112 protein-coding genes (2 of these 112 only partly in view) are annotated in these 111,412 nt (G+C 70.6%); 59 read left to right on the top strand and 53 right to left on the bottom strand.

The features are described from left to right. From ACFOY2_RS28885 to ACFOY2_RS28875, 3 genes are all read left to right on the top strand, one after another. Positions 1–1,187, top strand: partial view of a serine hydrolase domain-containing protein gene (locus ACFOY2_RS28885; protein ID WP_379531229.1) — the 3' portion only. Its footprint begins 13 nt before the window's first position; the window shows 1,187 of its 1,200 coding nt (coding positions 14–1,200); its start codon lies beyond the left edge, outside the window; the stop codon is at positions 1,185–1,187. A 116-nt stretch (positions 1,188–1,303) separates the two neighbouring features. Beyond that, complete coding sequence (locus ACFOY2_RS28880; RefSeq protein ID WP_379531228.1) at positions 1,304–1,996, top strand: TetR/AcrR family transcriptional regulator; 693 nt, start codon at positions 1,304–1,306, stop codon at positions 1,994–1,996. Between the two features lie 70 nt (positions 1,997–2,066). Further along, positions 2,067–3,281, top strand: coding sequence for a cytochrome P450 (locus ACFOY2_RS28875; protein ID WP_379531227.1), 1,215 nt, complete (start codon positions 2,067–2,069; stop codon positions 3,279–3,281). 9 nt (positions 3,282–3,290) lie between these two features. Here the strand turns inward: ACFOY2_RS28875 and ACFOY2_RS28870 are convergent, their stop codons facing one another. Further along, positions 3,291–3,845, bottom strand: coding sequence for a TetR family transcriptional regulator (locus tag ACFOY2_RS28870; protein WP_379531226.1), 555 nt, complete (start codon positions 3,843–3,845; stop codon positions 3,291–3,293). A 115-nt stretch (positions 3,846–3,960) separates the two neighbouring features. Between ACFOY2_RS28870 and ACFOY2_RS28865 the strand changes: the two genes are divergently transcribed. Continuing rightward, positions 3,961–4,710, top strand: coding sequence for an SDR family NAD(P)-dependent oxidoreductase (locus ACFOY2_RS28865; RefSeq protein ID WP_379531225.1), 750 nt, complete (start codon positions 3,961–3,963; stop codon positions 4,708–4,710). 23 nt (positions 4,711–4,733) lie between these two features. Here the strand turns inward: ACFOY2_RS28865 and ACFOY2_RS28860 are convergent, their stop codons facing one another. The 4 genes from ACFOY2_RS28860 to ACFOY2_RS28845 all read right to left on the bottom strand — a co-directional run bounded on the left by ACFOY2_RS28860 (position 4,734) and on the right by ACFOY2_RS28845 (position 10,181). Beyond that, a complete protein-coding gene (locus ACFOY2_RS28860) occupies positions 4,734–6,644 on the bottom strand; it encodes an amino acid transporter (RefSeq protein ID WP_379531224.1) in 1,911 nt (636 codons plus the stop codon). A gap of 24 nt (positions 6,645–6,668) precedes the next feature. Then, positions 6,669–7,325: a class I SAM-dependent methyltransferase gene (locus ACFOY2_RS28855; protein WP_379531223.1), complete on the bottom strand. Its 657-nt coding sequence runs from the start codon at positions 7,323–7,325 to the stop codon at positions 6,669–6,671. Between the two features lie 121 nt (positions 7,326–7,446). Beyond that, positions 7,447–8,436, bottom strand: a complete 990-nt coding sequence (locus ACFOY2_RS28850; RefSeq protein ID WP_379531222.1) for an SPFH domain-containing protein — start codon at positions 8,434–8,436, stop codon at positions 7,447–7,449. Positions 8,437–8,534: 98 nt separating this feature from the next. After that, complete coding sequence (locus ACFOY2_RS28845; RefSeq protein WP_379531221.1) at positions 8,535–10,181, bottom strand: hypothetical protein; 1,647 nt, start codon at positions 10,179–10,181, stop codon at positions 8,535–8,537. A gap of 194 nt (positions 10,182–10,375) precedes the next feature. On the opposite strand from ACFOY2_RS28845, the gene ACFOY2_RS28840 reads away from it, so the two are divergent. From ACFOY2_RS28840 to ACFOY2_RS28810, 7 genes are all read left to right on the top strand, one after another. After that, positions 10,376–11,797, top strand: coding sequence for an RICIN domain-containing protein (locus ACFOY2_RS28840; protein WP_379531220.1), 1,422 nt, complete (start codon positions 10,376–10,378; stop codon positions 11,795–11,797). A gap of 51 nt (positions 11,798–11,848) precedes the next feature. Continuing rightward, positions 11,849–12,787: a hypothetical protein gene (locus ACFOY2_RS28835; RefSeq protein ID WP_379531219.1), complete on the top strand. Its 939-nt coding sequence runs from the start codon at positions 11,849–11,851 to the stop codon at positions 12,785–12,787. A gap of 53 nt (positions 12,788–12,840) precedes the next feature. After that, complete coding sequence (locus ACFOY2_RS28830; RefSeq protein ID WP_357818636.1) at positions 12,841–13,785, top strand: cucumopine synthase-related protein; 945 nt, start codon at positions 12,841–12,843, stop codon at positions 13,783–13,785. Beyond that, entirely contained in the window at positions 13,782–14,870 is a 1,089-nt protein-coding gene (locus ACFOY2_RS28825; protein ID WP_379531218.1) for an NAD(P)/FAD-dependent oxidoreductase, read from the top strand. Before ACFOY2_RS28830 ends, ACFOY2_RS28825 begins: the two co-directional genes overlap by 4 nt. A 3-nt stretch (positions 14,871–14,873) precedes the next feature. Next, positions 14,874–16,091 (top strand): cytochrome P450 family protein, encoded by a 1,218-nt coding sequence (locus ACFOY2_RS28820; RefSeq protein WP_379531217.1) that lies wholly within the window; start codon positions 14,874–14,876, stop codon positions 16,089–16,091. Between the two features lie 125 nt (positions 16,092–16,216). Next, a complete protein-coding gene (gene manA, locus ACFOY2_RS28815) occupies positions 16,217–17,401 on the top strand; it encodes a mannose-6-phosphate isomerase, class I (RefSeq protein ID WP_379531216.1) in 1,185 nt (394 codons plus the stop codon). Between the two features lie 10 nt (positions 17,402–17,411). Continuing rightward, positions 17,412–18,239, top strand: coding sequence for a maleylpyruvate isomerase family mycothiol-dependent enzyme (locus ACFOY2_RS28810; RefSeq protein ID WP_379531215.1), 828 nt, complete (start codon positions 17,412–17,414; stop codon positions 18,237–18,239). Between the two features lie 131 nt (positions 18,240–18,370). On the opposite strand, the gene ACFOY2_RS28805 is transcribed toward ACFOY2_RS28810, so the two are convergent. After that, the gene (locus ACFOY2_RS28805; protein WP_379531214.1) at positions 18,371–19,942 is read right to left on the bottom strand and encodes an FAD-dependent oxidoreductase; all 1,572 of its coding nucleotides are present in this window, start codon (positions 19,940–19,942) and stop codon (positions 18,371–18,373) included. Between the two features lie 94 nt (positions 19,943–20,036). Between ACFOY2_RS28805 and ACFOY2_RS28800 the strand changes: the two genes are divergently transcribed. Both ACFOY2_RS28800 and ACFOY2_RS28795 read left to right on the top strand, forming a co-directional pair. After that, positions 20,037–20,615 (top strand): helix-turn-helix domain-containing protein, encoded by a 579-nt coding sequence (locus tag ACFOY2_RS28800; protein ID WP_379531213.1) that lies wholly within the window; start codon positions 20,037–20,039, stop codon positions 20,613–20,615. Between the two features lie 106 nt (positions 20,616–20,721). Further along, positions 20,722–21,279, top strand: coding sequence for an Rv1733c family protein (locus ACFOY2_RS28795; RefSeq protein WP_379531212.1), 558 nt, complete (start codon positions 20,722–20,724; stop codon positions 21,277–21,279). Positions 21,280–21,402: 123 nt separating this feature from the next. Here ACFOY2_RS28795 and ACFOY2_RS28790 read toward each other — a convergent pair whose 3' ends face one another. Further along, the gene (locus ACFOY2_RS28790; RefSeq protein WP_379531211.1) at positions 21,403–22,245 is read right to left on the bottom strand and encodes an NmrA family NAD(P)-binding protein; all 843 of its coding nucleotides are present in this window, start codon (positions 22,243–22,245) and stop codon (positions 21,403–21,405) included. A gap of 82 nt (positions 22,246–22,327) precedes the next feature. Here ACFOY2_RS28790 and ACFOY2_RS28785 point away from each other — a divergent pair, with 82 nt between their 5' ends. Further along, the gene (locus ACFOY2_RS28785) at positions 22,328–23,218 is read left to right on the top strand and encodes an AraC family transcriptional regulator (RefSeq protein WP_379531210.1); all 891 of its coding nucleotides are present in this window, start codon (positions 22,328–22,330) and stop codon (positions 23,216–23,218) included. Between the two features lie 168 nt (positions 23,219–23,386). Then, positions 23,387–24,358, top strand: a complete 972-nt coding sequence (locus tag ACFOY2_RS28780) for a TolB family protein (RefSeq protein ID WP_379531209.1) — start codon at positions 23,387–23,389, stop codon at positions 24,356–24,358. Positions 24,359–24,373: 15 nt separating this feature from the next. Here the strand turns inward: ACFOY2_RS28780 and ACFOY2_RS28775 are convergent, their stop codons facing one another. The 3 genes from ACFOY2_RS28775 to ACFOY2_RS28765 all read right to left on the bottom strand — a co-directional run bounded on the left by ACFOY2_RS28775 (position 24,374) and on the right by ACFOY2_RS28765 (position 26,837). Continuing rightward, positions 24,374–25,261, bottom strand: a complete 888-nt coding sequence (locus ACFOY2_RS28775; RefSeq protein WP_379531208.1) for an ABC transporter permease — start codon at positions 25,259–25,261, stop codon at positions 24,374–24,376. A 64-nt stretch (positions 25,262–25,325) separates the two neighbouring features. Further along, positions 25,326–25,931 (bottom strand): TetR/AcrR family transcriptional regulator, encoded by a 606-nt coding sequence (locus ACFOY2_RS28770; protein WP_379531207.1) that lies wholly within the window; start codon positions 25,929–25,931, stop codon positions 25,326–25,328. 42 nt (positions 25,932–25,973) lie between these two features. Continuing rightward, complete coding sequence (locus ACFOY2_RS28765) at positions 25,974–26,837, bottom strand: hypothetical protein (protein ID WP_379531206.1); 864 nt, start codon at positions 26,835–26,837, stop codon at positions 25,974–25,976. Positions 26,838–27,084: 247 nt separating this feature from the next. On the opposite strand from ACFOY2_RS28765, the gene ACFOY2_RS28760 reads away from it, so the two are divergent. Continuing rightward, entirely contained in the window at positions 27,085–27,741 is a 657-nt protein-coding gene (locus ACFOY2_RS28760) for a helix-turn-helix domain-containing protein (RefSeq protein ID WP_379531205.1), read from the top strand. A 9-nt stretch (positions 27,742–27,750) separates the two neighbouring features. Here the strand turns inward: ACFOY2_RS28760 and ACFOY2_RS28755 are convergent, their stop codons facing one another. After that, a complete protein-coding gene (locus ACFOY2_RS28755; RefSeq protein WP_379531204.1) occupies positions 27,751–28,887 on the bottom strand; it encodes an esterase-like activity of phytase family protein in 1,137 nt (378 codons plus the stop codon). 326 nt (positions 28,888–29,213) lie between these two features. Here ACFOY2_RS28755 and ACFOY2_RS28750 point away from each other — a divergent pair, with 326 nt between their 5' ends. Both ACFOY2_RS28750 and ACFOY2_RS28745 read left to right on the top strand, forming a co-directional pair. Next, complete coding sequence (locus ACFOY2_RS28750) at positions 29,214–29,999, top strand: putative protein N(5)-glutamine methyltransferase (RefSeq protein ID WP_379531203.1); 786 nt, start codon at positions 29,214–29,216, stop codon at positions 29,997–29,999. Positions 30,000–30,019: 20 nt separating this feature from the next. Beyond that, positions 30,020–30,637, top strand: coding sequence for a TetR/AcrR family transcriptional regulator C-terminal domain-containing protein (locus ACFOY2_RS28745; protein ID WP_379531202.1), 618 nt, complete (start codon positions 30,020–30,022; stop codon positions 30,635–30,637). 21 nt (positions 30,638–30,658) lie between these two features. Here the strand turns inward: ACFOY2_RS28745 and ACFOY2_RS28740 are convergent, their stop codons facing one another. From ACFOY2_RS28740 to ACFOY2_RS28715, 6 genes are all read right to left on the bottom strand, one after another. Beyond that, positions 30,659–32,182 carry an alpha/beta fold hydrolase gene (locus ACFOY2_RS28740; protein ID WP_379531201.1) on the bottom strand — a complete coding sequence of 508 codons (1,524 nt, stop codon included), beginning with the start codon at positions 32,180–32,182 and terminating at the stop codon, positions 30,659–30,661. Positions 32,183–32,315: 133 nt separating this feature from the next. Then, positions 32,316–32,735, bottom strand: coding sequence for a thioesterase family protein (locus tag ACFOY2_RS28735; RefSeq protein WP_379531200.1), 420 nt, complete (start codon positions 32,733–32,735; stop codon positions 32,316–32,318). Further along, entirely contained in the window at positions 32,728–33,303 is a 576-nt protein-coding gene (locus ACFOY2_RS28730) for a TetR/AcrR family transcriptional regulator (protein ID WP_379531199.1), read from the bottom strand. Before ACFOY2_RS28730 ends, ACFOY2_RS28735 begins: the two co-directional genes overlap by 8 nt. 70 nt (positions 33,304–33,373) lie before the next feature. Then, complete coding sequence (locus ACFOY2_RS28725; protein ID WP_379531320.1) at positions 33,374–34,291, bottom strand: ferritin-like domain-containing protein; 918 nt, start codon at positions 34,289–34,291, stop codon at positions 33,374–33,376. A 24-nt stretch (positions 34,292–34,315) separates the two neighbouring features. Beyond that, the gene (locus ACFOY2_RS28720) at positions 34,316–34,873 is read right to left on the bottom strand and encodes a gluconate 2-dehydrogenase subunit 3 family protein (RefSeq protein WP_379531198.1); all 558 of its coding nucleotides are present in this window, start codon (positions 34,871–34,873) and stop codon (positions 34,316–34,318) included. Positions 34,874–34,907: 34 nt separating this feature from the next. Beyond that, positions 34,908–36,590: a GMC oxidoreductase gene (locus ACFOY2_RS28715; protein WP_379531197.1), complete on the bottom strand. Its 1,683-nt coding sequence runs from the start codon at positions 36,588–36,590 to the stop codon at positions 34,908–34,910. Positions 36,591–36,780: 190 nt separating this feature from the next. Between ACFOY2_RS28715 and ACFOY2_RS28710 the strand changes: the two genes are divergently transcribed. The 8 genes from ACFOY2_RS28710 (at position 36,781) to ACFOY2_RS28675 (ending at position 44,360) form a co-directional block, all read left to right on the top strand. Then, positions 36,781–38,187 carry an alpha/beta fold hydrolase gene (locus tag ACFOY2_RS28710; RefSeq protein ID WP_379531196.1) on the top strand — a complete coding sequence of 469 codons (1,407 nt, stop codon included), beginning with the start codon at positions 36,781–36,783 and terminating at the stop codon, positions 38,185–38,187. A 7-nt stretch (positions 38,188–38,194) separates the two neighbouring features. Beyond that, positions 38,195–39,268, top strand: coding sequence for a sensor histidine kinase (locus tag ACFOY2_RS28705; protein WP_379531195.1), 1,074 nt, complete (start codon positions 38,195–38,197; stop codon positions 39,266–39,268). A 73-nt stretch (positions 39,269–39,341) separates the two neighbouring features. Next, positions 39,342–39,995 carry a response regulator gene (locus ACFOY2_RS28700; protein WP_379531194.1) on the top strand — a complete coding sequence of 218 codons (654 nt, stop codon included), beginning with the start codon at positions 39,342–39,344 and terminating at the stop codon, positions 39,993–39,995. A gap of 203 nt (positions 39,996–40,198) precedes the next feature. Next, the gene (gene uppS / locus ACFOY2_RS28695; RefSeq protein WP_379531193.1) at positions 40,199–40,975 is read left to right on the top strand and encodes a polyprenyl diphosphate synthase; all 777 of its coding nucleotides are present in this window, start codon (positions 40,199–40,201) and stop codon (positions 40,973–40,975) included. A gap of 45 nt (positions 40,976–41,020) precedes the next feature. Next, complete coding sequence (locus tag ACFOY2_RS28690; protein ID WP_379531192.1) at positions 41,021–41,779, top strand: GNAT family N-acetyltransferase; 759 nt, start codon at positions 41,021–41,023, stop codon at positions 41,777–41,779. Positions 41,780–41,831: 52 nt separating this feature from the next. Next, positions 41,832–42,737, top strand: coding sequence for a pentapeptide repeat-containing protein (locus ACFOY2_RS28685; RefSeq protein WP_379531191.1), 906 nt, complete (start codon positions 41,832–41,834; stop codon positions 42,735–42,737). Positions 42,738–42,886: 149 nt separating this feature from the next. After that, complete coding sequence (locus ACFOY2_RS28680; protein WP_379531190.1) at positions 42,887–43,753, top strand: SMP-30/gluconolactonase/LRE family protein; 867 nt, start codon at positions 42,887–42,889, stop codon at positions 43,751–43,753. Positions 43,754–43,778: 25 nt separating this feature from the next. After that, the gene (locus ACFOY2_RS28675) at positions 43,779–44,360 is read left to right on the top strand and encodes a TetR/AcrR family transcriptional regulator (protein ID WP_379531189.1); all 582 of its coding nucleotides are present in this window, start codon (positions 43,779–43,781) and stop codon (positions 44,358–44,360) included. A 233-nt stretch (positions 44,361–44,593) separates the two neighbouring features. On the opposite strand, the gene ACFOY2_RS28670 is transcribed toward ACFOY2_RS28675, so the two are convergent. Continuing rightward, entirely contained in the window at positions 44,594–45,043 is a 450-nt protein-coding gene (locus ACFOY2_RS28670) for a MarR family winged helix-turn-helix transcriptional regulator (RefSeq protein ID WP_379531188.1), read from the bottom strand. A gap of 107 nt (positions 45,044–45,150) precedes the next feature. On the opposite strand from ACFOY2_RS28670, the gene ACFOY2_RS28665 reads away from it, so the two are divergent. Then, on the top strand, positions 45,151–46,098 hold the full coding sequence (locus tag ACFOY2_RS28665) for an SMP-30/gluconolactonase/LRE family protein (RefSeq protein WP_379531187.1): 948 nt from the start codon (positions 45,151–45,153) through the stop codon (positions 46,096–46,098). A 31-nt stretch (positions 46,099–46,129) separates the two neighbouring features. Here the strand turns inward: ACFOY2_RS28665 and ACFOY2_RS28660 are convergent, their stop codons facing one another. Then, positions 46,130–47,107 (bottom strand): small ribosomal subunit Rsm22 family protein, encoded by a 978-nt coding sequence (locus tag ACFOY2_RS28660; protein WP_379531186.1) that lies wholly within the window; start codon positions 47,105–47,107, stop codon positions 46,130–46,132. A 430-nt stretch (positions 47,108–47,537) separates the two neighbouring features. Between ACFOY2_RS28660 and ACFOY2_RS28655 the strand changes: the two genes are divergently transcribed. Further along, entirely contained in the window at positions 47,538–48,395 is an 858-nt protein-coding gene (locus tag ACFOY2_RS28655) for an alpha/beta fold hydrolase (RefSeq protein WP_379531185.1), read from the top strand. On the opposite strand, the gene ACFOY2_RS28650 is transcribed toward ACFOY2_RS28655, so the two are convergent. Then, the gene (locus ACFOY2_RS28650; protein ID WP_379531184.1) at positions 48,392–49,606 is read right to left on the bottom strand and encodes an MFS transporter; all 1,215 of its coding nucleotides are present in this window, start codon (positions 49,604–49,606) and stop codon (positions 48,392–48,394) included. The two genes, ACFOY2_RS28655 and ACFOY2_RS28650, sit on opposite strands and share 4 nt — an antisense overlap. A 62-nt stretch (positions 49,607–49,668) precedes the next feature. Between ACFOY2_RS28650 and ACFOY2_RS28645 the strand changes: the two genes are divergently transcribed. The 6 genes from ACFOY2_RS28645 (at position 49,669) to ACFOY2_RS28620 (ending at position 54,889) form a co-directional block, all read left to right on the top strand. Further along, the gene (locus ACFOY2_RS28645; RefSeq protein ID WP_379531183.1) at positions 49,669–50,055 is read left to right on the top strand and encodes a MerR family transcriptional regulator; all 387 of its coding nucleotides are present in this window, start codon (positions 49,669–49,671) and stop codon (positions 50,053–50,055) included. A gap of 105 nt (positions 50,056–50,160) precedes the next feature. Further along, positions 50,161–51,009 carry a hypothetical protein gene (locus tag ACFOY2_RS28640; RefSeq protein WP_379531182.1) on the top strand — a complete coding sequence of 283 codons (849 nt, stop codon included), beginning with the start codon at positions 50,161–50,163 and terminating at the stop codon, positions 51,007–51,009. Positions 51,010–51,156: 147 nt separating this feature from the next. Next, positions 51,157–51,612, top strand: coding sequence for a MarR family winged helix-turn-helix transcriptional regulator (locus tag ACFOY2_RS28635; protein ID WP_379531181.1), 456 nt, complete (start codon positions 51,157–51,159; stop codon positions 51,610–51,612). Beyond that, positions 51,609–52,430 (top strand): ABC transporter ATP-binding protein, encoded by an 822-nt coding sequence (locus ACFOY2_RS28630; RefSeq protein ID WP_379531180.1) that lies wholly within the window; start codon positions 51,609–51,611, stop codon positions 52,428–52,430. Before ACFOY2_RS28635 ends, ACFOY2_RS28630 begins: the two co-directional genes overlap by 4 nt. Then, positions 52,420–53,244 (top strand): ABC transporter permease, encoded by an 825-nt coding sequence (locus ACFOY2_RS28625; RefSeq protein ID WP_379531179.1) that lies wholly within the window; start codon positions 52,420–52,422, stop codon positions 53,242–53,244. The genes ACFOY2_RS28630 and ACFOY2_RS28625 overlap by 11 nt, the downstream gene beginning before the upstream one ends. A 133-nt stretch (positions 53,245–53,377) precedes the next feature. Next, positions 53,378–54,889: an OmpA family protein gene (locus ACFOY2_RS28620; RefSeq protein ID WP_379531178.1), complete on the top strand. Its 1,512-nt coding sequence runs from the start codon at positions 53,378–53,380 to the stop codon at positions 54,887–54,889. 6 nt (positions 54,890–54,895) lie between these two features. Here the strand turns inward: ACFOY2_RS28620 and ACFOY2_RS28615 are convergent, their stop codons facing one another. Further along, a complete protein-coding gene (locus ACFOY2_RS28615; RefSeq protein WP_379531177.1) occupies positions 54,896–55,747 on the bottom strand; it encodes a helix-turn-helix transcriptional regulator in 852 nt (283 codons plus the stop codon). 86 nt (positions 55,748–55,833) lie between these two features. Between ACFOY2_RS28615 and ACFOY2_RS28610 the strand changes: the two genes are divergently transcribed. Both ACFOY2_RS28610 and ACFOY2_RS28605 read left to right on the top strand, forming a co-directional pair. Further along, positions 55,834–56,616, top strand: coding sequence for an SDR family NAD(P)-dependent oxidoreductase (locus tag ACFOY2_RS28610; protein ID WP_379531176.1), 783 nt, complete (start codon positions 55,834–55,836; stop codon positions 56,614–56,616). Between the two features lie 179 nt (positions 56,617–56,795). Next, a complete protein-coding gene (locus ACFOY2_RS28605) occupies positions 56,796–58,343 on the top strand; it encodes a carboxylesterase/lipase family protein (protein ID WP_379531175.1) in 1,548 nt (515 codons plus the stop codon). A gap of 53 nt (positions 58,344–58,396) precedes the next feature. Here ACFOY2_RS28605 and ACFOY2_RS28600 read toward each other — a convergent pair whose 3' ends face one another. Beyond that, the gene (locus tag ACFOY2_RS28600; RefSeq protein ID WP_379531174.1) at positions 58,397–58,666 is read right to left on the bottom strand and encodes a hypothetical protein; all 270 of its coding nucleotides are present in this window, start codon (positions 58,664–58,666) and stop codon (positions 58,397–58,399) included. A gap of 239 nt (positions 58,667–58,905) precedes the next feature. Between ACFOY2_RS28600 and ACFOY2_RS28595 the strand changes: the two genes are divergently transcribed. After that, positions 58,906–60,042 carry a Gfo/Idh/MocA family protein gene (locus ACFOY2_RS28595; protein WP_379531173.1) on the top strand — a complete coding sequence of 379 codons (1,137 nt, stop codon included), beginning with the start codon at positions 58,906–58,908 and terminating at the stop codon, positions 60,040–60,042. Next, positions 60,035–60,946: a DUF6807 domain-containing protein gene (locus tag ACFOY2_RS28590; protein WP_379531172.1), complete on the top strand. Its 912-nt coding sequence runs from the start codon at positions 60,035–60,037 to the stop codon at positions 60,944–60,946. Before ACFOY2_RS28595 ends, ACFOY2_RS28590 begins: the two co-directional genes overlap by 8 nt. Before the next feature lie 15 nt (positions 60,947–60,961). Here the strand turns inward: ACFOY2_RS28590 and ACFOY2_RS28585 are convergent, their stop codons facing one another. Beyond that, on the bottom strand, positions 60,962–61,966 hold the full coding sequence (locus tag ACFOY2_RS28585; RefSeq protein WP_379531171.1) for a LacI family DNA-binding transcriptional regulator: 1,005 nt from the start codon (positions 61,964–61,966) through the stop codon (positions 60,962–60,964). A gap of 258 nt (positions 61,967–62,224) precedes the next feature. Between ACFOY2_RS28585 and ACFOY2_RS28580 the strand changes: the two genes are divergently transcribed. The 3 genes from ACFOY2_RS28580 (at position 62,225) to ACFOY2_RS28570 (ending at position 64,388) form a co-directional block, all read left to right on the top strand. Further along, positions 62,225–62,587 (top strand): hypothetical protein, encoded by a 363-nt coding sequence (locus ACFOY2_RS28580; RefSeq protein WP_379531170.1) that lies wholly within the window; start codon positions 62,225–62,227, stop codon positions 62,585–62,587. A gap of 133 nt (positions 62,588–62,720) precedes the next feature. Further along, positions 62,721–63,563, top strand: coding sequence for an LLM class flavin-dependent oxidoreductase (locus ACFOY2_RS28575; protein WP_379531169.1), 843 nt, complete (start codon positions 62,721–62,723; stop codon positions 63,561–63,563). A gap of 45 nt (positions 63,564–63,608) precedes the next feature. Then, positions 63,609–64,388 carry a TetR/AcrR family transcriptional regulator C-terminal domain-containing protein gene (locus ACFOY2_RS28570; protein ID WP_379531168.1) on the top strand — a complete coding sequence of 260 codons (780 nt, stop codon included), beginning with the start codon at positions 63,609–63,611 and terminating at the stop codon, positions 64,386–64,388. A 17-nt stretch (positions 64,389–64,405) separates the two neighbouring features. Here the strand turns inward: ACFOY2_RS28570 and ACFOY2_RS28565 are convergent, their stop codons facing one another. From ACFOY2_RS28565 to ACFOY2_RS28550, 4 genes are all read right to left on the bottom strand, one after another. Beyond that, complete coding sequence (locus tag ACFOY2_RS28565) at positions 64,406–64,759, bottom strand: DUF4180 domain-containing protein (RefSeq protein ID WP_379531167.1); 354 nt, start codon at positions 64,757–64,759, stop codon at positions 64,406–64,408. A 36-nt stretch (positions 64,760–64,795) separates the two neighbouring features. Next, positions 64,796–65,197, bottom strand: coding sequence for a helix-turn-helix domain-containing protein (locus ACFOY2_RS28560; RefSeq protein ID WP_379531166.1), 402 nt, complete (start codon positions 65,195–65,197; stop codon positions 64,796–64,798). Between the two features lie 78 nt (positions 65,198–65,275). Then, a complete protein-coding gene (locus ACFOY2_RS28555) occupies positions 65,276–65,491 on the bottom strand; it encodes a hypothetical protein (RefSeq protein ID WP_357818519.1) in 216 nt (71 codons plus the stop codon). A gap of 60 nt (positions 65,492–65,551) precedes the next feature. Further along, the gene (locus ACFOY2_RS28550) at positions 65,552–66,151 is read right to left on the bottom strand and encodes a hypothetical protein (RefSeq protein WP_379531165.1); all 600 of its coding nucleotides are present in this window, start codon (positions 66,149–66,151) and stop codon (positions 65,552–65,554) included. A gap of 326 nt (positions 66,152–66,477) precedes the next feature. Here ACFOY2_RS28550 and ACFOY2_RS28545 point away from each other — a divergent pair, with 326 nt between their 5' ends. From ACFOY2_RS28545 to ACFOY2_RS28530, 4 genes are read left to right on the top strand one after another with little or no spacing between them, the layout of a single operon-like run. Further along, positions 66,478–68,016 (top strand): phenylacetate--CoA ligase family protein, encoded by a 1,539-nt coding sequence (locus ACFOY2_RS28545; protein WP_379531164.1) that lies wholly within the window; start codon positions 66,478–66,480, stop codon positions 68,014–68,016. Continuing rightward, positions 68,013–68,459 (top strand): DUF4188 domain-containing protein, encoded by a 447-nt coding sequence (locus tag ACFOY2_RS28540; protein ID WP_379531163.1) that lies wholly within the window; start codon positions 68,013–68,015, stop codon positions 68,457–68,459. Before ACFOY2_RS28545 ends, ACFOY2_RS28540 begins: the two co-directional genes overlap by 4 nt. After that, entirely contained in the window at positions 68,456–69,553 is a 1,098-nt protein-coding gene (locus ACFOY2_RS28535; protein WP_379531162.1) for a hypothetical protein, read from the top strand. The genes ACFOY2_RS28540 and ACFOY2_RS28535 overlap by 4 nt, the downstream gene beginning before the upstream one ends. Further along, positions 69,550–70,467, top strand: a complete 918-nt coding sequence (locus ACFOY2_RS28530) for a hypothetical protein (protein WP_379531161.1) — start codon at positions 69,550–69,552, stop codon at positions 70,465–70,467. The genes ACFOY2_RS28535 and ACFOY2_RS28530 overlap by 4 nt, the downstream gene beginning before the upstream one ends. Before the next feature lie 8 nt (positions 70,468–70,475). Here the strand turns inward: ACFOY2_RS28530 and ACFOY2_RS28525 are convergent, their stop codons facing one another. Then, complete coding sequence (locus ACFOY2_RS28525; protein WP_379531160.1) at positions 70,476–71,297, bottom strand: nucleotidyltransferase domain-containing protein; 822 nt, start codon at positions 71,295–71,297, stop codon at positions 70,476–70,478. A 168-nt stretch (positions 71,298–71,465) separates the two neighbouring features. On the opposite strand from ACFOY2_RS28525, the gene ACFOY2_RS28520 reads away from it, so the two are divergent. Both ACFOY2_RS28520 and ACFOY2_RS28515 read left to right on the top strand, forming a co-directional pair. Next, positions 71,466–71,999 (top strand): hypothetical protein, encoded by a 534-nt coding sequence (locus ACFOY2_RS28520; protein WP_379531159.1) that lies wholly within the window; start codon positions 71,466–71,468, stop codon positions 71,997–71,999. 43 nt (positions 72,000–72,042) lie between these two features. Beyond that, a complete protein-coding gene (locus tag ACFOY2_RS28515; protein WP_379531158.1) occupies positions 72,043–72,525 on the top strand; it encodes a metallophosphoesterase family protein in 483 nt (160 codons plus the stop codon). Here ACFOY2_RS28515 and ACFOY2_RS28510 read toward each other — a convergent pair. Beyond that, positions 72,518–73,156 (bottom strand): ABC transporter substrate-binding protein, encoded by a 639-nt coding sequence (locus ACFOY2_RS28510; protein WP_379531157.1) that lies wholly within the window; start codon positions 73,154–73,156, stop codon positions 72,518–72,520. The two genes, ACFOY2_RS28515 and ACFOY2_RS28510, sit on opposite strands and share 8 nt — an antisense overlap. Before the next feature lie 7 nt (positions 73,157–73,163). Next, positions 73,164–73,535 carry a hypothetical protein gene (locus ACFOY2_RS28505; protein WP_379531156.1) on the bottom strand — a complete coding sequence of 124 codons (372 nt, stop codon included), beginning with the start codon at positions 73,533–73,535 and terminating at the stop codon, positions 73,164–73,166. A 283-nt stretch (positions 73,536–73,818) separates the two neighbouring features. On the opposite strand from ACFOY2_RS28505, the gene ACFOY2_RS28500 reads away from it, so the two are divergent. Both ACFOY2_RS28500 and ACFOY2_RS28495 read left to right on the top strand, forming a co-directional pair. Further along, a complete protein-coding gene (locus tag ACFOY2_RS28500) occupies positions 73,819–75,108 on the top strand; it encodes an FAD-binding oxidoreductase (RefSeq protein WP_379531155.1) in 1,290 nt (429 codons plus the stop codon). Positions 75,109–75,518: 410 nt separating this feature from the next. Beyond that, positions 75,519–76,415 (top strand): alpha/beta fold hydrolase, encoded by an 897-nt coding sequence (locus ACFOY2_RS28495; protein ID WP_379531154.1) that lies wholly within the window; start codon positions 75,519–75,521, stop codon positions 76,413–76,415. A gap of 177 nt (positions 76,416–76,592) precedes the next feature. On the opposite strand, the gene ACFOY2_RS28490 is transcribed toward ACFOY2_RS28495, so the two are convergent. Both ACFOY2_RS28490 and ACFOY2_RS28485 read right to left on the bottom strand, forming a co-directional pair. Then, positions 76,593–77,504: a lysophospholipid acyltransferase family protein gene (locus ACFOY2_RS28490; RefSeq protein WP_379531153.1), complete on the bottom strand. Its 912-nt coding sequence runs from the start codon at positions 77,502–77,504 to the stop codon at positions 76,593–76,595. 272 nt (positions 77,505–77,776) lie between these two features. Next, the gene (locus tag ACFOY2_RS28485) at positions 77,777–78,496 is read right to left on the bottom strand and encodes a GNAT family N-acetyltransferase (protein ID WP_379531152.1); all 720 of its coding nucleotides are present in this window, start codon (positions 78,494–78,496) and stop codon (positions 77,777–77,779) included. 419 nt (positions 78,497–78,915) lie between these two features. On the opposite strand from ACFOY2_RS28485, the gene fusA reads away from it, so the two are divergent. Continuing rightward, positions 78,916–80,943 carry an elongation factor G gene (gene fusA / locus ACFOY2_RS28480; protein WP_379531151.1) on the top strand — a complete coding sequence of 676 codons (2,028 nt, stop codon included), beginning with the start codon at positions 78,916–78,918 and terminating at the stop codon, positions 80,941–80,943. Between the two features lie 141 nt (positions 80,944–81,084). On the opposite strand, the gene ACFOY2_RS28475 is transcribed toward fusA, so the two are convergent. The 3 genes from ACFOY2_RS28475 to ACFOY2_RS28465 form a co-directional block, all read right to left on the bottom strand. After that, entirely contained in the window at positions 81,085–81,576 is a 492-nt protein-coding gene (locus tag ACFOY2_RS28475; RefSeq protein WP_379531150.1) for a GNAT family N-acetyltransferase, read from the bottom strand. A 40-nt stretch (positions 81,577–81,616) separates the two neighbouring features. Beyond that, positions 81,617–81,754 carry a hypothetical protein gene (locus ACFOY2_RS28470; RefSeq protein WP_379531149.1) on the bottom strand — a complete coding sequence of 46 codons (138 nt, stop codon included), beginning with the start codon at positions 81,752–81,754 and terminating at the stop codon, positions 81,617–81,619. A gap of 69 nt (positions 81,755–81,823) precedes the next feature. Continuing rightward, positions 81,824–83,020, bottom strand: coding sequence for an RNA-guided endonuclease InsQ/TnpB family protein (locus tag ACFOY2_RS28465; RefSeq protein ID WP_379531148.1), 1,197 nt, complete (start codon positions 83,018–83,020; stop codon positions 81,824–81,826). Between the two features lie 308 nt (positions 83,021–83,328). Between ACFOY2_RS28465 and ACFOY2_RS28460 the strand changes: the two genes are divergently transcribed. Continuing rightward, positions 83,329–83,583, top strand: a complete 255-nt coding sequence (locus ACFOY2_RS28460; protein ID WP_379531147.1) for a hypothetical protein — start codon at positions 83,329–83,331, stop codon at positions 83,581–83,583. 355 nt (positions 83,584–83,938) lie between these two features. Further along, the gene (locus ACFOY2_RS28455; protein ID WP_449290145.1) at positions 83,939–86,080 is read left to right on the top strand and encodes a rhamnogalacturonan lyase; all 2,142 of its coding nucleotides are present in this window, start codon (positions 83,939–83,941) and stop codon (positions 86,078–86,080) included. Positions 86,081–86,125: 45 nt separating this feature from the next. Here the strand turns inward: ACFOY2_RS28455 and ACFOY2_RS28450 are convergent, their stop codons facing one another. From ACFOY2_RS28450 to ACFOY2_RS28435, 4 genes are all read right to left on the bottom strand, one after another. Further along, positions 86,126–87,565, bottom strand: a complete 1,440-nt coding sequence (locus ACFOY2_RS28450; protein WP_379531146.1) for a serine hydrolase — start codon at positions 87,563–87,565, stop codon at positions 86,126–86,128. Positions 87,566–87,673: 108 nt separating this feature from the next. Beyond that, positions 87,674–88,561 carry a phosphotransferase enzyme family protein gene (locus tag ACFOY2_RS28445; protein WP_379531145.1) on the bottom strand — a complete coding sequence of 296 codons (888 nt, stop codon included), beginning with the start codon at positions 88,559–88,561 and terminating at the stop codon, positions 87,674–87,676. Positions 88,562–88,586: 25 nt separating this feature from the next. Then, a complete protein-coding gene (locus tag ACFOY2_RS28440) occupies positions 88,587–89,225 on the bottom strand; it encodes a response regulator (protein ID WP_379531144.1) in 639 nt (212 codons plus the stop codon). A 4-nt stretch (positions 89,226–89,229) separates the two neighbouring features. Continuing rightward, positions 89,230–90,408, bottom strand: a complete 1,179-nt coding sequence (locus ACFOY2_RS28435) for a sensor histidine kinase (protein ID WP_379531143.1) — start codon at positions 90,406–90,408, stop codon at positions 89,230–89,232. 163 nt (positions 90,409–90,571) lie between these two features. Between ACFOY2_RS28435 and ACFOY2_RS28430 the strand changes: the two genes are divergently transcribed. The 4 genes from ACFOY2_RS28430 to ACFOY2_RS28415 all read left to right on the top strand — a co-directional run bounded on the left by ACFOY2_RS28430 (position 90,572) and on the right by ACFOY2_RS28415 (position 93,904). Then, the gene (locus ACFOY2_RS28430; protein ID WP_379531142.1) at positions 90,572–91,285 is read left to right on the top strand and encodes an ABC transporter ATP-binding protein; all 714 of its coding nucleotides are present in this window, start codon (positions 90,572–90,574) and stop codon (positions 91,283–91,285) included. Beyond that, positions 91,282–92,061, top strand: a complete 780-nt coding sequence (locus ACFOY2_RS28425; RefSeq protein WP_379531141.1) for a hypothetical protein — start codon at positions 91,282–91,284, stop codon at positions 92,059–92,061. The genes ACFOY2_RS28430 and ACFOY2_RS28425 overlap by 4 nt, the downstream gene beginning before the upstream one ends. A gap of 259 nt (positions 92,062–92,320) precedes the next feature. Beyond that, positions 92,321–92,887: a hypothetical protein gene (locus tag ACFOY2_RS28420; protein WP_379531140.1), complete on the top strand. Its 567-nt coding sequence runs from the start codon at positions 92,321–92,323 to the stop codon at positions 92,885–92,887. Between the two features lie 99 nt (positions 92,888–92,986). Next, complete coding sequence (locus ACFOY2_RS28415; RefSeq protein WP_379531139.1) at positions 92,987–93,904, top strand: hypothetical protein; 918 nt, start codon at positions 92,987–92,989, stop codon at positions 93,902–93,904. Here the strand turns inward: ACFOY2_RS28415 and ACFOY2_RS28410 are convergent. Further along, positions 93,858–94,883 carry a LacI family DNA-binding transcriptional regulator gene (locus tag ACFOY2_RS28410; RefSeq protein WP_379531138.1) on the bottom strand — a complete coding sequence of 342 codons (1,026 nt, stop codon included), beginning with the start codon at positions 94,881–94,883 and terminating at the stop codon, positions 93,858–93,860. The genes ACFOY2_RS28415 and ACFOY2_RS28410 overlap by 47 nt on opposite strands. Before the next feature lie 235 nt (positions 94,884–95,118). Here ACFOY2_RS28410 and ACFOY2_RS28405 point away from each other — a divergent pair, with 235 nt between their 5' ends. Both ACFOY2_RS28405 and ACFOY2_RS28400 read left to right on the top strand, forming a co-directional pair. Continuing rightward, positions 95,119–97,419, top strand: a complete 2,301-nt coding sequence (locus ACFOY2_RS28405) for a beta-xylosidase/alpha-l-arabinosidase (RefSeq protein ID WP_379531137.1) — start codon at positions 95,119–95,121, stop codon at positions 97,417–97,419. 1 nt (position 97,420) lies between these two features. Then, positions 97,421–99,442 (top strand): beta-galactosidase, encoded by a 2,022-nt coding sequence (locus tag ACFOY2_RS28400; protein WP_379531136.1) that lies wholly within the window; start codon positions 97,421–97,423, stop codon positions 99,440–99,442. A gap of 87 nt (positions 99,443–99,529) precedes the next feature. Here ACFOY2_RS28400 and ACFOY2_RS28395 read toward each other — a convergent pair whose 3' ends face one another. From ACFOY2_RS28395 to ACFOY2_RS28385, 3 genes are all read right to left on the bottom strand, one after another. Further along, complete coding sequence (locus ACFOY2_RS28395) at positions 99,530–99,922, bottom strand: hypothetical protein (RefSeq protein WP_379531135.1); 393 nt, start codon at positions 99,920–99,922, stop codon at positions 99,530–99,532. Between the two features lie 125 nt (positions 99,923–100,047). After that, positions 100,048–100,845 (bottom strand): TIGR02569 family protein, encoded by a 798-nt coding sequence (locus ACFOY2_RS28390; RefSeq protein ID WP_379531134.1) that lies wholly within the window; start codon positions 100,843–100,845, stop codon positions 100,048–100,050. A 515-nt stretch (positions 100,846–101,360) separates the two neighbouring features. Then, positions 101,361–102,485 (bottom strand): helix-turn-helix transcriptional regulator, encoded by a 1,125-nt coding sequence (locus ACFOY2_RS28385; protein WP_379531133.1) that lies wholly within the window; start codon positions 102,483–102,485, stop codon positions 101,361–101,363. 429 nt (positions 102,486–102,914) lie between these two features. Here ACFOY2_RS28385 and ACFOY2_RS28380 point away from each other — a divergent pair, with 429 nt between their 5' ends. After that, positions 102,915–104,882, top strand: a complete 1,968-nt coding sequence (locus ACFOY2_RS28380; protein ID WP_379531132.1) for a serine hydrolase — start codon at positions 102,915–102,917, stop codon at positions 104,880–104,882. Positions 104,883–105,015: 133 nt separating this feature from the next. On the opposite strand, the gene ACFOY2_RS28375 is transcribed toward ACFOY2_RS28380, so the two are convergent. The 10 genes from ACFOY2_RS28375 to ACFOY2_RS28330 form a co-directional block, all read right to left on the bottom strand. Beyond that, positions 105,016–105,204, bottom strand: coding sequence for a helix-turn-helix domain-containing protein (locus ACFOY2_RS28375; RefSeq protein ID WP_379531131.1), 189 nt, complete (start codon positions 105,202–105,204; stop codon positions 105,016–105,018). A 253-nt stretch (positions 105,205–105,457) separates the two neighbouring features. Next, positions 105,458–105,727, bottom strand: a complete 270-nt coding sequence (locus ACFOY2_RS28370; protein ID WP_379531130.1) for a cytochrome C oxidase subunit IV family protein — start codon at positions 105,725–105,727, stop codon at positions 105,458–105,460. A 4-nt stretch (positions 105,728–105,731) separates the two neighbouring features. Then, positions 105,732–106,373, bottom strand: coding sequence for a cytochrome c oxidase subunit 3 family protein (locus tag ACFOY2_RS28365; RefSeq protein ID WP_379531129.1), 642 nt, complete (start codon positions 106,371–106,373; stop codon positions 105,732–105,734). After that, on the bottom strand, positions 106,370–107,044 hold the full coding sequence (locus tag ACFOY2_RS28360; RefSeq protein ID WP_379531128.1) for a hypothetical protein: 675 nt from the start codon (positions 107,042–107,044) through the stop codon (positions 106,370–106,372). The genes ACFOY2_RS28365 and ACFOY2_RS28360 overlap by 4 nt, the downstream gene beginning before the upstream one ends. Positions 107,045–107,194: 150 nt before the next feature. Next, positions 107,195–107,941 carry an SDR family NAD(P)-dependent oxidoreductase gene (locus ACFOY2_RS28355; protein WP_379531127.1) on the bottom strand — a complete coding sequence of 249 codons (747 nt, stop codon included), beginning with the start codon at positions 107,939–107,941 and terminating at the stop codon, positions 107,195–107,197. 33 nt (positions 107,942–107,974) lie between these two features. Continuing rightward, the gene (locus ACFOY2_RS28350) at positions 107,975–108,172 is read right to left on the bottom strand and encodes a ferredoxin (protein ID WP_379531126.1); all 198 of its coding nucleotides are present in this window, start codon (positions 108,170–108,172) and stop codon (positions 107,975–107,977) included. Then, positions 108,169–109,392, bottom strand: coding sequence for a cytochrome P450 (locus tag ACFOY2_RS28345; protein WP_379531125.1), 1,224 nt, complete (start codon positions 109,390–109,392; stop codon positions 108,169–108,171). The genes ACFOY2_RS28350 and ACFOY2_RS28345 overlap by 4 nt, the downstream gene beginning before the upstream one ends. A 182-nt stretch (positions 109,393–109,574) precedes the next feature. Next, positions 109,575–109,916, bottom strand: a complete 342-nt coding sequence (locus tag ACFOY2_RS28340; protein WP_379531124.1) for an iron-sulfur cluster assembly protein — start codon at positions 109,914–109,916, stop codon at positions 109,575–109,577. Continuing rightward, positions 109,883–110,962 carry an amidohydrolase family protein gene (locus ACFOY2_RS28335; RefSeq protein ID WP_379531123.1) on the bottom strand — a complete coding sequence of 360 codons (1,080 nt, stop codon included), beginning with the start codon at positions 110,960–110,962 and terminating at the stop codon, positions 109,883–109,885. The genes ACFOY2_RS28340 and ACFOY2_RS28335 overlap by 34 nt, the downstream gene beginning before the upstream one ends. Continuing rightward, positions 110,963–111,412, bottom strand: partial view of a TetR/AcrR family transcriptional regulator gene (locus ACFOY2_RS28330; protein WP_379531122.1) — the 3' portion only. Its footprint extends 171 nt past the window's final position; the window shows 450 of its 621 coding nt (coding positions 172–621); its start codon lies beyond the right edge, outside the window — the gene reads right to left on this strand; it ends in the stop codon at positions 110,963–110,965.

The following is a 111,412-nucleotide window of genomic DNA, read 5'->3' as shown; positions in this document are numbered from 1 at the left end:
GCGGGGAGACCGCACCGGGATTCGAAGCAGTACGCGAGGCGTTCGCGGCCAACCTGGCAGAGGGGCGGGAGATCGGCGCGGCGGTCGCCGTCTACCTGCACGGCCGCAAGGTCGTCGACCTGTGGGGCGGCCTCGCCGACCCCGGCACGGGCCGCCCCTGGGAGCGCGACACCCTGCAGATCGTCTACTCCACCACCAAGGCCATCACGGCCGCCTGCGCCCTCGTGCCGGCCCAGCGCGGCGAGCTGGACCTGGACGCACCCGTCGCCGACTACTGGCCCGAGTTCGCGACGGCCGGCAAGGAGCGCATCCCCGTCCGCTGGCTGCTCACCCACCAGGCCGGGCTGCCCGCGATCGACCGGCCGATCACCCCTGCGCAGGCGATCGCCTGGGAGCCCATGGTGAGCGCGCTGGCGGCGCAACGACCGTTCTGGGAGCCGGGCACGGAGCACGGTTACCACGCGATGACCTACGGCTGGCTGGTCGGAGAGGTCGTACGGCGGGTGAGCGGCCGCAGCATCGGCACCTTCCTCGCCGAGGAGATCGCCGGGCCGCTCGGGCTCGACTTCTGGATCGGGCTGCCCGAGCGCGAGCGGCACCGGGTCAGCCGGATCGTCTCCACGGTGCCCGGCCCCGGCGAGATGGCCGCCGTCGACCTGGACGCGCTGCCCGAGCCCGTACGCGACATGATGGCGGCCTTCACCGACCCGACGTCGCTGACCATGCGGTCGATGTCCGTCGTCACTCCTTCGCTGGACCACAACGACCCCGCCGAGCAGGCCGCCGAGATGCCCTCCACGAACGGCATCTGCACCGCCCGCGCGCTGGCCCGCTTCTACGCCGCGCTGATCGGCGAGGTCGACGGGCACCGCATCCTCACCCCGGCGAACCTGGCCGAGGCGACCGCAGAACAGGTCAGCGGCATCGACCGCATCCTGCGGGTCCCCGTCAGGATCGGCACCGGGTTCGGCCTGCCGACGCAGGACGCGTTCTGGTACTCGCCGACGGCCTTCGGCTTCGGCGGTCTCGGCGGGTCGCTCGGCTTCGCCGACCCGGCGACGGGGCTGGCGTTCGGCTACGTGATGAACCGCCTGCAGGAAGGCACGCCGGACGTGCGGGCCGCCTGCCTGCTGAGCGCGGTCCACGACGCGATGAAGGGCACGCTCAGCTCCGCACCGGCGCGGTGATCCCGGTGGACGGCGGGGCCTCGATGGGGTTCTGAGCCCATTTAATGCAGTCGATTGACTTACGATGACAGGAGAGGTTAACTGGCGGCGTTCTTGCTTGTCATCGTAAGGCGGGGATGGTGACCATGGCCGGCCGGACCGCGCGCGCCGAGCGTGTCAGCGCCACCCGGGAGCAGATCCTGACGGCGGCCGAGCGGCTGTTCGCCGAGCACGGCGTGATCGCCGTGTCCAACCGGCAGGTCAGCGAGGCCGCCGGGCAGGGCAACAACGCCGCGGTCGGCTACCACTTCGGCACCAAGGCCGACCTCGTCCGCGCGATCGTGCGCAAGCACGCCTGCGAGATCGAGCGGGTGCGCGCCCGGATGGTGGCGCAAACCGCGGGGTCCGCGCAGGCGCGCGACTGGATCGCCTGCCTCGTGCGCCCCGTCACCGAGCACCTGGCCGACCTGGGCGCCCCGACCTGGTACGCGCGGTTCGGCGCCCAGGTCAGGACCGACCCGGCGCTGCGCGAGATCATGATCGAAGAGGCCCTGACCTCGCCCTCGCTGCACCGGATCCTCGGCGAGCTCAACCGCTGCCTGCCCGCGCTGCCCCCCGAGGTGCACGCCGAGCGCAACGAGATGGCCAGCCAGCTCATGGTGCACATCTGCGCCGGCCGCGAACACGCGCTCGCCGAGGGCGCGCCCACACTCCGCTCGAGCTGGCACGACGCCGCGACCGGGCTGATCGACGCGATCGTGGGGTTGTGGCTGGCCCCGGTGACCAGGACGCCGGGCAAGGCGCGGCCCGCCAGCCCCGAAGGCCCCTGACCGCCCCTGACCAGGCCCGATTCCCGCTCCAGGCTTTTCCCTTCACCTCCCTTCGGAAGGAACCCAAGCGATGACGGTTGAGTTGGATCCGGCCGAACTCCCGGAATTCCCGATGGCCAGGGCGGCGGGGTGCCCGTTCGACCCGCCGCCGATCCTGCGCGACAAGCAGGAGCAGGGCCCGCTGGCCAAGGTCCGCCTGTGGAACGACACCACGGCCTGGCTGGTGACCCGCTACGCCGAGCAGCGGGCCCTGCTGGCCGACCCCAGGGTGAGCGCCGACGTCACCCGGCCCGGCTACCCGGCGCCCGTCGGGGTCGTCCCCGGCGGCTCGCCCATCAGCTTCATCCTGATGGACGACCCCGAGCACGCCAGGCTGCGCCGGATGGTGACGGCGCCGTTCGCGGTCAGGCGCATCGAGGCCATGCGGCCGGCCGTGCAGAAGATCGTGGACGACCTGATCGCCGAGATGCTGGCGGGCCCGAACCCGGTGGACCTGGTCGAGGCGTTCGCCCTGCCGGTGCCGTCCTTGGTGATCTGCGAGCTGCTCGGCGTGCCGTACGCCGACCACGACTTCTTCCAGGACAACAGCAAGACCGTCATCAAGCGCGGCGCGGCGCCCGAGGAGCGCGGCGCCGCCCTCGGCAAGCTCCACGCCTACCTGGACGACCTCATGGGCCGCAAGCTCGAACACCCGGGCGACGACCTGCTGTCGGGGCTGGCCGAGCGGGTCAAGGCCGGGCAGCTGTCGCGAGCGGAGGCGGCGCAGATGGGGGTGCTGCTGCTGATCGCCGGGCACGAGACCACCGCGAACATGATCGCGCTGGGCACGCTCGCCCTGCTGGAGCATCCCGGCCAGCTCGACCTGCTGCGCCACGCCGACGACCCGAAGCAGGTCGCGCGGGCGGTGGAGGAGCTGCTGCGCTACCTGCACATCACGCACAACGGGCGGCGCCGCGTCGCCCTGGAGGACATCGAGATCGCCGGCGAGGTGATCAGGGCAGGCGACGGGCTGATCATCGCGGGCGACATCGGCAACCGGGACCCCGAGGCATTCCCCGACCCGTACCGGCTGGACATCGAGCGCGAGGCCCGTCACCACGTGGCCTTCGGGTTCGGGGTGCACCAGTGCCTGGGGCAGTCGCTGGCCCGCATGGAGCTGCAGGTCGTCTACAGCACGCTCTACCGGCGTATCCCGACCCTGCGGGCCGCCGCGGAGCTGGATCGGATCCCGTTCAAGCACGACGGGTCCGTCTACGGCGTCTACGAGCTGCCGGTCACCTGGTGAGCTGCCGGCTCAGGCGCCGATGCCCCGGCGCAGCAGCTCCCACACGCGGACGGCCGCGACGCGCCGGGCCGGCGCCGGCCGCTTGGCCAGCACGCCGGCGAGCATGCCGACGGCCATGACCAGGTCGTCGGCGGTGAGGTCGGCGCGGACCCGCCCCGCGCGCCTGGCCTCCTCGAGCGCGCCCGCCAGCAGGTCGGCCACGCGATCGCGCAGCTCGATCATGCGGGTGTCGGCCGGGGGCACGCTGACCATCTCGATGAGCGCCGTCGAGGCGATGGTCTGCTCGGTGATCAGGGTCAGCAGGTCGTCCAGGGTGGCGCCGGGCTCGGCGGCCAGGGCTTCGAGCTCGGCGACGCCGTCCTCGAAGACGGCCAGCGCGAGGCTGATGCGGTCGGGGAAGTGCCGGTAGAGGCTGCCCTGGCCGACGCCGGCCGCCTTGGCGACCATGCTGAGGGGCGCGTCGTAGCCGTTGGCGGCGAACACCTCGCGGGCCGCCACGATGAGCGCCGCGCGGTTCGCGGCCGCGGCGCTGGGCCCCCTGTTGGGACGACGCACTCCAGCCATGGTTGCCACGATACCAACCGGACAAAATTGTCCGGTGCTGTTGCCCGCGCCCGGGGTACCGGCTACGGTGATTACCGGACAGTACAGTCCGGTTGGTTCGCGGAAGGACGAGCTTTTGAGCACCTTTGACGACAAGGTCGCCCTGATCACCGGAGCCGGCTCGGGCATCGGCAGGGCGATGGCCGTCGCCTTCGCCAAGGCCGGCGCCCGCGTCGTGGCCTGCGACCTGGACAAAGAACGGGCCGAGGCCACCGCCGCCGGCATCGGCGAGGCCGCCGTGGCGGTCCAGGCCGACATCTCCGCGCAGGAGTCGGCAGCCGACCTGGTCGAGGCCGCGATCGCCGCCTACGGGCGCATCGACGTGCTGTGCAACAACGCCGGGATCATGGACACGATGGCGCTGCCGCACGACATCACGGCCGAGTTGTGGGACCGGGTGCTGCGGGTGAACCTGACCGGCACATTCCTGGTCACCCACGCCGTGCTGCCGCACCTGCTGAGCCAGGGCGGCGGCGCGATCGTCAACACCGCCTCCGAAGCCGGCATCCGGGGCGGCACCGCCGGAGCCGCCTACACCGCCTCCAAGCACGGCGTCGTCGGGCTGACCCGCAGCGTGGCCTGGGCGTACGCCAAGGACGGCATCCGCTGCAACGCCATACTCCCCGGCCCCACCATGACCGCCATCGCCGAGAACGCGACCTTCGACCCGACCGGCGCCGCCCGCCTCGGCCCGGTGCTCGCCCTCGGTGAGCGCATGGCGCAGCCGGAGCAGATGGCCGACGCCGCGCTCTTCCTCGCCTCCGACGCCGCCTCGTTCGTCAACGGGGCCATCGTCCCGGTGGACGGAGGCTGGTCGGCGGCCTGAACCCCGCGCAGCCGGGGTGCCCGTCAGCCGACGTGGACGTGCGGGCGGCGTTCCGGGTCCGGCTCGGCCTGGCGTAGCACCTCCCGCGTCAGCGGCGGCACGTCCCCGCCGCCGAACAGCACGTAGCGCAGCATCGCCACCACCGGCTTGCCCTCACCCCAGTGGAAGTAGATGTGCGGCACCTCCCCGGTCCGGTCGCGCAGGTAGAGCAGCAGCGCCGCCAGCGAGTTGGGCACCGCCGAACTCTCCAGCGTCAGCACCTGGTGGCCGAATCGGTCCTCGCCCCGCACGCGCAGCTCCGACTCGAACTCCGAGGCGTCCCTCACCGATACCTCCGCGAACATGATCGGCTCCGCGCTGCGCAGCCGATGGTTCAGCCAGGTCTCGCGGAGCTTGTCGTTGTACTCGGCCTGGTCGCGTTTGTCCGGCTCGTTGGCGATCACGTGGATCTCTCCGCAGGCGTCGTTGACGAACTGCTCGGCCACCGCGTCCAGTCGCACGCTGGTGGAGCGCAGCTCGGTGGAGCGGGTGATGCGGGAGATCAGCGAGGTCCCGACCATCGTGACGATGAAGAACGAGGCGATCTTCACGCCGTCCGGCCGCTCGATCACGTTGGCCACCAGCGTGTACGCCAGCACCAGCGCGATCACTCCGAACCCCGCTGAGGCCGCCCGCTGCCTCTGCCTGCGGGCCGACAACGTCACGGCGATGGCCGCCGACAGGATGAGCACCAGCACGCCGGTGGCGTAGGCGCCACCCTGGGCGTCCACGTCCGCGTCGAAGATGATCGTGATGGCGAACGCGATGACCGAGAACACCAGCACCAGCGGCCGCACCGCCCCCGTCCAGCCCGGCGCCATGCCGTAGCGAGGCAGGTAGCGCGGCACCAAGTTGATCAGCCCGGCCATCGCCGAGGCCCCCGCGAACCACAGGATCGCGATCGTGGACACGTCGTAGACCGTGCCGAACCACTCCCCCAGGTACTGGTGCGCCAGATACGCCAGCGCGCGCCCGTTCGCCCTGCCGCCCGGCTGGAACTCGTGCAACGGGATCAGCACGGTCGTGACGAAGCTGGAGCAGACCAGGAACACGCTCATGATCAACGCCGCGGTGGTGAGCAGCCGCCGGGCGCCCTTGATCCGTTCAGGGATGTCCCCCTTGATCACCGGCATCACCGCGACCCCGGTCTCGAACCCCGACAACCCCAGCGCCAGCTTCGGCATCACCAGCAGCGACAGCCCGATCATCGCCGCCGGAGTGCTGTAGGTCATGCCGAGCGCCCGCCGCCAGTCGATCAACGCGTGCGGCGTCTCGATCACGTGCGCGACGGCGGTGGCCACGACGACCGCGTTCAGCCCGAGGTAGACGAAGACCAGCAGCGTCGCCAGGCCGATCGCCTCGCTGAACCCCATCAGGAACACCGCGCCCAATGCCGCCAGCAGCACCAGCGTCACCGGCACCCGCCGCCCCTGGAGGAAATCGGGCACGAACGGGTTCTCCATGATGTGCGCGGTCGCGTCCGCCGCCGACAACGTCATCGTGATCACGAAGTCGGTGGCCGCGAACCCCAGCAGCGCCAGCACCAGCAGCTTGCCCCACCACTGCGGCGCCAGGTGTTCCAGCATCGCGATCGACCCCTGGCCGCGCGGGCTCTCCACCGCGACCCGCCGATAGACCGGCAACGCCCCCAGCAGCGTCAAGGCCACCAGGAACAGCGTCGCCACCGGCGACAACAACCCCGCCGCCAGCGCCGCGATGCCCGGCTGGTAGCCCAGCGTCGAGAAATAGTCCACACCCGTCAGGCACATCACCCGCCACCACGGATGCTTCACGTGCGGGCCGTGCTCGATCTGGGTGCGATCGGTCTGCAACCCCTCCAGCAGCCAGGACCGCAGCGTGCCCTCCGTGGCCCCCGGCCGTTTCGCCAGTACCATGACCGCGGACCGACCGATACCGCCTCAGCGGGGCCGGGCGACGCCGACCACGTGGTCGAAGCCCCGGAAGGCGAACCGCTCCACGCTCTCCACGGCGAAGCCCGCCCGCCGCATGGCGGCCAGGATGTCACGGGCGGGATGACAGCCGCCGGCCGCGCGGGACCACAGCGGGGTCACCAGGCCGCTCAGCAGCGCGACCAGGTGGCTGCGCGGGCGCTGGTGCTCGTAGAAGCGCAGCTCGCCGCCCGGCCGCAGCACGCGCCTGATCTCCGCGAACGTCTCCGCGAGCCGGCCCGAGCAGCACAGGATCAGGGCGCACACGACGGCGTCGCAGGAGGCGTCAGGCGCGGGGAAGCGGGTCAGCTCGCCGTCGAGCAGGCGTGCCGGGGTCGCGGGCAGGTCGGCCACGACCGCCTTGGACGCCGCCCGCAGGAACGGGTCCGGCTCCACCAGCAGGATCTCCTCCACCGCCGGCGGATAGCAGGCCAGCTTGACGCCGTCACCCGAGCCCAGCTCCAGAACCCGCCCGGCCAGGCCCGCCACCAGCCGCTCCCGCTCCGGGGTCGGACGCGGACGGCGCCTGCCCCCGACACCGACCGGCCGAGGATGGTGGAACTGCTCGATCCCCACCCCGGCGGCCCGCTTGCGGCCGGCCGAGATGGGGGAACTGACGATGTGCACGGCCCCGCCTTCCGGATGACGACATTCCCACTATCGGGGGCGGGCGGCGCTCCGGGGCGCGACGCCCACGCGATCCTGACGGATGAGGCCCGTATTCATACGCTGTCTTGACGCTTGCCGGCTACCCCCGGCTCGCCTGGCCCGGCACCGACCCGGGACGTGACTGGCCGTCCGGCTGCTGCTCGGGCTCGGGGCCCGGCAAGGCGCCCGGCTGCTGCTCGGGCCGCGGCAGGGCGTCGGGCCGCGGCTCGGGCTCGGAGCGCGGCAGGGCCTCCGGTCCCGGCTCGGGCTCGGGCTGGATCCGCTCGGCTTCCGCCGTCCCCGCCTCGCCTTGGGCGGTGGCGACGGCCGCGCCCTGGGTCGTGGCCCGGTCGAAGAAGCGCAGCAGCTCCACCGGCAGCGGCATGATCAACGTCGAGTTCTTCTCCGCGGCCACCTCCACCACCGTCTGCAACAGCCGCAACTGCAGCGCCGCCGGGGTCTGCGACATGATCTCCGAGGCGTCGGCCAGCTTGCGCGCGGCCAGCAGCTCGCCGTCCGCGACGATCACTCGGGAGCGCCGCTCCCGTTCCGCCTCGGCCTGCCGCGCGATGGAGCGCTTCATCGCCTCCGGCAACTGCACGTCCTTGATCTCCACCCGGTCGATGTGGATGCCCCAGCCGAGAGCCGGGCTGTCGATCATCAGCGCCAGGCCCTTATTGAGCTCCTCCCGGTTGGTGAGCAGGTCGTCCAGTTCGCTCTTGCCGATGATCGAGCGCAGCGAGGTCTGCGATACCTGCTCGACGGCGAACAGGTAGTTCTGCACCTCGATGGCCGCCCGCATCGGATCCTGCACCCTGAAGTAGGCGACCGCGTCGACCCGTACCGAGACGTTGTCCCGGGTGATGCCCTCCTGCGTCGGGATCGGCATGGTGACGATCTGGACGTTGACCTTCCGCATACGGTCCACGACGGGGATCAGGAACCTCAGTCCCGGCTGCCTGATCTCCCTCTGCGCCTGGCCGAAGCGGAAAACGACGCCGCGTTCTATTTGGTTGACGATCCTCATCCCGGTGGCCGTCACGACGAAGAGGACGAAGGCGATAACGATGAGCACGATATTGATGTCCATGGCCATGTCCCTCCATTTCGAGCCTAGGTCCGGGGCGGCAACCATGTGCACCGGCCCTGACCTGCCGTTACCGAGGAGACGCCTGCGACCGAAGCGTCCTACGGGACCTCCGAACCGGGGTGGATGGTGAAGACGAATCGGTGGGCGCCCGACGGGATGCGGGCGCTCAACCGGACGCGGTGGACGATCTCGGGGACGCCGTCGTGGCCGCGTACCTCCTGCTCCTCCACCGCGGCCCGCCACGGCGCGGGGACGGCGACCTCGACCGCGCCCCAACTGATCACCCCCGGCCCGGCCACGGGACGGCGGCGGGAGATGAACAGCTCCTCGACCAGGCAGCCGGCGTCGGTGAAGTCGAAGGCGTCGGTGAGTTCGAGGGTGCCGGGGCGCCAGTGGAAGGTGCGGGTGAAGCGGGCGAGCCGAGGCGCGGCGTAGGCGGCGGTCAGGTCGAGGGCGAAGGTCAGTGAGCCGGGCCGGCTGACGTGGGTCACGACCTCGGCCCGGCGATCTCTGCCCGGCAGCTGGGCGGCGCCGTCGATGAGGGGGATCGAGTGCCACCGCGCCGACGCCTGCGGCACCTCATAGCGCCCCTCCCGGAAGTAATCACGCGTGTACTGCGGCGCGCCCAGATCGTCCAGGACGCTCTGGCCGCCCGCGTGGATGATGAAATGGCCGAGATCCAGGTGGTTGTGGGGTTCGTCGTTGTGACCCCCCTTGGCGGCGAAGGCCGTACCGCCGGCCCTGGCCACGACGATGGCGGCGTCCGGCAGGTACGCCCGCGACTCGGGCCGCGCGCGCACGATCGCGGCGTCCGGGCGGGTGGGCTCGTTCGACCACCACAAGGTGCGGCTGAGGTGGGCCCAGCGGTAGCAGGGGTCGTCGTGGAAGGACGAGGGTGCGGGCCGGCCGGGGACGGGGACGTCGAGGCGCGCCGCCAGCCGGTGCAGCAGGCCGGACGGGTAGAGGCCGCGGCCGTGGGAGTCGGCGAAGGCGGGCCGCCGGCCGTTCCCGAAGTCGATTCTGGCGGGGTAGGCGGCCATCTGCCGTACGTGGGGGCGGTCGAGGAGGTCCTGGCCTGTCCGTTCACGCAGAGCTTCGGCGAAATATACGAAATATCCGAACCCGTAGGCCCAGTAGTCGGGCCCCTCCAAGCAGGCGCCGTCCGGACCGGTGCCTGACAGGAACGACTCCATGGCCCGCACCAGGCGGGGCAGCAGGACGGGCAGATGCTCGGAGTCCAGGGCCAGAGCCGCCATCCCGGAGGCGCCCGCGCACACCGCCGCCCAGTTGTGATCCGCACTCTCCCACCACATCGGCCCGGCGCGCAGGGGACGCAGAACCCGGCGATCCACCTCGTCGCGGACGCGCGCCCGCACCCGCGCGTCGATGTGCCCGCCCAGCAGCGCGGTCGCCTCGGCCAGGGTGTGGGCGGTCTCGGCGGCGAACAGGTCCACGAACGCGTTGACCGGCCCCTCGTCCGGTTCGTGGGCGGGCAGCACCCAGGCGTACTCGTCGCACACCGACCACAGCAGGTCGTCCAGCGCCGGGTCGGGCCGCCCGTCCAGGTGGGCGGCCAGGATGAGCGCGACCAGCCGGCGACGCCGCTCGAAGTAGACGCCCTCGTACGCCGACCGCTCCCCGTGGTCGGCGAAGCGACGCCACAACCCGAACGTCAACTCGGGCGCCGCCGTCGCCCGCGCCCTGAGGGCCTCCTCGCGGATCTCCGCGATCAGCGTCGCGGTCATCGGGCCCTCAACGACCGCACCGAATGCCGGAAATCCGCGCCGGCCCCGATGGCGCACAGTGCTCTCATACCTCTCAGCATCCCTGGTCTCCACGGCCTCGCCGATGAACGTTTCATCGCGCGTTGACGCCCCGATGGGCCGCGTTTAGCGTCCAGCGCAGGTAGCCGGTTACCTCGGAGAGGAGCACGTACGCGATGTCCCGCCTGCTCACCCTCCTGGCCGGGCTGTGCCTGGTCCTCGCGCTGTCACCGGCCGGCCCCGCGACGGCGGCGCCGGTCACGGTGCCGGTCGGCGCCCAGTTCACCGACACGTCGGGCAACCTGCTGCACGCGCACGGCGGCGGCGTGCTGAAGGTGGGCTCGTCCTACTACTGGTTCGGGGAGAACCGCAACGCCGACGGCACCTTCCGCTACGTCTCGGCCTACCGTTCGACGGACCTGCGCACCTGGGAGTTCCGCAACCACGTGCTCACCCAGTCCAGCGCCGCCGAACTGCAGGTCGCCAACATCGAACGGCCGAAGGTCGTCTACAACGCCGCGACCGGCCGCTTCGTCATGTGGATGCACAAGGAGAACGGCCGCGACTACGGCGAGGCGCGGGCGGCCGTGGCGGTCTCGACGACGGTGGACGGCGCCTACACCTATCTGCGCAGTTTCCGCCCGCTCGGCCACATGTCACGTGACATCACCGCGTTCGTCGACACCGACGGGGTCGGCTACATGATCTCGGCCGCCGACGAGAACTACGACCTGCACGTCTACCGGCTCACCGCCGACTACACCGACGTGGCCACGCTGGCGCGGATGTGGGACGGCGACCACCGCGAGGCGCCCGCCATGTTCAAGCGCGACGGGGTCTACTTCCTGTTGACCTCCGGCGCCACCGGCTGGCAGCCGAACCAGGCCAAGTACGCCACCGCCACCAGCATCACGGGCTCCTGGAGCGCCTGGCAGAACGCCGGCGACTCGCTCACCTTCGGCTCGCAACCGGCTTACGTGCTGCCCGTCCAGGGCACGTCCGGCACCTCCTACCTGTATCTGGGCGACCGGTGGGCGGGCGCCTGGGGCGGCCCCGTCAACGACTCCCGCTACGTGTGGCTGCCGGTGCGGTTCCCGAGCAGCACCAGCATGAGCCTGTCCTACGCCCGCCAGCTCACCCTCGACGCCGCCGCCGGCACCATCGCCACGACCGGCACCGGCTACGAACGCCTCACGGTGCGCCATTCGGGCAAGTGCGCCGACGTGCGGGGCGCCTCGGGTGACAACGCCGCCGCCGTCGTCCAGTACGCCTGCGGCGGCGGCGCCAACCAGCAGTGGCGGATCCAGTCGATCAGCGGCGGCTACGCGCAGGTCGTCGCCCGTCACTCCGGCAAGTGCCTGGACGTCAACGGCGCGAGCACCGCCGACGGGGCCGCGGTGCAGCAGTACACGTGCGGGAGCGGCACCAACCAGCAGTGGACGCTGCAGGACGCGGGCGGCGGCTACGTGCGGCTGGTGGCCAGGCATTCGGGCAAGTGCGCGGACCTGCCGAGCGCCTCGCAGGCCGACGACGTGCAGTTCAAGCAGTATCCGTGCGCAAGCGGGCAGCACCAGCAGTTCGCCCGCGCCCAGCTCTGAGCCCGATATTGGCTCGCGGCGGGCGCGGGGCCGCGACTACATTCGGAAGTTGTGGTCAAGCCCCTCGAAATCGCGTGCGACGAATCAGGCGCGGAGGGAGAGAAGCTGGTCGGCGGCAACACCGACGTGTTCGCGCACGCCGGAGTGCTGATGGAGCACGCCGAGGCGGCCGCGTGCATCGCCGAGCTGCGCGCGCGGGCGCCGTCGCCGGCCACCCAGTACAAGGCCAACCACATCCTGCGCGAGAAGCACAGGGCCGCGCTGCGCTGGATGCTCGGCCCCTCGGGCCCGGTCCTCGGCCACGTCCAGGTGTTCCTGGTCGACAAGGCCTTCCACATGGCCGGCAAGATCGCCGAGCTGCCGGCGGCCGGCGCGCCGCTCGCGCTCGCCCTCTACCGGGAGGGCCGCGCCGCGTTCGGTCCCCTGCGGTGGACGGCCTTCCTGGAGGCGTTCAACTACCTGCTGCGCGCCAAGAACGGCCAGGGCGTCATCGTCTCGGTCGAGGACGCCTACCGCCTGGTCGACGAGCTGCGCGGCACGGGCGGCGCGGCGGGCGAGATCATGGAGCTGCTGTGGCGGGCCAGGCCGCGCGTGGAGGACTTCCACGCGCACCTGCTGGCCGATCCGCACGTCCTGCCCGCGCTCGACCCGCTCATGCCCGCCATCGTGCGGGCCGCCGTCCACTGGGGCGCGGGCGGGCGGCCCGTCTCCATCGTCCACGACAGGCAGACGACGCTGACCGAGGAACGCGTCGCCCTGATGCGGCGGATGGCGGGCGAGGGCCGGCTGGCCGGGTTTCGGCTGGTCGAGTCGACGCTGGACGCGCGGGTGCAGGTGGCCGACGTCGTCGCCGGGGTCGCCCGCAAGATCGCCTCCGACGAGCTCAACGGCAGGGGCGATCCGGAGCTGTCCGCGCTGCTGCGGCCATACCTGGACGCGACCTCCATCTGGGCGGGCGATCTGCCAGGAGAGCAGGTCAAGCAGCGGTAAATACCGCACCCCCGCAGAATTTACCACAAAACGTAACTATAGAGTGACGTATTGTGAACGAATCGAAGCGTGTGGAAATCGCCTGGCCCGAACTCGGCATCACCGTGCGGGCAGAACTCGACGAACGCAACCGCTCCCTGGCCCAATGCCTGTGGGACGCACTGCCCTACCGCAGCCTCCAAGGACACGCCCTGGTCGCCGGGTACCACCTCTACCACCTCGCCCCGGTCCACACACTGCTGCACGCGCCCGTGGAGTACCGCGTCGACCGGCGCACCGTCCCCGACGGCACCCTGTTCTGCTCACGACTGCAGCACCTCGGCATCAAATACGGCGAACTGACCGAACCCATGACCGCCACCCCCGTCGGCCAGGTCGCCGAAGAGGACCTCGACGCCCTCGTCCAGGCCGGCCGCGAGGTATGGAACTCCGTCTACACCACCAAAGAACCCATCATCGCCGAGGTACGCCGCGCCGGAGGCCCCGGCGGCCACGTCCTGCCCCGCCTGCCCATCGGCGACCCCCAGCTCAACCAGCTCATCACCGAAGTCCACGCAGAAACCGAACGCATCTGGACCAAACCACCCCGCGAACTCGTCGACCTGCACGCCGGACGCATCCCATCCAAGGCAGGCAGCTACGAGACGGTCCTGACCACACTGCTGTTCGTCAACGGCGAGACCCGCCCACTCGGCTACAGCTGCTACGGCGGCCTCGTCCGCGCCGCCCTCGACGGCATGCCGATGCCATGGCTGCGCCAGATGACCCGCCAGCTCGCCCACACCCCGGCCGAATTCCTCGGCTACTGCGGCCTGGACACCCTGTGGAACTTCACCCAGCGCCTGCTGGCCAGCCTGGAGCGGGTCGACAGCCACGAGGACTTCGTCGCGGCCATGGCCCACATGGCCCTCTACTGCAACTGCCTGGGAAGCTGGAACCTGCACATGTTCCCCTGGGAGAGCGGCGACACCATGCGCCGCGTCCTGGAGCCGGCATGATGGGGCCACGTGTGGTAGTGATCGGCGGCGGCGTCATCGGGCTGTCCATCGCCTACCACCTGGCCGAGGCCGGCGTCGACACCACCCTGCTGGAACGCGGCACCCTCGGCTCCGGCGCCTCACGCGCCACCGCCGACGTCGTCCGCTCCTACTTCGCAGGCAACCCGATCAGCTCGGCACTGGCCGTCCGCAGCCTCGACGCCTACCACGCCTTCCCCACCAGACCAGGCACCGACCTGCCCATGCGGCAGGTCGGCTACCTGGTCCTGTTCAGCGAGCCCGACCAGGTCACCGCCTTCCAGGCCGACCTGCCCGACCAGCACGCCGCCGGCGTCGACGTCGACCTCATCAGCGCGGAAGAGGCAAGGAAACTCAACCCGCTCATCGGCGACCTGCCGCTGCTGGCCGCCGCCTACTCGCCACAGGCCTACATCTCCGACACCACCGCCATCGTCACCGCCTACGCCGAGGCGGCCCAACAGGCCGGCGCCACCCTGCGCACCGGCTGCCCGGTCACCTCCATCGACATCCACGCAGGCCGCGTCCAAACCGCCAACGGCGACATCACCGCCGACGCGATCGTGTGCGCCGCCGGCGCCTGGTCCACCTCGCTCGTCCGCTGCGCGGGCGTGGACCTGCCACTCACCGAACCGATCGAACAGGAACTCCTCCTCACCGACCCGCTACCGCCCGGCACACCCGACATCCCGGTCACCCTGCACGCCGCCAGCGGCCTGCTCGTCCGCATACGCGGCAACCGGCTGCTGATCGGCATGGGCTACCCGGGACCCGACAGGCAAGCCTGGCGGCAAGGCGTGGCCACGCAACTCGCGGCCACCTACCCGAGCCTGACCGGGCTCGCCCTGCACACGGCCGTCACCGGCCTGCGCGACGCCAGCCCCGACCGCACCGCCTTCATCGGCCACCAGCCGGGACCACCGGCCTTCCTGTACGCCACCGGCTTCTCCGGCCACGGCCTGTGCAACGCCCCAGCCGCCGGCGAACTCGTCCGCGACCTCTTCCTCGACCAGGACCCCGGCATCGACGTGACCGCACTGGCGGTCAGCCCACGACGAACGGGATGACCCATGACCGACGACAGCCGCTTCATCCTCGATCCCGCCACCCGTGACCTGCACACCGACAACGACAAACTGCGCGCGGCCGGCCCACTCGTGCCCGTCACCGCAGAAGGCGTGACCGCCTGGGCCGCCACCCGCTACGCCACACTGCTGACCGTGCTCACCCACCCGGAACTGTCCAGGGAACTACGCCACTGGCCCGACCGGCACACCATGCCACCGGGCACGGCCATCGACCGCATCGTCACCGACACCTCCATGCTCAACGCGGAAGGCGAAACCCATCGCCGCCTGCGCATGCCGCTCAGCGCCGCCTTCTCACCCCGGCGCCTCGAACGGCTGCGCCCCAGGATCGAGACGCTCACCGACCGGCTCATCGACCACCTCGCGGAACTGCCACCCGGCCAACCGGTGGACCTGCGACTGGAGTTCGCCTACCCGCTGCCGCGCGAGGTCATCTCAGAACTCATCGGCATCCCGGCCGCCCACCAGGACGAACTACACCGCCTCACCGACGCCGTCGCCCAGGTCGGCGGCCTCGAAGACTCACCCGAGCTACGCAAACAACTGCGCGAACTCCTCGACCAGGTCATCGAGGAACGCCGGTCCACACCCGGCGAAGACCTGATCAGCGACCTGTTCAAGCTGCACGAAAAAGACGGCGGACGGCTGTCGGAAGACGAACTGTTCGCCACCATCGAACTGCTGTTCATCGCCGGACACGTCACCACCGTCAACCTCATCACCAACGGCATCCGCGCCCTGCTCCAGGCGCCCGGCCAGCTCGACCTGCTGCGCTCGGGCACATGCCCCTACAGCACCGCCGTGGAGGAGACACTGCGCTGGGACTCGCCGATCGCCTACTTCCCGATGCGCTACGCCGTCAACGACGTCGAGATCGACGGCATCACCCTGCGAACCGGCGAACCCGTACTGGCCTGCTTCGCCTCCGCCGGACGCGACCCCGACCAGTACGGCGAGAACGCCGACCGCTTCGACCTGACCAACGCCCCGGCCCACCACCTGGCCTTCGGCCACGGGCCGCACTTCTGCCTCGGCGCGCCGCTGGCCAGGATGGAGGGCGAAATCGCGCTCAAGGCGCTGTTCACGGCATTCCCCGACATGACGTCGGCCGCGCCGCTGGAGGAACTGCCGCCACTGGACACCCTGCTCGGCAACAGCACCCGCACCATGCCCGTCCTGCTCGGCCCCAGGGCCCGCTGACACCACCGGCCCGGAGCCGTCGCCCAGCGCGACCCGGCTCCGGGCCCGGCCACGGCACCCCCCGGGCTACGCCCTCACCCCCAACCCGGCTACGCTCCGTTCCGACCACGATTGGAGCCAACGCCGTGCCACACCCCGACCTGCCACCGACCACCGCGCCCATGCGCCTGGCCACCACCATCCGCCCCTACGACTGGGGCTCGGTCACCGCGCTGCCGGAACTGTTCGGCACAGAGCCCACCGGCCGGCCGCAGGCCGAACTCTGGATGGGCGCCCACCCCGGCGACCCCTCCACCGTCGAAGGCACCCCGCTGAACGACCTCATCACCCACGATCCTGCCGCCACCCTCGGCGAGCAGACGGCCACCCGCTTCGGCCCCGTCCTGCCCTACCTCCTCAAGGTCCTGGCCATCGGCCGCCCGATCTCCCTCCAGGTCCACCCCACCACCGCACAGGCCGAGGCCGGCTTCGCCGACGAGAACGCCCGCGGCATCCCCCTCGACGCCTTCACCCGCACCTACAAGGACGCCTCGCACAAACCCGAGATGGTCTGCGCGGTCACCCCCTTCCACGGCCTGTGCGGATTCCGCGACCCCGACGACGCCGCCAACCTCCTCGACCACCTCGCCCTCACCGACCTCGAACCCTGGATCCAGACCCTCAGGACCGAGGACGACGCCGTCCGCGCCGTCTTCGCCGAAATACTCGACGACGCGAACGCGCCCCTGCGCGCCCAGGCCGAACAGGCTCTGCTCACCCGCGACGACGACGTGCTCGCCCCCTACGCCGACATCGCCCGCGCCTATCCCGGAGACCCCGGCATCGTGGCCGCCCTCCTGCTCAACCACGTCACCATCCAACCCGGCCAGGCCCTCTACCTCGGCGCCGGCGTCCCGCACGCCTACCTCGGCGGCATCGGCGTGGAGATCATGGCCAACTCCGACAACGTCCTGCGCTGCGGCCTGACCACCAAGCACGTGGACGTGCCCGAGCTCATGCGGGTCGTCGACTTCACCCCGGGGGAGCCGTTCCTCGTCGAACCCACGCAGGACACACCCGGCGTGTACGACTACCGGCCGCCCGCCCCGGAGTTCGCCCTCACCCGCCACGAGCTGACCGGCGAGACCCCGCAGGCCCTTCCCGGCGGGCTCCCCCAGATCGTGCTCTGCCTCGACGGCGAACTCCGCGTCGGCGACAACCTGTTCCTGCGCCCAGGGCAGTCGGCCTTCGTCCCGGCCTCCGCGGGGCCGGTGCGGTTGTCGGGCAAGGGGACGGCGTACCGCGCCCAGCCCGGCGCCTTTACAAAGTAGATTACTACCTATGACGATCTTCGGCCCGGTTTCTGATGTCCGCCCCCTGTTCGCCCAGGAGCGGCGGGAACTGCTCCTGCTCCTCGGCTCACTCGACGCCGGCGCCTGGTCGAAAGCCACCGTGTGCCCCGGCTGGGACGTGCACGACGTGGTCGGACACGTCCTCAACGACTACATGCGGCGGCTGTCGGGCGGGCGCGACGGCTTCGCCGGCGCCCGCTTCGCCGATGACGAGACACTGCCGGGCTACCTGGCCCGCACCAACGACGAGTTCGTCCGGGCCACCCGGCAGTGCAGCCCCCAGCTGATGATCGAACTGCTCGCCCACCTCGGCCCCGAACTGGACCGGCTGTGGGCCGCGTTCGACCTGACCGCCCCCGCGCACCTGGAGGTGTCCTGGGCGGGACCGGGGCCCAGCCCCGCCTGGCTGGACATCGCCCGCGACTACACCGAGTTCTGGGTGCACCAGCAGCAGATCAGGGACGCGGTCGGGCGGCCGGGGGCCGACCGGCCGGAGCTCATGCGTCCCGTGCTCGACACCTTCCTGCGCGCGCTGCCCCACACCCTGCGCGAGCTGTCCCGCCCGGACGGCGCCATCGTGCGCGTCGTCGTCCCCGGCCCGTGCGGCGGCACCTGGCAGGCCAGGACCGACGGCGGGTGGCGCATGACCGACGACGCGAACTCCCCCGCCGCCGCCACCATCACCATGCGGGCCGGCGACCTCTGGCGGCTCGCCTCCCGGGGGATCACGGTGGCCGAGGCCCGCGCGCGGGCGACCACGCAGGGCGACCCGGCCCTGGCCGACGCGGTGACCTCACTGCTCGCCGTTGTCGCCTGACACCGCCCTGCAAGCGCTCCCACACCCGCGACGAGCGGCTGGACCGGGTGCCCACGCACGGCGGCCACAGCCGCTTCCCTCCGGAGCAGTCGGAGGTGGCGGGCATGGGGCGGCCCACCGGCCTCAAACGGTCAGCGGAGGCGGCGGAGTTTCAGCACGTTGTCCATGCGCAAGGTCGGACGTCCCTCCGGGTCGTTCTGGGTGCGTTCGAACTCCTCGCACGCCAGCACCTCCCACTCCTCCTCCCCCGGCTCCAGCGACTCGAAGACCTCCTGCGGCGTGGGGAAGTGCACCCCCTCGGGGTGATCGTGCTGGAACGACGGCCAGCCGCCGTGCCCGACGACGAGCAGCACCCCGCCGGGCACGACGGCCGCCGCCGCGGCGCGCAGGATCTTCTCGCGCGGCATCTCCATCGGCGCGTGCAGATAGCAGGCCGAGACCAGGTCGAAGCCGCCCTCGGGGAAGGACTCCCCCAGGTCGTGCCGTTCGAACACGATCCGGTCGGCGACGCCCGCCTCCTGCGCGTGCTCGGCGGCCCGGCCGAGCGCCACGCCCGAGACGTCGACGGCGGTCACCCGCCACCCCTGGCGGGCCAGCCACACGGCGTCGCCTCCCTCGCCGCACCCCAGGTCCAGCGCCCGGCCCGGGGCGAGATCCGTGGCGTCGCGGACGAGCCTGGCGTTGGCGTTCCCGCTCCACATGCGCGTGTTCTCGGAGTAGCGCCCGTCCCAGTACTCCTGCCATGAGACGCCCCCGGCGCGGCGGGCGGCGACGGCCGCGCGGGTCTCCTCGGCTATGAGGTCGGCGTTGATGGCCGCCCCGGCCTGCACGCCGGCCGCCGCCGCGCCGACGACCTTCTCGATCGGATCGGCGAGGTTGCCCGCCACCCACACGCCGGGAACCTCCGTCGCCCCGGAGGGGTCGGCCGGGATGCGGGTGCCGATCACGTGCCCGCCCCTCTCGTCCTCGACCGTCTCCAGGCCGAGCCCGGCCAGGAAGCCGGCACGGGCGTTCAGCCGGGTGGCGACGGCGAGGGCCTGGCAGGGGATCACCCGCTCTCCCACCTTCACGCCGCCGAGCCGGTCGCCGCTCACCTGCAGTCCGGTCACCTCGCCGGTCACGACGGTGACGCCGCGGGCGGCGAGTTGCTCGCGTTCTTCGTCGGTGAGCGGCGGCGCGGTGTGCAGGAAGAGGGTCACCTCCGCGCTCCACTGCCGCCACAGCAGCGCCTGGTGAACGGCGAGCGGCCCCGTGCCGAGGACGCCGATCGCCTGGTCGCGCGCCTCCCAGCCGTGGCAGTACGGGCAGTGCAGCACGTCCCTGCCCCACCGCTCGGCCAGCCCTGGCACCTGCGGCAGCTCGTCCACCCCGCCGGTGGCCACCAGCAGGCGGCCCGCCACGACCGAGGAGCCGTCGTCGAGCACGATCCTGAACCCGCCGTCGCCGAGCCGCTCGGCCGCCGCGACCGTGCCCGTCACGATCTCGCCGCCGTACCCCTCCACCTCCTTGCGCCCTGCGGCCAGCAGTTCCAGGGGCGGCATGCCGTCACGCGACAGGAACATGTGCACCCCCTGCGCGGGCGCGTTCCGCGGCTGCCCCGCGTCGATCACCAGCACCTTGCGGCGGGCCCGCCCCAGCGTGAGCGCCCCGCTCAGCCCGGCCACCCCGCCGCCGACAACCACCACGTCGTATGTCGCGTCCATCGTGAACGTCCCTTTCGTCGATCCGATGCGCGCCACTGTCCGCCGAACGCCGGCGATTTGACAAATGTCATTGCCGAAATGGCAATGTGGAGCCATGGACCTCGACGACGTACTCCAGTCCGTGGGCCCGCACCTGCGATCGCTGCGCGTGGAGCGGGGCGCGACGCTGGCGCAGCTCTCGAAGAGCACCGGCATCTCGGTCAGCACCCTGTCACGCCTGGAGTCCGGTCAGCGCAAGCCGACGCTGGAGCTGCTGCTGCTGTTGGCCAGGGCCCATCAGGTGCAGCTCGACGAGCTCATCGACGTGCCCACGACGGGCGATCCGCGCGTGCACCTGCGCCCGATCAAGCGCAACGGCCAGACGTTCATCCCGCTGAGCCGCCGGCCGGGCGGGGTGCAGGCGTTCAAGCAGATCTACCCGCCGCACTGGCCGGGCTACGAGCCGGAGCAGCAGGTCCACGAGGGGTATGAGTGGCTGTACGTGCTGGCGGGGCGATTGCGGCTGCTGCTCGGCAAGCACGACGTGATCCTCAGGCCGGGGGAGGTGGCGGAGTTCGACACCAGGACGCCGCACGCCTTCATCAACCCGGACCCGGAACCGACCGAGGTCCTGGCCCTGTTCGGCCCCCAGGGCGAACGCATGCACATCCGCGCCCGCCCGGCCGCCAAGTGATCACCGGCCAACGCCCGACAGCGACAATCAGCACTTAACCGGCGATAGCGGTGGGGTGTGCTCCTGTTCCTTCGTGAGCGCCTAAAGTCCTCTGAGGGGGTGCTCGATGAAGCTTGTGACCGCGTGGTGGCGAAGGTACCGGCTGGACCGCAATCCGCTGCGGCGGCGTTCCGATCGGGTGGAGAGCGTGGCGCTGGCGGTGGCGGCGTCCCTGGTCCTGCTCAGCCTCTGGCCGGCGGTGGCGGCGGGGCGGCAGGCGTACGGGAGCGTGCCCGACACGACAGGCCGCCAGCAGGTACGCGCGACGCTGCTGGCCGACGCGCCGGTCGCGTACCTGTCGTTCGGCGAGGTCGCCACAGGAGAGCTGACGCCGGCGCGGTGGACGACGGCGTCGGGGCGGCAGCACACGGGAAGGCTCCGCGCCCCGGTCCTGGCCAAGGCGGGCACCGAGCTGAACATCTGGGTCGACGCCGGCGGCCACCAGGCCGCCCCGCCACCGAGCAGGGACGAACTACGCATCACCGGCGTGGCGACGGGCCTGCTGATCATGCTGGTGTCGGCGACGCTCGTGACGGCGGCGTTCGCGGGGGTCCGCTGGCTGCTGGACCGGGGACGGTACCGCGCCTGGGACGCCGCCTGGTCACCCGTCAAAGACTCTCTCTGAGGGTCGCCGGGTCCAAGCGGCGGCGAGCTTGGTGACGTTCTCGGGGATCGAGGGGTCGAAACGCCCGGGGTTGAGCAGGGGCCGACCGGTTGACAGGTCGGCGGCCGGCACGGCCCCCGAGTGTCAGTCCCACGCCCCCGCGTCGGCGGCGCTGCGGGCGTAGGCGGAGAAGTCGCGGGCGTCCCTCCCGAGCGCCTGCCGCACCCCCTCCGACAGGTACGCGTCCTTCCCGCGCCTGATGGGCGAGACCACGTCCGCGTACTCCTTGGCGTCCCCTTCCGGCCAGCCCTGTCCGACCAGCTCGGCGACGAACTCCTGCGGCCCGAGCGGCACATAGCGCACCGTACGGCCGGTCGCCGCGGAGATCTCGGCCGCGACCTCGGTCATCGTCAGCGCCCTCGGCCCGGACAGCTCGTAGGTCCGCCCCGCGTGCCCGTCCTCGGTGAGCGCGGCGACGACGACGTCGGCGATGTCCTCGGCGTCCACGAAGCTGGCCGCGCCGTCCCCGGCGGGCAGCCTGAGCTCGCCCGCCAGGACCGCCTCGCGGAAGAAGCCCTCGCTGAAGTTCTGGGCGAACCAGCCGGGCCGGACGATCGTCCACGGCAGGCCGCTGTCGCGTACCGCGCTCTCCCCGTCGACGTGGGTCGCGCCGGCGTCGGCGTCGCCCACGATGTAATCCGGAACGTCCACGCCGCGCCCCGACAGCAGCACGAGCCGGCCTGCGCCCAGGCCGGCCGCCCGCTCGACGAAGGGGCGGGTGAGGACCGCGCCGTCGAGCGGCACCACGTACACCGCCGCGACGCCGTCCAGGACGTGGTCCCAGGTGGCGCGGTCGTTCCAGTCGAAACGCCACTCACCGGAACGGGAGGCCACGCGTACGGCGGCTCCGCGCGCCCGCAGCCGGGCGGCGATCCTGCTGCCTGATTTGCCCGTGCCGCCGAGAACCAGAATCGCTTGTTCAGTCATGAGTCAAGTCAACGGCCCTCGCCCGGCCGGGCGCCATGTTCGTGCGGCTCGCGGGCATTCGCGGGCGTCTAGGGTGGGTGCCGTGGATGTGTTGGCCCGCTTGCTGGACGGGGTGCGGGCGCGGGGCGCGGTGTTCGGGCAGGCGGTGCTGGATCCTCCGTGGTCGCTGCGCTTCTCCCTGGACGTGCCGCTGTCGCTGGTGACCATGGTGCGCGAGCATGGCTGGGTCGTCCCCGACACCGGTGCGCCGGTACCGCTCGGCACTCGGGACGTGGCGGTCGTACGCGGTCCTTTCACCGTCGCCGACGACCCGGCCACGCCGCCCGGCCAGGTGGTCACCCCTGCCGACTACTGCGCGCCTGGGGCCAGGCGGCTGGCCGCGCGCACCTGCGGGGAACGGCCGGACGGGCCGGCGCTGCTGCTCGGCGGCGCGTACGACGGCGGGGTGAGCGAGCGGTTGCTGCGGGCGCTGCCCGAAGTGCTGGTGGTACCGGCCGACGACCGGCGGCCGGGGCTGGTGGACCTGGTGAGCATGGAGGTCAGCGAGGACGCGCCGGGGCAGCAGGTGGTGCTCGACCGGCTCCTGGACGTGATGCTGGGCGCAGCCCTGCGCGCCTGGTTCGACCAGCCGGGGGCGCCGTCGTGGTACCGCGCGACGGGCGACCCGGCGGTCGACCGCGCTCTGGGGCTGCTGCACGACGATCCGGCCCACCCGTGGACGGTGACGGAACTGGCGGCCAGGACGGGCCTGTCGCGGGCCGCGTTCGCGCGCCGCTTCACCACGGCGGTGGGCGAGCCGCCGATGCGGTACCTGACGGGCTGGCGACTCGCGCTGGCGGCCGACCTGCTGCGCGGCAGCGACGCGACCGTGGCCGGCATCGCGCGCAGAGTCGGGTACGCCAACGCCTTCGCCCTGAGCGTCGCCTTCAAACGCGTACACGGCATCACGCCCTCGGAGCGACGCCGCATCTAACGCTGCCCAACGGCATCACGCCGTAGAAACGGCACCATATCCCACGCTGACCCAACGACATCACACCTTAGGAGCGCCGTCGCATTGGCACGTGTGCTCTCACCTCAACCGGCCGACCTCTGCCGTTCATCCCCTTCGGCCGTGCATGATCACATATGATCCGCTGACATGATCATGAACTTAGGGGCCGCACTGGCCCTGGCCGCCACGTTGGGCGCGCCGCCCGCCCAGCCTCCGACCGGGAAGCTGCCGGGGACCCAGGCCACCATCGTGGCGAAGATGGCCGGCCGGCCGATCCAGTTCACCTCGTATGGCGCCCCGACCCCGGGCAGGCCCCACGACGGCTCGTGGGCCTGGGATCCGGCCAAGCGTGCCTTCGTGGCCGCCGACGGCACCCTGTCCGTCTCCCCCGACGAACGCTGGGCTGCCCTCCTGCACGAGACCAGGGGCCTCGGCGTGCCCAAGGTGACGGTCACGGACCGCGAAACGGGCGAGCGGACGGAGATCGAGCTGCCCGTCCCCCAGGACCCCACGCGGGAGAACGGCTACCTCCAAACGTTGTGGCCGACCTGGTCGCCGGACGGCCGCCATCTGCTGCTCAACGTGTTCGAGGCGGGAGGCGAGCCGCGTTCCGCGGGGATCGTGCTGATCGAGACGCCCACGCTGAAGCCGCGCTTCGTCCGCATCGACAAGGCCCTGATCACGGTCGGCGGCTTCCAGTGGACCCGCGACGGCAAGGGCGTCGTGGTGCGGTGGGGCAAGAACGGCAGGACCTCCATCCGCCAGTACGACCTGGAGGGCGCCGTCAAGCGCACCTGGCACGTCCGCGGCCGCCCGGTCGCCCAGGGGCAGGGCACGTTCACCCCGTCGGGCCGCCGCTTCGTCACCGCGTGCATGTCTCTGGAGAGCTCGGCCTGCGTGTGGGACACCGCCACCGGCAAGGCCGTCACCCGGGTCAAGCTGCCCTCCAGCCCCGTCTGGGGGTCCGTGCTCGGCTGGTACGACGAGCGCCGCCTGATCGCCGCGACCGGCAAGGGCGTCGGCGTCATCGACCTCAAGGGCAAGGTCGTGGAGACTTTGGTCACGCTCGGCAAGAACCAGCACTTCTACCCGCGTTTCGAGGCGCGCGGGAAGGGCTGAGCCAGGCGGGCGGGCTCAGCCCCGCCCGTACCGGTCCTCGGCGCGCCAGAAGTACCAGAAGCCGAAGGCCACCGAGAACACCGCCCAGAACACGCACGACACCCACACCATCGGCGGCGGCGTGTGGCTGCCGATCAGGATGTCGCGCATCCACTCGATGTAGGAGGCCGCCGGGTTGAGGTACATCGCGGTGGCCACCCACTCGGGCAGTTTCGCGCTGTTGACGACCTTGTCGTGAATGGCGAAGAAGACCCCTGACGCGTACAGCCAGGTCCGCATGATGAACGGCAGCAACTGGTTCAGGTCGCGTATCGAGGCCCCCAGCCGGGCCAGCACCAGCCCGGCCCCGATGTTGAACATCGTCTGCAGCAGCAGCACGATCGGGATCGTCAGCCAGAACCAGTTCGGCCACTCCTTGGTGAGGACCACGATGCCGAGCAGCACCCCCATGGAGATGGTGAGCTGCTGCAGTTCCTGGATCGTGTAGGCCAGCGGCAGCGAGGCGCGCGGGAAGTGCAGGGCGCGGATCAGCGACAGGTTGCCGGAGATGGACTTGGCGCCGGCGGTGACGGTGCGCTGCGTGTAGGTGAAGACGAACATCCCGGTCAGCAGGAACGCGGGATAGTTGTCGATGTTCTTGCTGCCGCCCAGGATGAGGCCGAACATCACGTAGTAGATCGCGGCGTTCAGCAGCGGGGTGAGGACCTGCCAGAGCTGGCCCAGGGCGGAGCCTGAGTACTTGGAGACGTTGCGCGAGGTCGCGTACGTCAGGATGAAGTGCCGCCGCTCCCAGAGCTGGCGCACGTAGACGGGGAACCTCGGCCGCGCGATGGCCGGACGCAGCCCGTGTCTGCGGGCGAGCGCCGCCAGGGACTCAGACGAATGGTGTTCCAACTGGCTCATGCACACCTCTTGACGCGTCACGGTCCATCCGAGCAGGACCCGGCACCAAGCCGAGGCTAGCTGATCAGCCCTGCTCAGCCCATTGATTCGGGGTCTTGACGCCGAGGGTCTCCTCGACGGCCTCGCGCATCGCCGCCGCGAGCGGCCCCTCGCCGGTCAGCGCCCACACGATGAGCACGCCGTTGTAGGCGATCTGGACCGCGCGGGCCAGCCGGGGCACCTGCGCCTGGCCCGCCAGCTCACCCGCCGCGACCGCCTCGGCCAGCAGCGCCGCGATCTCGTCGTGCATGCGGCGGGCGTGTTCCGCGGCCCGCTCACGCAGCTCGGGGTCGGTCAGGTCGAGTTGCAGCAGGCCGATGCTGTTGGCCAGTTCCTCCCGCGTGGCCACGGCGGAGGAAAGGTCGGCCAGGGCGGCGTGCAGCGCCTCCAGCGGGGAGTCGTGCCGCTCGCGGGCCCGCTGGAACGGCAGGCGCACGCTCTGGTTGGCGTGGTCGGCGAAGGCCGTCAGCAGCCCCTTTTTGGAGCCGAACCGCTGCACCAGCGTGGCCGGCGACAGCCCCGCCTCCGTCGCGACGGCGGCCAGCGTGAGGCCGTGGGGGCCGTGGCGGCCGATCGCCCGCCCGGCCGCCTGGAGGATCGCCTCGTCGCTGGTCGTGCGCGGCCTGCCCATGAACGCCCCCCTTTAATGAATGCCCGTTCATGAACCAGCCTATTACGGGGGCGATCCTTCGAGGGTGACGCCGGTGACGGCGAAGCGTTCGACGGCGGCGACGTGCCCGCCGGTGGAGGCCACGACGGTCAGCGTCCCGCCGGGGGGCGTGGAGAAGGAGACGTTCGCCGACCACGGCGACTTCTGGCCTCCGGCGCTCACACAGCACCGCTCCCCCACCGGGTCCTGCTTGCCCGGCCGCCGTACCTGGATCCTGACGCTCTCGTCCACGCCCGTGATCCGGCCGCCCACGGTCAGCGGCGAGGCCACCGACGCGCCGTACTTGGGCGTGGTCAGCGTCAGGTCGGTGTCGTCCGTGCCGACGACCTCCCAGGGGGCGTCGTCGCCCGAGCCGTACCTGACCAGGTGCACGACGGCGGCGACCAGCCGTTTCCCGACGTCCTCGCTGCGGTAGCCGACGTGCACCCGCGCGTGCCTGCCCTCCTTGACGGTCTTGACGGCCTGGTCGATCTCGCCGAAGCCGAGGTAGTCGCGGGTGAAGGCGACCGCGGTGCGGCGCGGGTCGAGGTGCCAGGCCCGGTCGCCGTCCTTGCGGTAGGCGCGCTGCCAGGCCGTCACCTCTTCAGGGCCGGAGAAGGGCCACAGCGGCTGGTAGGACCCGGCGACGAGCCGCTCACGCGGCGTGGCCGAGGGAACCCGTGGAGAGCCGGTCGACTCGGCCGGGCCGGGCGAGGTGGCCTGGCTGGTCGGCTCGGCCGCGCTCGGGGGCGTCGGGGAGTCGACCGAGGCCGTGGAGGTGGCCTCGGGTTCGGCCCCGGGGCCGCCGCTGCCGCCCGCGCCGCAGGCCGCGGCGCCCATTCCGAGCGCCACCACCAACGGCAGGAAGCGCCCGGTGAACGCTTTCATCCGCAAACCTCCAAGCCCCCGGGGGGATCACGTCGTGCGGGCCCGCTGACGAGAACCTACCCGCAGGAAGAGCGCGACACGCCCGTATCCGCCGGGGCTGCGGCGCCTCAGGCCGCTGTGGGGGGCGCGGCAGGGCTGGGCGGCGCGTGCGCGGGTAGCGTCCACAACGAGGCCACCTTCCGCCTGACCAGGCCGTGCCTGGACGGGCTGGGTTCCCGGCCTTCCGCTCTACGGGGGAGAAGCGATCATGACTGGCACCGGTGATCTCGGGCGACGCATCATCCACCACCGCGAACGGCTCGGCCTGACCCAGGAGCAGGTCGCCGAGCGCGCGGACCTGGCGCCCGGATACGTGAAATACCTGGAGGAGAACGTCGACACCCCCGACCAGGGCGTCCTCTACCGCCTGGCCGACGCCCTGAGCACCACGGTCGACGAGTTGCTCGGCGCCGGTCATGATCGGCCGCCCGGCCGCGGCCCCGCCATGGCGCATCCCACGCTGGAGGTGCTGGAGCAGGCGGAGTGCCTGCGGCTGATCGAGCCAGGGGGGATCGGGCGGGTGGCGTTCAGCGGCTCGCACGGGCCGACGGTGATGCCGGTCAACTTCAAGATGCACCACGGCGCGATCATCTTCCGCACCGCCGAGGGCGGCCCCATGGACCAGGACCTGCGGACGGGGCTGGCCGGCGTGGACATCAAGATCGCGTTCGAGATCGACATGATCGACGAGACCAACCGCGAGGGCTGGAGCATATTGGTGCAGGGCCCGGCCCACCACGTGGAGCCCGAGGAGGTCGCCGACGTCGCCGCCTCGGGCGTCACGCCGTGGGCCGGCGGCGAACGCCACCTCTACATCCGCATCATCCCGCACCAGATCTCGGGCCGCCGCATCCACTGTCTGTGAGCGCGGGGCTCAGAGGTTGCAGCCGGTCGCCGCGAAGGCCAGGAACTGCGTCACCTCGTCGGCGGCGAAGTTGTCGTCGGACCCGATCACCAGCGTGCACTCGCCGTTGTCGAGCCTCGGCCCCCAGGCCAGGCCCTCCAGGTTCTGCGTCGGCCTCCCGAACACGTGCACCAGCCGCTTCCTGACCGCCCGGTAGGTGCTGCCGAGCGAGGGCCTGTTCAGCACGTTCGTGGCCCCGCGCAGGTCCACCTCGTACAGCTTCACCCGGTATCCGACGCCCTCCATCCAGGCCCGTTCGAGCGCCAGGTAGCGGAAGTCGTCGACGGCCAGCAGCTCCGACACGCCGGTCTCGGCCAGGCCGGTCGGCGGGTTGGGCGCGGCGGGCAGGGCGTCGAGCGGGTAGACGTACTGGCCGCGCAGCCGTCCGGTGCGGCTCCACGTGGTCAGCCGGGCGGGCGCGCCGCGTTCGAGCGTCGGGGGCGGCCCGTCCTCGTAGCGCGGGCCCTCGGTCACGGCGGCGATCGTCCGCTCGGCGACCGCCAGCCCCTCGAAACCCTGATTACGCCGCGGCCCGACGTCGGCGCTGGTGAGCTCCAAATTCGACGGCACCGGCAATTCCGACAATACCCGGCCGTCGGCGCCCATGATTCGCACCGCGGAACTCGATACGGGAATGTCCGGATGAGTGGCGTCGGGCCGGTCGCCCTCGTCGCCCCACAGCAGCCCTGTGCTCCACGGGTCGAACCTGATCGTCTCGGGGTCGGCCGAGTACGGCTGCCCGTATGCCGGGTAGGGGGTGCCGTCGGCCCTGGTCATCGTGGTGACCCCGGTCAGGCGCACCCCGTCGAAGGTTCCTTTCTCCAGGTCGATGTCCAGTGTCGCGGTGTAGAAGCGGGCGGGGTCGTAGCGCCACCGGTCGTCGGAGACGAAGACCCAGGTCCCGGTGCGGGGGTCGCGGTCGATCCCGGACAGGCCGCCTACGACGGTCCCCTTGAACCGCATCAGGTGCGGCAGACGCTGCTCCCCGATGAAGCGGGTGAGCCGCACGGGGTCGCTCGCCTCCGCGGCCGTCGGCACCGTCAGGCCTGCCGACAGCACCGCGAGCGCGGCGGCGATTTTTATTGTGGTTCTGCGTGAACGAGCCATTTTCTCCCCCAGCCGAAAGGCAACCGACGGAGGAAATGAATAGCGCGGATCAGCGGCGAAGTCCATCCGCAGATAAACGCATGCCACGCACAAAAAGGGCAATTAACCAGGAAATGCTGTCGGGGATCGCGAGAAAGTCCCGGCGCCGGGGCGTCCAGGCTCGGCCGGTCGTCGTCCATGCTGGTGGGTGGCGGGCTCTGGTACTGTGGCCGTCTCGGACGAGATCGACCTTGGGAGGTGAGACCCATTACCGCTGTGTCAGGCCGGGTGCTCCCTTCCAGCGATCGTTAGGTTCACCGCGGGAGCGCCCATTCCGAAAGGCTCCCATGTCGGTTTTTTCGTCATCTGTCGCTGAGGTCGTGGTCAGGCTGCGCGCCGCCGGGTGCGTGTTCGCCGAGGACGAGGCGGCACTGCTGATCTCCGCCGCCCCCACGCAGGACGGCCTGGACGCCATGGTCGGGCGCCGAGTCGCGGGCGAACCCCTCGAACACGTCCTGGGCTGGGCGGACTTCTGCGGCCTGCGGGTGGCGGTCGAGCCGGGGGTGTTCGTGCCCCGGCCGCGTACCGCCTTCCTCATCGAGCAGGCCGTCGCCCTGGCCGGCCCGATCGAGGGCACGCCGGTCGTCCTCGACCTGTGCTGCGGCACGGGCGCCATGGGCGCGGCCGTGGCCTCGCGGCTCGACCGCGCCGAACTGTACGCCGCCGACCTCGACCCCGCCGCCGTGCGCTGCGCCCGCCGCAACCTGCCCGCCGCGCACGTCTACGAGGGCGACCTGTACGCGCCGCTGCCCGCCGCCCTCCTGGGCCGGGTGCACCTGCTCATCGCCAGTCCCCCGTACGTGCCCTCGCGCTCGATCGGGCTGCTGCCCGCCGAGGCCCGGCTGCACGAGCCGCTGCTGGCGCTCGACGGGGGCGGCGACGGGCTCGACGTCGTACGGCGGGTGATCGCCGAAGCTCCCCGATGGCTCGCGCCGGGCGGCCACCTGCTGGTGGAGACGAGCGAACGCCAGGCGGAGGCGACCGCCTCGGCCCTCACCCGGGCCGGACTGGCCGCGCGGGCCATGGTCTCGCGGGAACTGGACGCCACGGCCGTGATCGGAACCCGCCCTTAGCGCTGTAAAGTGGCCCCGCGATGGCACAGAAAGGACTGGCGCGCGACACCGTCGTCCGCGCCGCGCTCGAACTGCTCGACGAGGTCGGCCTCGACGGCCTGTCGGTGCGCCGGTTGGCCGCCCGCCTGGGCGTGCAGAACCCCGCGCTCTACTGGCACTTCCGCAACAAGCAGGAGCTGCTCGAGGAGATGGCGCGCGAGCTGCTGGCCCCCGAGATGGGCGGGCCGCGCCAGGACGAGTCCTGGCGCGAGTGGCTGACCCGCCGCGCCCACCGCTACCGGCGGATGTTGCTGAGCCATCGCGACGGGGCGCGGCTGATCTCCGGGAGCAACCCGGGCCCCGAGGTGGCCCAGGCGTTCGAGCGGGAGCTGCGTACGCTGGTCGAGCTGGGGTTCACGCCCGCGCAGGGCCTGCACGCGATCGGCTCCATCAGCCACTACACGCTCGGGTTCGTGCTGAACGAGCAGGCCGCGCGCGAACGCCAGGCGCGCGGGGACGCCCAGGAGCTGCCGGCGTACGACGACTTCCCGCTCACGGTCGCCGGGGTGCGCGAAAGCGGCGCTCCGACGAGCCAGGAGGCCTTCGCCCACGGCCTGCGCCTCATCCTCGACGGAGTCGCCGCCTCGGCCCCGGCCTAGCGGCTCGGGGCCGGTCGTCCCTCAGCTGTTCGTGATCGAGGCGCCCCAGGGGAGCCGGTCCGTCGGCCACACCTCGGGCTGCCGCTTCACGCTCGCCTCGCCCCCGCCCACCGGGCAGCGGAAGCCGTGCGGCGGCACGGTCAGCGAGATCAGGTAGGCGTCGATGGGCTCCGTGCTGCACCGGTCCTTGCCGTAGATGCGGTGCCCCCAGCCCTCATAGGTGAGCAGCACCGCCTTGCGCCCGAGCTGGCGTGCCACGTTGGCGGACCAGCCGTACGGGGTGGAGGGATCGTGCAGCGAGTTGCCCAGCAGCAACGGAGCGCTGCCGGTGTAGCGCAGCCGGTGCTGCGGGTTGGTGGTGGGGTGGTTGAGGCAGACGGGCAGGTCCTCGATCGGCATCGGGTTGAGGCGCATGTCGGGCGCCCGTCGCTTCGAGCTGCGCAGGAGCGCGGCGTACTCCTTGTAGTCACGCACCCGCAGGTTGTAGTCCTGGCACAGGATCGCGGTCGGCAACTGGGCGACCTCGCTCGTCACGGGCTGCCTGCCGGGCAGCGGGGGCACCCACGGCGGCAGCGGCCCGCCGTCCAGGGCGCGCAGCATCTCGCTCAGCAACTGCCAGGCGGGCCCCTCAGTGCCGAGCACGCCCTGCCACAGGACCTGCACCTCGGTCATCGGGCGGTCGGGGACGCCCGGGTAGTACAGCTCGCCCTTGCGCGCCTTGGCCAGCAGCCGCTCCCACACCGCCCGGACGTCCTGCCCGTGCAGGGCGCAGCTCGGCTCCTGGTCGCACCAGCCGGCGAACTCGTCGAAGGCGTCCTCGACGGCCGCGGCCTCAGAGTCGAGGAACGCCTTGACGCCGAGGCTGTGGTCCATGTTGCTGTCGAGGGCCAGCGCCCTGATCCGGTTCGGGAACAGTTCGGCGTACATCTGCCCGATCAGCGTCCCGTAGGAGATGCCGTAGTAGGTGAGCTTCTCCTCGCCGAGGGCGGCGCGGATGGCGTCCAGGTCGCGTGCGACGTTCACCGAGTCGACGTGGTCGTACAGCGGGCCCGTACGAGCCCGGCAGTCCTGACGCAGCCGCTTGGCGTAGGCGGTCCACCTGTCGAAGTCGGCCTGGCTGGTCATGACGGCGTAGGGCATCTCGTTGTACACCGACGCCGAGCAGATCACCGGATGGCTGCGGCCCACGCCTCGCGGGTCGAAGCCGACGATGTCGAAGCGCCGCTGGAGCTCCTCGGTGAAGAACCCGGGGGCGCCGTAGGCGGCCTCCACGCCCGACCCGCCGGGACCGCCCGGGTTGATCACCAGGGATCCGACGCGAGCCGCGGGGTCGGTGGCCTTGCGCCTGGCCAGCGCCAGGTCGATGGTGGGACCGTCCGGCTTGGACCAGTCGATCGGAACGGCCAGCGTGCCGCACTCGGCGGCGGGCTCCTCTTCACAGGGCGCCCAGGCGATGGCGGCGCGGGCGGCGCCCCCCGCCGGAACGGATAACAGCGCCGCCACCACCGCGAAGGCGGCGGTGAACAGGGAATACTTTTTTCGCATGTCGCTCCCGTCGTCGTCGTCGGCCCCCGTACAACACACGGCCGACCAAAGGTCATCAAACCGAAGCGGAAAGCGTTTCGCACGCCTTTCTGCGGCGTCCTCCTTTTCCGGAGCCGTTCCGTACTCCGCGGGTTCAGCCCGGCCCGCCCTTGCGCCCGACCCGTTCGGTGAAGCGGGCGGCGTCGATGACGGCGCGCTCGTGGGTGCCGGTGCTGATGACGTCGTGGCCGTCGTCGGCGCTCACCTCGAACGTCAGGCGGCGGCCGGCGACGCCGGTCAGGCGGGCCCGGCAGGTGACGTTGAGGCCGGGCGGGGTGGCGGCGCTGTGGCTGACGTCGATGTGCGTGCCGACGGTCTGCTCGCGTGGCCAGTCCAGGTAGGGCATGAGCGCGCGCACGCACGTCCACTCCAGCAGCCCGACGAGGAACCCGGTGGCCAGCACCGGCGGCATCGCGGCGAACTCCGGCGACTCCGGATAAAGCGCTGCGACGATCTTGCTCTGCGGGATCGGGAAGGAGAACTCGTGCTCAAGGCCGATCGGCATCTCACGCATCGGCCACTCCGATCAGCCTGGCCGCCGCCGCCTTGGCGCGCAGCATCGCCGTACGGTCGTCATCGACCACCACACGCGCGTTGGCCCCGTCGACGAGCAGCAACAACGCGTCGCCCACCACGTCCGGCGCCGCCACGCCCGCCTGTTCGGCCAGCGTGGTGAACGTCCGGCGCAGCCAGGACTTGTAGGCCGAGATCACCGCGCGGGCCGGATGGCCGGGGTCGGGCAGCTCGACGGCCGCGTTGGTGAACGCGCAACCCCTGAATCCCTCGCGGCCGTGCCCCTGGGCCAGCCAGTCGAAGACCGCCAGCACCGCGGGGCCGCCGCCGGCCCCGCGGTCGGCCAGGTAGGCGGTCAGCGCCGCCTGCCGTGCCGCCCTGCGGCGGTCGAGCACGGCCGCGACCAGGTTCTCCTTGGAGCCGAACTGGGCGTACAGGGTCGGCTTCGACACGCCGGCCCGCTCCACGAGCGTGTCGACGCCGGTGGCGCGGATGCCTTCGGCGTAGAAGACGTCGGTCGCCACCTCCAGCAGCCGCCGCCCGCCGGGACTGAGTCGATGATCCTCCACGGCTGAATACTGACAGGTCAGTAAAGTCGCCGCAAGCGCCCTCGTTCACCCGCGGCAGGGGCCCGCGGCGTCAGTCGGCCCACACGAATTCCGGTCGGATTCCCTGTTTGATCAGCTTCTGCCCGGCGAGCTTGAGCTGGAACATCGCCGCGATGTTCGGCGGCTCGCCCGCTTTCCAGCACGTTTCCAGGTCGGTCAGCAGGTCCGTCAGGATACGGCTGAACTCCCTCGACGGGTTCGGGTCGGCGGAGGAGCGCTCGAAGGCGAACACCTCCGGCAGCATGACGGAGTCTCCGCTGAAACTCCATTCGTCGCCGACCTTCACCAGCCGCTTTTGCGTGAAGAGCTCCTTGAACAGGTAATAGTGCGCCAGGCTGTCCCGCTCGCCGGTCGGCTGGTCCGGCGAGCCCTGAACGCCCTCCCCTTCGCTCTTGATCCGCTCGATCGTCTTGATCGCGTCGTCGACGGTTCTGATGGGTTCGGCGAAAGGCACCTCGACCGCATGGGCGTTGGGATCGATGCCGGGACTGAGGCTCCGGAACGTCGCGATGATCGTGTCGTAGAACGCGCCGATCGTCGCCGGCGGCACCACATCCAGCGCGACGGGCGGGAATTCCGGCAACTCGATCTGCATGAACACCGCCAACTGGTCCTTGGTCAACGGCTTCAGATCGACGGGCAACGCCTGCGGGATTCCGCCGGGCAGCTCGCTTGCCGGATAGGTCGGCAGGAAGTCCTTGTGCGCGATGGACGGCATGCCGCCGACCGCGGTCAGCAGGTTGCCCGCCAGCGCGAAATGGAACATCTCCTGGGTGACGATCCGGTGCACGACGCCCTCGGTGCGGTCGGGGTCGCGTTTGACCGACCATTGCGCGCACAGGTAGGGCGGGATCGTGGCGAATTCCAGTTTCATGGCGAGCTGTAGCGCGCCTTTGAGGTCGTCCGGCGACAGAATGCGCGCCTCGACGTATTCACGTATCGTCTTCATCTGCAATGATCCCCAGTGGTCGGGCTACAGCCAGAGTTTGGCGAGTTCGTCTTCGATGATGCGCCGGACCTCCGGATCGACCTCCGGGAAACTGCGCAGCGGCACGTTCCCCTGGTAACCGATCGCCTTCATTCCCAGGTCCGAGGTGAAGTAGCCGCCGAACAACCGGCCGCGGAACTTGGTGAAGAACTTCCGCTGGGTGGAAGCGGCGGGCGCCGCGACGAGGTCATCGACGATCGCACGCCGCCGGTCGTCGTCGATTTCCACGAATCCGGTCCCGAACCGGCGGTGGGCCTCCTCGTCGAGGTTCCCGAGGCCGTCCACGATGATCGTCCTGTCCTTCTGCTGCGTCGCGTAAGGCGCGCTCACCCAGTCGTCGAAGAAGCCGACGATGCCCATCGCGCTCGGCGCCGGATATTCGGCGGTGCCCGGCAGGAGGACGTCGGCGAGCGCGGCGACGAGTTCGCGCTCGCGCGGTTGCAGCGTGCGCGGCCACGGCGTTTCCGGCGTCACCAGGTTGGGGTCGTTGCCGTACCCTCCCGGCACCGTGATGCGGAGCTCTTCGAACTTCTCCAGTTTCAACTGTCCCTCCCTTTTCCGCGCGCGGGCGGCCCGGCTAGAGCCCGCCGCATTTCATCAGTTCGACGAGGTGGGCGGAGCTGCGCGCGGCCAGGGCCAGGATGGTGAGCGTGGGGTTCTTGTCGGGGCTCGACACGAACGCGGCGCCGTCGACGACGAACAGGTTGCGCACGTCCCAGCACTGGTTGTGGGCGTTGATCACGGAGTTCTGCGGCGAGGTGCCCATGCGCGCGCCGCCGACCTCGTGATCGGCTTCGCCGCCCTTCGGCATCTCGATGTCGTCGGTGACCTGCGCGCCGCCGAGCAGGCGGAACACCTCGTTGAAGGTGGCCTTCATGTGTTCGGCCTGCTTTATCTCCGCCTCCCCCCATTTCCAGTGGAAACGCAGGGCCGCAATCCCCCACTTGTCCTTGGTCGTGGGGTCGAGTTCGGCGAAGCAGTTCTCGTTCGGGATCATCTCGCCCTCGCCGCTGAGGGTGATCACCGAGCCGAACTTCCGCCGGACCTCGGCGCGCAGGGCGTCGCCGTAGGCCGCCTTGCTGGAGTCGACGAGCTGACCGACGTTGCTCATGTTCGGCATCCTGCGCCCGCCGCGCGGCTCGATGTGGTAACCGCGCGGGAAATCGAGGTGTCCTGCGGTCTGCTCGGGCAGAAGCCACCAGGGCACGTAGATGTGCGGCGCGAACATGCCGTCGTCGTTGCGCGGGGGCAACTTCTCCAGCAGCGGTATCTGCGAATCCAGGCTGAACTCGAGGGTGTCCATCAGGTATTTGCCGACGAGTCCTTGGCTGTTGCCGATCCCGTTGGGGAAGACCTCGCTTCTCGAGTTCAGCAGGATGCGCACGGACGAGCAGGTGCCCGCCGCCAGCACCACCGCCCTGGCCCGCACCGAGTACTCGGCGCCGCTCACGCGGTCGTTGAAGGTGACCCCGCTCGCGCGCCCGCTCTCGTCGACGTCGACCCTGGACACCATGGCGTCGCACAGGATGCTCAGATTTCCTGTCGCGCGGGCGGGCGGAATGAGCACGGTGGTGCTCTGGAAATTGGATCTGCTCGAACAGCCGCGCGTGCACGGCGTCGCGTACAGGCACGCCGCGCGGCCGTTCAGCGGGCGCGTGAGAATGGCCGCGCGCATCGCCGCGACCTTCATTCCCATGCGCTCGAAAGCCCGGGTGAGCACGATTTCGTGGGGGCGCGGGGGCGGCGGAGGAAGGTGCACGCCGGGCGGCGAGTCGGGGACGTTCTCGATGCCTTCCGGCAGGCCGGTGACGCCGATGAGGCGTTCGACCTTGTCGTACCAGGGCGCCAGATCGGTGTATTCGATCGGCCAGTCGAAGCCCAGCCCGTCACGCGTCTTCGGTTTGAAGTCGTACGGCCCGAAACGCAGCGCCACCCGGCCCCAGTGATTGGTCCGGCCGCCCAGCATCCTCGGCCGCCACCACTGGAACTCCTCCGTCCCCGTGTAGGGCTCGCCGTCGATGTCCGAGCCTCCGGCGACGGTGGCGTCGTAATAGCCCAGGGGTTTGTCCGTCGAGCCGGCCGAGCGCAGCGGCGCCGCCTCCGGCGTCTGGAACATCGGGGTCTCGGTCACGGGCTCGTAGTTCCGGCCGGCCTCCAGCATCAGGACGCGAAGGCCCGCCAGAGAGAGCTCGTGTGCCGCCATTCCGCCGGCGGCGCCGGAGCCGACGACGATGACGTCGAACGCCTGCGTTTCCGACACGCTGCCTCCCGCGACCCCGTAGCGTTTCCCCAGGTCATCGGCTTGATATTACGGAATTGGCCCCGTTGAGTCACGGATGGTGATGGCGTGTTGGCCTTCGAACTGATCTACGGCGGAACGGCCGTCGCCCGCCCAAGATCTATCGAAAGGCAGACGACCCGGCGACCCCCTTTCGGCCAGGCTGAGGCACATGAGAAGAACGATCACCGCCGTGCTCGGCGCGGGCCTGCTCTGCGTGACGGCCGCGCCCCCCGCCGCGGCTCAGGAGGGCCTGTCGTGGCGCGACTGCGGGGACGGCCTGCAGTGCGGCCGGATCACCGTGCCCGCCGACTGGGCCGCCCCCGGCGGCGAGCGGATCGAGCTCGGCCTGGCCAGGCTGCCCGCCAGGGATCCGGCCGCGAAGAAGGGCACGCTGCTGCTCAACATGGGCGGCCCCGCCCAGCAGATCTCGGTGCTTCGCCAGACCAAGGCCCTCATCGCCGACCTGACGCAGTGGTTCGACGTCGTCGTCTCCGACCCGCGCGGCTTCGAGGCGAGCACCGCGGTCGTGTGCCCGGACCCGCTGCCGGTGCCGGGGAAAACCGGATGGGTGCTGCCCGACAGGGCCGCCTACGACGCCTTCACGGCCTTGAACCGACGTTTCGGCGCCGGATGCGCCAAGGCGGCGGGGCCGCTGGCGGACAAGCTCAACTCCTGGCAGGTCGCCGGCGACATGGAGGCCATCCGCGTCGCGCTGGGCGAGCCGAAGCTCAACTATTTCGGCAACTCCTACGGCACAGTCGTCGGCCGCGCGTACGCCGAACGTTTCCCCCACCGCGTCGGCCGCATGTACCTGGACAGCGTCATCGACCAGACCAACCCGTCCTGGGAGAGCTGGCTGCTCCCCCGCGCCAGGACCAAGGAGCGAAACCTGCACCGCTTCGCCGAGTGGTGCGCCACGGACAAGAGTTGCGCGCTCAACGGCCGCAACGTGCTCAAGGTGTGGGACGAGGTCATGGCCCGCGCCGCGAAACGACCGATCCCCGCGCCGGGCGCGGGCCCGGGCGCAGCCGCCGACGCGTCCCTGATCGCCTCCCGCGTCAGCGTCAGCTACGAGCCGTCGTGGCCCAAGCTGGCCACATCGTTGGCCGAGGCGCACGCGGGCGACGCCACCCAGTTCGCCAAATATCCCGACGTCGTGCCTGACCCGGCCCTGAGCAGGATCGTCATGTGCGCCGACCTCCCGTCTCCGACCGCTCACGACAAGGTCATGAGCCTGGAGAAACGGCTGAGAAGCGTCGCGCCTCGAATCGGCTGGACCCACGCATGGCCGAGGGCGGTCCAGTGCTCGGGGCTGCCGGAGGCGACGACGATCCCGCCGCGCGAAGACGAGCTGCGCCTGCCGCCGGCCCTGATCGTCAGCGGTGAGTACGACGACGCGGCGCCGCCGGCGGACGCGCGCCGGATCGCCACCCAGCTCAGGGGTGCCCGGTTCGTCCCGGTCAAGGGCGGTCACGCGCTCTACTTGTACGGGCACCCCTGCGTCCGCGAGCACGTACACCGCTACCTGAGCACCGGGAAACTCCCGGCGGAAGGCACCACGTGCGGTCCGGCATGATCGTGTCATGCGCTGGTTGCGGGAGGTTCTGCTCGTCGGCGGCGTCGCGGCCGTTGTGACGCTGCTGACGATGTGGGAGCGGCAGGCGCCGATCGACGTGCCGCTCCTGGTCGTCTTCAGCGTCGGGGCCGGCCTTCCGCTGCTCGTCCGGCGGGCGCTGCCGCTGGGCGCCGCCACGGCGTCGGCGCTGATCGCGACGGCCGGCATGGCGCTGCTCCACCGGTGGGAGGGACTGCTGGTCACGATGGGCCTGTTCTGCACCGCCGTCTACCACCGGCCGCGGCGGCCCGGCCTGGTGCTGGCCGTCTCCACCTGCTGGGCGTTCGGCACCGCGACAACCATCGGCGGGTCCGTGCCGATCCTCACCAACATGGTGATCATGGCGGTCGCGCCGGTGGCCACCGGCTACGCGCTGCGGCTGCACCGCGAGCGGGCCGACCAACGGCTGCGGCTGCAGCGGGCCGAGGCCGAGCGCGTGCTGGCCGAGGAGCGCGCCTGGCTGGCCAGGAACGTGCACGACAGCGTCGGCCACTATCTGACCGCGATCCGGTTGCAGGCCGCGGCGACGCGCAGGACGGCGGGCGACGTGCCGGCCGGGCGCGCCCTCGACACGATCTCGGAGTTGTCGCAGTCGGCGCTCGGCGAGGTGCGCGCCCTGCTGCGGACGCTGAACGAGCCCCCGGCCGTGGTTGCGCCCGGCGTGGCCGACCTGGATCTGCTGGCCGAACGGCTGGCCGGCGCGGAAAGGAGGATCCGCGTGCGCCGTACCGGGATCGAGGGCGGGTTGCCGCCCGCGGTCGACCACACCGCGTACCGGATCGTGCAGGAGGCGCTGACGAACGTGGCGCGTCATTCGAGTGCGACCGAGGTGAGCGTGCACGTCCGGCAGGACGATCGCCGCGTGCGCGTCGAGGTCGTCGACAACGGCGGCGCGTCGGCGGTCGCGGAGGCCGAGGGCAACGGCATCAGGGGCATGCGCGAACGGGTGCGCCTGCTCGACGGCACCCTGTCGGCGGGGCCGTCCGGCGCGGGCGGCTGGCGGGTGCGGGCCGAACTGCCCAACGACAGGACGGCGTGGTGACCGTCGGCGACCGAGGAGAGGGCGGCGTGGTGACCGGGAGGCGGCAGGCGTCGGCGACCGAGGAGAGGGCGGCGTGGTGACGATCCGGGTCCTGGTCGCCGACGACCAGGAGGCGGCGCGTGAGGCGCTGCGGCTGATCCTCGACGGCGAGCCGGACATCGAGGTGGTCGCGGTGGCCGCCGACGGCGCCGAGGCGGTGCGCCAGGCGCTGTCGCGGCGGCCGGACGTGGCGGTGATGGACCTGCGCATGCCGCAGATGGACGGGATCGCCGCGATCCGCCGTCTCGGCGCCGTCGAGCCGGCGCCGCGCGTGCTGGCGCTGACGACCTTCGACCTCGACGAGTACCTGTTCGGGGCGTTGCGGGCCGGAGCGGCCGGGTTCCTGCTCAAGGACAGCGACCCCGACCTGCTGGTCGCGGCGGTGCGCGAGCTGCACCAGGGCCGGGGGCTGGTCGACCCGCAGGTCACCGGGCGTCTGATCAGCCGCTTCGCCGCGCTGTCGCCGCGCCAGGCCGGCCCCGAGCTGGGCCTGCTGACCCCGCGCGAGCACGACGTGCTGCGGCTCCTGGCGCGCGGGATGAGCAACGGCGAGATCGCCGCCGCGTGCACGATCGAGGAGGGCACGGTCAAGACCCATGTGAACCGGATCCTCACCAAGCTCGGCCTGCGGACCCGGGTGCACGCCGCCATCTACGCCCACGAGCACGGCCTCGTGCCGCCCGGATGACGCCCAGCCGGGGATCGTCCCGGGCAGGTGCACCCCGCCACCGGGCCTGGCCTCGATGGTGTCCGGCGGGCCCGGGGCTTGGCGCGCGGGGTGGGCAAGCTGATCCGTCCCGCGCTGCGAAAGACGCATGTTCGACGATCGGGAGAACCCCTAAAATCAGGAAAGATCAGATACAGAAGCCGTGGGCACGCCATCCTGGAAGAGTGCAGACGTCTGACCTCCTCCACGCCCTTTACGCCCGCCGCCTGCGCCGTCAGCTCGCGACCGGCCCGCTGCCCGGCCACGTGGGCCTCATCATGGACGGCAACCGGCGATGGGCCAAGCAGAAGGGCCTGCCCAACCCGAGCATCGGCCACAAGTACGGGGCAGAGCACATCGAGCACGTGCTGTCCTGGTGCGAGGGCCTGGGCATCAAGCATGTGAGCGTGTACCTGTGCTCCACCGAGAACCTCCAGCGCCGCGGCGACGAGGAGGTGGCCTACCTGCTGCGGGTGATCGAGAACATGGTCGCCGAGCACTTCGACCGGCCTGACGCCCGCTGGCAGGTGCACGTCGCCGGGCTGCTCGACATGCTGCCCGACACGACCGCCCGCGCGCTCAAGAGCGCCGTCGAGGCGACCCGCACGTGCGCCACCGGGTTCCACCTCACGCTGGCCATCGGGTACGGAGGCCGCCAGGAGGTGATCGACGCCCTCCGCGAACTGCTGTACGAGCGGGCCGAATCCGGGCAGAGCATGCTCGACCTGGCCTCCACCCTGACCGTGGACGACATCACCCCCCACCTCTACACCGCCGGCCAGCCCGACCCCGACCTGGTCATCAGGACCAGCGGGGAGCAGCGCATGTCCAACTTCCTGCTCTGGCAGTCGGCCTACTCCGAGCTGTACTTCTGCGAGGCCTACTGGCCCGCCTTCCGCGAGATCGACTTCCTGCGGGCGCTGCGCAGCTTCGCCGCCAGGCAGCGGCGTTACGGAAGCTGAGAAAACCGGTTGCCCGGCCCGGCGCGAGGGTGCTGAGGTGACCGGATGGATCGCGACAAGACACTCGCCCTGTTCGACCGGCAACTGCGGCGTGAGGCCCGCCCCGACGGGCCCGGCGTCAGGATCGAGCGGGCGGGTGGGGTGGTGCGGCAGGTCGGGCCCGAGCACGCCTGGAACGGCATCCTCTGGTCCGGCCTGGACGAACGCGACGCCGATGCGGCCATCGCCGAGCAGGTCCGCTACTTCGGCTCGCTCGGCCTGTCCTTCGAGTGGAAGCTGTTCGCCCACGACCGCCCCGCCGACCTCGATCGCAGGCTCCTGGCGGCCGGCTTCACCGCCGAGCCCGCCGAGGCCCTGATGGTCGCCGAGGTCGCCGCCCTGCCCGGCAGCGGCGCGCCCGAGGGCGTCCGCCTGGTCCCCGTCACCGACCGCGCCGGCGTCGAGCTCGCGGCCGGTGTGCACGAGCGGGTCTTCGGCACCACCCACGTCCGCGAACGCCTGCTCGACCAGCTCGCCACCGGGGACGTCGTGGCCGTCGTCGCCATGGCCGGCGACGTGCCGATCAGCGCGGCCCGCATGGACCTGCACCCGGGCACGGGGTTCGCGAGCCTGTGGGGCGGCGGCACCGTGCCGGAGTGGCGGGGCCGCGGCGTCTACCGCGCGCTCGTCGCCTACCGTGCCCGCGAGGCGGCCGCGCGGGGCTACGAGTACCTGCAGGTGGACGCCAGCGACGACAGCGGGCCGATTCTGGCGCGGCTGGGGTTCGATCGGCTCGGCACGACGACACCGTACGTCCATCCGTGAGTACCCTTTGATCAGTCCGACGTAGACCACGATCCGCCCGAGGAGCTGCCCGTTGCCCGGTACGACCCCGCGCGAGCTCGGCCTGCTGGCCGACTGCGAGAGCTGCTTCGGGCTGTGCTGCGTGGCGCTGCCGTTCTCGGCCTCGGCCGACTTCGCCGTCGACAAGGCGGCCGGCCAGCCCTGTCACAACCTGCGCGACGACTTCCGCTGCGGCATCCACGCCCAGCTCCGGCAGCGCGGCTTCCCCGGCTGCACCGTCTTCGACTGTTTCGGGGCCGGGCAGAAGGTCTCGCGGGTGACGTTCGGCGGCACGAGCTGGCGGCAGGCTCCGGCGACGGCCAGGCAGATGTACGCGGTCTTCCCCGTCATGCGGCAGCTGCACGAGCTGCTGTGGTATGTGGCCGAGGCGCTCACGCTGGAGGCCACCCGGCCGATCCACGACGAGCTGCGCCGGCTGCTCGACGAGACCGGGCGGCTGACCGAGGAGAGCGCCGACGTCCTTGCGACGCTCGACGTCGGCGCGCACCGCGACACCGTCAACACGCTGCTGCTGCGGACGAGCGAACTGGTCAGGGCCGCGCACAAGGGCAGGGAGCACAGGGGCGCGGACCTGATCGGCGCCAAGCTCAAGGGCGCCGACCTGCGCGCGGCCAACCTGCGGGGGGCCTACCTGATCGGCGCCGACCTGAGGGGCGCGGACCTGCGGCTGGCCGACCTGATCGGGGCCGACCTCAGGGGCGCCGACCTGTCGGGCGCCGATCTGACCGGCGCCATCTTCCTCACCCAGGCCCAGCTCAACGCGGCCGCGGGCGACGCCGCCACCCGGCTGCCCGCCTCCCTGACCCGCCCCGCGCACTGGGCGCAGGCCCGAAGCGCCTCCGGCGGCCCGCGAACGCCGGCGGGATCCGGCCGCCCCCGGACGCCGGGCGCTCCCGGCCGCCGACCACGCCGCCGCTGATCACCAAACCTCCCGCCACCTCCAGGAGCCCGGCATGACCGAGCTCATCAGTAAACAAGGAAACATGGGCCCGACGAAGGAGGGTTCATGACCGAGCTTGTCGAGGTCATCAGTAAACAAGGAAACATGGGCCCGACGAAGGAGGGTTCATGACCATCTCTGCGTACACCGTGACCGAACCCGTCGCCGCGCACGGGGAGGGGCCCGTGTGGTCGGCGAGGTGGGGCGGGCTGAGGTGGGTGGACATGCTGGCGGGCGACGTCCTCGCGCTCGACGAGCGGGGCGCGGTCCACCGCCGCCATGTCGGCGCGGTGGCCGCCGTGGTACGGCCACGGATCGCGGGCGGATACCTGGTCGCGGCCGAACGCGAACTGCTGCTGGCCGACACCGACGACCTGGACGCACCCCTGCGCTCCCTGGGCGAGGCGTGGAGCGACCCCGCGATCCGTATGAACGAGGGCGGCTGCGACCCCGGCGGCCGCTTCTACATCGGCAGCATGGCCTACGACGCCGGCCGGGGGCGCGGGTCGTTCTACGTGGCCGAGCCACCGGACGGCACGCTGCGGGTGGTGCTGCCCGAGGTGACGATCTCCAACGGGTTCGACTTCAGCCCGGACGGCCGGCTGGCGTACTACGCCGACACCACCACCGGGCGGGTCGACGTGCTCGACTACGACCCGGAGGGCGGGCTCAGCGGGCGGCGGCCGTTCGCGAGCGTCGATCCCGCGCGGGGCGCTCCCGACGGGCTGACCGTCGACGCCGAGGGCGGGGTGTGGGTGGCGCTGTGGGACGGCGGGGCCGTGCACCGCTACGATGCGGGCGGCCGGCTCGACGCCGTCATCGACCTGCCCGTACAGAAGGTGACGGCGGTGGCGTTCGGGGGCGAGCGGCTCGAGCGGCTCTTCATCACCACCTCGGCCATGAACGTCGACCGCGGCGAGCAGCCGGAGGCCGGGGCCCTGTTCGCGGCCGACCCCGGGGTGACGGGCCGCCCTGTGCTGCCGACGGCCCTGTGACCGGCTCCTTCAGGAAGGGCGTTCGATGGCTCGTGCGGGACTGACCGCTGATCGCGTGACCGAGGCGGCGGCGGACCTGGCCGACGAGGTCGGGTTCGACAGCGTCACGGTGTCCGCGCTGGCGCGCCGCTTCGGTGTCAAGGACGCCAGCCTGTACTCCCACGTCAAGAACCTCCAGGACCTGCGCGTCCGGGTGGCGATCCTGGCGGCGCGCGAGCTGGCCGACCTGCTCACCGCCGCGACGGCTGGCCGGGCGGGCAAGGATTCGCTGGTCGCCTTCGCCAACGCCTGGCGCGACTTCGCGGGCACGCGGCCGGGCCGCTACCAGGCCACGCAGATGGCCCTCGACCCGGCCGTGATCGCCGGGTCGGCGGGGCATCAGCGGATCATGGCGACCACATACGCGCATCTGAGCGGCTACGGGCTGCCAGAGCCTGACATGACCGACGCCATCCGGCTGCTGCGCAGCACCTACCAGGGGTTCTTCGGGATAGAGGCGAGCGGCGGGTTCGGGCATCCGCGCGACGTCGACGCCTCGTGGGCGAAGATCCTCGACGCGCTCGACAGCGCGCTGAGGCAGTGGCAGGCCGCCGGCTCGCCGGACTGAGCTGGTGGGGGCGACGTCCAGCGCGAACCCGCGGACGGGAAGGGCCATCCGCGGCGTCAGCCGGCCGCCCAAGCGACGCCTTGTACGACCGTCAGGCGGTGGAGTGCCGGTGTGAACGTCGCCCATGGCTTGGACCCCCGTGCCCGCCCGACGGTTCCATCGAGCCGCGAGCTGAGGAGAAGTGCCAGGTCAGCGACGTCGCTTTCACGGGATCGCACGGGCCCGCGTCGCCGTCAGGGGCTGGTTCTGCCCGCTTGTTCGAGTACGGCCACGCAGCGGGCCAGCAGGGCGATCAGGGTCTGGCGTTCCTCGGGGGTGAACTCGGCGTCCAGCCCGCGTTCCACGCGCACGGCGCGGGCGTCGGCGTCGGCCAGCGTGCGCTCGCCCGCCTCGGTGAGCCGGGTCTCCAGGATGTTCCTGTGCCATTCGTGCGGGGTGCGCTCGATCAGGCCCTGCTCCTGGAGGTTCTTCAGCACGGTGGTCATGGTGGGCGGCGTCACCCCGCATGCCCTGGCGAGCGCGGCGGCCGAGATGCCGGGGCGTTCGCCGAGGTAGGCCAGCGCGGCGTACTGCGCCACGGTCACCCCGGCGGGCTTCAGCGCGGCGTGCTTGGCCGCGTCGACCGCTTGCACCGCCCGTTTGAGGTGCGCCCCCAAACGTTCGTTGAGCGGCATCGAGGTCATTTCCACATGATATCGATGTTGACGAACATTAGGGCTCTAACTATCGTACGTGTTCGTTCGCTTGAATGAGCTCTAACGATTGGAGAGGCGACTTGCCTTCCTTCCGCATGTCCGTCGCCGTCGCGGTCGCGGCGCTGGCCACCTTCGTGACGGCTCCGCCCGCCCAGGCTTCGCCGCGTGTGTCCACCGCTTTCGAGCTGCCCGGCGACCGGGTCTACCCCGAGGGGATCACCGCCGACCCGCGCGGCGGGGCCCTGTACGCGGCCTCGTACGCCGACGGCACGGTGTTCAAGATGACGCCCGGCCGGCGGGTCGCCGAGATCTTCCTGCCCGCGGGCGCCGACGGGCGGCACACGGCCAACGGACTGGAGGTCGACCAGGCCGGGCGGCTGTGGGTGATCGACTCCACCCGCGGGGTCTGCGTGTACGACACCCGCGACCGCGAACTGCTGGCCCGCTTCGACCTGCCTGCCGGGGACGGCACCTTCGCCAACGACGTGGCCATCGGGCGCGACGGGAGCGCCTACCTCACCGACAGCCTCCGCGCCGTCGTCTACCGGGTGACTCCCGCCCAGCTCAAGGCCGGTTCCGGGACGCTGCGTCCGTTCGCCGACCTGGCCGGGCTCCGCGACCCCGGTGCGCCCGAGTCGATGGCGCTCAACGGCATCGCCGCCGACCCGTCAGGGCGTTTCCTGCTGACGGCGGACATGACCGGCGGCGGCCTCTACCGCATCGACCCGGCCACGGCCGCCGTACGCCGCGTGGCGCTGCGCGGAGGCGACGTGCGGCAGGCCGACGGGCTGGAAATGTGGCAGGGGACGTTGTGGGTGGTGCACAACACCGCCAACGCCATCAGCCGGTGGCGGGTCTCCGAGGACGGCTCGTCGGCGCGGATGGAGCGGCGGCTGACGGACCCGGCGCTGCAACTGCCCACGACGTTGGTGCGGGATCGGGGCTCCCTGTACGTGGTGCGCTCGCAGTTCGACAAGGGCGGCCCGTTGGGGCCGGGGACGCCGGAGATCCCGTTCACGGTGGCCTCGGTTCGCGGGATCTGACCACCCCTCAATGTCCCCAGCCCGGGCGTTCTCAGCCCTCGCCCGGCCAGGGGTCGCCCCAGTCGGCGTCCCTGGCCAGGCGGTAACGGTCGCCCTGCCGCTTGGAGACGATCACGTCGCGGACTTCGCCCTCCTCCGCGCACAGGCGCAGGGACACCATGCCCTTGCGTTTGAGCGGATGGCGCAGCACCCGGGCGGCGGCGCGCGGCCACCGTCCGGCCGTGGCGGCCACGTAGGAGAACTTCTCGTCCTCGAAGCTCAGCGTGCCCGCCTTGATCCTGCGGTGCAGAGGACTCCTGGGCAGCCGCACGGAGAAGTGGCACCAGTCGTGTCCCGGCTGGATGGGACACCGGCCGTCGTGGGGGCAGGGGGCCACGACGTTCATGCCGTGACCGGTCAGGACCTCGCGGGCCTCGGCGATGGCGGCGTATCCGGCGGGGGTGCCCGGCTCGATGATCAGGACCATGGCGGCGTCGCGGGCCAGCCAGCGTACGACGTCCGGGCGGGCCTGCGGGGGCAGCTCGCCCAGCGCGTACGACATGGTGACCAGGTCGGCGGCGGGACGTTCGAGGCCGGGCCGGATGGACGCCTGCCGCCACGTCGTGTCCCGCAGGGCGTCCGACTCGCCGGCCAGTCGCCTGCCGAGGGCGATGATGTCCGGGTCGTGCTCGATGACGGTGATCTGTTCCAGGGACGGCCAGATCTCATCGGCCGCCCAGATCGCCGCCCCGGTGCCGCCGCCGACGTCGAGCTGGCTTCTGGGCGCGAACCCCGGCGTCAGCGCCGCGGCCTGGTGCATGGCCGTGGTGGCGGCGGCGTAGGTGGCGGGCATGCGGTAGGCGGCGTAGGCGGCTATGTCGGCTTTCGTACGCAGGTGAACGGATCCTGCGGGAGCCGGGGCGCCGGTACGGTAACGCTCGGTGAGCTGGGCGACCGAGTGGGACAGGTCCTGGGGCGAGTAGCGGGCCAGAGCCTTGTCCAGGGCGGCTCTGAGGGAGTCTGACGACATGGGCGTGGTCACCTGATGTGTGAGTGGAACGGAAGCTGCTGAACGGCCGGCACCTTGGAGGAGTCCGCGCCAAGGCGGGCGGACATGAAGGCACGCCAAAAGGGCTCCTCGTGAGGAAGGAAGAAACGGTTGTTCGCGCGAGCGACCGCTTCGGACGAGGAGCATCGCCGCGCCGGCACGTGCCCTACGGCGACCGGCTAGAGCGGGCGAGGCCCCTGCCTGGAAGCGGCGGCTCTGACCTTGGCGAGGCGCATTCGAACCTCCATCAATCGCGTTACCAACCTGGGACATTATCAACCATGCGCAGCGCTCGCCGATACAACCCCGGCGCCGGGCCTGGACGATCGTCCCGAACCCGGCCGGGAGGGCCGGGCTGCGCCCCCGGCGAACATCCCCGCCTGACCGCCCCACCCCTCGGTACCGTCTCCTCATGGTGATCGTCGGCAACGTCGGGCTCGCGTACGAGCAGGCCGCCCCCGAGCGCCCTGCGGGCACCGTCGTGTTCCTGCACGCGGGCGTGGCGGACATGCGGATGTGGGAGCACCAGTTCGGGTCGTTGTCGGAGCGCTACCGCGTGATCCGCTACGACCGGCGCGGCCACGGCCGATCCGGCGCCGCCGAGGGCGAGGTGTGCCACCACGAGGACCTCCTGGCCGTCATGGACGCCCTCGGCGTGGAGCGGGCGGCGCTGGTGGGCAGCTCGATGGGCGGCGCGTACGCCACGGAGGCCGCCCTGGCCGCCCCGTCCCGGGTCGCCGCCCTGGCCCTGATCGGCTCGGGCCTGGCCGGGCACCAGTGGCCGCAGGAGATGCTCGACCAGGCCGGGGAGCGCGTCCACGCCTCGGTCCCCGCCGACCGCCTGGCCCGATACCGCGCCGGGACCGCCGGCCACGTCGACCCGGCCGATGTGCGCGCGATGGCCGAGGCCCACACCCTGTGGCAGGTCGCGGGCCCCGACCGCAGCCGCGACGCCCTCACCGACGAGGTGTGGAAGTCCGCGGTGGAGATGTGCCGCCTGGTGTTCGAACGCGACTGGACCGGCCCGAGATCCACCGAGCGCCATCTGACCCCGCCCGCCGCCGCCCGCCTCCACGAGATCACCGCCCCCACCCTGGTGATCAACGGCCTCTCGGACGTGCCCGGCATCCAGGCCGTCTCCGGCCTTCTCACCTCGGGCATTCCGGCCGCCCGCCGCATCGACCTGCCCCAGACCGGCCACCTGCCGCCCGTGGAACGCCCGGAAGAGGTGACGGCGGCCCTGCGGACCTTCCTCGCGCCGATCTTCTAACGCCGCACCTCAGCACGGGGAAACGCGTGGCGGCGGGCCACGACCACGATGGCCAGCGCGGCGGCCACCAGCGGCAGCGACGTCCACGGCAGCGCGCCCGCCCCCGCGTTCTCCAGCACCACCCCGCCGCCCAGCGACCCGACCGCGATCCCGGTGTTGTAGACGGTGGTCTGCATGGAGGTGGCCACGTCGGCGTCGCGCGGCCCTGACGCGTTCACCAGTGCCGTCTGCAGCAACGTGGGCACGCCTCCGAACGCCGCTCCCCACAACGCCACCGCCCCCAGCAGCACCCCACCCGCGCCTCCACCCCACTCCCCCAGCAGCCCGAAGACCGTCAAGGCCGCCGCCATCACCCCCAGCACCGCCACGAGCGTCGCCCTCGGACGCCGATCGATCACCGCCCCGACCACCCAGATCCCCGCCACCGTCCCCACTCCGAACACGAGCAGCGCCACGCTGGGGTCGACTCCGTCCAGGACCGCTTTCACGAAGGGCACCAGATACGTGTAAAGCGCCTGATGCCCCACCAGCACCAGGACGGTCACCCCGAGCACGGTCCGAACGCCCGCAACGACCGCCACCCGCCGCAACGGCGCCCGCTCACCGGCCGCCTCCCCGGGGAAGTTCGGCACCGCGACCAGCACCCACCCCACCAGCACGACGGCCACGGCGGACAGAGCCCAGAAGGCGGCCCGCCAGCCGAAGAGGGACGCGAGCGCCGCCCCGGCCGGAATCCCCGCGCACAACGCCACGGTGATCCCCGCGGAGACGATCGCGATGGCCCGCCCGCGCCGCTCGACGGGTACCATCCGCGCCGCGTACCCCACCAGCATCGCCCACAGGAGCCCGCCCATGACCCCGGCCAGCAGCCGCGCCCCGAAGGTCACGGCGTAGGAGGACGACATGGCGGTCACCGCGTTCAGCACGGCGAACCCCGACAACACCCCCACCAGCACCGGCCGGCGCGCGAGTCCCCGCAACACCGCCGTCAGGGGGATCGCCGCCGCGACGGACGCCGCCGCGTACCCGGTGACGAGGAACCCGACCTGTCCTTCCTGCACCCCCAGCGCGCCCCCGATCTGCGGCAGCAGCCCTGCGGGCAGCAGCTCGGTCATCACCGCCGTGAACGCCGCGGTGAACAGCGCCAGCAGCCCCGGCCACGGCATCCTCCCCGCACGGGCAGGAGCGCCGGTCATGATCGCATCAGCCATGCGAATATGCTGAAACCTTCACATCAGTGTGAAAGCAAACCCGACATTTCCGAGGGGACGCCATGAAGATCGGCGAGCTGTCCCGGCTGACCGGCGTCCCGACCCGCATGCTGCGCTATTACGAGGAACAGGACCTCCTGCACCCCGAACGCGCCGACAACGGCTACCGCCACTACCCCGAGTCGGCGGTGTACCGCGTCCAGCAGATCCGCGGCCTGCTCGATTCCGGCCTCACCACGGAGATCATCCGCCGGATTCTGCCGTTCCTCGACAAGCCCGACGAGATCCACCTCCATCCGCAGTGCCTCACGCCGGAGCTCGACGACCTCCTGACGGCCGAGGCGAGCCGCATCCAGCAACGCATCGACTGCCTGTCGCGCAACCGCGACGCCATCCACGCCTACCTCGCCGCGGTCCGGCAGTCCGCCAAGGCCCCGACGCGCGCCTGAAACGTGGCTAAATTGGGGAAATAACGGGTTTCATGGTTCAGCTTGACTGTTGATCACCAATGCACCAGATTGTTCGCGTCTCTCTGGACCATCCAAGGAATCCTCATGAAGCGAACCGTCGTCGGCGTCGCCGTTGTCGCAGGCCTGGTGCAGCTCACCACCGCCCCCGCGCAGGCAGCCCCCAGGATCGACCCGGTCAAGGCGCTCAAGGCCGAGCTGATCCGCGGCCAGGCCGTCAACGTCGTGTCCACCGCGAAGGTCGACTACGGCCGTGGCCTGTTCTTCGGCTCCAACATGGACGGCACGATCGGGTTCGGCCCGCAGGGTGAGATCGCCTCCGACATGTCCCAGACCATCCAGTACAGCAAGAACCTCATGAGCGCCGCGCGGAAGCTCGGCAAGAAGGACGACGCCACCCTGCAGCAGGAGCCCCTCCGGATGATCTCCTCGGGCAAGGACGACTACGTCTCGGGCCCCATGGTCGACGACGCGTTGCCCGAGGGGACGAGCTGGGTGCGGTACAGGAACACCGACCTGCCCTCCAGCAACATGCTGCTGGAGATCCTGGAGCCCGCCACGCTCAAGGCCCTGATGGCGCATCGCACGTTCTGGCGCGACGGGGTGCTGAAGGGCACGATCAAGTCCGACAAGCTGGCCAAGGTGTCCCCCACCTTCGTCTCGCGCCTCGGCCAGGGTTCCGTGAGCGGGCGCGTCGGCACGGTCTCCTACACCCTCTGGCTCGCCCCGACCGGGCTGGTGGAACGGGTCTCCGCCAAGGCCGTCCTGCCCTCCGGCCTGTCCTTCAACGGCGATACCCTCCGCATCCAGTCGGACACCCGCTACTCCGACTGGGGACGCCAGGTCACCGTTCTGCTGCCCATGGAAGGCGAAGTGATCGACCACAACCAGGTCGAGGACGAGGTGCCGAACATCGTGCCCGGCGTCTGGAGCTAGCCGGATCCCAAGGTCCGCCGCCCGCCGCGGTCTCCCCCGGCGGGCGCTCGCGCCTCCGGCCTCTCGCGCGGGGACTCCATCACCTTCCGAACAGCGCTCTGAAGTGGGTATTTCCCATTAACTCGTGAGCAGAGCTAATATTGTGGTATGGGCACGACGGAGCTTCCTGACGCCCTGACGAGCGTGCTGACCGGTGTCCAGCGGCTCGTCCGGCGCAGGCTGCGCCAGGGACTGACCGGGCCGAGACTGCGCGGCGCCCAGGTCGAGTTGCTGCGGCTGGTCGCCGCCAATCCCGGAATCGGCGTCTCCGCGGCGGCCAAGGAGCTGTACCTGGCGGGAAACTCGGTCTCCACACTGGTCAACCAGCTCACGGCCGCCGGGCTGCTGCGCCGCGAGAGCGGCCATGACGATCGCCGCTCGGCCCGCCTGCTGCCCACCCCGGAGGCCGAGGCGCGGCTGCGCGCCTGGGACGAGCGGCGCGCCGCCCTCGTCCGCGAGCAGGTGGCGCGGCTCAGCGAGGAGGACCTGGCCGCGCTGGCCGCCGCGCTCCCGGCGCTGCGCAGGCTGGCCGAGTCCCTGCACGAGGAGGTGGAGACGGCATGACGGACGACGCGCTCACCTGCACGGGCCTGCGCTACTCCTTCGGCCAGACCAGGGCCGTCGACGGCGTCGATCTGACGGTCGTCTCCGGCGAGGTGTTCGGCCTGCTCGGCCCCAACGGCGCGGGCAAGACCACCGCCATCCGGTGCGTGACCACGCTGCTGCCCGTCCTGTCCGGGATGGTGAGGGTTTTCGGGTATGACGTGGCCACCGAGCGGATGGCGGTGCGCCGCATGCTCGGCTACGTGCCCCAGCAACTGTCGGCGGACGCGAGCCTGACGGGCCGCGAGAACGTCTCCCTGTTCGCCCGCGTCTTCGACGTCCCCCGGCGTGAGCGCGCCGCCCGCGTCGGCCAGGCGCTGGAGGCGGTCGGGCTCGCCGACGCCGCCGACCGGATGGCCGGCACCTACTCCGGCGGCATGGTGCGCCGCCTCGAACTCGCCCAGGCGCTGGTCAGCGCGCCACGCCTGCTCATTCTGGACGAGCCGACGATCGGCCTCGACCCCATCGCCCGCACAGGCGTATGGGAGCACATCCTGGCGGTACGCGCCGCCACCGGCATGACCGTCCTGGTCACCACGCACTACATGGACGAGGCCGACCAGTACTGCGACCGGGTCGCGCTCATGCACCAGGGACGCGTCCGGGCTCTCGGCACCCCCGGGCACCTCACCGCCGACCTGCGCGCGCGTCGCGCCGACGGTTCGTCCGCGACGCTGGAGGACGTCTTCCGCGACGTCGCCGGCAGCGGCCTCGGCGAATCAGGAGGGGAGTTCCGCGATGTCCGCCGCACCCGCAACACCGCCTCCCGTGTCCTCTGACGGGACCGGCGGCCTCGACCTGCTGCTCGTTCCGCCGCGCGCCCGCGCGGGGTGGCGCGTGCTGCCCGCCAGGGTCGCCGCGATGTGCGTGGTGGAGCTGCAGAAGCTGCGCCACGACCGCACCGAGTTGTACACGCGGGCGATCCAGCCCGCGCTGTGGCTGCTGATCTTCGGCGAGACGTTCACCCGCATCCAGGTGATCCCGAGCGACGGCATCCCGTACCTGGACTATCTGGCGCCCGGGATCATCGCCCAGTCCACGATGTTCATCGCCATCTTCTACGGCATCCAGATCATCTGGGAACGCGACTCGGGGGTCCTGACCAAGCTCCTGGTCACCCCGACCCCACGTGCCGCGCTGGTCACCGGCAAGGCGTTCGCCGCCGGGGTGAAGGCGATGATCCAGGCCGTGGTCGTGATGGTCATCGCCGCGCTGCTGGGCGTGGGCATGACCTGGAACCCGCTGAACCTGGCCGGCGTGATCGCGGCCGTGCTGCTCGGCTCGGCGTTCTTCTCCTGCCTGTCGGTGACGATCGCCGGGATCGTCCTGACCCGCGACCGGCTGATGGGCATCGGGCAGGCGATCACCATGCCGCTGTTCTTCGCCTCCAACGCGCTCTACCCGACCACGGCCATGCCGACCTGGCTGCAGTACGTCAGCGCGGTCAACCCGCTCAGTTACCAGGTCGACGCGCTGCGCGGGCTGCTGCTCGGCATCCCCGCCCACCTGCCGCTGGACTTCGCGGTGCTGCTGGCGGCCACGGCGATCGGCATCACGGCGGCGTCCGGGCTGCTGGGACGGCTGGCGCGGTGACCCTTCCCGCTTGGGGTTAACCCTCTGGCCCTTCGCCGGCGTCGTCCACCATCATGGTCCTGCCGGCTGCCCTCCGCAAGGTTTGGAAAGTTCATCACGCATGCGACGTAAGCTCGCCCTTTTCCTTGTTCCGATGCTCGCGGCTTCCGCCTGCGGTTTCGGCCCGCCGGCCGCCGAACCCCCGTCGAGATCCAGCTCGCCGGAGCCTTCCCCGACCAGCGCGGCGGCCTCCCCCTCGGCTTCGAGCCAGGGCCCTGAGCCTGTGCTGGCGACGACGTACGCCACCTCCTCCCCCTCGCTCAAGATCGACCTCATCGGGCTGAACCGGATGGCGGGCAAACACCTTCTCGTCCAGCTCAGGCTGTCGAACACCGCTTCCGGAGGGCGGATCTCCTGGCCGGGCGTGCTGAGGGACAACTTCCGCGCCTTCGGCTCGGAGCCCGTGGCCTCGGGTATCGCCGTGCTGGACACCGCCGAGCGCCGCTGGTTGCTGCCGTACAAGCCCGCCGACCGGCAATGCCTGTGCACCGACAAGAACCGCGACGGCGTCGACTACTTCATCGACGGCGGCGACTCGGTGACCGTGTACGCGGTCCTTCCCGCGCCGTCCGGCGATCCGGACACCGCCACGATCGTCACCCCGATCGGTCCCCCCTTGGTGAACGCGCCGATCAGCGACGCGGCTCCGGTGCCGCCGCCCGGCCAGGAGATCCCGAACCCCGACGACGTCGAGGTGAGCGTGGTCAGCCATCCGTTCAGGGCGTCGTCAGAGTCGCTCGACAAGTCCGAGGAGTCCGCGGACGACGGCGAGAACGTCGAGGTCAGCCTCTCCGCCGACGTGCTGTTCGAGGTCAACAAGGCCACGCTGACGGGCAGAGCGAAGGCGATCATCACGCGCACCGCAGAGCAGGTCGACCGGTCGCAGGGCGCGACGGTCGAGGTGGCCGGCCACGCCGACTCCTCCGGCACGCACGCGATCAACGACCCGCTCTCGCGCCGCCGGGCCCAGGCCGTGCAGCGGATGCTGGAGAGCCTGGTGACCAGGGACGGGATCGAGTACGAGGCCAAGGGGTACGGCTCCCGCCGGCCGCTTTACAGCAACAGCACCGACGAGGGCAAGCGACGCAACCGCAGGGTCACGCTCACCTTCGCCAAGCCGCCGCCCGCCTCTCCGGCACCCGTCGCCACGACCACTCCCACGCCGGGCAACGACGGCATGAAAGCGACGGCGCGGGAGGACGGGCAGAATTTCGCCCTGGAGGTGACCGGGCTGCGACGCCTGACCGGCGACCTCGGCGTGCTCACCTACACGATCACGAACGAGGGCGGCGAGACAGCCTGGTACCGCCCGGTGGGCAGGGGCGCCGAGTGGATGGCCTACAAGTACCTGGCGGCGTCCAACGTCGAACTCACCGACCAGGCGGCCGGCCGCAGGTACGTCCCCGGACACGTGATCGTCGGACAGGAGTGGCGGGAGGGCGAGTACTGCGCGTGCAGCGATCTCGCCGGGGCCCGGCTGGGAACGACGAAGTTCGGCCCGGACGTGACGAAGGAGTTCTGGGGCCTGTTCTCCCTGCCTCCCGACGGCTCCTCGCTGACCGTGAAGGTCGCCACCTTCTCACCCCTGGAGGTCCCGATCCACTAGGGAGTGCTACCGCAGATAATCACTGGTGTCGGCTCCAAGGACGTTCAGAAGAGCCAGAGCCTCGGCGCCAGGGGATCCTGGAGGCGCGCTGTAAAGCACGAGGTGCTGGTCGCGGTCCGTGAGCGCGAGCGAGTCGCAGTCGACGGTGATCTCCCCGACAACCGGGTGACGGAAGGTCTTCGTGAGCGTCGGCTCAGCCTGCACGTCTTGCCGCTCCCAGAGTCGGGCGAACTCGGGGCTGGCGTCGCGGAGTTCGTCGACGAGTTCGGTCACCCCGGGGTCGGACGGGTACTGGGCGAGGGTGGATCGGAGCCCCATGACGACGTTCAGCCGGAACTCCGCGGCGTCGGAGACTCCGTACAGCGGCGCATCGGCGCGCGCCGGCCCGAGAAATGCGCGGCGCGCGAGATTGCGGTCCTTCGGGGCGAGCTGCGCGAAGTCCTCCATGAGCGCCGCCGCGAGGTCATTCCACGCGAGCACCTCGAATATGGCGGATGTCACGAAAGCGGCCGTCTGCGGCAGCCGCTCGAGGAGCGCGAGGATACTGGGGCGGACGTCGCGCGGATGCAGTCCGGTACGGCTCGGCGCCGTGCCCGCGAGGAGGTGGAGGTGATCGGACTCGGCGTCCGTGAGCCGCAGCGCGTCTCCTATCCCAGCGAGGACCTCGCCCGACGGCCGCGGCGCCCTTCCCTGCTCAAGCCGGACGTAGTACTCCGTGGAGATGTGCGCGAGGACCGCCACCTCCTCGCGGCGAAGACCCGGTGTCCGGCGTCGCGAGCCCGAGGGGAGACCGACGTCCTCCGGCCGGAGCCGCTCGCGACGGCTACGGAGGAACGCCCCGAGTTCCTGCTTGTCCATACTCCCAGTCTGCACGCTGCGTGGCGATGGATCCTGGTACCGTCTGTGCCTGTCTCCGGCCCGGAGGCCGACCAGACACTGTCGTCATGACGAACATCATCGGCAGCGCACCCATCGGCCTGCTCACCGGCAAGGTCGTGTTCATCACCGGCGCCAGCCGCGGCATAGGGGCGGCCGCGGCCCGGCTCTTCGCGCGGGAGGGCGCGGCCGTCGTGCTGGCCGCCCGCAGCACCGACGCACTCCAGCGGATCGTCACCGAGATACGCGCCGACGGCGGCGTCGCCGACGCCGTCACCCTGGACCTCGCCGACCGTGCGAGCATCCGGGCGGCGATCGACCGCGTCGAGGAACTGCACGGACGACTCGACGGCGCCTTCAACAACGGCGCGGCGATTCAGCGGCCCGGCCCGCTCGACACCACGAGCGACGAGGACATCGACGAGCAGTTCGCCGTGAACTTCCGCTCGCACTGGACCGCCATGACCGCCGAGGCCGCACTCATGCGACGGAACGGTGGCGGGGCCGTCGTCAACACTTCGAGCATCGGCAGCCGCCGCGCCAACCCCGCTCTCCCCGCGTACGGTGCCATGAAGCGCGCGCTCAACAGCATCACCGAGACCGCCGCGGTGAGCTGGGCCCGTGATGGCATCCGGGTGAACGGCATCACCCCCGGCGGCACCGCCACGAAGATGATTGACGCGTGGGAGGCGGCGACCCCTGGCATCGTCGAGCGAGTCAAGGCATCGATCCCGCTCGGACGGATGGCCGAGTCCCACGAAGTCGCCGAGGTGGCCGCGTGGCTGCTCAGCGACCGGGCCTCGATGGTGACCGGCGCGATCGTGCCGGTGGACGGCGGCGCCGGCGCCTGAAAGAGAGCACCACTCCGTGCCTCGGCAGCCCAGGGCTTCGGCCGACCACTCTCGGTTGACTTATCATGACTCTGAGTAATGAACGGGGCGCCTGGGCGCGGACGGCGGCCGGGCCGGTGCTCGGCGGGTACGGCCGCCCCGCCTGAGCGTTCGCCGTGCCGAACGGCCGAAGGAGTGCCATGTCGCCCAACACGGTGACGGTCGAGACCACCTACGGCCCCGTGTCCGGACTGATCGAGAACGGGATCGCCGCCTTCCGCGGCATTCCCTACGCCGCCCCGCCCGTCGGGCCGAACAGGTTCGGCCCGCCCGCCGCACCCCAGCCGTGGCAGAACATACGCAACGCGCACGAGTTCGGGCCGACCCCGCCGCAACCGCCGCTCAAGGGCAAACTGGGTGAGCTGTTCCACAACCCGATCATCCCGGGGGACGACTACCTCAACCTGAACGTCTGGACCCCGGACCCCCAAGGGCGGCCCGCTCCGGTGCTGGTGTGGATCCACGGCGGCGCGTTCACCACCGGCTCCTCGGCGGTGACCGCCTACGACGGCGCCACCTTCGCCCGCGACGGCGTGGTCTGCGTCACCATCAACTACCGCCTCGGCGTCGACGGCTTCGCCTACCTCCAAGACGCGCCCGTCCCGGCCAACCGCGGCCTGCTCGACCAGATCTTCGCCCTGGAGTGGGTGCGCGACAACATCGCCGACTTCGGCGGCGACCCCGACAACGTCACCCTGGCCGGCGAGTCCGCGGGCGCCATGTCCGTGCTCACCCTGCTGGCCGCCGACACCGGCCTGTTCCACAAGGCCATCGTCGAGAGCGGCAGCGCGCACATCGGCCAGACCCGCGAAGACGCCGCGCTGGTCGTCAGGGCCGTCGCCGCGCGGCTGGGCGTCGAGCCGACCGCTCAGGCGCTGGCCTCGGTGGACGTCGCCGCGCTCGTGGCGGCGCAGGGCGAGGTGAGCGAGGACATCACCCTCAACGCCGACGCCGAGCGGTACGGGGCGAGCACCATCGCCTCGTGCGGGATGTCGTTCATGCCGGTTCTCGACGGCGAGGTGGTCGCCCAACTGCCGATCGACGCCATCGCCTCGGGCCGGGGCTCGGACGTGCCGGTCCTGATCGGCACCGCCACCGAGGAGTTCCGGCTCTTCGTCGTGCCCACGCCGTTGGTGGCCTGGCCCGGTGTGCAGCCGTTCAAGAACCGGATCAGGGCCTACGGCGCGCCGGTCGAGTTCTACGACCGTTACGCCGAGACCAACGTCCCGCCGTACGTGCGCAACGCGCCCTCCGGCATCGCCAGCGCGGTCCTGACCGACCGCATGTTCCGCATCCCGAGCTACCGCGTGGCCGAGGCCCGCGCCGACGCCTTGGCGACCACCCATGTCTTCGAGTTCGGCTGGCGTTCCCCGTCCGCGCCGAATCTGCTGGGCGTCAAGCTGGGCGCCTGCCACAGCCTTCCGCTGCCGTTCGCCTGGGACACGCTCGACAATCCCGACAGCGCCGAGTTCACCGGCCCGAACCCGCCCCAGGACCTCGCCGACGCCCTGCACGAGCGGTGGGTCGAATTCGCCAGGACCGGCGACCTGACCGACTGGGCCCCTTACAACGCCACCGACCGGCCGGTGATGACCTTCTACCGCGACAACCAGCCGGTCAACACCGTCGTCCACGACCCGCGCCGCGACGAACGCGAGCTCTGGAAGAACGAACTGCGCGCCAACTGAGCAGCGGCCGGCGTCCTCCCGGCAGCCCCGGGAGGACGCCGGTCAGGCGGAGGTCAGCCCGTCCGTTTGCTGACCATCCATCCTGCGAACAGCCCGATGAGAATCACCTGGAGGAGACCACCCACCGTCATGACGCCCAACGGCAGGAGGCGATCCAGCCACTCCGGCTGGACCTCGACGGAGTAGAGACCGAGGAAGCCGACCAGGGCATGGACGGCATAGCCGAGTGGAAAGGTGGCGGGAAAGATGAGCACCGCCTCCAGGCCGTTCCCGCCACGGAGGTAACTCGGCACGCTGACGGCCGCTGCCGCCAGGATCAGCACGGCGTAAACGCCAAGGCATACGAGCCCTGTCCTCGACACCATCGCACCCTAGATCACCGAGGGCCGTCCAGGAAGCCTCGCGGCACGCCGACTACCTGCTGCGCGTCCTCCAGCGCCACCGACCGGCAGGACACCACCGTCCGAGTCACCCCATAGCGGGACGTTGACACCCAGAAGTGATCGAAACTATGTTGTCGAAAAAAGTGATCGATCACTTTTGCTCGTCCGAGGGAGCGTTCATGCCTGCGTCTTCGTCCCCGATCCGCGCCGCCGTCGTCGGCGCCGGGGGCATCGCGAAAATCAGCCACCTTCCCGCCCTGGCCGAGGCGGGCGAGACCGTACAAATCATCGCCGTGTGCGACGTCGACGCCGCCCGCGCGAACGACCTGGCGGGGGCCCATGACGTCCCGGGGCGATACACCGAGGTCGGGGACATGCTGGCGCAAGAGAGCCCCGACCTCCTCGTCGTCGCCACGCCGCCGGCGGCGCACCGCGAGGCGGTCATCGCCGGCCTGGACGCGGGCGCCTGGGTCTGGTGCGAGAAGCCGCCGACGTTGTCCCTGGCCGAGTACGACGAGATCTCCGCCCACGAACGGGACGGCGGCCCCTACGCGAGCTACGTCTTCCAGCACCGCTTCGGCAGCGCGGCGCGACGGCTGCGCGAGCACATCCGCGCCGGCGAGCTGGGCGCGCCGCACGTCGCCGTGTGCAACACGCTGTGGTACCGAAGCCGCGACTACTTCGAGGTGCCCTGGCGCGGCAGATGGGACGCCGAGGGCGGCGGCCCGACCATGGGCCACGGCATCCACCAGATGGACCTCCTGCTCAACCTGCTCGGCGACTGGCACGAGGTGCACGCCGTGGCGGCGACGCTCGGCCGCGAGATCGAGACCGAGGACGTGTCGTTCGCGATCGTCCGGTTCGCCTCCGGCGCCGTCGCCTCGATCGTCAACAGCCTCCTGTCGTCCCGGGAGACGAGCTACCTGCGTTTCGACTTCTCCGACGCCACGGTCGAGGTCGAACACCTCTACGGCTACGACAACTCCCATTGGCGCTGGACGCCCGCGCCGCACGTCACCGACCAGGACAGGATCGCGAGCTGGGCGCCCGCCGAGGACACGCCCAGCTCGCACCGGGCCCAGCTCGCGGACCTGCTGGCCGCCATGGCGGCCGGCGAACGCCCCGCGGCCAGCGGGGCCGACGGCAGGCGCGTCATGGAGTTGATCACCGCCGTGTACCAGTCGGCCTTCACCGGACGCCCCGTCACCCGTGCCGAGCTCGACCCGGCCAACCCCTTCTACCACTCGCTCAACGGCGGCGACGCGCCTGCCGCCATCAGCCGCCTGCGGCGGACGGAGACCACCAGCCATGCCTGACACGAAGCTCGGCGTCCGCGACGAGGACAAGTCCCTGATCGTCACCGCGGGCGACGTCGAGATCGCGCACTACGTCTACCTGCCCGACGCCCCGGACGCCGAGTCGCCCAAGCCCTACCTGCATCCCCTCCGCAGTCTCACCGGCGCGCCCATGTCGGTCTACCGCCCGTGGGACCACCGCTGGCACAAGGGCCTGCAGATGACCTGGTCCCACGTGTCCGGGCAGAACTTCTGGGGCGGCCCCACGTTCTCGGTGGACAAGGGCTACCACTGGCTCGACAACCTCGGCCACATCAACCACGTCGACTTCGCCGACGTCTCGCGCGGCGACGGGGAACAGGTCGCGATCGAGGAGAACCTGCACTGGGTGACGGCGGCGGGCGAGCACTGGATCACCGAGCAACGGCGGCAGGTCTTCCACGGCGTGGACGCCGCCCGCGGCATCTGGGCGCTGGACTTCACCACGCGGCTGCGCAATGTCCGCGGCGCCGCTCTGGACCTCGGCAGCCCCACCACCCACGGCCGGCCGGCGGCCGGGTACGCGGGCTTCTTCTGGCGGGGCCCCAGGTCCTGGACGGAGGGAACGATCATCGCCGCCGACGGGCAGGGCGGCGAGGAGATGATGGGCGCGCGGGCCGCGTGGCTCGCCCTCGCCGGCCGGCACGACGAGATCGACGGCGGCGGCACCGTCCTGGCCGTCGCGGGGCGCTCCAGCGCGTCCGTGCCGATCAAGTGGTTCGTGCGCAGGGAGCCGTTCGCCGTGATCAGCCCCTCCCCCGCCTTCGACGAGGAGATCACGCTGGCCGACGGGGACACCCTCGAACTCGCGCACCGCTACGTCTTCATCGACCACGTCTGCGAGCGCGCGGAACTCGACGACCTCGGCGCGGAGTTCGCCCTGTGACTCCGGCTCCGCCTTTCACCTGGACGGCGGCGGACCGACCGTCTCGCGGACGACGACCCGGTTGATCGAGCGCGGCGAGGGCCGGGGCGCGGGCTCACCGCGTACCTCCGCGATGAGCTTGGCCACGGCCTCCCGCCCCTGGACCTCGCGGTCGACGGCCACCGTGGACAGCGAAGGGGTGGCGAAGCGGCCCAGCTCCTCGTCATCCCAGCCGAACACGCTGACGTCGCCGGGAACGCGCCAGCCCCGCGAGATCGCTCCCCGCACGGCGCCCATGGCCACGTGGTCGTTGGCGGCCACGACGGCGGTCACGCCGCTCCCTTCCGGCAGCCCGCGTACGGCGTCGTAACCGGATCGGGGGCTCCAGTCCCCGATGACGACGCCGTAGGAGGTGAGGCCGCAGCGCTCGATCGTCTGCTCGTAAACCCGTTTGCGGTTGCGGGCGGAGGCGAAGCTCTGCGCGCCCGCGATGTGGAGGAAGACCTCGTGGCCCAGGGACGCGAGGTACTCGACGATCTCGCGGACCGGAGAGGCGTCGGCGAGTTCGTTGACGCCGCGCAGGTTGTCGTCGTAGTCGCCGGTGACGACGACGGGGACCGGCGAGGCCGCGGGGTCGATCTCGAGGGGCGTCAGGGACAGGATGCCCTCGACGTGCCCGGCACCGGCCAGCTCCAAGATCCGCTCGGCTCTGGCGCCGGGATCGCCCTCGACGCTGACGACCTCCAGTTGGAAACCCTCGGCGTGCGCGGCCGCCGAGGCGGCGCCGAGCAGGCGTACCGGCCACAGGTAGGTGGAGGCGGGAAGGGCGATCGCCAGCCGGTTCGTCCGCCGCGTGCGCATGGAACGCGCGACCAGGTTGGGCCGGTAGTTGAGCTCCTGGACGACCAGGTCGATCTTCTTCCTGGTCTCCGGCTTCAGCCCTTCGTTGTGGCGGAAGTAGCGGGACACCGTCTGGTGGGAAACTCCGGCACGGCGGGCCACCTCGTGGATCGTGACGCGCGGCGTCTCGGCCTGGCCCACGGGACCCCCTTTTCCTCACTTCGTGCGCCAAGCCTAGCCAGGTATTGCGCACCTGCTGGTCCGTAGCAGGTCAGCCGCCTTCGGCCGCCCACGCGCCCCGGTGCCGGCGGGCTTCTACACCAAGGCCGGGTGATCCGCCGGGAGTTTGCCGGTCAACGTCACCCCGTTGGGCGAAAACCGGTGTTGCGCTGCGAGGGCGCCACAAGATCGCTACGTATAGTGATGGCCGATGTCACTTCGTGATTACAGGGGGAGATCATGAGATGTAGCCTCATCGCCACCGGCGGTGCACTACTGGCCGCGGCTGCGGTGTTCGGATCTGCCGGCGCCGCCACCGCCGACATCTGGACTGACTGGACCCACCACTACCCGAGCAACTGCGGCTTCGGGGTGAACGAAGACACGACCTACCACCACGTCACGCCCCACGGGGTCTACGCCGGCACACGCGACGCCGACGGCTGCAAGAACAGCCACGGACACGGGGGCTGGGGCCACGACCACGGAGGCTGGGGCCACCAGGACGACCACTGGAAGCACCGCAACTGGCCCACCAGCGGCAACGGCAACTGGATCGGCCACGGGTACGGCCCCGGCGCGGGCGCCGGCGTCGGCCACTGACTTCATCTCCTACCACCGGTCCCGGTACCCATGGCGGGCACCGGGACCGGCGCATTTTCCCTGATGATCGGGTTTCTCCGGATAAGTAGCGCGCCGATTTCCGCTCGTGATGATCACTGGATAACCTGACCCGATGCTCCTTGGCGTCAACGTCCCCAATTTCGGCCCCGGCACCGACCCTGACACCCTGCGCCGCTGGGCGCTGACGGCGGAAGGGCTCGGCTTCGACCTGCTGATGCTCTCCGACCATGTGGTGATCACCTCTGACGTCGCCGAGCGCTACCCGGCGCCCTTCTACGACCCGTTCACCACTCTGTCGTGGGTCGCTGGGGCCACGTCCCGGATCAGGATCGGCACCACGGTGCTCATCGTCCCGTACCGGCATCCGCTGCTCGTGGCCCGCATGGCCGCCAACCTCAACGACCTCAGCGGCGGCCGGCTGGTGCTGGGCGTCGGGGTGGGGTGGGCGCGGCAGGAGTTCGAGGCGCTGGGGGTGCCGTACGAGCGGCGCGGCCGGCTGACCGACGAGCACCTCGAGGTCATCCGCGCCGCCTGGGCCGACGACGGCGACTACCGTTCGGGCGGCGTGCCGATCTGGGTGGGCGGCTCCAGCGACGCGGCCTTGCGCAGAACAGCGCGTTTCGGCGAGGGCTGGCACCCGCTCCACAGCACCATCCCCTGGCTGCGCGAGACGTGGCCGAGGCTGAAGAAGATGGCCGCCGAGCAGGGGCGTCCCGCGCCCGCCCTGGCGCCCCGGATCCTGCTGCGGATCACCGACTCGCCCGTCACCGACCCCGGCAGGCGCGCCGGCGAGGGCACGATCGACCAGATCCTCGACGACCTCGAACAGCTCAGCGGGCTCGGCGCCGACACCGTCGTGTTCGACACCTACAACCGCGACCCGGCCGAGACGCTTCACCCCGAGGCGGCATGGCAGAGGCTCGCCACCGTGGCCGCCCGTTACCGGGGCCGCTGATATCCTTATGCCGTAAAGAATTATCACGCTCAGGGAGTTTCCTCGTTGGTGGTCTTCGCCGGTCAGGGTGACGCACGCCGTTCGATCGCGCTGCTGTGGCGCACCGACGAGCCCGGCGAGGTACGCCCGGGGCCCAAGCCGGGGCTGAGCGTGGACGCGATCGTCGAGGCCGCCATCGCCGTGGCCGATGCCGAGGGCATGGCCGCGCTGTCGATGCGCAAGGTGGGCGAGCGGCTGGGCCGCACCGGCATGGCGCTCTACACGTACGTGCCGAGCAAGAGCGAACTGGTCGACCTCATGTACGACCGGGCGCTGGCCGAGCTGCCCACCTCCTACGACCTCGGCGGCGGCTGGCGCGCGGCCGTCACCTCGTGGGCCGAGCACACCTTCGCCTTCTACGTACGCCATCCGTGGGTGCTGCAGGTGTCGCAGGCGCGTCCGGTGCTCGGCCCGAACGAGTTCGCGATGCTGGAGAGCGTGGTCACGATCCTGCGCGAGACCGGGCTGCGGCCGCGCAGGCTGCGCGGGGTGGTGGCGCTGCTGTTCGACTTCGTCCGCGGGGCGGCCAAGACGGTGGCGGAGTCGCGGCTGGCCCCGTCGGCGACCGGGGTGTCGGACGAGGAGTGGTGGAAGGCGCGTTCGGCGCTGCTGGAGGAGGTGGCGCCGGAACGGGCCGCCCGCTTCCCCATGGCGACCTGGGTGGAGTCGGAGGACGACGACCCCGGCGAGGGCGACGCCTACCTGGAACACCGGGTCAGCGAGACGTTCACGGTCGGGCTCGACGTGCTGCTCGACGGCGTCGAGGCGGCCATGCGCCGAGACTGACCGAACCCACGCGGGCCTCAGCCCAGCGCGGCTCGCCGGGCGGCCAGATCGTCCAGGTCGCGGACGAACCAGAGGTGGCGCCCCCGGTTCGACTCGGTCACCCAGGCGGTCAAGGCCGAGCTCGCCGCGACATGGCGGGAGATGTCGCCCACGACGGCCAGCCCCACCCCGTAGTTGACGAACTTCTGCGCGATCTCCCCCGCCACGCCGGTGCTCAGGACGAAGAAGTCGTCGTGGAGCCGTTCCGCGGGCACCGCGACCCAGGAGGCGCGAGCGTTCCAGCAGGCCTCTCCGATCAGGTCGAGCACCTCGGGGCCGCCCCGCAGGAGCGGCCCGTCCTGCGGGTACAGGTGAACACTTCCATCAAGCATCTGGGCACGTCCTTCTCGTGTGGGGTACGGCCGCGCTCATGACTTCACCAGCGCGTCGATGATCCTGAGCACCTGCGCGCTCTCCTCCAGCCCGCCCAGAACGACGATCTTCAGGTGCGCCCGCGCCTCGTCGTAGACGAACTCCACGCGCAGCCCGTGGGGGCGGCCCGTCAGCGAGCTCACGACCAACGTGCTGACCCGGTCCATCTCCTGCCGGGAGACGCCCTCGATCTGCACGATGCTGGACACCTCGGCGTACCTGGGCGGGGAAGGCACCTTGATCGGCAGCCCGGCGAAGGCCGCGAGGTCCTGCCGGGCGATCCGGTAGCGCTTGCCGACCCGTACGGCGGGCAACCGCCCGTCTCGCACGTAGTTGCGCACGGTCTTGACGTGCAACCCCAGCAGCTCAGCCGCCTGCTCCACGGTGTATTGCTCCATATCGCTCCCTATCATGGCACATGAAGAGAGCAGTACACCGCGATAGGGAATGACACGAAGACAGAGGCGTGCGATGGATCAGGCGCTGGCGGCTGCTCGCCAGCGCTCCACGATGGCGGCGTCCTCGGGGTTGCCGTGCCACTGCTCGGCCTCGCTGACCGCGTACGGCCGCCACTCGTCGTACTCGGGGGCGTCGGGGGCGATGTCGCGGGTGCCGTGGACCCGGCTGCCGTCAGGCAGGACACTCAAGGTGGGCACGCGGAGCACGCCGCTCGGCAGCAGGACGACGCTCATGAGCCGCGCTCCTTCCCTTCCTCGCCACCCAGCATAGCGGCCGGGACGGTACGCGAGCCGTTACCCGATGCCATATCTGCCCGCCAGCCAGGTGTAGGCGCGTTGCGCGACGCGCTCATCGCCCAGCAGCCGGATCAGGGGGCTGGCCCGCCGGGTGAGCACGCAGGCGAAGCACTCGGCGAACAGTTCGGCGACGTCCTGCCGGTACGGCGGCGGCAGGTAGGGGGCGCGCAACGCGTGTAAGACGATCCAGAACTCGCTGTGGGACGGCTTGTCGTCCAGGTGGTCGACCGCGTGGGCCAGCTCGTGGCCGCACACGCTCACCGAGGGTGACGGTACGCTGCCGACGCCGATGCGGCGGCGTACCGGATCGTAGACGCCGGCGCTGCGCTCCCACGAGCCTTCCTGCACGGGCAGCCGGATGCCGCGCAGCGGCTCGAACCCCGGCAGGTCGGGCACGGCGCCGGGGCCGATCACCACACCGCCGGACAGATGGGCGGCCAGGCGGCGGCCCAGCATGGGCGGCACCGCCGCCAGCGTCATGATCGCCAGCAGGGTCTCCGCGGGCGGGAACGCGAAAGGATCCCAGGCACGCGTCAGCCGCGGCTCCAGGGCGCCCACGTGCAGCCATCCCGGCCGTCCCCTGCTCTGGCTGGCCACACCTGTTCCCGTGCTCGGTCTTGTCAGGCAGCGGGCCGCACCCCCGAGGTCGCTTGGGGGGCGAGCAGCCTCGCTGATCAAAAACTGTAGCGGTCCAGAACGATGTTCGCACCCGAACGCCATCGCCGCACTACGTTCGGTGACGTTCCGCTACTCCTTGATCAAGTTCGGTAGTCAAGTCCCCACCATCGAACAGGCCCTACCAGGCATCATCACGGAATGTGCCCAGAGACGGTGATTGTAGTGAACTGAAAACGACCATTCGGACGTTCGGTGCAAGCCAAGCGCAAGCGATCTTCCACTCAATCGCACTAATGTCCCCGATCATGACTCGTCTCAGTCCGCCCCTCGGCCCGCTCACCCCACGACAGCGCTGGCGCCGGGTCAGACTGCAGGCCTACTCCTGGGCCCTGACCGGCGCGTACCGGCTGGGCGCGATGCATCCGGCCATCTGGCGGCTCGTGGCCCGGAGCTACCATCCGGCCCTGGACCGGGTGGCGGCCAAGCACGCACGACTCGCCTGCGAGTTCGCCGCCGTGGACGTGCCCGCCTACCGGCACTTCCTGCGCACGCACGGCGCCGGGCAGGCCCGCGCGCTGCGGGACTTCCCCGAGACGACCAAGCGGAACTACGCCGGGGTGTACGACGAGGAGAGCCGCTGCCAGGAGGGGCGGCTGCACCGGGCGGGCGTGATCGTGGACGAGTCATCGGGATCCAGCGGCAAGCCGTACAACTGGGTGCGCGGACCCCAGGAGCTCAAGGGCATCTACCGCAACGCCGCCGGATACATCGAGCTGGTCTTCCCCGGCCGGCGGCTGTTCGTGATCAACGCGTACTCGATGGGCGCCTGGGCCACCGGCACGACCACGGGCACGGCCATGGCCAGGATCGCGATGGTCAAGAACACCGGCCCCGACCTGGACAAGATCGCCGACACGCTGGAGCACTTCGGGCCAGGATACGACTACGTGGTGACCGCGTACCCGCCGTTCATGAAGCACCTGCGCGACCGCCTCGACGAGACGGGCTTCCCGTGGGGCGACTACCGCATCCGCGGGATGGTCGGCGGCGAGAGCATGACGGAGGCGCTGCGCGACTACCTGGAGGAGCGCTTCGAGGAGGTGCGCTCCGGCTACGGCGCCAGCGACCTGACCATCGGGATGGGCGCGGAGAGCGGGTTCAGCGTGCGACTGCGCAAGCGGCTGGCCGCCGACCAGCGGCTGCGCGACGAACTGCTCGGCCCGGGTGAGCAGCGGCTGCCGATGATCTTCCACTACAACCCGCTGGAGACCTTCCTGGAGGTCAACGCGGACGGCGAGCTGCTGTGCACCATCAACACCAAGAGCTGCCTGCAGCCCAAGCTGCGCTACAACGTCGGCGACGAGGCCCGGCTGCACTCCCTGGCCGCCGTGCGGGCGGCGCTCGGCGAGCAGGAGTACGCGCGGACGTGGACCGACGAGCGCATGAACCTGCCGCTGCTGTTCCTGTTCGGGCGCAAGGACTCGACGATCTCCTACATGGGGGCCAACCTGTATCCGCAGGACGTCGAGTACGGTCTCTACCAGGGCAACCCGCACGCCGCCGCGATCAACAGGTTCTGCCTGTCGCTGGAGGAGCTGCCGGGGCTGGAGTACCGGCCGGTCATCAACATCGAGGTACGCGGCCAGACCGACCGCGAGGCGCTGGCCGAGATCTGCCGCAAGGGCGTCGTCGCCCACCTGAGCGCCGTCTCGCGCGACTTCGCCGAGTCGCTGACGGAGGACCCGACGGCCGCCGACCTGCGGGTCAGGCTGTTCGACCTGGGTGAGGGGCCGTTCGCCGGGCTCACGAAGATGAAGAACGTCTACCTGGTGAAGGACGCATGAGGACCACAGACTTCAGCAAGGCGCCGCCGCAGGGGCAGGCGGGCGCGATGTTCGTCGGCGCCACCCGCTACCGGGGGCCGCTTTCGATTGCGACGCTCACGCTGACGTGGTTCCGGATGGTGCGCGACATGAAGCGGATGCGCGGGTACCGGTGGCACAAGATCTACTGGGAGTTCCCGTTCACGCTCGGGACGCTCGCGTTCTTCGACGACCGTGACGCGCTGTTGCGGTTCGCGCGGTCGCGGCACCACCGCAAGCTCATGCGGTGGGTAACAGACGGGACGAAGAACGCTACCGGCGGATATATCCGCATCTATAACGCCGAGCCGGAGGGCTACAGCAACGGCATCTGGCGGGCGGAGGGCGGGCCGATGGCCCACATCGAGACCTTCACCCCGCTGTCGACAGAGGACGGCCAGGGCCCGCGGGTGAGGCGCCCGTGAGCCTGCGCCCCGGCGGCCGGACTGCGCTCCAGGCCGTCGAGACCCGCCGCGACCTGCGCGAGTTCCTCGCCCTGACCGATCGGATCTACGCCGCTGAGCCGCGTTTCGTGCCGCCGCTGCACGCGCAGGTGCGCCGGTGGTTCCGTGAGGGGGTGCGTCTGTGCCTGCTCAGGCGGGACGGCCGGGTCGTCGGCCGCACCACGCTGCACACCGACGCGGCGCTGGAGGCCGAACTGGGAACCACCGCGCAGTTGTTCGGGCTGACGGAGTTCGCGGAGGAGGCGGCCGAGGAGCTCTTCGACGGCATCCGCGCCGCCGGGCACGCGGCGGGCAAGGAGACGGTGTTCGGGCCGGTGTCGCTGCTGCCGAACCAGGCCGGCGGCGTCATCACCTCCGGTTTCCGCGAGCGCGGTTTCGTGGACTCCGCCTGGAACCACCCCTACTACCCGGCCGCCTACGAGGCGTATGGCTTCACCCGCCGTTTCGAGTCCGACACCTGGATCTGCCCGGTGCCCGACAAGCCGGTCTTCGCCTTCGACGACGCCCGGATGGCCGCAGAAGGGCTGGTGGTGCACCGGGGCGATCGCAGGCGGGTCAAGGAGCAGCTGCCCATCCTGCGCGGGATGCTGAACGCCAGCTTCGCCCAGCTCGGTTACTACACCGAGATCTCGGCCGAGCAGTTGGAGGCGCAGACGGACGGGCTGGCGTACCTGCTGGACGAGGCGCTGCTGCTGTACCTGACGAAGGCGGGGCGGCCGGTGGCGTTCGTGTTGTGCCTCCCCGACATTTCCGAATTTATCGTGAAGTGTCGGGGTAATCTTCACCTCTTTCACCAACTCCGCCTCCTCGCCACCCGCTCCCGCTACCGCCGCGAAGCCGTCCTCATCATCAAGGGCACCGTCCCCGGCGAACAGGGACACGGCTACATGCGCCTGCTCTCCCGCGAACTGCACGCGGGGCTACGCGCGGGCGGCTACCACACGCTGCGCAGCACGTACGTCGAGCGCACCAACCCCGGCTCCGCCGCCCAGTACGTCGCGATGGGCGGCCGTCCGCTGCACGGCTACACCTTCTACGGCAAGGACCTGGCGTGAAAGAGCTGCGGGCGCTGGAGCCCGACTTCTGGCGCGCGCCCAGCGCGCACAACACCCAGCCGTGGACGCTCACCTACACCGATGCCGAGGCCGAGGTCGGCTGGGACCCCTCGCGCGCGCTGCCCGTCAGCGACCCCACGGGGCGTGACCTGCGGCTGGGCATGGGGGCGTTCGTGGAATGCTGCCTCATCGTGTGCGCGGACGCGGGCCTGCCCGTCGCCTTCCGTCCCGACCCGGGGCCGCTGCGGGTGGGTTTCCTGCACGCGGGATCCACCCCGTACCGCACACCCTTCACCACCGCCGACGTGCGGGCGCGGGGCGCCAACCGCGGCGAGTACCACCCGGGACACCTGCCCGAGGAGGTGGTCGCCGGGCTGACCGGGATGCGCCGCCTGGCCTGCCGCGACCTCGCCGACCTGCTGCACGCGGCGGACCTGCGCCAGTTCGGCGACCGGGAGGTGACGCGCGAGCTGCGCTCCTGGCTGCGGCTGACCCGCCGCCACCGCCGCTACCTGCTCGACGGCCTCAGCGACCGCGCCCTGGCCCTCGACAGGGCCAAGGCGCTCGCCCTGCGTGCTTCCCTCGCCCTCTATCCCGCGCTGCGCCGCCTCGGACTGCCCCGGGTGCTGGCCGGGGCGTCCCGCGCTTTGCTGGACTACGACGGGGACGTGCTGGTGCTGGTGGGAGCCCAGGAGGAGGAACTGGAGGCCGGACGCCTGCTGATGCGCCACTGGCTCACACTCTCCGGCCTCGGATACACCACGCACCCGCTCAGCCAGATCATCGACTGCGAGCCGACGCGGGCGGCCCTGGCGGAGCGGCTGGGGGTGGCGGACCCGCGTACCCTCCTGCACGTGGCCCGCGTCGGCCGCCCCATAACCCCTGCCCCGGCCTCGGCACGACTACGGACCTGATCACGGTTTCAGGTGGCGCAGGCGGCTTCCACCTCGGCGATGAGCTGGGCTGCCGCGTCGATCGTGTGGTTGATCTCCTCCGGGGTGCGGCCGACGGCGGCGAGCAGGGACTGGGCGCGGTCGCCGAAGGCGCCGGGCGCGGACGGCAGCCGGTCCGTCGCGGCGATCATGCCCTTCTCGTTGATCAGCCAGGCGCCGTCGGCGGCGTGCAGGGCGTGGCAGGCGACGCCGATCGCCCGGAACAGGGCCCCGGCCGCGTACGCGGGGTCGCGGCCCGACGCGCCGTACCTGGCCGTTGCGAGGGCGAAGCCGGACTCCCACAGCCCTGTGATCAGGGCGGCCCGCAGCGGCGGCGGGTACTCGGCCCTCATCTCCTCGCGCAGGGCGGTGAGTTCGCCGCCCGGGTCGGCGAGCACCTGGCACAGGGCGGCCTCGCCCGCGTAGGCGTGAGAGTAGAAGCCGAGCGGGTGGCCGGGCTGGAAGCCGACCTCGTAGCGGCCCCGCCGGCAGTCCTGCCAGATCCGGTGGACGCGGTCGAGGTCGCGGTAGATCCAGTCCACGCGCAGGCCGTCGATGGTGAGCCAGCCGCCTCCGTCCACCCACGGGCCCCAGCCGCCCGGGTCGGTGACCTCGGTGGGCTCGCCCGTCACCTCCTCGGCCAGCCTGCGCAGGGCGGCCACGTCGAGCGGGGCCCGGTAGTAGAGGCCGAGGTCGATGTCGGAGTCGGGGCGGTGGGTCCCGCGGGCCCTGCTGCCGCCCAGGACGACGGCGACCACCCCGGAGATCTTTTCCAGCCGGGAGGCGATGCCGTGGAGGTCCGGATTGCGCATTGATCAAGCCTAGACCTCGGGGCAAAGGATTGAACCAGGGGGTTGCCGGGTGCGTACTGGCTGGTAAAGGCAGCCGTCGGGGGCGTGACCTATGCGAGGTCTCGGAGGTGGGAAATGGGCGGGTTCGTCCGAGAGGGAGCGGTGTCGCGAGGAGGTGCGGGCGGCGACATGATCGTGATTCCGCGTCTGCTGGCCGAGCAGCTCTCCGCCGTGGATCACGAGCTGCGCAGGCGTCTGGCCCTCGACTTCGCCCAGCACGCTCTCGACGATCACCGTGACCTGTTCGACGCCAGGCTGCCGGGGGATGGCGGCGATGCCCCGCTCGGCTCCACGGCTCCGCTGGACGCCTACCTTGGGGCTGCGCGTGCCTTCGTGGACGGCGGCGGTTCTATCGCGGAGGTGGAGTCGGCGCGCAGGCGCTTCTTCGGCTGGTACGTCGGGCTGAGCGGGCTCGCCTCGGACCTGGCGTGGACGGTCAACCTGGCGGTGCTGTCGGCCTGCGGGCCCGACCTCTATGAGGCCTTCGACTACATCGTCCGGTCCAAGCACGACGCCTCCGACACGGTGCACCTCGCCAAGGAGGCCCAGAGGATGGCAGGCCGGCGCGCGGCCACCAAGGAGGCCGAGTACGCCGCCCGCTGGGAAGAGGCCCGCTGGCAGCTCCTGCGCACGATCGAACGCCTGCCGAACCCACACGCCTGAGCGGCCTTGACGTGCCGGCGTGAGGAGAGGGCATGACGACGACATGAACGTTGTCGTGCTGTCCGACACCCACGCGCCCAGGCGCTGGCGTTCCTGCCCGCCCCGGGTGGCCGAGCACCTGCGCGGCGCCGACGTCATCCTGCACGCCGGGGACGTCTGCCTCGCCTCCGTCATCGGGGAACTGGCGGCGTACGCGCCGGTTCACGTGGTGAAGGGCAACAACGACGGGCCGGACGTGGAGGCGCCGGAGACGCTGGAACTGACCTTGGAGGGGCTGCGGATCGGCATGATCCATGACAGCGGCCCGGCGAAGGGGCGGCTGGCCCGGATGCGCAAGCTGTTCCCGGAGGCGGACCTGGTGGTGTTCGGCCACTCGCACATCCCGCTGGACGAGTCGGGCGAGGGCCTGCGGATCTTCAACCCTGGCTCCCCCACCGACCGCCGCCGCCAGCCGCAGGGCACCGTGGGCCTGCTCACCATCGAGCGCGGCGTCATCACGCGGGCCGAGATCGTGCCGGTCACCTGACGAGGTCGTCGCGCGCCTTGTCCAGGTTGGCCTTGAGCTCCTCCATGACCTTGGCGTAGCCGAGGTAGCTGTAGCGTTCGGCCGCGCGCCACGGGTAGAGCTGTCCGGCCCTGACCGCGGGCAGTCTGGCCCAGGTCGGTTTCCCGGCCATCTCGTCGATCTTCATGGACTGCGAGCGCGCGTCCACGAGGATCACGTCGGCCTGGTACTTGTCGGTGTTCTCCCAGCTCAGCACCTCCCAGAAGCCGCCTTCGCTCTCGGTCGGCCTCGGCGGGGAGACGATGTTCAGCCCGAGCTCTCCCCAGTACTTGATGTCGGGGTGGTCGGGCAGGTAGGCGACGTACAGGGAGTCGGGGGTGGCGGTGACGATCATGATCTTGAGGTCGGGCTTGGCGGCGGCCAGCGCCTTGAGTCCGGCGACGGCCGCGTCGAAGCGCCGCTTGGCCTCGACCACGGGGGCCGCCTTGAGGTCCGCGCCGAGGGCGGCGGCGAGCCGGCCGTACCTGTCGACGATCTCCACCAGGGGCCTGCCGCTGAGCTGAACGCCGGCCGACGGCGCGACCTGGTCGACGGTCGCGGCGGACTCCTGAGGGACGTACCAGAGCGTGTTCTTCTGGTACATGCCCGCCACCAGCAGGTCAGGGCGCAGCGTGGCGTACTTCTCGACGTTGAACTCCCCCCCACGCGTTCCCGATCGACTCGACCTTGGAGATGTCGACCTCGCCCACTTCCGGGTCGCGCCCGCCGTCCTTGAGTCTGTGCGGGCCGAAGACGGCGACGGGCCGCACCCCGAAGTCCCACAACGCGGCGGCCGCTGCCGCCTGGGCGACGACGCGTTCCGGGCGCTTCGTGAGTGAGATGTTCTTGCCGCGGTCGTCCGTCCAGGTCCAGGAGCTCTGTCCCGCCGCCACCGAGGCCTCCGGTGGCGAGGCGGCCCCGCCGCACGCGCTGACGCCGATGAGGGCGGCGGCGCCGATGGCGGCAAGCGAGCGTCGCGGGACAGAGGCCATGGGGTCTCCTCTTCGCGCGGACGTTGCCCCTTGCGAACCGAATATTAGATTAGCCTTACCTAACTTAGGAAGCCTCTTGAGGACGGGTCCCCGGCGACCGGCGTAGTAGGTGGTGGCCGGAGTACGTCGAGTGGTGTAGCCGAGGCGGCGACGTGCGGCGGATTCGTCTTCCCCGTGACCGCACGATCCTGGGGCCTTAAGGGCGGCGGTAAGGCGATGAGAACAAGACCGTAAGCCCCCTTCAGCACAGTGGCCACAGATCGCGGAAGAGAAGGGCGGACACATGAGCCAGCCGTACATGATCCAGGACGACATCCTGCTTCCCGGGTTCACCGGTCCGGTGCGACGGCCGGGCGAGGCCGGGTACGACGAGGGACGCCGTTCACTGAACCCGGCCGTGGACTCCCGCCCGGCCGTGGTGGCCGAGGCCTACGGGGTGGCGGACGTGCGGGCCGCGCTGCTGGCGGCGCGGCGGCACGGGGTGCCGTTCTCGGTGCAGGCGACCGGGCACGGCACGCATGCCGCTTGCGACGGCGGCGTCCTGCTCAAGACGGCGCCGATGGCGTCGGTGCTGGTGGACCCGGCCCGGCGGATCGCCAAGGTCGGTCCTGGGGCCCGCTGGGGCGAGGTGATCGCCGCCGCCGCGCCGTTCGGGCTGGCGCCGCTGTCCGGCTCCGCGCCGGGCGTGGGCGTCACCGGCTACACGCTCGGCGGCGGGCTCGGCTGGCTGGCCCGCACGTACGGCTTCGCCGCCGACAGCGTCGTGCGGGCCGAGGTCATGCTGGCGGACGGGCGGCACGTCACCGCCGACGCCGGCAACCACCCCGAGCTGTTCTGGGCGCTGCGCGGAGGCGGCGGCGGGTTCGGGGTGGTCACGTCGCTGGAGTTCCGGCTGTACCCGCTCTCGCGGGTGTACTCGGGCTTCGCCTACTTCCCGATCGAGGCGGCGGCCGAGACGCTGGGCGCGTACCGGAGCTGGATCGACGACGCCCCCGACGAGCTCAGCACGGCGGTCGTGCTCAAGCGCATGCCCGACGACGCGCCGGAAGCCGTGCGCGGCAGGCACGTGACCATGGTCAAGGTCGTGTACGCGGGCGCGGAGGCGCAGGCCAGGCGGCTGCTCGCGCCACTGTGGCAGGCGGCCGGGCCGGCGCTGCTGGACGAGCTGCGGCCCAACACCTACGGCGGCACGTCGATGGGCGGCACGCCGAACCGGCACATGGACATGTTCGACACCGTTCCTGACGAACTGGTCGGCACACTGGTGCGGGCCTCGCAACGGGCGCAGACCGTGGAGATCCGGCACTGGGGCGGCGCGATGGGCCGTCCTGGGGCGGATGCCGGACCGGTGAGCCACCGTGGCACGAAGGTGTCGGTCATCGTGGACACGCCGGTCCCGGGGCTGGCCGAGGAGTTGCGGCCGCACGCGAACGGCGGGACGTTCCTCAACTTCCTGTCCGACCCGTCGCGGACGGCCGCGGCGTACGCGGCGGCGGATTACCGACGGCTGCGGGACGTCAAGCGGGACCACGACCCGGACGGCTTCTTCCAGGTCGGGCACATCGTCCGATGACGGCTCCCGAATGGGGGCGATGAGGGTGGGCGGTACGACGGCACAGCAGCGCAGGTACAGCACTCGGAGTGCCACGATCACGACGCTCATGACCTGGTAGGGTCTCGGTCATGGTCCACATGTTCGTCCGTTCTCGGACTGTCTGATACGGGGTGTCCCGCCGATCACTTGCTGATCGGCGGTTGAGGCGATTCCGCCATCAGCGTCGCGGCATAGATTCCCGCGCGCCGCGTTTCGCCCGACCTGAGCCGTCAACATCACCTACCTGCTGATTGGCGCCGCCACCGCCTCTGCGGTCGCCTGCGTGATCACCGGTAGGCATGTCCACCATCCTCTTCATCAGCGGCTCAACGCGCCGGTGCCGGCATCGCGCGTGTTCGCCGCGTCTCAATGTGATCGGACTGATCTACGTGTCAGCTGTCTCAAGCAACCTCTCCGGCTCTCGGCCCGCGTCCGGTGCCGCCCCCACGTTCGTGCTGGTCCACGGTTCCGGCTCCAGCTCGTTCATGTGGGCCCCCGTCCAGCGCGAACTCGCGTTGCTCGGCCACCGCAGCTTCGCCGTCGACCTGCCGGGGCACGGCCTCGACGCGCAGTACCCCGTCGCCTACCAGGCCCCGCAGGACCTCGCTGCCTGGGCGAACGAACCTTCGACGCTGGCCGGGGTCAGCCTGCGGGACAACGTCGGCATGGTCGTCGACATCGTCCGCCGCGTGGCCGAGCACGGGCCGGTGGTGCTGGTGGGTGCCAGCCTCGGAGGGACGACCATCAGCGGGGTCGGCAACACGGTGCCCGAGCTGGTTGATCGGCTCGTGTACATCTCCGCGTGGTCCTGTGTGGAACTGGCCAACCCCATCGAGTACATGCAGACGCCCGAGTTCGGCGCCAGCCTGCTCGCCCCTCTGGCCGCGTTGAACGTCGGAGACCCGGCTCACGTCGGTGCCGGCCGGGCCAACTACCGCACCTCCGACCCGGTCCTGCTCGCCGCCCTGAAGGAGGCGACCATGGCCGATGTCAGCGACGAACAGTTCCGGGCCTTCCTCAACATCCTGCAGCCGGACGAGTCCATTGCGGTGATGATGTCCGATGCCCGCGTCCACGCCGACACCTGGGGCACGATCGCCCGCACCTACATCCGTCTCACCGGCGACCGGTCGCTTCCCATCGCCATGCAGGACAGGCTGATCACCGAGGCGGACGCGCTGACTCCCGGCAATCCCTATGACGTGCACACCCTGGACACGACACATGCCGGGTTCCTGTTCAGAGCAGAGGAGGTAGCCGCCATCCTCGGCAAACTCCCTGTCTGACGACGACGCAGAAACCGCCTCGTGTCCACCTCAGCGCGGCCGGCGCTTGGACGCGAGGCGGCATCATGGCCCGAGCACCACTTCCCCACCGAACCGCGACTTCCCTGCCGGAGCACCTTGGCACGCGGTACCCGATGCGGGGCGTAGGCGGGTCTGGGTGGGGATGGCTTTGCGGGGTTATCCGGTGAGGCCGTGGCCGGTCGGTACGCCCGTGCGTACCTGGGCCTCGGCGATCCTGGCGAGCGTTGTGCGGGCTTCGGGGCGGCGGGTGGTGGGCTCGGGATGTACCGGGGCGAACAGCCGGACCTCGACGACCAGGTCGCGGGTGGCGGCCACGCGGCGCAGGGAGGCCAGCAGCGTGTCGCCGCCGACGAAGCAGGCCCGGGTAGAGGGGGTTGCGCCCTCTCGGTAGCGGAGTGTGGCCGGGCGTACGGGGGCGCCCGCGTCGACGGCCGCCTGGAACACCGCAGGGCGGAACTGGCCCATCGCCCGGCCGCACCACGTGGTGCCCTCGGGGAAGGCGACCACCGTGTCACCTGCTCTGAGTGCGGCGGCGACGGCGGCGACGGTGGCCGGGAGGGCGTACAGGCGCTCCCTGTCGATGAACAGCGCCCCCGAGGCGGCCGCCAGTGTGCGGATCAGCGGCCATTCGGTGATCTCACGTTTGGCGAGCGGACGTGATGGCATGGCGGCGGCGATGACCAGGGGGTCGAGCCAGGAGACATGATTCGCCACGACCAGCGCCCCGGCGGCCGGAGCCTGCGCGGAGGACGGCTCCTCAGCGGGCAGCGCGGGCGGTCTCTCGTTGGGAGGTGTGGTGGCCTCGGTGACGTGGATTCTGATGCCGAGTGTGCGTAGGAGTAGCCGTGCCCATGCCCTCGTCAGGTCCGCTCGCCTTCCTGTGGGGACGGCCCGGGAGGCCAGTGCCAGTGGTAGCCCGGCGAGCACTACGAGCAGTGCCGCGAAGAGCCGTACCGCGCGGTGGACGGGGCCGGTTTCCGCGGCGGCTGCTTGAACGCAGGAGGCGGGTGTGCAGGGGCCGGTGGGGCGCCAGGGGTTGGCGATGGCGTCCACAACGTCGATCGCCACGTCTCCGGAAGCCGCCGCGACGGTTGCGGAGCCCCCGGGAGGCGCGACGGAGGTCAGGATGCCGCTGCCCTTCGCGGCGCTTCCGGTCTGAACAGCCGCGTCAGGCAGGATAGGCGCGCCACTTTGGATAGCCGCGCCCGTCTGGACAGTCGTGACGGCCGCACCACTTCGAACAGCCGCGCCGGTCTGGACGACCGTGCCGGTCTGGACGACTGTGTCCGTCTGGAGGGTCGTGTTGGTCTTTGCTGCGTCGCTGGTTGGGGCGACGGTGCTCACAGGGGTTCTCCCAGGAAGTGCCGCAGGTAGCGGGTGTTGACGTTGTCCATCGACAGCAGCATGAAGAAGTCGGCCACGCCGAAGTCCTGGTCGTGCGCCGGCGCCCCGCACACCCACGCCCCCAGCCGCAGGTACCCCCGCAGCAGCGCGGGCGGCACGAAGCGGTCGGGCCGTACGGGGCCGGTGGCGTGCCACGGGGTGCGCGGCTCGACCCGGTACTCCTCGGGCCCCAGCGGCACCTGTTCGGCGACGGAGGCGGCCAGGGCGCCCTGGTCGTCGTCGAGGGGCACCGAGCAGCAGCCGGCCAGCCACCGGTGACCGCCTTCGATCATGTATCTGGCGATGCCGGCCCACAGCAGGGCGACGACGGCGCCGGCCCGGTGGTCGGGGTGCACGCAGGTGCGTCCGGCTTCGACGAGGTCCTTCCTGATGGGCGCGAGGTTGGTGAGGTCGAATTCGGCGTCGGAGTAGAGCCGCTCGGTACGTCCCGGCGGCAGGAGCCGGTAGGTGCCGACGACGTCGCGGCCGTCGCGCACGAGCAGGTGGTCGCAGTAGGCGTCGAACCGGTCCGCGTCCAGTCCGGAGACCGGGCTGTCGAGCCGCGCCCCCATCTCCTCGGCGAACACCTCGTAGCGCAGCCGCTGGGCGGCCTGCAGGTCGGCGGGGCTCATGGCCATGCCGACCGAGTACCGACCGGTGTCAAGAGAGATCGTCATGGGCACGTGTCCTTCCCTCGAGAACTCGAAAGCCGTCCCGCGCCTAATGTCGACACGCCGACATGACCAGCGCGTCTCACGACGGGGGCAGCGAGGCGTCCGCGTGGTGAACCTCCATGAGCCGGAGAAAATCCCTTTCCTCCCAGGCGAAGATCACAGTAAGCTTCCCGCGGTCAGAGATGAGGGATGGAAGGAGCGGACCGTGCGCCACAACACCACTGCCGTCGTCCCTCTGTCCCGCTTCGAGGTGATCCTGGTGTCTTCGTCGCCCCGGTGCCGGCTGCGCGGCCGCCACTGGACGACGCCCTGACGAGAACGCCAGGACCTTACTGACGAGAACGCCAGGCCCCGAGCCCGCCGACGGGTTCAGGGAAATCGCGCTGTCCTGTTCCGGAAAATTTTCCGAAAGGTCATGGGCCGTGCGTGCTCAAGTCTCCAACCCTCTGACCGTCATCCGTAACCTCGGCATCCTCGCCCACGTGGACGCCGGCAAGACCACCGTCACCGAGCGGATGCTGTACCTGGCCGGCGCGACGTACAAGCGCGGCGAGGTGCACGACGGCACCACCGTCACCGACTTCGACTCCCAGGAGCGCGACCGCGGCATCACCATCTTCGCCGCCGCGGTGAGCTGCGCCTGGGACGGACACCGGATCAACGTGATCGACACCCCCGGCCACGTCGACTTCTCCGACGAGGTCGAGCGGTCGCTGCGGGTGCTCGACGGCGCGATCGCGGTGTTCGACGCCGTGGCCGGCGTGGAGCCGCAGAGCGAGTCCGTCTGGCGGCGGGCGGACCGGCACGGGGTGCCGCGCATCGCGTTCGTCAACAAGCTGGACCGGGCCGGCGCCGACCTGGACGCGGCGGTCGAGTCGATCCGGCGGCGGCTGCACCGCTCGCCGCTGGTCGTCCAGCTCCCGATCGGCAGCGAGGACGCCTTCGCCGGCGTCGTGGACCTGCTGCGGATGCGGGCGCTGGTCTGGTCGGACGAGGTGCTGGAGGAGTGTCCGGTGCCGGAGGACCTGCTGGAGGAGGCGCGGCGGCGGCGCAGGCTCCTGGAGGAGGCGGTGGCGGAGCTGCATCCAAGGGCGCTGGAGGAGTTCTGCTCCCAGCCGTCGATCTCCGATGGCACGCTCGCGGGCGCGCTGCGCGACCTGACACGCTCCGGCGCGGGCCTGGTGGTGCTGTGCGGCTCCGCCTACCGCAACCGCGGGATCGAGCCGCTGCTGGACGCGGCCGTGGCGTACCTGCCGTCGCCGCTGGACGTGCCGGCGGTCCGCGGCACGCTGGACGGGGACGAGCAGGAACGCGCCGCCGACCCGGAGGCGCCGCTGGCGGCGCTGGTGTTCAAGGTGAGCGCGACCGCCACCGGACGGCAGACGTACCTGCGCCTCTATTCGGGCACGCTGAGAAAGGGGGACACGGTGCTGGACACCGGCACGGGCCGCGCCGAGCGGGTGAGCCGGATCCTGCGCGTGCAGGCCGACCGGCACACCGAGGTGGACCTGGCGCTGGCCGGCGACATCGTCGCGGTGATCGGCCCGAAGGACGCCCGCACCGGCACGACCCTGTGCGCGCCCGGCGCGCCCCTGCTGCTGGAACCGCCGGATGCGACCGATCCGGTGGTGTCCGTGGCGGTCGAGGCGCGCAGGAGCGCCGACTCCGACCGGCTGGCCGCCGCGCTGGCCCGGCTCGCCGAGGCGGATCCGTCGCTGACGGTCCGTACGGACGCCGAGACCGGCCAGACGATCCTGTCCGGCCTCGGCGAGCTGCACCTGGAGGTGGCGGCGGAGAAACTCCGGCGCGACCACGGGCTGGAGGTCGGCGTGGGCCGGCCGCAGGTGGCCCACCGGGAGAGGGTCGTCTCCGGGGTGTCGGGGCTGCTGTACCGGCACGTCAAGCAGGACGGCGGCAAGGGACAGTTCGCGCACGTGCTGCTCGACGTGGAGCCGCTCGACGGCGACGGCTTCGAGTTCCGCTCGACCGTGGTCGGCGGGCGAGTGCCGCGCGAGTACGTGAAGGCGGTCGAGGCCGGCTGCCGGGACGCCCTGTCCGGCGGTCCGCTCGGCGGCCACCCGGTGATGGGCCTGCGAGTCACGCTCACCGACGGGGCCACGCACTCCAAGGACTCCTCTGAGCTGGCCTTCCACACGGCGGCTCGGCTGGGGCTGCGCGAGGCGCTGCGGTCGTGCGCGATGGTGCTGCTCGAGCCGGTGGTCGAGGTCACGGTCACGGTGCCGGACGACGCGGCCGGCGGCGTCCTGGGCGACCTGGCGGCCAGGCACGGCCGCATTTCGGGCACGGCGGCGCGGGCCGGCACGGTGGTGATCACCGCGGTGGTGCCGCTGGCCGAGGTGTTCGGGTACGCGACCCGGCTGCGCAGCAGGACGCAGGGCCGCGGCACGTTCACCACCCGAGCCGCCGGGTACGCGCCGGTGCACCGGTGACCCCACGGCCCCGCCCGCACGCACGGGCGGGGCCGTCCCCAGGCGAGCGAGCCATCCCCGACGAGGCCGGCGGGACCATCCCCAAGGCGAGCGAGCCACCCTCAACGAGGCGGTCGGGGCCTTCCCCAGGCGGGCCCTTTCTTACGCGGTGAACGAGATCCACGCGTCGGGCGGGACGTCGGGCCGTCCCGGCACGGGCCTGCGCTCCTCGGTCCAGCGGTCACCGGCGATCTCGGTGGCGACGCGCCGCCAGAAGGCCACGGCACCCGTGTTGGCGTCCTGGAAGGCGATCTCCCAGGGCCCGGGGTGCCGGGCGATCACGTCCTGGACGGCGCGCAGGCCAAGCCCGGTCCTGCGCGCGCCGCGCACCACGAAGAAGCTGTTGAGCACGCGGGCCGGCCCCGCCAGGTTGCGCACGAACGCGAACCCGGCGGGACGGTCGCCGCTGGTGAACAGGTAGGGCGCCCAGTCGGCGTCCGTGAACGCCGAATGCAGGCGTTCGCTTATGAACGTGGCGTCGGCGTTCGGCAACAGGCTGCCGAATTCGGACATGTCATGGCGGAACATCAGCCACAGGCGCTCGATCGCGGGCCGGTCGGCCGCGCCCGCGGGGCGCACAGAGAAATCAGTCATAAACGCAGCTTCCCGGGGCGAGCCCCCGGGAAAGCGGAGATCACATTCTAGCACCCGCTCCCGTGACCGACGCCGACCAGTAAAGCGCCCTGGCCACCTGCGGGAACAGTCCCTTGGGGTGGTTGCGGAACATCGGCTCGGTGCCGAACAGCACCACGGCCGCGCCCCGCAGCAGCATGACGAAATCCTTCTGTTGACGTGCTCCCCGGTATGACTGAACGCCGGGGATTCTGGCCTGTGCCCTGTCTCACGCGGCACTTCCGAGGCTTCCTGTTTCGTCGGCCAGCGCCCGCGCGGACGCGGGTCTTACCTGGCCTCCACAGGCGTTTTGTCTCTCCGCCCGTCCGGCGGCGAGGATGTTGATCGCGGCGTTGACATCCCGATCATGGACGGCCCCGCACATGCAGGGCCACTCCCGCACATGCAGTGGCATCGCACCCTGCACCGTGCCGCAGGCCGAGCAGAGTTTGCTGGAGGGAAACCAGCGGCTGACCTTCACGACGGTCCTGCCATAAAGGTTGGCTTTGTACTCCAGCATACGGACGAACGCCGACCAGCCCGCATCATGGATGCTCTTGGCCAGCCGGGTGCGCGCCAATCCCTTGACCGCCAGATCCTCCACGTACACCGCTTGATTCTCGCGGATGAGCCGGGTGGACAACCGGTGATGGAACTCGCGGCGCGCGTCGGCGACCTTGGCATGCTCACGGGCGACCGCCAGCCGGGCCTTGGCCCGGTTACGACTGCCCTTCTCCTTCTTGGACAAGCTCCGTTGCAGACGCTTGAGCTTCTTCTCCGCACGGCGCAGGAACCGCGGAGAGGCGATCTTCGTGCCGTCCGACAGGACCGCGAAATGCCCCAACCCCAGATCGATCCCGGTCTCGGCGTCGGCGGCCGGGAGCGGCTCGCCCGGCACCTCGACCACGAACGACGCGAAATACCTCCCGGCCGAATCCTTGATGACAGTGACCGACGACGGCTCGGACGGCAGCGGGCGCGACCACCGCACCGCCACGTCACCGATCTTCGGCAGACGCAGCCTGCCGGTCGCGGTGACGCAGAAGCGCGCGTTGCGGGTGAAGCGGACCGCCTGCCGATGATCCTTACGAGACCGGAACCGGGGCAGCTCGACCTTCGGCCCCTTCCGCCTGCCCGTCAGGGAATCGAAGAAGTTACGGAACGCCGTCGTGCAGTCGGCCAGCGCCTGCTGGAGCACCGCCGCCGACACCTCTGCCAGCCACGCCCGCTCCGGTGTCTTCTTCGCATGCGTGATCACCCGGACCGACAGCTCCGTATCGGTGACGAACGGCAGCCCGTGCTCGTGGGCGTGGTTGCGCAGGGCGAGCGCGTCATTGAACACGACCCGCGCGCACCCGAACGCTTTGGCCAGCGCAATCCGCTGACCCAGCGTCGGGTCAAGACGGAAGGAGTGCCGCAATCGCACGCGAGCATTCTATGGTTGATCCATTACCAAGTGCAACCAATATGCAACCGAAAGTAATGGCGTTTCGATCCCAACCCTATTGCTCATTTGGTTGTCGTGACCAGGTTCCGGCGCCGGGGTCTTCGCCGACACACACGTGACCTACTTAAAGGAGATCCTCCGCGATGTCGCCGCGGACTTCGACGTTGAACCGCGAAAGCCGACTTGGCGCGGGCGGCAAGACCCAGGATCAGCGTGCCGTCAGAAGGCGGTGATCTCCCTCATGAACCGGTCGCGGCCTCGCTCGAGGCGGTCGAGGTGCACGTAGTGTGTGTTCCACGGTCTTGACCGATCTGGCGTGGACCAGGTGGGCGCGCAGGGTGGTGACGTCCTCGGGGCGGCTCCAGAAGTCGTTGCCGCCGCGCACGACCAGTGTCGGCGCGGTGATCAGGCTGGCGTCCCGTGGACAGGTAGAAGCCGTCCTCCATGGCTCCGGACGCACCGTGAACGAGGCGGCGGCGACCCGGCTGACCACGGTGTTGAGCAGGAAACGCATCGAGATCCTTCTCGGGGAACGGACATGAGGGCTCGATCCTGCCGCCGCCAGGGCAGGGAGATCCGCATTGTGCGCCTAATCCGATGCCATTGATATGCGCCGCGTATCAATGAGGGCATGTGAATTCCCAGGAAATACGGCGGAAACCAACCCTTGACAGACCTCGCAGAATGCCAATAACCTCCCCGTGATTTTATCGATTTAATTCGTGGAGGCCGAGACGATGAGACCCCCCGGCGGCATCCGCCGCGCCCTCACCACCGCCCTGGCCGCCCTCCTCGCCCTCCCGCTGACGGCGCTCCCCGCCGCCGCGGACGCGGGCGGCCGGATCCGGCTCGAACACCTCGACCGAGGGGCTGGTCGCGGCCACGACCGGCGACGGCGTGTTCCTGAGCTGGCGCCTGCTCGGCGACGAGGTGTCCGGGCACGGCGCGACCGGCATGACGGGCGCCGACTTCAAGGTCTACAAGGACGGCCGCGCCATCGCGACCGTCACCGACAGCACCAACTACCTCGACCGCGGCGCGACGGCGGGCTCGGAGTACCGCGTGGCGCCGATCGTCAAGGGCAAGGAGGGCCGCCGCAGCTCTGCCGCCACAGCTTGGCTTAAATCGTTTTATGATTTACCGCTGAAGAAGCCCTCCGACGGCGTCACCCCGGCCGGGGAGGCCTACACGTACACGGCCAACGACGTGAGCGTCGGCGACGTGGACGGCGACGGCCAGTACGAGTACGTCGTCAAATGGGACCCATCCAACTCCAAGGACGTCTCCCAGCGCGGCTACACCGGCAACACCTACCTCGACACCTACGAGCTCGACGGCACCCTGCGCTGGCGGCTCGACCTGGGCGTGAACATCCGCTCCGGCGCCCACTACACCCAGTTCCTGGTCTACGACTTCGACGGCGACGGCCGCTCGGAGCTGATGCTGAAGACCGCGCCCGGCACGAAGGCCATCCGGTACGGGCCGGACGGCCGGGTCGTCTCCGAGCGCTACGTCACCATGCCACGAGGGGACGTCAAGGCCGGATATTCGCACCGCGACGACTATCGCAAGAGCCCCGCCGACTATTTCGACCACCTCGTCGAGACTTTCGCGAAATGGCAGGAACACCCCGAGGTGGTCGCCGGGCGCTGGCCCAAGACCCTCGAGGAGGCCTTCGGCATCGAGCCGGCCCACCGGTACCCGCTCTCCCACGAGGACGCGGTCGAGCTGGCGACGTACTTCGTCGACGTCTACGCGCCGGGGCGCAGCGGCAACAACCGGCTGCGGGAGTTCGCCGGGTTCGTCATCACCGGCCCCGAGTACCTGTCGGTGTTCAACGGCGCCTCGGGCAAGGAGTTGCAGACGGTCGCGTACAAGCCGGGACGCGGCGACGACGGCCTGCTGTGGGGCGACTACGCGATGGCCAGGATCGAGCCGGGCAACCGGGTGGACCGGTTCCTGTCGTCGGTCGCCTACCTCGACGGCCGCCGCCCTTCGGCGATCTTCGCCCGCGGCTACTACACGCGCACCACGCTCGTGGCCTACGACTGGGACGGCCGGCGGCTGAAGGAGGTCTGGTACGTCGACAGCGGCCACGTGCCGATGTCCAACCCGTTCAACGGCGCGCCGCACGGCGTCCCGGGCAGCAACCCGAAATATGCCGACCTGACCACGCAGGGCTTCCACTCGATGAGCGTGGCCGACGTGGACGCCGACGGCCGCCAGGAGATCGTCTACGGCTCCGCGACCATCGACGACGACGGCGACGTGCTCTACTCCTCGTTCGCGACCGCCCCGCCGCAGAGCAACGTGCCCGGCCAGAACGTCCGGCTCGGCCACGGCGACGCCATGCACGTGGGCGACTTCGACCCCGGCCGTCCCGGCCTGGAGATCTGGACGGTGCACGAGGGCGGCCCGTACGCCCCGTACGGGTGGGCGCTGCGCGAGGCCGCCACCGGCGCGGTGATCCACGGCGGCTACAGCGGCGTCGACACCGGCCGCGGCATGGTCGGCGACATCGACCCGGCGATCCGCGGCGTGGAGTCGTGGTCGTCGATGCCGCCGAACCAGACGATCGAGGCCGGGCTCTGGTCGGCGCGCGGCGAGCACCTGGGCCGCTCCGCGCCCGGCACGAACATGAGCATCCGCTGGGCGGCCGACATGACGACCCAGCTCGTCAACGGCACCGCCACCACCGTCCTGCAGCCGCCGACGATCGACGACTGGAAGCGCGGCACGCTGCTGACCGCCGAGGGCACGCTGGCCAACAACTGGACCAAGGGCAACCCCGGGCTGGTCGCGGACGTGTTCGGCGACTGGCGCGAGGAACTGCTGGTCCGTACGGCCGACAGCGGCGCGCTGCGGATATACCTCAGCACCGAGGTGACCGGGCGCAAGCTCTACACCCTCATGCACGACCCGCAGTACCGGGTCGAGGTGGCCAGGCAGCAGACGGGCTACAACCAGCCGGCGTACCCGAGCTTCTCCTTCGGCTCGGACATCGACTGGTCCCGCGTCCCCCTGCCCCGCCTGCGGTGACACGGGCGGCGGGGCCCTTGCTGAAGAAGAGCCCCGCCCACGTGGTTACCTGGCCGGGCGGGCGAAACGGGCGGTCTCGTACGTGTCGATGGCGGCGCCGAGCTTGGCGAGCTTCTCGGTGTAGGAGACCGGCCAGACGCCCGGCTCGGCGGCCGGCCGGGCGGCGTCGACGTACTGGGTGCCGAGGTTGGTGAAGGCCGCGACGATGTAGCGGCGGCCGTTCTTGCCCGGCAGGGACTTGACGATGCCGGCGTCGGCGCCGGAGTTGTTGACCCAGCCGGTCTTGTGCGAGAACGTGACCTGCGCCCGCTGGTTGCAGGGCCGCACGTCCTGGCCGAAGGCGTTGCCCGCGACCGTCACCGTGCCGTCGGCGGCCACCCAGCGCGAGTCCACCCGCTGCGGGATGCCGGCGGCGGGGTAGCCGGCGGCGCATCGGTTCGCGGTCGAGAGCATGTCGTTGTAGCCCTGCTCGCCGAGCATCTTCTTGAACAGGGCTCGGGAGGTGGCGCTGAGCACGCCTCCCGAGGTGACCGGCTTGCCGTTCGGGGCGGTCCAGGCCGTGCCGGGCACGCCCTCGACCAGCGCGAGCAGCTTGGCGGTGTCCAGCGAGCTCATCGTGACCGGGTTGGACCAGCGTCCGCCGTTGTCCGGGTTGGTGTTCTTGAGCTGCATCGTCTCCAGGCCGAGGTCCTGGAAGGTCTGGTTGAGCCCGTCCACGGCCTTTCGGTCGTGCAGCAGCTTGACCAGGGCGCAGGTGGCGGGGTTGGAGGAGGAGGTGATCGAGGCGTCCATGTAGGCGCGGATCGTGTTGCTGCTCGCCGGGCCGCACAGCGAGCTGATGGCGGTGGGCTCATAGGCGTAGGTGTCGTCGAGCTTGATCTCGCCCTTGTCGACCAGGCGCAGCACGCCGAAGTTGACCATCAGCTTCAGGACCGAGGCCGGGTAGGGAAGCATGAAGTCGATCGGGGCGTTCTCCCGGCCCGGCACGATGTCGATGCTGCCCTGCCCCTTGCCCGTGTACCAGCCGGCGTCGTCCCACTGCCGGTAGCGCACCTTGTCGGTGCGGAAGTTCTGATCCACCGGGACGACGACGCCCTGCGGGTTCTGCGGGCTCATCAGCACCGTGCCGGAGGAGAGGAGCCGGCCGAGCCGGTCCAGCTCCAGCACCGTCACGTCGAGCTGCGGCTGCTGCACGATCGGCTTGGCGTCCTCGGCCTTGGCCAGCAGCTTGGCGTAGTCGGCGGTCGTCCTGGCCTCCTTGTCCACCACGCCGGCGAGCGTGCGGGCCTGGGCGCTGCCCGGGGGCGCCAGGTCCAGGACCTCCTCGAAGCGCAGCCCCGCCATGGTCTTCTGGAGGAAGGCGCCCACCCCGGTTTCGGCCGTCTTCTCCTGGGCCTGGGCCGGCCAGGCCACGACGCCTAAGAGCAGGCAGGCGGTGGCCAGCGCGGCCGCAGCGCGGCGACGGGTTCTGGCTCGGACGTCCATACGCGATTCCCATCCGTAGATATTTTGGGATTTGTGCATGTGGACCTTAGCCAGGTTTTGGATCATGTGTGATGAAATTTCGTCATTTTCTGCCATTGCGCGGTGCGCTTACCGATCGCGGAGGCCCGCGTACGCCTCGGCGAGTCCTCGCCGGTTGCCGTCCGCGTCGGCGACGCCTCTGAGCTGGCCGCGCTCGATGCGGTCGGCGAAGTAGATCGCGGTGGCCGTCCAGCGCAACCTGATGATCGTCCCCAGGTGGGCCAGTTCCGCCTCGACGTCCGGGTCGGCGTCCCGGTAGCCGTCCAGGACATGGCCGAACACGTGAGGCGTGTCCCGGGTGAGGACGGCCACGCACGCCAGGTCGTACAGGACGGGCCCCTGCAGGACGGCGCCCCAGTCGACGAGGCCGTCCAGCGCGGGTGAGTGGTCGTTCAGCCGGAACCCGTCGAGCCCGGGGTCACCGTTGACCACGCCCACGCGCAACAGCGGCGCGACCTCGCGGGCGGCCTCCAGCGCCTCGACGGCGGCCTGCCGGACATGCGCCGGCATGGGGATGTCCCGAAGGCAGGCGGTAGCCCACGGCCATGGCCACTTGTGCTGCTCGCCCACGTCTTCCGCGTCGTTCCCGAGGACGCGGTGAGCGCGGGCCAGGATGGCGCCCAGGCGACGCAGGTCCCGTGCAGAGCCGGTGTCCGGCGGCCGGCCGGGGACATACTCGAGCAGCGCCAGGCTCCCCTCGGGCAGGTCGGCGGCCAACCGGCCGTCGGGCAGCGCGACCGGAGCGCCGCTGGGCAGGCCGAGGGCGTGCACGCGGGCGGCCACCCGCAGGCCGTTGAGGAAGGCGTCGGAGGGGTCGGCGAGCTTGGCGACGTACCGGGCGCCGGTGCGGCAGCGGACCAGCCACGTCATGGAGTTCCAGCCGCCGGGCAGCGGCTCGGCCCCGTCCACGGGGAGGTTCCAGGGGGTGAGCGCGGCCAGGAGATGATCGGGGCGCATGGGCGTCAGCCTACGCGGCGGCTGGTCAGAGGAGGCCGGCGTCGCGGACGCGCATGGCGACGTGGACCCGGTTGTCGGTGCCGAGTTTGGCGAAGATGCGGGTGATGTTGGCCTTCACGGTCGCCACGCTCACCGAGAGGGCGGCGGCGATCTCGGCGTTGGACAGGCCCCTGGCCAGCTCGATCGCCACCTCGCGCTCGCGTTCGGTGAGCCGGGCCAGCTCGCGCAGCGCCTGCGGTTCGTACCCGCCGGTGGCCGCCGCGATCACCTGGCGGGCGACGCTGGGCGACAGGACCGGCTCGCCCCTGGCCACGGTGCGGACGGCCTCGATCATCTTGGGCGGCGGCGTGTCCTTCAGCAGGAAGCCGTGCGCGCCCAGCCGCAGGGCGCGCAGCACCATGTCGTCGGCGTCGAACGTGGTCAGGACCAGGATGCGCGGCGGCGACGGCCGGGCCAGCAGCAGTTCGGTGGTGGTCAGGCCGTCCTGGACGGGCATCCGGATGTCCATCAGGACGACGTCGGGCCGCAGGTCGCGGACCACGGCCATGGCCTGCTTGCCGTCGGCTGCCTCGCCGGCCAGGTCGAGGTCGGCCTCGCCGCCGAGGATGAGGCGCAGCCCGGTGCGCACCATCGGGTCGTCGTCCACGATCACCACTCGGATCATGCGCTCAAGCCTCCCACGGCAGCCGGGCCTGAAGGACGAAGCGTCCGTCCTGGAGGGCGTGGCTGATGGTGCCGCCCGCCATCCGGGTGCGTTCGGCCAGCCCGACCAGCCCGAGCCGCCCGCCGGGGCCCGAGACGAGCCCGTACGGGGCCGGGTTGCTCACCCTGATCCACAGTCCCTGGCCGGGGCATCCGCGCAGCTCGGCGCGTACCCGGCTGCCGGGCGCGTGCTTGCGCGCGTTGGTCAGCGCCTCCTGCACGATCCGGTACGCGTTGCGCCCCGTCTGCGTCGGCAGCCGCTCGCGCCCGTCGATGCTGTCGTCCACCTCGACGTTCTGTCCGGCCGCCCGTACCTCGTCGAACAGGGCGTCGAGGTCGGCGAGGCTCGGCTGCGGGCCCTCCACGACGCCGTCACTGCGCAGCGAGCCGAGCACGGTGCGCAGCTCGTTCAGCGACTGGTGCGAGTTCTCCTGGATGGCCTGCGCGGCCTCGCGGGTCTGCTCGGGGGTGAGGTCCGCGCGGTGGGACAGGCCGCCCGCGAGCATGGAAAGCAGCGACAGGCGGTGGGCGAGCACGTCGTGCATCTCCTGGGCGATCTTGACCCGCTCCGAGAGCCTGGTCTGTTCGATCCGGTGGAGCTGCGCGGCCAGCTCGGCCTGCTGGCGCAGGGCGGCCATGTCGGTCCGCTCGCCCAGGTAGAACCCGAGCACGGTGATCGAGCCGATGATGGCCAGGCCGGTGATGAGGGTGACGGAAGTGACGGAGTAGATCCGCTGCGGGTCGTCTTCCCCGGCCCAGAACATCTGAGCCGTCGGACACAGCCAGGTCAGCAGTGCGACCGGGACGATCTGCCCCCAGCGGCGGTGCCTGGACAGCGACGCGTACGCGACATAGGCCGGGCCGCCGGCCATGGGCGAGTAGAGGGTCAGCAGGGCCGTCGCCACGGCGATCTGCCACGGCCATCGCCGCCGCCAGAGCAGCAGCACCATCCCGGCCGCCCACATGACCGTGAACAGGAGGAGAAGAAGGGCCAGGTCGCGGTCCCAGGAGATCTCGCCATGGAGGACCGACACGATCGGGTCCCCCGAGTTCATGGACGACAGGTACGACATCCCGCCGAAGAACAGCAGCGGCACCACGGCGCACAGGTTGCGCAGCGCGGCGATCACCTTGGCCTCGTTCACGTGGCTCAGCCTAGAGACAGGCGTGACCCGGGACTTACCGACCCGGGCCCAGAGCGGGTAGCCCCAGGTCCACAATGCGGGCCCGAGGGTCTGGACCGGGGTCCGCCCGATGTGGACCCGGCTCCGATGAGCGGCACCCCCCAGGTCCGCTGAACTTGGGGCCGTGATCGAATTTGACCGCGTCAGCAAGACGTACAAACAGGTGCGGGCCCTCGACGAGGTGTCCTTCACCGTTCGGGAGGGCAGCGTCACCGGGTTCCTCGGCCCCAACGGGGCGGGAAAGTCGACGGCGCTGCGGGTCCTGGCCGGGCTCTCGCGGGCCACGTCGGGGGCGGCGACGGTGTTCGGGCGGCCGTACGTGGAGCTGGAGTGCCCGGGTCTGCAGGTCGGCACGCTGCTGGACGCCGGAGCCCAGCATCCCGGGCGCACCGGGCGGGAGGTTCTGACCCTGGGCGCGATGCTGCTCGGCCTGCCGCGTTCGCGGGCCGAGGAGACTCTGGAGCTGGTCGGGCTGACCGGCAGGGAGAGCGGGCGGGCCGTCGGCGGCTACTCGCTGGGCATGCGGCAGCGGCTGGGCATCGGGCACGCGCTGCTCGGGCGGCCCAAGGCGCTCATCCTGGACGAGCCGGCCAACGGCCTCGACCCGCAGGGCATCCAGTGGATGCGCACGCTGCTGCGTTCGCTGGCCGACTCCGGGTGCGCGGTGCTGCTCAGCTCGCACCTGCTGCACGAGGTGGAGCAGATCGCCGACCACGTGGTGATGATCGGGCGCGGGCGCGTGCTGGCTCAGGGCACGGTCGCCGAACTCGGCGGGGGCCGCGGCCTCGAACAGACCTTCCTCGACCTGACCGCGACCGCCGACAGGAGCGCCCGATGAGCACCGCCGTCCCCCGGCAGGAGCCCGCGGTGAGCGCCGCCGTCCGCCCGATCCCGTTCCACCGGCTGCTGCGGGTCGAGACGCGCAAGCTCGTCGACACCCGCAGCGGCAAGGTCCTCACGGCGATCCTGATCGTCTTGTCCCTGGCGGCCGTCGTCGTCCGGGGCGTCGTCGACGGCCCCCGGCTCTCCCTGCTGTCCGGCACCGCGGGGATCGTGTTCGGAATCTTGCTCCCCGTGCTCGCCATCCTGACGATGACCGGCGAGTGGAGCCACCGCACCGCGCTGACCACGTTCGCGCTCGAACCCCGCCGCGTGCGGGTGCTGGCGGCCAAGTGCGTGCCCCCGCTGGTCGCGACCGTGGCGGCCTGCGTGCTCGCGCTGCTGGTGGCCGCGCCCGTGACCGCCGCCGTCGCGGCCGTCCAGGGGGTGCCGCCGGTCTGGACGGTCGAGCTCCTGCCCGAGCTCGGCAGTATCGCCGCGATGGTGCTGACGACCGCCATGGGGCTGGCCCTGGGCTTGCTGCTGCTGAACGCGCCGGCCGCGATCGTGATCTACCTGAGCAGCACGATGGTGTGGAGCTACGTCAAAGTCCTGCTCGGCTCGACCGGCCAGACCCTGGCCCAGTGGCTTGACCTGGGCGCCGCCTGCGGCCCCCTCATCGCCGGTGACATGACCGGCCTGGACGTCGCCCGGCTGGCGACCGCGACCCTGGTCTGGGTCGTCATCCCCCTGGTTGTGGGCGCTCTGCGGGTATCTCAAAAGGATATCGGGTGACGCTTTACCCAGAGGGGTAGATCTTTACCCCTTTCATGGGTTTATGTTTGTGTTTGTCCGATTTGACCGGTAGCGTGATGCGTGTTCGAGGCGATACCCCAGCCCCACGAGGGCGATTTTCTCGGACAAATCCCGATTTTTCGGAATCTCCAGCGCTCCACGTAGCGACCGTACGGCACGCTGCCCGGCTACGTCCGCCAAGCGAGCGCCAAGGCCCTCGTTGTCTAACAAAGGACCTGAGACCACTATGTCTGCTCGTTTGCGTTCTGTTGCCATGCTCGCCGCCTCGGTGCTGAGCGCCGTGACCATCGGCGCGGGCGCGACCCAGGCCCACGCGCAGCAGGGATCCACCACCGCGACGGCCCAGCACGCCATGCTGATGGGCTCGACCACGGCGTCCTACTTCTGGGACGACTCCTCCGGCCGCGCCGGAGACACCGGCCTGCCCGCCGCGGGCAAGCCGATGCAGAAGGGCCTGGTGGCCAGCCCGAGCTGGCCCCTCATGACCGAGGGGTACGTGATCTACCAGGGCAAGAAGCTGCCGTTCTTCGTCGGTGACCGCGGCCCCGGCGACCCCTCCAGCCGCGGGGTCATGCTGGACCTGGACGCCAAGACGTTCGCCGAGCTGACCGGCGGCTCCTTCAATGCCCACACGCTGGGCGTCGACGGCGTCGGCGGCAACGGGCACATCAAGGTCGACTATGTCGTCACCAAGTGGGGCGACGGGGTCGGCAAGAAAAGCCACCCTGTCGCCTTCTCCAGCGGCGCCTGGGCCCAGAAGGACGCCGGCCCGGCCGTCGTGCCGGTGTCGGTCAAGAACGACTGACCTGCCTCCACCCCTGCGAAAAGGGCGCTCCCACCCCGGGAGCGCCCTTTTCGTGTGCGCTCTTGTATCGTTACATGAAGATCGACGAAAAGGATGGCCATGATCCCCCGTCCGCTCTACCGCGACCCGGTCTTCGACGGCGCGACCGACCCGACCATCATCTGGAACCGGTCAGAACGGTCCTGGTGGCTCGTCTACACCAGCCGCCGGGCCACCGCCCCGGCCAGGGAGGACGTGAGCTGGGTCCACGGCACGGACCTCGGGGTGGCCTCCTCGGCCGACGGCGGCCTGACGTGGCTGTACCGGGGCACGATCGACGGGCTCGACCTCGAATGGGGCCGCCACACGTACTGGGCGCCGGAGATCGTCGACGACGGGGAGACCTACCACATGTACGTCAGCGTCATCCGCGGCGTTCCCGACTCCTGGCACCCCCACGAGCGCCACATCCGCCACTACACCAGCCCCGACCTGATCCGCTGGACGTTCCGCGCCACGCTGGAGCTGTCCTCCGCGTACGTGATCGACGCCTGCGTGGCCGCGCTGCCCGGCGGCGGCTACCGGCTGTGGTACAAGGACGAGGCCGCCGGGTCGCACACCTGGGCGGCCGACAGCGACGACCTGCACCGCTGGCGGGTCAGGGGCCCGGCGGTGACGATCTCGGCGCACGAGGGGCCGAACGTGTTCACGCTCGGCGGACGCCACTGGATGATCGTGGACGAGTGGCACGGCCAGCGCGTGCTGAGCTCGTCCGACCTGGACGCCTGGCAGCCGCACGGCCTCATCCTCGACCGGCCGGGCGGGCGCCCGGACGACGCCGGATTCGGGCACCACGCGGACGTCGTGGTGACGGGCGAGGAGGCGACGATCTTCTACTTCACCCACCCCGACGGCGGGCGGCGCTCGTCGATGCAGGCCGCCCGGCTGCGGGTGCGGGACGGCGAGCTGACCTGCGACCGCGACGAAGAGCTCAGCGGCCCGCTCCTGCCCGTCGGAGGTCCTGGCTGCTCCCCCTGACGATCAGCGAGGTCGCCAGCTCTATCCGCGTGCCCGCGCCGCCCCGCGGATGGGTCAGCTCCTCCGAGATCAGCCGCACCGCCTCGTTCGCCATGTCGTCGAGGGGCTGGCGGACGGTGGTGAGCGGCGGCGACATCATCTCGCACAGGGGCGAGTCGTCGAACCCGACCACCGACAGCTCGACCGGCACCCGGATGCCACGCTCGGCCGCCGCCTGGTAGACGCCGGCGGCCTGCAGGTCGGACCCGGCGAAGATCGCGGTGGGCGGGTCGGCGCGCTCGATCAGGGCGGCGCCGCACGCCTTGCCGCCGGCGACGAGGAAGTCGCCGTAGCGGGTGAGTTCAGGGTCGGGGTCGATGCCGAACGTGCGGTGCGCGGCCAGGTAGCCCTCGTAGCGGTCGAGCGTGCACTGCAGGTCGAGCGGCCCGCCGATGAAGCCGATGCGGGTGTGGCCGAGCTCCAGCAGGTGGGTGGTCGCCATGACGCCGCCCGACCAGTTCGTGGCCCCGACGGTGGAAAGGCGCGGATCGCGCTGGCCGACCGGGTCGAGCAGCACCAGGGGGACGCGCAGCAGCTCCTCGATGGCCGCGGTCTCCTCCTGGTCGGCGCGCGAGAGCACCAGCACGATGCCGTCGGTGCCGCGTTTGCGCACGATCCCGATCCAGCGCCGCAGGTCGAAGTCGGGCCGCGCGGAGGAGGTCACGACCAGCGAGAACCCCCATCGCGCCGCCGCCTGCTCCGCTCCCCTGATGAGCACCTGGGCCCACGGGGAGCCGACGCCGTCGATGAGCAGGTCGACCAGGCCGGTCCTGGGCGCGCTCGGCGGGCGCGGGGACTCATACCCGAAGGCTCTGACCGCTTCGAGGACCTTGTCCCTGGTGGCGGCGGAGACGTGTTTCTTGCCGCTCAGGACCTTGGAAACCGTCGGCACCGAGACTCCGGCGGCCGCCGCTACGTCGGCCAGCGTGGCTCGAGGCACAGGACCTCCCGTTGCCGTGGTGCGGCCGTCCGGCCGGCACTTTTCGGAAAATAGCGCGCCCCCACAGGGCCTCGGCTGACCTGGCAGAACCGGTGATTCACCGAGGGCTGTTGACAGCGATATGGGCCGGAGCCTAGCGTAACGCAACGGCAATGTCACGGTAATCTTTCGGAAAGTCGACCAGAAATTTTCCGATTGACCCAACGGCCTGTTAGCGCTATCAGAACGAGGGTGTATGCCTGCACGTGTGGAGGGCCGGGTCGATGACCTGCTGGCGGACATGTCGCTCGATGAGAAGCTCGCCCAGCTCGTCGGCGTGTGGCTGAACGTCAACCGTGACGAGGGCGTCGTCGCGCCGCTGCAGGACTCGATGCAGGGCAAGGACGTCGAGTTCGAGGCGTTCGCCGGCCAGGGTCTGGGCCACATCACCCGCCATTTCGGCACCCGTCCCGTCGATCCCGAGTGGGCCGGCACGGTGCTGGCCGAACGGCAGCGGTGGCTGCGCCGCAACACCCGGCTCGGCATCCCCGCCATCGCGCACGAGGAGTGCCTGACCGGGCTGGCGGCCTGGCGGGCCACGACCTATCCCGCGCCGCCGGCGTGGGGCGCCTCGTTCGATCCCGATCTGGTGGCCGAGATGGGCCGCCGCATCGGGGCGGGCATGCTCGCGCTCGGCGTGCACCAGGGCCTGGCCCCCGTGCTCGACGTGATCCGCGACCAGCGGTGGGGGCGGGTCGAGGAGTGCGTCTCGGAGGACCCGTACGAGGTCGCCACGATCGGCGCCGCCTACGTGCGCGGCCTGCAGTCCACCGGCGCCATCGCCACGCTGAAGCACTTCGTCGGCTACTCCGGCTCCCGCGCCGGCCGCAACCTCGCCCCCGTGCACGCCGGCGCCCGCGAGGTGGCCGACACGCTGCTGTTCCCCTTCGAGGTCGCCGTCCGCGACGCGAAGGCCGGCTCGGTGATGAACTCCTACGCCGAGATCGACGGCGTCCCGATCGCCGCCGACGCCCACTACCTCACCCGGATCCTGCGCGATGAGTGGGGCTTCGAGGGCACGGTCGTGGCCGACTACTTCGCCGTCGCCTTCCTGCACACGCTGCACGCCGTGGCCGCCGACGCCGAGGACGCGGCCGTGCAGGCGCTGACGGCGGGCATCGACATCGAGCTGCCCACCGGGGTGGCCTACCTGGAGCCGCTGAAGCGGGCGGTCTCGTCCGGCCGGATCGAGGAGGCCCTCGTCGATCGGGCGCTGCGCCGCGTGCTGCTGCAGAAGGAGCGGCTCGGCCTGCTCGACGACGACTACGAGCCGGTCCCGCCCGGCCCGGTCGACCTCGACGACCCCGAATCGCGCGCGCTGGCGCGGCGGCTGGCGGAGGAGTCGGTCGTGCTGCTGGTCAACGACGGCGTGCTGCCCCTGGGCCAGGCCGAGGGCCGGCGCGTGGCGGTGCTCGGCCCGAACGCCGACAGCGTCGCGGCCCTGTTCGGCTGCTACTCCTTCGTCCAGCACGTGCTGCCGCACTTCCCCGAGGTCGAACCCGGCATCGCCGCGCCCACGCTGCTCGACGCGCTGCGCGAGGAGCTGCCGGAGGCCGTGATCGGCGTCGAGCGGGGCACGGGCGTGGACGACGGCGACCGCGACGGCATCGCCGCCGCAGCCCGGCTGGCGGCCGGGTCGGACGTGGCGATCCTGGTGCTCGGCGACCGCTCGGGGCTGTTCGGCCGCGGCACCTCGGGCGAGGGCTGCGACGTGGAGAGCCTCGACCTGCCGGGCGCGCAGCGGGAGCTGGCCGAGGCGGTCCTGGCCACCGGCACGCCGACCGTGGCGGTGCTGATGACGGGCCGCGCGTACGCGGTGCCGTCCCTCATCGCGAACGCCGCCGCCGTCGTCCAGGCGTACTTCCCCGGCGAGGAGGGCGCGGGCGCGATCGCGCGCGTGCTCAGCGGCGCCGTGAACCCCTCGGGCCGGCTGCCGATGAGCATGCCGCGCGCGAGCGGCGGCCAGCCGTACAGCTATCTGCATCCCAAGCTGGGCGCGGCCGGGTCGGTCAGCAACATCGACCCGGCGCCGGTGCTGAGCTTCGGCCACGGGCTGAGCTACACGGACTTCGCCTACGCGGAGGTGAACGTGGCCGAGCGGGCCACGACGTCGGGCTCGATCCGCTGCTCGGCCGTCGTCCGCAACACCGGGGACCGGGCGGGCGCGGAGGTGGTCCAGGTGTACCTCAGCGACCGTCTCGCCTCGGTCACCAGGCCGCTGGCCCAGCTCGCCGGGTACGCCCGCGTCGAGCTGGCGCCCGGCCAGAGCGCGCGGGTCGGCTTCGACGTGCCGGTGCGGCTGCTGGCCTTCACCGGCAGGGACGGGCGGCGCGTCGTGGAGCCCGGCGCGGTGGGCGTGTCCTTCCGCCGCTCGGTCGCGGACGTGGTGGCCGAGCGCGAGGTGCTGCTGACCGGGCCCGTGTACGAGATCACCGGCGACGAGCGGCGCCTGACCACCGTGTCGATCGACGCACACACCATGGAACCAGGAGCTTGACATGACGCGCATGGACGCATTCAGGAATCGGGTGGGCGGCCTCGCCTACGGCGGCGACTACAACCCCGAACAGTGGGATCCGAGCGTGTGGCGGGAGGACGTCCGGCTGATGCGCGAGGCCGGCGTCAACACCGTCTCGCTCGGCGTGTTCGCGTGGGCCTCCCTTGAGCCGGAGCCCGGCAAGTTCGAGTTCGGCTGGCTGGACGAGGTCATGGACCTCCTCCACGACAACGGCATCCACGTGAACCTGGCGACCCCGACGGCGGCGCCGCCGGTGTGGCTGACGCACCTGCACCCCGAGGTGTTCCCGATCATGGCCGACGGGCAGCCGTTCGGTTTCGGCAACCGCCTGCACTACGACCCGTCCTCGCCGATCTACCGCGACTACGCGGCCAAGATCACGACCAAGCTGGCCGAACGCTACTCCTTCCACCCCGCCCTGGCGATGTGGCACATCAGCAACGAGTACGGCCCCACGGCCCACAACGAGGCCTCCTCGGTCAACTTCCGCCGCTGGCTGCGCCGCAAGTACGGCGACCTCGACACCCTCAACGAGGCGTGGACGACCCGGTTCTGGGGCCAGATCTACACCGACTGGGACCAGATCGAGGTGCCGAACATCCCGCGCACCTGGATGAACCCCTCGCGCCGGCTCGACTTCAAGCGCTTCACCTCCGACGCGCTGCTGGAGTGCTACATCGCCGAGCGGGACATCGTGCGCTCCTTCCGCGACGACATCCCGGTCATGACGAACTTCATGCGGTTCTACCGCAACGCCGACTACTGGAAGTGGGCGCCGGAGGAGGATGCGGTCGCGCTCGACATCTACCCGAACCCGGCCGACGCCGACTCGCACGTGTCGGCGGCCTTCAACTACGACCTGTTCCGCTCACTCAAGGGCGGCCGGCCTTGGATGCTCATGGAGCAGGCAGCCAGCGCGGTCAGCCAGTGGAAGCTCAACATCGTCAAGGAGCCGGGCCGGATGCGGCTCGGGTCGCTGCAGGCGCTGTCGCGGGCCGCCGACTCGGTGATGTTCTTCCAGTGGCGGGCCAGCAGGGGCGGCCAGGAGCGCTTCCACTCGGCGATGCTGCCGCACTCGGGCCCTGACTCGCGCACGTTCCGGGAGATCATCGACCTCGGCCGGGAGATGAAGCTGCTCGCTCCGGTCGCCGGGACGACCTCGCGCTCCGAGATCGCCGTCCTGTTCGACTGGGACGGCTGGTGGGGGCTGGAGGAGACGTTCGGGATCCCGCGCAGCGACTTCAGCTACACCGACACGGTGATGCGGCACTACACGCCGCTGTGGGAGCGGCACTACCCCGTGGACGTGGTGCCGGCCGGCTCCTCACTCGACGGGTACAAGGTGCTGGTGGTGCCGAACGCGTACCTGATCGACGACGCGGGCGCCGAGCGGATCATCGAGTTCGCCCGCGACGGCGGCACGGTGATCATGTCGTTCTTCTCCGGCGTGGTCGACGACCGCAACCGCGTGCGGCCGGACGGCTACCCTGGGGCGTTCCGCCGGCTCATCGGCGCCAAGATCGACGAGTACTGGCCGGCGCGGCCCCATGAGGTCTTCGCCGTGGAGTTCGCCGACGGGCGGCGGGCGACCTCGACCTGGTGGCGCGACGACCTCCACCTGGAGACGGGGACGGCGCTGGCGACGTACGCCGACGGGCTGCTCGAAGGGCGGGCCGCCGTGGTCGAGAACCGGTTCGGCGCCGGACGGGTCGTCTACCTGGCGACCTTGCTGGAGCAGTCCGCGTTCGACTCGGTGGTGCTCGACGCCGTGGCCGCCGCCGGAGTGCGACCGCTCCTTCAGGACGTTCCCTCCCACGTGGAGTGCTCGGTGCGGGGGGACGCGGCGCATGAGTACCTGTTCCTGCTCAACCACAGCGGCGAGCTGAACGCGTCCGTCCCCCTCGAAGCGGAGGGAACCGACCTGCTCACGGGCACGACGGTGTCGGGAACGGTAGAATTGGCACCACTGGGCGCAGCGGTGATCCAACGCCCCCGCGCATAGCAACTTCCCCACCGGCCCCGCGCGTTGCAGCTTTCCGCCGGCCTCGCGCATCGCGGACCTTCCGCTGGCCCGTGCGTACGGCGCGGGTCAGCGGCGGCGCCAGATGCCTGGGGTGGTCGCCAGGGCGGCCAGCACGTACGCGATCACGCTGCCGAACACGACGGCTTGCGGACCTTCGGTGGTCAGCCCGAGTGGGATCAGGAAGACGGGCACGGTGAGGGCGACGGGCCAGGCCGGCCGCACGCCCATGATCCGCAGCAGCGGCCAGGCGAGCCCGATCTCCACCCAGGGCCACGCCGTCCACATCTCGACGAGCCCACCAAAGCAGCCGAAATGCCCGCATTTCTGGGGGTCAGTCGCGGCAAGCGCGATCACCAGCGTCCCCGCGAGGTGCACGAGGGGGGCGAGTGCCCCGGCGAGCCCCGCCATGCCCAGCCGACCGGCAAGCCCGTTGTACGAGGCGACATTGGTCGAATCCACGCCGTCAGCATGCACTCCCGCTGTATCGCCCGCACACACACGTCGATCACAATTCGCCCGCGAACGCGGAGATCACGGGATTCACCCGCGAACGTAGGGATTACGGCTGCTCGCATTCGCGGCGATCACGATTCGCCCGCGTACGCGACCGCGACGTCGATCGCGGGCCGGTGGGCCGCGAGCTGATCGGCGGTCCAGCCCGCGGCGCCCTGGGCCACGTCGTGGGTGACGATGCGGTAGATGAGGGCGCGTACCAGCATCTGCCCCCATTCGGGCAGGTGCGACCAGCGGGCGGCCAGCGCGGGGGCGGCTCCGTACCAGCACAGGGCATCGGCGACCGCGACCGCCGCCGCCCAGGACGGCGGCCGCCAGTAGACCGGCCAGTCGATGACCGCCGGGGGCAGACCATCGGCGAACAGCACGTTCCCCGGCAGATCACCATGAACCGCCTGACACGGGAGATCGACCGGCCGGCGGGCTCGTACCAGAGGCTCCAGCAACTCCAGCGCCGCCGGGCTGCCCTGGAACGGCGCCTCCTGCCAGGCCACGCGGTCGCCGTGCGACCAGGGGTTGTCGCGCCGGTCCAGGAACGCGGGGCGCGCCAAGTGCGCGATCGCCTCGTGGAAGGCGGCGCCGGCCCGGAGCACGTCGTCCTGACGGCGGACGTCCGGCTCGCCGGCCACGAGCCGGCTGGCCTCCCAGCCCCGCACCGACCACGTCCCGTCAGGCGCCCGAACGGGCCGGGCCAGCCGGAAATCCGGCGATTCCGGCACCGCGGCGAGCACCTTAGAACGCCACCGGCTCTCCGGCGCGAAATCCACGGGCTTGAGCGCCAAGGAGCCCGCCCGCCAGGCCCCACCGAGCCATACGGGCCGCACACCACCAACCCCGAAACCCTCCAGGACCTCCACAGGAGGGGTCACGTCGAAAACCCAAGCCAGGAATCCGCCTCGGACGGAATCATGCGGCCTCCTTCGTCGGACTCATGATTCCTTGCTATTGATGCCCTCGACAAACTCGCACCATCTTTTTTCGCAGGCACCACAACGGTGTTGTAACGGCACGCCAGGACCCTCCCCCAGGCGGTGTGTTTCTGGCGCGCTCCCGCCGTACCCCTGCGCTCCGTCCCGCGCGGAAGGCGTTTCGACCGAAACGTTTCCTGGACACCTGTTCGAGGAGGGGACAAGGCCATGACGATCGCCGGCGGTGGCCGGGCTTCCGTACGTGCCGGGGCGATCGCCGCCGCAGGCCTCCTTCGTCGGCTCACGGCATCGAGCCCCCGATGGGGAGATGCCATCGGGGGCGTGCGGAGGTGAGCGGCGAGTCCGTTGCCAGAGCTGGTGGCGTTGGTGAAACCTGCCAAGTGATGTCGAGGCGGGTGGCCGGTGGGGGCCAGGATCACCTTGGAAGCCTTGAAGTCCTTGTGGCGGCAGGAGGCTCACGGATCGACGTGGATGTCGGGGTCGAGCGTCGGCTTGTAGTGTTCGGCGAAGATCTTCGCGACGAGCTCGCCCCGGCTGGAGACCTCGACCTTCTCGAATATCTGCTTCAGGTAGTCACGGATGGTGTGAGTGGAAAGCCGCAGCATCGCTGCGATGTCGGTCGTGGGCAGGCCGTTGGCGACCAACCGGACGATCTGCTGTTCCCGTCGGCTGAGCTGGTATGCCTTCACGATGAGGGCGGCCACTTCGGTGGCCGTGGCCGGTTCGATCACCAGGGCTGTCCTGCCGCTCCCGGCGTTCGTTTCTCGCAGGGCGAAGCCGTGGATCACCACCCAGTAGCCACGGATCAGCAGCCGTGCACGGGCGTTGCCTCTGTCGCGTCCGGCGGCGATGGCGCGTGCTTTGTTGGCCACCGAGCGCAGCTCGGAGGGTAGGGGGATGATGTCGGGGTTGTCGTAGCGCAACGGCGTGAACTCTCGCAGCCATGCCTCTGCAGGCTCGTTGAGCGTTTCAAGCTCTCCCGTCTGGTCGAATATGAGCAATCCGGGGGCGTCGGGCATATTCATGGCGAGGCCGGGCCGCAAAAGCGCTGAGCGCCGGAAGGTATGACCGATCGCGTCGGCGAGGCCGGCGAGCAACTGCTCCTCGCCGGGGGTGAACGGCTGCGCGTCCTCGGCTCGCCACAGGCACGCGTAGCCCCACACATCAACACCGGTCCTGAACACACATCGCAATTCGTCGCCGAGGCCGAGCGAGAGGTTGAGATTGTGGTACCGGGAGCTTCTCCTCGGATGTCCCTCCGTCACGCGATACAAAGTCGCAGCCGGGGACGTCATGCGAGCCAGCATGCGAAAGTGGTTGACGTCCTCGACGAAGAATTCGCTTTCCCAGTACCTGTCGCACGCTTCACCGGATCCCAGGTTCTCTAATCGGGAGGGAGAAGTCGCGAGCATCGTCAGCGGGTCGGCCGCCGCCCAGAAGCAAGCGTTGAAGGGAATGATCTCGCGTAACAGGCCCGAGAGTTTTGCAAGAAATTCGCTGTCTGCGATACCCGTCAAGGTCAACTGCTGGATGCGCTCGTATGCGCGCCGAGCCGACGCGGCGCCAAGAGACAACCCCACTGCCCGAGCATGAACGTCTGTTCGGCAACGCGCAACCCCTCAAATGAGGGAATTTCATGGCCACCTGACCACCCATCTGCGGGATGTCGCGACCAGCGAGTCGCCGCGCACTGTGGAGGACAAGAACGGGGGCAAGCGCTGGGGGACGGGGTTCACTTCGCGGTCATCGGGGTTGCGCGGCTTGACGGCGGGGATTTCGCGTCGAGCCACCGCAGGTCTTTCACCCACCACGAGCCGACCTCACCTGTGTGCACGGTGCGCGACGCGATGGTTTTGCGGGACGGCGATGGCCTTGCACAGATGAGGGGCCTTGCCCGGGCTGCGGCGTAGCTTGCGGAGAGCGGCACGAACGATCGCCGGCACAGGCTCACATTTTTACAGATTCGGATAACGACCGGGCGCGACAGCGTCCGGGGACAGGGGTTCGACATGCAGGATTCATCGGCGCCGTTCAGCCGTCGTGACGCGCTCTTCTCGGCGATCGGGCTGGCCGCGTTCGTCGGTCTTGAGCGATCCGGAGTCGCCTCGGCGGCCAGTGTCGCCGAATTCGCAGGAAGGGCCCGCACCGGTGCGGCCCTATTGGCCGGACCGTTTCCGTGGGTGGCGCGCCACGGCCTGACCCCGGAGCAGTACCAGGCCGAGTTCGACCGCATGGCCAAGGAGGGGTACCGCCTGATCCAGGTGGACGGCTACGAGATGGCCGGCCGACCGGGATACGCGGCCATCTGGGAACGCGCGCCGGGGCCGCCGCAGTTCGCCCGCCATGGCCTGACCGAGCCGGAGTACCGCGCCGAGTACCAGCGGCTCATCAAGGAGGGCTACCGCCTCATCCACGTGGCCGGTTACGAGGTCGCCGGAAAGGTGTACTTCGCAGCGATCTGGGAATTGACCGGCGGGCCGGACCTGATCACTTACCACGACATGACCTCGGAACAGTACCAGGCCGAGTTCGACCGGCAGCTCAAAGATGGCTACCGCCTCATCCACGTGGACGGCTACGGGATGGGGGGTAAGGCGCACTTCGCCGCGATCTGGGAGAAGGTCTGGGGCGCCAGGGGGCCCGACTGGGAGGCCCGCCACAATCTGACCGCGGAGCGCTACCAGGCCGAGTTCGACCGGCTCACGAAGGATGGCTACCGCCCCGTCCACGTCAGCGGTTACACCGTCGGCGGCGTCGATCTGTATGCGGCGATCTGGGTGCGCGGCGCCGGTCCGGCCTGGTCGGCCCGCCACAACGTGGCGTCGGCGGACTACCAGGCGGTATTCGACCAGCACCAGCGAGACGGCTACCGGCCCGCCCGGGTCAGCGGCTACGGCGTCGGCGCGGGCCTGTACGCGGGGATCTGGCTGAACGACAAGATCACGGACGGCAACTTCGACGCTGTCCACACGGTCGTCGACCGCCACATGAGGGCCTCCGGGGTGGCCGGCGTGTCACTCGCGATCGCCCGGCGGGGTGCGCTCGTCTTCGCCCGAGGGTACGGGCTGGCCAACCGTGAGACCGGCGAGCGGCTCACCGAACGGCACCTGATGCGCGTCGCCAGCATCTCCAAGCCGATCACCGCGGTCGCGATCATGCAGCTCGTCGAGGCCGGCCGCCTGACGCTCGACCAGCACGTCTTCGGTGCCGGCGGCATCCTCGGCACCCGGTACGGCAGCAGGCCCTACGGCGCGAGCCTCCAGGCGATCACGGTCCGGCACCTGCTCCAGCACACCGCCGGGGGCTGGACCAACGATGCCAACGACCCCATGTTCGCCAACCCGACGATGACCCACGATCAACTGATCGGCTGGGTGCTCGACAACCGGCCCCTCCAGTACACGCCCGGCACCGTCTACATGTACTCCAACTTCGGCTACTGCCTGCTGGGCAGGATCATCGAACAGGTCACCGGACAGCCGTACGCCAACCTCGTGAGCCAGCGCGTGCTCGCGCCCAGCGGGATCACCAACATGCACATCGCCGGGAACACTCGTGCCGAGCGGCGACCCGACGAGGTGGTTTACTACGGCGCCGGCGACCCGTACAGCATCCCGGTGCGACGGATGGACTCCCACGGCGGCTGGCTCGCCTCGCCCGTCGATATCGTCCGCTTCGCGCTGCGGGCCGACGGATTCGCCACCGTCCCCGATCTGCTCAAGCCGACCACGATCGCAACCATGGTCACGCCGTCGTCGGCCAACTCCGAGTACGCCTGCGGCTGGGCGGTCAACGCCCTGGGCAACCGGTGGCACACCGGCCGCCTGATCCCCTATGGCACGGAGAGCATCCTCGTCCGGACGAGCAACGAGTTCTGCTGGGCGGCACTGGCCAACGGCAACGGCATCGACGTCGACACGATGATGTGGGAGGTGTTCCAGCAGACCGCCGTCTGGCCCTCCCGCGACCTATTCTGAGCTCGCCCCGCCACTATCGGTCCGCCCGGATTGATCCCGTCGCTGCCGCCCGCCCTCGCGGCCTGCGGCATGGCTGCTCCACGGCCGGCCCACCTGGCCGCTGCTCCAGGCCCAGGCGGCGATGCCCACCCGATTAGCGGCTCTCACCTTGCTGGATGTGCGTTCTGACGGTTCCCGGGCTGATGGTCAGCTGGACGGCGATGTCGGCGTTGGTGTGCCCTCGCGCCACCAGACGGGCGATCTCCAGCTCGCGGACGGTGAGCGGATCCTCCAGCGGCGGCGGAGCCTGGCGGATCAAGCCCCGCAGCAGCCGGAAGGTCACCAGAGGATTGATCAGCGCCGGGTGACGAGCTCGGGCCGGCCATGCAGCCCGATGCCCACACCGCCGCGGTCCGCTCGGCCGCGGCCGGCGTCGCTACGACTACCGAGGAGTTCCCCGTGAGGCTCAGCCCAATCGCGAAGCCGGCCTCGCCGAGGGGCTTGGCCTGGGTGCTCCCGGGCCGCGGAAGATCACGGCGGCCATGGAAGCGTCAACAACGGAGGTATCACCCGCCGCGGGCGCGCCTGACAACGCGTCAACTGTCGGTGGCGATGAACATTGCGATGAGGACCGCGCACACCACGACGGTCCACCCGCCGAACAGCAGATGGAGCGCGCGATGAGCTTCCCTCAGCTCCATGAAATAGCGTCCGACGAGGTAGACCTTGATGAATGCCACAGCGAGCACGACCACGGTGGCGAACTGCCGGGCCCCATGACCGTCCCCGAGGTACCAGGAGAGCACGGTCGCCCCCATGAGGAACAGCCAAGCGGCCATGACCCGGCTCGAACGTCCTGGGATCACCTCATCACCTCATCAGATAGAGCAGGGCGAACAGGACGATCCAGAGCAGGTCGATGAGGTGCCAGTAGCACGCTCCGGCCTCGAGGTTGCGCACGTCCCTGTTCACCAGGGCCGGCTTGCGGGCGATCAGGTACATGATCGCCAGGGCGACGATCCCGATCAGCAGGTGGAGCAGGTGGATCCCGGTGAAGACGAAGTAGTACATGTAGAAGCTGTTCGTCGACGGCGTATGGCCGGCTTGGATCTCGTTCGAGTACTCCAGGACCTTGTTGACGACGAAACCGGCGCCGCAGAGCAACGTCATGAGGATCATTCGCGCGCCGCGCTCGGAGGCACCGTGGCGCAGCGCGTTCAGGCCGAGTACGACGAACATCGACCCGGTCAGCAGCAGGAGGGTGTTCCCCGCGCCGAAGGTGAGGTTCATGTGCTCACGGGCTTGCTCGAAGAGCGCGGCGCTCCGCGAGCGCTCATAGACGAACACGCCGAAGAACAGGGCGAAGATGAGCATGTCTCCGAAGATGAAGACCCAAATGCCGATCTCGCCTGGTACGCGGCCGAGCTCCCGATGGCGCCGCCTGGGCGCCATCGGGGGCACGGAGACGAACGGATCCGCGAACGGGTCCACCGGCCGGGACCGCACCGTCATGAACCGGTGGCCGGTTCCTGCTCGTGGACGAAGCCGCCCCGGACATTCCGCATCGACAGATAGCTGAAGTACAGCACCCAGATACCGAAGACGACGAACGGCACATAGAGGCATACAACGCCGGTCCAGCCGAACGGCCCCTCCTTGAAGAACCAGACCGTGCCGCCCGGGATGAAGCACACGCCCGCCCAGATGCTGAAGTAGCCCGTCCACCGGGGGAAGACCGGAGCGTCGGTCTTGTCCAGCAGGATGTTCAGTCCGAGCGCGATGGCCCAGATCGTGAACGGCATCCAGGTGCCCAGCAGGATGATGAACCCGGCGTCGTTGAACGCCTGCGTGATCTCCGGTGACACTTCGCCCGCCCGGAAGGCGGCGGTCGCCCACAGACCGCAGTTCACGACGATCTGCGCGGTGCCCGCGGCCATGCAGGTCAGCTGGACGTACGTCAGCGCTGGAAAGAGCCCTTCCTTGCGCCGCGTCTGGACGGCCATGCACACGCCCCAGACGCCCATGAGCGCGTAGGCCAGGCAACTGAAGACGAGACCGACGCGAATGGCGGTGGCGTTGTCCTGGTAGTACCGCGCCACGTCCGCGGCGGAATCACTGGGGTGCACGGCGGGCGGGAAGTACCTGGCGAGCCAGACGCTTCCGATCAGGAACAGGACCACCATGGCCGGTCCGCACCATGCGATGAGAAGTTGTGAGGTGCGGCTCATACTGCGGCGGTCGGTTTCCGTCCAACCAGGGGCCCCTACGGGGGGCGGGGCCACGTCGGCGGCGCTCATGAGTTTCTCCTTCCCTCGGGCGGTGGCTTGCCTTGGCTACTGCGCGGTCAGCGCTCCGTCGATGACGTGCTCCTGGCCGGTGATGTACGACGAGTCGTCGGAGGCGAGGAACAGCACCAGGCCGGCGACCTCGTCCGGATCGGCCATGCGACGCAACGGGACCTGATCGGTGATGCCGCCTCCGGCCTCGTCGGTGGCGGCGACCATCATGGGCGTCTTGATGTAGCCGGGATGTACGGAGTTGACGCGGATGTTGTCGGGCCCGTATTGGACGGCGACATGCTTGGTCATGCCCCGGGAGGCGAACTTGCTGCCCACGTACGCGAGGTTCGGCGAGCCCACGATGGAGACCAGCCCGGCGATCGAGGAGATGTTGACGATCGAGCCGCCGCCGGCCCTGCGCATCGACGGTATGACGGTCTTCATGCCGTAGAACTGGGAGTGCTGGTTGACGGCGCACACCTTGAGATACTCGGCCTCGTCCAGCTCGGCGGTCTCGGCGATCGGGCCGAGGATCCCGGCGTTGTTCACCAGGATCGTCACCGTCCCGAAGGCGCTTTCGGCCTGCCGCAGCACCTGCTCCCACTCGGCCAGGGACGTCACGTCGTGCCGGACGAACAGCGCGTCGTCCCCCAGCTCTCCTGCGACCAGTTTCCCGCGCTCCTCGTTGACGTCGCTCAGCACGACCTTCGCGCCTTCGGCGACGAACCGCCGCGCGTGCGCCTCGCCCATGCCCTGCGCGGCGCCGGTGATGATCGCCACCTTGCCGTCCAGCTTGCCCATGATGATTCCTTTCCTTCGGGATCAGACGTGCGATCAGAGGTGCAGGGTGATGGCTCGTTCGGGGCAGCCACCGGCCCCGGTCCTGGCCGCGCCCTCCCTGCCCGCGGGGACCTCGACGGGCTCGTCGAGGTGGCGGTTGAACCCGTCGTCATCGGACTCGTACGTCTGCGGCGCGAGCAGGTAACAGCGGCCGTGCCCGGAGCAGAGCGACCCGTCGACGGTGTACTTCATCGGACGGCGCTCTCCGGGCGGCCAGGAGCGAACACCAGCGGAAGGGTGTTCATCGAGCGGGTGAGGCCGGTGGTGTAGGTGATCTCGGCCCCGGGCTTCAGCGCGAAGTCCGGCAGGCGTCGCAGCAGCTCCCGCATGACGACCTTGCCCTCGAGCCGGGCGAGGTGGGAGCCGATGCAGCGGTGCGGGCCGAACCCGAACGCGGCGTTCACCGGCAGGTCGCGGTCGATGTCGACGTCCTTCGGATTGTCGTACAAGCGCGGATCCCGGCAGGCGGCGGCGTAGTTCAGCATCACCCAGTCGCCCTTTTTGAAGGTGTGGCCGGCGACCTCGACGTCCTGCCTGACGGTCCTGGCGAGTGCCACGACCGGCGCGTAGACGCGGACGAACTCCTCGATCGCCTTGTCGTGCAGGGCCGGGTTCGCGGCCAGGCGGGCGCGGTCCTGCGGATGCGTCGCCAGATGGTAGGTCAGGCCGGCGAGCAGGTAGGTGGTCGTCCCCAGGCCGCCGGCCAGGAGGTCGGTGACGACGCTGACCTTGTGCTCCCATGGGCACGGCGCGCCGCTGTCGAGTTCGACGCCTTTCAGCACCGCGTCGACGAAGTCCCCTCGCGGTTCCTCCTTCAGGCGGCGCTCAAGGTAGGCGTTGATGTAGCCCAGCGCCGTGCCCCAGCCCTGCGCGCGGCCCTCGATCGGGCCGAACAGCGCTTCGTCGATCGCCTTGATGAGCGGCGGCAGGTCCTCGATGGGCACTCCCATGTAGCTGGAGAAGAAGACCCGGCCGGGCAGGGTGGCGGCGAAGTCCGCGACGAAGTCGCACTCCCCACGCTCGATGAAGGCGTCGATCAGGTGGTTGGCGTGCTCTCGGACGGAGCTTTCGTACGACCGCACGGCCCGCGGGCTGAAGTAGCCGTTGAGCGCGCTGCGCCACCGGTTGTGGTAGGGCGGGTCCGACTCCTCGGGGTACATGAACGGCATTCCCTCGGGACGGTTCGGCTGGAACCCCTCGGCGCTGCTGAAGGTCTCCCAGTTCTGGCCGACCGTGCGGACGTCCTCCTGCCTGTTGACGACGTAGTAGCCGTGCCCGACGTTGCTCTTGGCGACCGGGCAGCGGCGCACCAGATCGTCCATGACCTCGACGAAGTCGTCGTTGAGTTCCGGCGAGTCGAGATCGAAGTCGTTGAAGTGGTCTCTGGCCGAGTGGGGTTGAGTCGCGCTCACGAGGAGGCCTCCGTGGGTTCTCGACGCCTCGGTCGCCTGGCCACAATGTGGCGGGCGTCACAAAACAAATGTTTGTCCGAAGTACTTGGCGTGTCAATAGCCCTTGTGAGATTGCCTGAATAGCGGATCTACATGCGGAATCGCAGCGCGGCCTACATCGGGCGGCGACAGTTCTAGAACAATCAGTTGTTCGTTTTCGTGATGCGATCGGGAGTCCACAGGACCGTCGTCGACGCTGTGACCTCGACGGTCTCGACTCCCGGCAGCTCGCACAGGAGGTCGGTGATGTAGCGGCGCAGGCCGGTGAAATGCACGCACGACGAATCGGTCAGCACGAGCTCGACCCGGACGTGGCCGTCCGCGCACTCGATCCTGTCGACCAGCCCCATCTGGCAGATGTCCAGCGGCGAGCGCATCAGGATGCCGCACGGCTCGGGAATCCTGCTCAGCTGGGCGCGGATCGTCTCCTCCGACGGCATGGCCATGACGCTCACCGCCCGGCCCGAGCGCGCAGCCGGCTCCACGGCCCTGATTCTGATTCGCCCGCCGCCCGCCGCGCGGCGAACTCGTCGCCGGCCGTCCGCTCACGCGCCTGGCCCTCCTCGAGCCCCAGCATCCGCAGCGCGTTGCCGCCGAGGATCTTGCCGCGGTCGGCGGCGGTCAGTTGCGGGATGCCGTGCGCGGCCAGCACGTGCTCGGGGAACTCGTAGCCGTCGAACGCGGCGAGCAGCGGCGCGGGGTGGCTGAGGTTGGCACCGCTCGCGTACAGCAGCCGGTCGGCGCCGGCCGCGCCGATGAGCGTGGCCAGGATCTTGGCGAACGCGTCCGGCCGGACCACCGCGTAGGCGAACACCGACTCCAGCGTCGCGTACACGTTGCGGTGGCGGGCCAGCAGCGCCGCCGTCCTGTCCAGGAACGCGGCACCGGCGTGCACGATCTGGAAGGTGAGCTCGGGGAAGCGCGCCGGCACGTCCTCGAGGTCGTCCACGTCGAACGCGCCGCGCGGCGCGGGCGGCAGCCAGAGCGCCTTGTGCACGGCCACGTGACGGACGCCGAGGTCGCGCGCCGCCTCCAGCAGCGGCGTGGCGAAGTCCCGCGCGTCCATCCGCCAGCCCTCTCCCCTGCCGCCGTAGAAGAAGGCCGGGTAGAGCTTCAGTCCGTCCACGCCGAACTCGCGTACCTGCCGTTCCAGCTGCGCGATCGCCGCGCCGGTCACGGGCGTGTCCACGGTGGCGTACAGGCGGAACCGGTTCGGATGGCGGTCGCGGTAGGCCGCGGCCCGCTCCGGGTCGGTCACGTGGCCTTTCGCGAAGCCGAGGTTCGGCAACGCGTGGATGACCGCCAGATCGACCGGGCTCTCCACGAACAGCGCGTCCGCGACGGCCTCGTACGGGAAGTCCGAGAAGAACTCCTGCCGGGTGAGCTGGAAGGCCCGATGCTCCTCGCCGGTGGCGAGCAGGTGGGCGGCGTACACCGACTCCAGCTGTTCGCGGCCGAGCGGGTCCTGGTTGCCGGGCGCGAGGTTGTAGGGATGCACCACCGAGTCCACCACGACACCGTCGTCGATCATTCATCCTCCTGTGGGGTCGGCCCGGATCAACGGGCCGTTCAGCAGCGCGTCCGCGAGTTTCTCGCCGATCTCGCCGGCCGTCGCGGGACCGTCGGGCGAGAACCACTCCGGGGTCCAGTTGAGGGCGCCGAGCAGCCCGAACACGACCATCCGCGCGTCCAGGCCGGCGTCGAACACCCCCGCGCTCACCCCGGCGCGCAGCGTCTCGGTGAAGAAGTGCTCGTAGCGGGCCCGCTTGTCCAGCAGTCGCGCCCGGTTCTCATCTCCCAGGTAGCGCCACTGGTGGAACACGATCAACGTCCGCCCGGGGTTCTCGGCGACGACGCGGACATGAGCCTTGATCGCCTCCCGCAGCAGGACACGAGGGTCGTCGCTGGTCGCCCGGACGTCGTCGAGCGCGTGGTTGAAGCGGTCGACCCCGCCCTCGATGATGGCGAACAGCAACGACTC

The organism is Nonomuraea purpurea (genome assembly GCF_042650645.1).
In the GTDB taxonomy this organism is placed as follows: domain Bacteria; phylum Actinomycetota; class Actinomycetes; order Streptosporangiales; family Streptosporangiaceae; genus Nonomuraea; species Nonomuraea purpurea.
The sequence above is the reverse complement of the archived record's forward strand: the minus strand, read 5'-3'. Positions and strand labels throughout refer to the sequence as shown.

Coding starts and splice junctions, on each gene's coding strand:
- ACFOY2_RS28645 (WP_379531183.1), top strand. CDS start 49,669: ATGAAGATCGGCGAGCTGTCCCGGCTGACCGGCGTCCCGACCCGCATG.
- ACFOY2_RS28705 (WP_379531195.1), top strand. CDS start 38,195: ATGCGCTGGTTGCGGGAGGTTCTGCTCGTCGGCGGCGTCGCGGCCGTT.
- ACFOY2_RS28635 (WP_379531181.1), top strand. CDS start 51,157: ATGGGCACGACGGAGCTTCCTGACGCCCTGACGAGCGTGCTGACCGGT.
- ACFOY2_RS28820 (WP_379531217.1), top strand. CDS start 14,874: ATGACCGACGACAGCCGCTTCATCCTCGATCCCGCCACCCGTGACCTG.
- ACFOY2_RS28850 (WP_379531222.1), bottom strand. CDS start 8,436: ATGGACATCAATATCGTGCTCATCGTTATCGCCTTCGTCCTCTTCGTC.
- ACFOY2_RS28655 (WP_379531185.1), top strand. CDS start 47,538: ATGGTGATCGTCGGCAACGTCGGGCTCGCGTACGAGCAGGCCGCCCCC.
- ACFOY2_RS28880 (WP_379531228.1), top strand. CDS start 1,304: ATGGTGACCATGGCCGGCCGGACCGCGCGCGCCGAGCGTGTCAGCGCC.
- ACFOY2_RS28870 (WP_379531226.1), bottom strand. CDS start 3,845: ATGGCTGGAGTGCGTCGTCCCAACAGGGGGCCCAGCGCCGCGGCCGCG.
- ACFOY2_RS28770 (WP_379531207.1), bottom strand. CDS start 25,931: ATGGGCAGGCCGCGCACGACCAGCGACGAGGCGATCCTCCAGGCGGCC.
- ACFOY2_RS28735 (WP_379531200.1), bottom strand. CDS start 32,735: ATGCGTGAGATGCCGATCGGCCTTGAGCACGAGTTCTCCTTCCCGATC.
- ACFOY2_RS28605 (WP_379531175.1), top strand. CDS start 56,796: ATGTCGCCCAACACGGTGACGGTCGAGACCACCTACGGCCCCGTGTCC.
- ACFOY2_RS28845 (WP_379531221.1), bottom strand. CDS start 10,181: ATGACCGCGACGCTGATCGCGGAGATCCGCGAGGAGGCCCTCAGGGCG.
- ACFOY2_RS28800 (WP_379531213.1), top strand. CDS start 20,037: ATGGACCTCGACGACGTACTCCAGTCCGTGGGCCCGCACCTGCGATCG.
- ACFOY2_RS28595 (WP_379531173.1), top strand. CDS start 58,906: ATGCCTGCGTCTTCGTCCCCGATCCGCGCCGCCGTCGTCGGCGCCGGG.
- ACFOY2_RS28565 (WP_379531167.1), bottom strand. CDS start 64,759: ATGCTTGATGGAAGTGTTCACCTGTACCCGCAGGACGGGCCGCTCCTG.
- ACFOY2_RS28765 (WP_379531206.1), bottom strand. CDS start 26,837: ATGAAAGCGTTCACCGGGCGCTTCCTGCCGTTGGTGGTGGCGCTCGGA.
- ACFOY2_RS28755 (WP_379531204.1), bottom strand. CDS start 28,887: ATGGCTCGTTCACGCAGAACCACAATAAAAATCGCCGCCGCGCTCGCG.
- ACFOY2_RS28620 (WP_379531178.1), top strand. CDS start 53,378: ATGCTCGCGGCTTCCGCCTGCGGTTTCGGCCCGCCGGCCGCCGAACCC.
- ACFOY2_RS28745 (WP_379531202.1), top strand. CDS start 30,020: ATGGCACAGAAAGGACTGGCGCGCGACACCGTCGTCCGCGCCGCGCTC.
- ACFOY2_RS28380 (WP_379531132.1), top strand. CDS start 102,915: ATGCAGGATTCATCGGCGCCGTTCAGCCGTCGTGACGCGCTCTTCTCG.
- ACFOY2_RS28710 (WP_379531196.1), top strand. CDS start 36,781: ATGAGAAGAACGATCACCGCCGTGCTCGGCGCGGGCCTGCTCTGCGTG.
- ACFOY2_RS28680 (WP_379531190.1), top strand. CDS start 42,887: ATGACCATCTCTGCGTACACCGTGACCGAACCCGTCGCCGCGCACGGG.
- ACFOY2_RS28630 (WP_379531180.1), top strand. CDS start 51,609: ATGACGGACGACGCGCTCACCTGCACGGGCCTGCGCTACTCCTTCGGC.
- ACFOY2_RS28615 (WP_379531177.1), bottom strand. CDS start 55,747: ATGGACAAGCAGGAACTCGGGGCGTTCCTCCGTAGCCGTCGCGAGCGG.
- ACFOY2_RS28610 (WP_379531176.1), top strand. CDS start 55,834: ATGACGAACATCATCGGCAGCGCACCCATCGGCCTGCTCACCGGCAAG.
- ACFOY2_RS28520 (WP_379531159.1), top strand. CDS start 71,466: ATGATCGTGATTCCGCGTCTGCTGGCCGAGCAGCTCTCCGCCGTGGAT.
- ACFOY2_RS28860 (WP_379531224.1), bottom strand. CDS start 6,644: ATGGTACTGGCGAAACGGCCGGGGGCCACGGAGGGCACGCTGCGGTCC.
- ACFOY2_RS28505 (WP_379531156.1), bottom strand. CDS start 73,535: ATGGCCTCTGTCCCGCGACGCTCGCTTGCCGCCATCGGCGCCGCCGCC.
- ACFOY2_RS28475 (WP_379531150.1), bottom strand. CDS start 81,576: ATGACTGATTTCTCTGTGCGCCCCGCGGGCGCGGCCGACCGGCCCGCG.
- ACFOY2_RS28725 (WP_379531320.1), bottom strand. CDS start 34,291: ATGAAGACGATACGTGAATACGTCGAGGCGCGCATTCTGTCGCCGGAC.
- ACFOY2_RS28540 (WP_379531163.1), top strand. CDS start 68,013: ATGAGGACCACAGACTTCAGCAAGGCGCCGCCGCAGGGGCAGGCGGGC.
- ACFOY2_RS28500 (WP_379531155.1), top strand. CDS start 73,819: ATGAGCCAGCCGTACATGATCCAGGACGACATCCTGCTTCCCGGGTTC.
- ACFOY2_RS28515 (WP_379531158.1), top strand. CDS start 72,043: ATGAACGTTGTCGTGCTGTCCGACACCCACGCGCCCAGGCGCTGGCGT.
- ACFOY2_RS28750 (WP_379531203.1), top strand. CDS start 29,214: ATGTCGGTTTTTTCGTCATCTGTCGCTGAGGTCGTGGTCAGGCTGCGC.
- ACFOY2_RS28640 (WP_379531182.1), top strand. CDS start 50,161: ATGAAGCGAACCGTCGTCGGCGTCGCCGTTGTCGCAGGCCTGGTGCAG.
- ACFOY2_RS28365 (WP_379531129.1), bottom strand. CDS start 106,373: ATGACGGTGCGGTCCCGGCCGGTGGACCCGTTCGCGGATCCGTTCGTC.
- ACFOY2_RS28415 (WP_379531139.1), top strand. CDS start 92,987: ATGATCCCCCGTCCGCTCTACCGCGACCCGGTCTTCGACGGCGCGACC.
- ACFOY2_RS28355 (WP_379531127.1), bottom strand. CDS start 107,941: ATGGGCAAGCTGGACGGCAAGGTGGCGATCATCACCGGCGCCGCGCAG.
- ACFOY2_RS28485 (WP_379531152.1), bottom strand. CDS start 78,496: ATGACGATCTCTCTTGACACCGGTCGGTACTCGGTCGGCATGGCCATG.
- ACFOY2_RS28840 (WP_379531220.1), top strand. CDS start 10,376: ATGTCCCGCCTGCTCACCCTCCTGGCCGGGCTGTGCCTGGTCCTCGCG.
- ACFOY2_RS28555 (WP_357818519.1), bottom strand. CDS start 65,491: ATGAGCGTCGTCCTGCTGCCGAGCGGCGTGCTCCGCGTGCCCACCTTG.
- ACFOY2_RS28650 (WP_379531184.1), bottom strand. CDS start 49,606: ATGGCTGATGCGATCATGACCGGCGCTCCTGCCCGTGCGGGGAGGATG.
- ACFOY2_RS28780 (WP_379531209.1), top strand. CDS start 23,387: ATGATCATGAACTTAGGGGCCGCACTGGCCCTGGCCGCCACGTTGGGC.
- ACFOY2_RS28805 (WP_379531214.1), bottom strand. CDS start 19,942: ATGGACGCGACATACGACGTGGTGGTTGTCGGCGGCGGGGTGGCCGGG.
- ACFOY2_RS28760 (WP_379531205.1), top strand. CDS start 27,085: ATGACTGGCACCGGTGATCTCGGGCGACGCATCATCCACCACCGCGAA.
- ACFOY2_RS28560 (WP_379531166.1), bottom strand. CDS start 65,197: ATGGAGCAATACACCGTGGAGCAGGCGGCTGAGCTGCTGGGGTTGCAC.
- ACFOY2_RS28425 (WP_379531141.1), top strand. CDS start 91,282: ATGAGCACCGCCGTCCCCCGGCAGGAGCCCGCGGTGAGCGCCGCCGTC.
- ACFOY2_RS28670 (WP_379531188.1), bottom strand. CDS start 45,043: ATGACCTCGATGCCGCTCAACGAACGTTTGGGGGCGCACCTCAAACGG.
- ACFOY2_RS28335 (WP_379531123.1), bottom strand. CDS start 110,962: ATGATCGACGACGGTGTCGTGGTGGACTCGGTGGTGCATCCCTACAAC.
- ACFOY2_RS28470 (WP_379531149.1), bottom strand. CDS start 81,754: ATGCTGCTGCGGGGCGCGGCCGTGGTGCTGTTCGGCACCGAGCCGATG.
- ACFOY2_RS28575 (WP_379531169.1), top strand. CDS start 62,721: ATGCTCCTTGGCGTCAACGTCCCCAATTTCGGCCCCGGCACCGACCCT.
- ACFOY2_RS28690 (WP_379531192.1), top strand. CDS start 41,021: ATGGATCGCGACAAGACACTCGCCCTGTTCGACCGGCAACTGCGGCGT.
- ACFOY2_RS28795 (WP_379531212.1), top strand. CDS start 20,722: ATGAAGCTTGTGACCGCGTGGTGGCGAAGGTACCGGCTGGACCGCAAT.
- ACFOY2_RS28405 (WP_379531137.1), top strand. CDS start 95,119: ATGCCTGCACGTGTGGAGGGCCGGGTCGATGACCTGCTGGCGGACATG.
- ACFOY2_RS28400 (WP_379531136.1), top strand. CDS start 97,421: ATGACGCGCATGGACGCATTCAGGAATCGGGTGGGCGGCCTCGCCTAC.
- ACFOY2_RS28590 (WP_379531172.1), top strand. CDS start 60,035: ATGCCTGACACGAAGCTCGGCGTCCGCGACGAGGACAAGTCCCTGATC.
- ACFOY2_RS28740 (WP_379531201.1), bottom strand. CDS start 32,182: ATGCGAAAAAAGTATTCCCTGTTCACCGCCGCCTTCGCGGTGGTGGCG.
- ACFOY2_RS28825 (WP_379531218.1), top strand. CDS start 13,782: ATGATGGGGCCACGTGTGGTAGTGATCGGCGGCGGCGTCATCGGGCTG.
- ACFOY2_RS28775 (WP_379531208.1), bottom strand. CDS start 25,261: ATGAGCCAGTTGGAACACCATTCGTCTGAGTCCCTGGCGGCGCTCGCC.
- ACFOY2_RS28545 (WP_379531164.1), top strand. CDS start 66,478: ATGACTCGTCTCAGTCCGCCCCTCGGCCCGCTCACCCCACGACAGCGC.
- ACFOY2_RS28450 (WP_379531146.1), bottom strand. CDS start 87,565: ATGGACGTCCGAGCCAGAACCCGTCGCCGCGCTGCGGCCGCGCTGGCC.
- ACFOY2_RS28660 (WP_379531186.1), bottom strand. CDS start 47,107: ATGTCGTCAGACTCCCTCAGAGCCGCCCTGGACAAGGCTCTGGCCCGC.
- ACFOY2_RS28580 (WP_379531170.1), top strand. CDS start 62,225: ATGAGATGTAGCCTCATCGCCACCGGCGGTGCACTACTGGCCGCGGCT.
- ACFOY2_RS28445 (WP_379531145.1), bottom strand. CDS start 88,561: ATGCGCCCCGATCATCTCCTGGCCGCGCTCACCCCCTGGAACCTCCCC.
- ACFOY2_RS28810 (WP_379531215.1), top strand. CDS start 17,412: ATGACGATCTTCGGCCCGGTTTCTGATGTCCGCCCCCTGTTCGCCCAG.
- ACFOY2_RS28360 (WP_379531128.1), bottom strand. CDS start 107,044: ATGGTGGTCCTGTTCCTGATCGGAAGCGTCTGGCTCGCCAGGTACTTC.
- ACFOY2_RS28350 (WP_379531126.1), bottom strand. CDS start 108,172: ATGAAGTACACCGTCGACGGGTCGCTCTGCTCCGGGCACGGCCGCTGT.
- ACFOY2_RS28665 (WP_379531187.1), top strand. CDS start 45,151: ATGTCCGTCGCCGTCGCGGTCGCGGCGCTGGCCACCTTCGTGACGGCT.
- ACFOY2_RS28675 (WP_379531189.1), top strand. CDS start 43,779: ATGGCTCGTGCGGGACTGACCGCTGATCGCGTGACCGAGGCGGCGGCG.
- ACFOY2_RS28790 (WP_379531211.1), bottom strand. CDS start 22,245: ATGACTGAACAAGCGATTCTGGTTCTCGGCGGCACGGGCAAATCAGGC.
- ACFOY2_RS28525 (WP_379531160.1), bottom strand. CDS start 71,297: ATGCGCAATCCGGACCTCCACGGCATCGCCTCCCGGCTGGAAAAGATC.
- ACFOY2_RS28440 (WP_379531144.1), bottom strand. CDS start 89,225: ATGATCCGAGTGGTGATCGTGGACGACGACCCGATGGTGCGCACCGGG.
- ACFOY2_RS28875 (WP_379531227.1), top strand. CDS start 2,067: ATGACGGTTGAGTTGGATCCGGCCGAACTCCCGGAATTCCCGATGGCC.